Consider the following 102,934-nt stretch of genomic DNA (forward strand, 5'->3'; position numbering starts at 1 on the left):
CCCCGACTGCTGCCCCGTCGTGGCCTACGGCGCCCTGCTGCCCAGGGTCGCCCTAGACATCCCCGTCCACGGCTGGGTCAACCTGCACTTCTCGCTGCTGCCCGCCTGGCGCGGGGCCGCGCCCGTGCAGCACTCCATCATGGCGGGGGACGAGATCACCGGTGCCTCGACCTTCCTCATCGAGGAGGGGCTCGACTCCGGGCCGGTCTACGGCACGGTCACCGAGGAGATCCGGCCCACCGACACCAGCGGTGACCTGCTCACCCGGCTCGCCTTCGCCGGCTCCGGGCTGCTCGCCGCGACCATGGACGGGATCGAGGACGGCACGCTGAAGGCCGTACCGCAGCCTGTCGAGGGCATCACCGTCGCCCCGAAGATCACCGTCGAGGACGCCCGGGTGGACTGGGGCACGCCCGCGCTGCGCGTGGACCGGGTCGTGCGCGGGTGCACGCCGGCGCCCGGCGCGTGGACCGTCTTCCGGGGCGAGCGGCTCAAGCTGATCCAGGCCCGGCCCGTCCCCGAGCGGACCGAGCTCGCGCCCGGCGCGCTCGCCGTGGGGAAGAACAGCGTCCACGTCGGTACCGCGTCGCACGCGATCGAGCTGCTGTGGGTGCAGGCCCAGGGCAAGAAGCCGATGAGGGCCGCCGACTGGGCGCGTGGCGTGCGCATCGGTGAGGGCGAGACCCTCGGAGCGTGAGGCGGGGGCCGGCGGACTTACGCTTGGTGCGTCGCCTCTTCTGAAATCCGGAGCACCTTTTTCGTGAGTGACCAGCCCCGTCAGCCCCGCAGTCCCCGTGGTCCCCGCAAGCCGGGCAAGCCCTACCGCCGGCCCCAGAAGGACCCCGTCCGCATGCTCGCCTTCGAGGCGCTGCGGGCCGTGGACGAGCGGGACGCGTACGCCAACCTCGTCCTGCCGCCGCTGCTGCGCAAGGCGCGCGAGAAGGGCGACTTCGACACGCGGGACGCGGCGCTGGCCACCGAGCTGGTGTACGGGACGCTGCGGCGGCAGGGGACGTACGACGCGATCATCTCCGCGTGCGTCGACCGGCCGCTGCGCGAGGTCGACCCGCCCGTGCTCGACGTGCTCAGCCTGGGTGCGCACCAGTTGCTCGGGACGCGGATCCCCACGCACGCCGCGGTCTCGGCCTCCGTCGAGCTCGCCCGGGTCGTGCTCGGCGACGGACGGGCCAAGTTCGTCAACGCCGTGCTGCGCAAGGTCGCGCAGGACGATCTCGACGGGTGGGTGGAGAAGGTCGCGCCGCCCTACGACGAGGATCCCGAGGACCACCTCGCCGTCGTGCACTCGCACCCGCGCTGGGTCGTCTCCGCGCTCTGGGACTCGCTCGGCGGTGGGCGGGCCGGCATCGAGGATCTGTTGGAGGCCGACAACGAGCGGCCCGAGGTGACCCTGGTCGCCCGGCCCGGGCGGGCCACCGCCGAGGAACTGCTGCGGGAGCACGCGGCGGTGCCGGGGCGCTGGTCGCCGTATGCCGTACGGCTGGCCGAGGGCGGGGAGCCCGGGGCCGTCGAGGCCGTACGGGAGAACCGTGCCGGGGTGCAGGACGAGGGCAGTCAGCTCGTCGCGCTGGCGCTGGCCAACGCACCCCTGGACGGGCCCGACCGGAAGTGGCTCGACGGGTGTGCCGGGCCCGGGGGCAAGGCCGCGCTGCTCGCCGCCCTCGCCGCCGAGCGCGGGGCCGTGCTGCTCGCCTCCGAGAAGCAGCCGCACCGGGCGGGGCTGGTCGCCAAGGCGCTCGACGGGAACCCGGGGCCGTACCAGGTCATCGCCGCCGACGGGACCCGGCCGCCGTGGCTGCCCGGCTCGTTCGACCGGGTGCTGATGGACGTGCCCTGCACGGGTCTGGGCGCCCTGCGGCGGCGGCCCGAGGCGCGGTGGCGACGGCGGCCGGAGGATCTCGAAGGGTTCGCGCCGTTGCAGCGGTCCCTGCTGCACACCGCCCTCGACTCGGTACGGGTCGGCGGCGTCGTCGGCTACGCCACGTGCTCACCGCATCTCGCGGAGACCCGGGCGGTCGTCGACGACCTGCTCAAGCAGCGGCCGGAGGCCGAGCTGATCGACGCGCGCCCGCTCCTCCCGGGCGTACCGGACCTCGGCGACGGGCCCGACGTCCAGCTGTGGCCGCATCTGCACGGGACCGACGCGATGTATCTGGCGTTGATTCGCCGGACGGGCTGACTGGGCGGTCTGACCGGGTGCGCTGACAGGGCGGGCCGCTTCGCCCGCCGGGGCCGCGACCGGGACGGGTAAGGTCCGGGGATCCTCGGTGCGCGGTACCCAGGCCGGAGCGCGGGCGGCGCCGCCCTCGACCTGGCCACCGCCCTGCCGGCCCTGCAGCACGGGGAGATCCCGCCCACGGTTGGGACGAGACACGAGGCCGGCGCAGAGCGGCACAGCACGGCACGGCGCCGCGCGCCGGGACTCGCCCGGCTCGCCCCGATGAGCCGCCGCTCCCGGCCCGCCGCCGCTCCCGGCCCGCCGCCGCTCCCGGTCCGCGCGCCTCAGCCGCCCGGCCGGCCCGCCCGCTCCGGCTCGGTCGTCGCCGGAGCGGCGCCGTCCTCGCGGGCCAGGCGGTGCGGCCACCACACCTTCGGGCCGACGTCCAGGAACAGGGACGTCACCAGCACCGAGCGCACGATGAAGGTGTCCAGGAGCACGCCCAGCGCCACCGCGAAGCCGATCTCCGCGAAGGCGACCATGGGCAGCGTGCCCAGGGCGGCGAAGGTGCCGGCCAGGACCAGGCCGGCGGAGGTGATGACCGCGCCGGTCGCCGCGAGGCCGGTCACCACGCCGGGGCGGGTGCCCTGGCGGGCCGCCTCCTCGCGGATACGGGTGGTCAGGAAGATGTTGTAGTCGATGCCGAGGGCGACCAGGAAGACGAAGACGAACAGCGGGAAGTCCGTCGACTCGCCCGCGTAGTCGAACAGGTACCGGAACGCGAGCGCGCTGATGCCGAGGGCCGCCGCGAACGACAGGATCACCGTCCCGATGAGCAGCAGCGGCGCGATGAGCGCGCGCAGCAGCACGCACAGGATCAGCAGGACGACGACCAGTACCAGCGGGATGATCAGGATGTTGTCGTGCGTGGTCGCTCTGTCCATGTCCAGCAGGGCCGCCGTACCGCCGCCCACCTGGGCGTCGGCGTCCGGCACCGCGTGCACGGCGTCCCGGACCCGTTCCACGGTCTGCTTCGCGGCCTCGCTGTCGGCCGGGTCGGTCATGGTGGCCTCGAACAGCACCTTGCCCTCGAAGGAGGGTTTGGTGCCCGGGGGCAGGCCCAGCGACTCGGGGACGACTCCGCGCGTGGCGGCGACGGCCTCGCCGACCTGCCGGGCCTGTGCCTCGTCGCTGATGATCACGAGCGGATCGCCGCTGCCCGCCGGGAAGTACCGCGCGGACACCTCCTGGCCGACGATCGAGTCCGGTTTGCCGGTGAACGCGTCCGCGTTGCTGATGCCCTCCGCGCGCAACTGGATCAGGCCGAGCGAGCAGATCGCCAGGATCGCCGCCGTGACGCCCCAGACCATGCGGGGACGGGCGGAGATACGGCCGCCCATCCGGGCCCAGAGCCCCCGGTCCGCCGGGTTCGGCGTGCCGAGGTGGGGGATCGCCGGCCAGAAGATCCAGCGGCCGAAGACCACCAGCAGGGCGGGGAACAGGGTCATCATCGCCAGCAGGGCGACCGCGACGCCGATCGCGGCGACCGGGCCGAGGCCGCTCGTGGAGTTCATCTCGGCCGCCAGCAGCACCAGCATGCTCAGCACGACGGTCGCGCCGGAGGCGATCACGGCCGGGCCCGCCCGGTGCAGGGCGAGGGCCATCGCCTCGTGCCGGTCCTCGTGCCGGCGGAGCTCTTCCCGGTAGCGGGCGACCAGCAGCAAGGCGTAGTCCGTCCCCGCGCCGAAGACGAGGACGGTGAGGATGCCCGCGCTCTGGCCGTTGACCGTCAGGCCCGCGTGCTCCGCGAGCAGGTAGATCAGGGCCTGCGCGGTGAACAGGGCGGCGATCACCGACAGCAGCGGGACCAGGAGCAGGGAGGGGCTGCGGTAGGTGATCAGCAGCATCACGATCACGACCGCCATCGCCGAGATCAGCAGTGTGGAGTCGATGCCCTCGAACGCCTCGGAGAAGTCCGCGGAGGTGCCGCCCGGGCCGGTGATGTGCACGGCCAGCCCGTCACCGCCCTCGCCGACGTCGTCCCGGATGGCGTCGACCGCGGGCGCGATGCGCTCCCAGCCCTTCTCGTCCATGGTGATCGGCACATAGATCTGGGCCGCGCGCGGATCGGCCGGCCGGTCGAAGGTCGGGCCCCTGGTCTCCGCGCCGCGGATGCCGTGATCCGTCAGCCGCTTGAGCTCGGCCACGTCCTCGGTGATCCGCGCCCGGTCCTGTGCCGTCAGGCCGCCGTCCCGGGCGTACACCACGATCGCCGGGATCTGTTCCGGCCTGAAGTCCTCCGAGAGGTGCAGGACCTGGGTCGACTCGGCGGAGCCGGGCAGCCAGGAGGCCGCGTCGTTGTCCTGCGCGTCGGTCAGCTTCTGCGCGAACGGCGCCGTCAGGAACAGCACGATCAGCCACAGCACCAGCACGACCCACTTGGCACGCCGCCCGCAGACGAGGTGCCCGATGCCGTTTTTCTCCGTCATGTCCACCCCCGCAACCGCGCCCCTTCAGGGGCGCGGGACTGCGACATGTGCGGCCCTGCCGCGTGGGCGCGATCAGCCACATACAACCCGCACCGGACAAATGACCGTACCCATCCAGGACCGATGCGGCCAACCCCCGGAGGGCATGGCAGGCTTGTGGCATGGCCGCGCAGATCAACCCCAGCATTCTGTCCGCCGATTTCGCCCGCCTCGCGGACGAGGCGAAGGCGGTCGAGGGAGCCGACTGGCTCCACGTAGACGTGATGGACAACCATTTCGTCCCGAACCTCACGCTCGGTGTGCCGGTCGTAGAGTCTCTGGCCCGTGCGACGGACACTCCGCTGGACTGCCATCTGATGATCGAGGCCCCCGATCGGTGGGCGCCCCAGTACGTCGAGGCGGGGGCCGGTTCCGTCACCTTCCATGTCGAGGCGGCCGCCGCTCCCGTCCGGCTGGCCCGGGAGATCCGGGCCAAGGGGGCCCGCGCCTCCATGGCGCTCAAGCCCGCGACGCCGATCGAGCCGTACGAGGATCTGCTCCCCGAGCTCGACATGCTGCTGATCATGACCGTCGAGCCCGGCTTCGGGGGGCAGGCGTTTCTCGACATCATGCTCCCCAAGATTCGCCGCACCCGCGAGTTGATCAGGAAGCACGGGCTCGAACTGTGGCTCCAGGTCGACGGCGGAGTCTCCGCCTCCACCATCGAGCGGTGTGCCGACGCGGGCGCCGACGTCTTCGTCGCGGGCTCGGCGGTCTACGGGGCGTCCGACCCGGCAGAGGCGGTACGTGCATTGCGCACGCAGGCCGAGGCGGCCACGGCCAAGGCCTCCTGGGCGTGCGACCACTGAACCAAGGGAACGTGAACGGCTCTCATCGGAGCTGATCAAGTCCGCCGCATCTGCAAGGATGAACGGTGAATCCAGAATGTGAACAGCAGTGAGGAGATCGCCGTGTCGGGTATGTCGGCGGGCCGGTCAGCCATGCGGATGGGACCCGCTGAGCTGGTGCAGGCGGCGGCCATGGCCCGCCGCTTCTACCTAGAGGGGAAGTCCAAGATCCAGATCGCCGAGGAGTTCGGCGTCAGCCGCTTCAAGGTGGCCCGGGTCCTGGAGACCGCCCTCGAACGGGATCTCGTACGCATCGAGATCCGCGTGCCGGCCGAGCTGGACGCCGAGCGCTCCGACGCGCTCCGCGCCCGCTACGGACTGCGGCACGCCGTCGTGGTCGAGTCCCCGGCCGAGGCCGAGGAGACGTCCCCCGACCCGGAGAACCTGGGGGAAGTGGCCGCCGACCTGCTCGGCGAACTGGTGAACGAAGGTGATGTGCTGGGGCTGGCCTGGGGCCGGTCCACCATCCACATGGCCGCGGCCCTGGACCGGCTGCCGCCGTGCACGGTGGTGCAGCTGACGGGCGTGTACGACGCCGGGACCGCCGAGCGCGGCTCCGTCGAGGCGGTCCGCCGGGCCGCCCAGGTCTCCGGCGGCGACGCGCACCCCATCTACGCGCCGATGCTGCTGCCGGACGCGGCCACCGCCCAGGCGCTGCGCCACCAGACCGGGATCGCCCGGGCCTTCGAGTACTTCGACAAGGTCACGGTCGCCTGTGTCTCCATCGGCTCCTGGGAGCCGGGCATCTCGACGGTGCACGACATGCTCAGCGACGAGGAGCGCGGCCACTACGCCTCGCTCGGGGTCGCCGCCGAGATGTCCGCGCACCTCTTCGACGCCGAGGGCCGCCGGGTCGGCCGGGACCTGGGCGAGCGGTGCATCACCGTCAAGGCCGACCAGCTCCGCCGTGTCCCCGAGGTCGTCGCGATCGCGGGCGGCCAGCGCAAGGCGGCCGCGATCGACGCGGTGCTGCGCTCCGGGCTCGTCACCAGCCTGGTGACGGACACGGCGGCGGCCGACTACCTGATGACGGCGGGGACGACGCCGAAGCCGGCGCTGAACAGGGCGGACCCGGACGGCCTCTGAGAGGCTCCGAGGGGCTCCGACGAAAGGCCGTGAGGGACGGCCGTGGTGGCACGGACACGTGTGGCCGCGGTGCGTCCCTCATGTGCTGGTGCGGCGGCGTGCATTGTCATGGGGCGACGCGGCGGGATCTACTGGGCCGATGATCATCACGACTCGTTCAGGGCGGTACTGAGATGACGGACCACGTGGTCACGCTGGACCTCGACGGGGTCACCGACAAGGCGGGCCTGATGGACCGCTGCGCCCGCGCCCTGGAGCTGCCCGACTGGTTCGGCCGGAACTGGGACGCGCTGGCCGACTCCCTCCGCGACCCGTCCGTCTGGCCCGAGGCCGCCGCGGACAAGGAGCTGCTGGTCGTCGTACGGAACTGGCGACCGTACGCCGAGGCGCGCCCGGAGGAGTGGGCGATCGCCCAGGAGGTGTTCACCGAGGCGTCCGGGGGCCGTTCGGGGCTCACCGTGGCGCTCGCCCTGGGCCGGCCACAGCCCTGACGGCATATCAACTCCCGTGCGGGGATAGGTTCGTGCCGTGACGCGCGAGGCAGTGGACCTGAACGGGAGTCAGTGACCGATGGTGTACCAGATTCCGCCGGAACCGGCGCACTTCGTCGATCGCGAGGACGCGCAGGCCCGGGTGCTGCGGCTCGTCGAGGAACGACAGGGGACGCCGCCCGGCGCCCGGCCGCTGTGCGTCGCGGTGAGCGGCTATGGCGGTGCTGGCAAGACGGAGCTGGCCTTCCGCCTGGTCCGCAGGGTCGCCGAGAGCTACCCGGACGGCATCCTGTACGTGGACCTGGACGACGTACGCCGTGACGGCGTGGTGGAGGTCTCCGACGTCCTCGGCGATCTCCTGCGCGCGCTCGGCGCCGACTGGATCGCCCCCGTGTTCCGGGAACGGGCCCGGCAGTACTGGTCGTTGACCCATGGCAAGCGGCTCGCGCTGATCGTGGACAACGCGCGCTACGGCACCGAGGCCGAGTCGCTGCTGCCCGCCTCGGGCGAGAGCCTGGTGATCGTCACCAGCCACGGTCCGCTGTACGACCTCCAGGCCGGCGCAGCCGTGGAACTCCCGCTGGACCCGCTGGCGGAGTCGGACGCGCTGGAGCTGCTGGAACGGGTGGCGAGCGACGCGCGGCTCGCCACGGAGCCGGACGCCACCCGTGAGCTGCTGACGCTGTGCGGCGGGCTGCCCACCGCGCTGCACGTCGCCGGGTTCTGGCTGCGCCGCCACCAGGGGCGCCCGCTGCCCCGGCTGCTCCGGGCGCTGACGGCCGAACTGCACGACAAGGGCCTGCCCATGGTCGAACGCGTGTGGGACGCGGCGTACCGGAGCCTGAGCGAGGAGGCGGCCCTGCTGTACCGGCTGCTCGCCGACTTCCCCGGCCCCTCCTTCACCCTCGCGGCGGCCGACGCGCTCCTCGGCCGGGGTCCGGACGTCGCCGACGACGCGGTGGACGAGCTGCGGAGCGCCGGACTGCTCGGCAGGCCCCCGGAGGACGGCCGGGAGCGGCTGCCCGACCTGCTGCGCGCCCACGCCGGACGGCGGGCCCGTGCCGACGGGGACGCGGACGAGAGGGACGCGGCGCGCCGGCGGATCGTGCACTGGTACGTGCGCCAGGCGCAGCGCGCGGACACGGTGATCGCCGGTTCACGGCTGAAGCTGGCCGCCCCGATGCCCCCGGTACCCGGCACGCACGACGTGCTCTTCGAGCGGGCCGACGACACCGGCGTCCCGGCCAAGCGCCGCGCCTACCAGTGGCTGGAGGCCGAGCGGCACGCGCTGTTCGGCTGCGTCCGTCTCGCGTACGCAGCGGGCGCCGCCGGGGACTGGGGCACGGCCGAGGCGTGGGCGCTGTGCGAACCCCTCTGGACGCACTTCCTGGACCATCCGCACTACGCCGACCACATCGAGGCGTTCCGGACCGGCGTGGCCGCCGCGCAGCGCGCCGGTGACGTCCGGGCGCTCGTCCGCATGCGCTGCCAGCTGGCCCGCCCGCTGTGGGAGCAGGGCGAGTTCGAGGCGGCGGAGCGGGAGATGGAACAGGCCCTGGACGCCGTACGGGCCGGACTGGGACGGTCCGACGGCGAGCGCAAACTCGGCGCCTCCGCCACCGAGTTCCGCGGGATGCTGCGGGCGGCCCAGGGCGACTGGGAGAGCGCGGCGACCTGCTTCGACGAGTCCCGTGCCGTGCACGAGGAGATCCGCAACGGCTACGGCGCCACGCTCCAGACCTACCGGCTGGGCGAGGCCCTGGCCCACCTCGGCGAACTCGACCGGGCGGCGGAGCTGCTCGAACGCGCCCGCGCGGAGTTCGCGGCGGGCGACCGGGCCCGGCTCGCCTCCCGCGCCGAGTTCGCGCTCGGCGGTGTCTTGGTCCGCCTCGACCGCGCGGAGGAGGCGCGGGCGCTGTACCGGGCCGCGCTGGAGGGGACGCGGGGCCGAGGCGGCTCCCGGGACGAGGCCCGGGTGCTGGACGCCCTCGCCGACCTCGCCGAGCGGGAGGGGCGGCAGGACGAGGCGCGCGAGCACCGGACCGCGGCGGTGGCCGCGCGGGAGCGGTCGGGGTTGGCCTGAGCGGCCGAGGCCGGCCTGAGCGGCCGCGGGCTGGGTGGGCTCAGCGGCCGGGACTGACCTGACCGGCCGGACTGACCTGACCGGCCGGACTGACCTGACCGGCCGGACTGACCTGACCGGCCGGACTGACCTGACCGGCCGGACTGACCTGAGCGGCCGGGACCGGCTACACCGGCAGAGCCGCCTCGTCCGAGCTCGCCGGGGACAGTCGTACCGCGAAACGGCGGTCGCCGATCGCGCAGGTGAGTGAGTCGGGCGGCGGCCCGTCCCCGGCGGCGAGGAGTGCGGTGTACACGGCGGACAGCACCGCGGCCGGGTCGGCGTACACCAGGCCCTCCGGCACGGGACAGGGTTCGATCCGGGCCGACAGGAGCGGGCCGGTGCGGATGCGCAGCAGGCAGTGCGTGGCCGAGACGGCGACCGCGGCGGTACGGCGTCCCCCGGGATGCTCCTCCAGGGTGCGGCGGGTCCAGGCGTCCGCGGTGCGCACGATCGCGTCGCCGTGGGCCGGGATGGGACCGTCGGCCCGGCGGTAGAGGAGGGCGGCGCCCTGGGTGTCCCTGGTGCCGGCCCGGTCGGTCTCGGCCGTGAGGTGGTGGACGGGCTGCTGCGGGGACGGGACGAGGTGCGCCGGGTACCGGGTCACATGGATCACGCCGTCCGCCTCGTGCCGGACACGCACCGCGAAGGCCGACGGGGGCGTGGGCGGCGGCGAGGGATCGGGAAGCGGCCGGGGGCGGACCGGGAGGGCGGGCGGTTCGAGGCCGAGGAGTGCGTACAGCTCCTCGCGCAGCCGTTCCAGGCCGTGGCCGTGCTGGGCGAAGACGGTGTCCGTGAGCGGGCGCACGCTGCCGGGCCGGTGGCCGCGCAGCGCCTCGGCGACGGCCCGCGGGGCGGCGGCCGGATCGGTGCCCAGACGCGGGACGCGGGCCAGGAGCGTCGCCATGGGGCTGCCCGGAAGCAGTTCGTCGCCGCCGTCGTACGCGCCGAGCAGCGGGCGGTCGAGGGCCGCCGCGTACAGCGCCGCCGAGCCGTGGTCGGAGACGAGGAGGTCCGCGGCGACGGCGACCGAGGCCCACTCCTCGTAGGCGGCGGGCAGGATCAGGCCGGCCCGGCGGGCGGGTTCGAGGTGCTCCTCCAGGTCCTGGCCGCCGAGACGGACCCGCTCGTTCGGATGGACGACGAGGGCGAGCTGGTACTCGTCGTAAGGCAGGACCGCGGCCAGCTCGGCGGGCAGGGAGGGGCGGCGGCGCAGCAGGGACTCGGGGCCCCAGGTGGACAGCAGCACGATCAGACGGCGGCTGCCGGTGCGCAGGGCGGCGCGGTAGCGGTGCCGGCGGTCGGTGGAGTCGGCGTCGAGGAACCGTTCCAGCAGGGGATCGCCGACGACCTTGGCACGGGCGGCGACGGCCGGGCTGAGGGCGGCGAGCCGGGAGATCTGGCCGGGGTGGGCGAAGGCGTACAGGTCGGCGAGGAGAGTGCCGTCGGGCAGCAGGAGGTGGGCCGGATCGAGGCCGGACGCGGAGTCGTCCGTGCCCTCCCCGGGGATGGACTTGCTGAAGCCGGCGCCGTGCGGAAGCAGGACCTGCGGGCCGCGCAGGGCGTGGAGATCGCCTTTGGGGCCGGCGGCGAGGACGAGCGCGAAGGTCCGGGCCGTGGCCTGCGACCAGGGGATCGTGCGTCCGCCGGCGCGTTCTATCGCGTCGAGCGCGTCGAGGGAGAAGTCGGAGCCGGGTACGAGGGTGAACCAGCGGCGCAGTCGGTCGTCACCCGCGAAGACGGGGAGTGTGTCGAGCAGCCGGTGCAGCGCGTTCTGCGACCGCGCCGCGAAAAGCACCGCGGGTGGCTCGCCCGTCGCCCGTCGCCCGTCGCCCGTCGCCCGTCGCCCGTCGCCCGTCGCCCGTCGCCCGTCGCGCAAGTGTCCCTCCATGCTATCGGCCGCGGTCCGCCGCGTACGGCGTTTGCGCAGATCGGGGCCGGTTTCCGAGGCCCGTCCGATGCGGCGAGCCGATCGTACCCGTGGTGGTCGGAGTGGCCACGGGAGCGTCGGGTCACCCCCGTGCCGGGCGGGTACGGCGCACCAGCAGAATGCATGCCATGACTGAGTGGCTCGTCGCGCTGTTCGCGGCGCTCATCGGAGCCGGCGCCGCGCTGGCCGGCAGCGTGATCTCGGCGAGGGGCGCCCGGGAGGCCGGCGAACGGCAGGCGGAGGCCGCGCTGCACACCCTGCGCCTGACCGTCGCGGAACAGCGCGCCGCCCGCCTCCACGACCAGCGCCGTCAGGCCTACGTCCGTTTCCTGGAGGCCGCCGACGCCGTTCTCCTCACGCGCAGGACGGGGGAGGGGCAGCCCGGCGACCTCCCGGATCTCCAGCGGGCCTGTGGCGTCGTCCTCCTGGAGGGCCCGGAGGAGCCCGCGGCCGCCGCGCGGGCCCTGATGGAGCTGCTGCGGGGGCGCTCGGCGACGCCGGACGAGCTCGACGCCGGACGTGAGGTGTTCATCGAGGCGGCACGGGCCGCACTGGCCCACATCTGACGCGCGTCTGACGCACCCACCCCCGGTGGCCCCTCGCCGACCGCTCTCGGTGGATCCTCCGAAGCCGTCGCCGGAGGGTCTGGATGTTCCGCCCGGGCATGGCATTCCGCCCGACATGGGAGAATGAAGTACGTGCTCTTTCCCCCTGGCTGACCTGTCCGGGGGCCACCTCTGATCGACTGGGATGTGCAGCACGTGCGTTTCCTCAATGACATCCAGCCCCCGTACGACCTGACGTACGACGACGTCTTCATGGTCCCGAGCCGCAGCGCGGTCGGTTCCCGGCAGGGTGTGGACCTCGGTTCCCCGGACGGTTCGGGTACGACCATCCCGCTGGTGGTGGCCAACATGACCGCGATCGCCGGGCGGCGCATGGCCGAGACGGTCGCCCGTCGTGGTGGGCTCGTGGTCATCCCGCAGGACATTCCGAACGAGGTCGTCACCGAGGTCGTCTCCTGGGTGAAGAGCCGCCACCACGTCCTGGACACCCCGATCGTGCTGGCCCCGCACCAGACCGTCGCCGACGCGCTGGCCCTGCTGCCCAAGCGGGCGCACAACGCCGGTGTGGTCGTCGACGAGGAGCGGCGGCCCGTCGGTGTGGTCACCGACCAGGACCTGACCGGCGTCGACCGCTTCACCCAGCTCGAAGTGGTGATGTCCAAGGACCTGCTGCTCCTGGACGCCGACATCGATCCGCGCGAGGCCTTCAACCGCCTCGACCACGCCAACCGCCGCTACGCGCCCGCCGTCGACCGGGAGGGCCGTCTGGCCGGCATCCTCACCCGCAAGGGCGCCCTGCGGGCCACGCTCTACACGCCGGCCGTGGACGCGCACGGCAGGCTGCGCATCGCCGCCGCCGTCGGGATCAACGGCGATGTCGAGGGCAAGGCCAAGGAGTTGCTCGACGCGGGCGTCGACACGCTCGTGATCGACACCGCCCACGGCCACCAGGAGTCGATGATCAGCGCGATCCGCACGGTGCGCGCGCTCGACCCGAAGGTGCCGATCGTCGCGGGCAACATCGTCGCCGCGGAGGGTGTCCGGGACCTGGTCGAGGCCGGTGCCGACATCATCAAGGTCGGTGTCGGGCCCGGCGCCATGTGCACCACGCGCATGATGACCGGCGTCGGCCGCCCGCAGTTCTCCGCGGTCCTGGAGTGCGCGGCGGAGGCGAAGAAGTACGGCAAGCACGTGTGGGCCGACGGCGGTGTCCGGCACCCGCGCGACGTCGCCATGGCGCTCGCGGCCGGCGCGTCCAATGTGATGATCGGCTCCTGGTTCGCCGGGACCTACGAGTCCCCGGGCGACCTCCAGCAGGACGCGAACGGCCGGCTCTACAAGGAGTCGTTCGGCATGGCCTCCGCGCGTGCGGTGCGCAACCGTACGTCGGAGGAGTCGGCCTACGACCGCGCCCGCAAGGCGCTGTTCGAGGAGGGCATCTCCACCTCCCGCATGTTCCTCGACCCGGCCCGCCCGGGTGTCGAGGACCTGATCGACTCGATCATCGCGGGCGTCCGTTCCTCCTGCACCTACGCCGGTGCCGGCTCCCTGGAGGAATTCGCCGAGAAGGCCGTCGTCGGCATCCAGAGCGCCGCCGGGTACGCCGAGGGCAAGCCGCTGCACGCCAGCTGGAGCTGACACCTGGCCCGTCCTCCGCACGGTCGGCCGTCAAGGCCTCCTGACGTCAAGCCCCCTTGACGTCAGGAGGCCTTGACGCGACCCTGGAACGCATGACGACACCGGAGAGCATCGAAACGCAGTACACGCTGCTGACCGCCGTCACCCGTCTCGACGAGCTGCGCATGCGGGAGGCGATGGGCGCGGGCACGGACACCGCCCCCGACCGGGCCGAGCTGCTCGAACTCCTCGCGCTGAGCGAGGTCGTGGCCCGCAAGGCCGCCTACGGCCGTCAGCTGACCGTTCGCGCGGCGCGCGCGGCCGGGGCGTCCTGGTCGCAGATCGGGGCGGCGCTGGGCACCAGCAAACAGGCCGCGTGGGAGGCGCACACGCGGTGGATCGACGCCCAGGCGGCGGCCTACGGCAAGCCCGGCCAGATGGGCTTCGACGAGACCGACACGGCCGAGGCGCGGGCCATCGCGGGACCACCGGAAGACCGCTGACCAGGGGCTTCACGCAACGGTCCACAGCCCCCGCGCAACGAACACCCGCCCGCCCGCGAAGCACGCAACGATCTTGCGGAGACGCGCAAGGTTGCTGCATTACGACCGTGACGCGTCGGCTCGTAAGGTCGTGCGCTGTACGTGGCGTGGCGGAGACCCCGCTCGGTGGGTCCCTGCTCGCTCGGGGATGCCGCCGGTCCCCGCCGCCCTGAGAGGCAGCGACGAAGGAGTCAGCGCGTGCTCGACCAAGGCGCACCCCCGCACCACCCCACAGGGAAGGCCCCCGCGTCCCCGGGGCTCGGCGCCCGGCTCATGCGGCGCAAGCCCGTGGAACGCCTGGTCGCGGAGGGTGGCCAGGGCGAGGGCGGCAGCCTCCGCCGCTCCCTCGGGCTGTGGCAGCTGACCATGATCAGCATCGGTGCCACCCTCGGCACCGGCATCTTCGTCGTCCTCGGCGAGGCCGTCCCCAAGGCGGGCCCGGCCGTCACCCTGTCCTTCGTGATCGCCGGTCTCACCGCGCTCTTCTCGGCCCTGTCCTACGCCGAACTCGCGGGCACCATCCCGGTCGCCGGCTCCTCGTACTCGTACGCGTACGCAACCATGGGCGAACTGATCGCCTGGATCTGCGGCTGGTGCCTGGTCCTGGAGTACGGCGTCTCGGTCGCCGCGGTGGCGGTCGGCTGGGGCGAGTATCTGAACGAACTGCTCGACGGCACCATCGGCGTCACCATCCCGGCCGCGCTGTCGGCGCCGCCCGGCGACGGCGGCCTGTTCAACCTGCCCGCCCTGATCGTCGTACTGCTGGCGATGGCGTTCCTGCTCGGCGGCGCCCGGGAGTCCGCCCGCGCCAACACCGTCATGGTCGTCGTGAAGATCGCCGCGCTGGTGCTGTTCTGCGCTATCGGCGTCCAGGGCTTCCGGTCCGGCAACTACGAGAACTTCATGCCGCTGGGCATGGCCGGCGTCAGCGCGGCCGGCGCCACGCTGTTCTTCTCCTACATCGGCTTCGACGCCGCCTCCACGGCCGGTGAGGAGGCGAAGAACGCACAGCGCGACCTGCCGCGCGCGATCATGCTGTCGCTGGTCATCGTGACGGCGCTGTACGTGCTCGTCGCCGCCGTCGCCGTCGGCGCGAAGCCCTGGCGGGGCTTCACCGACTCCGAGGCCACCCTCGCCCAGATCATGCGCGAGGTCACCGGACAGACCTTCTGGGGCACCCTGCTGGCGTTCTGCGCGGTCGTCGCCATCGCGAGCGTCGTCCTGACCGTGCTCTACGGCCAGACCCGCATCCTGTTCGCGATGTCCCGGGACGGTCTCGTGCCCAAGGTGTTCTCCCGCGTCCACCCGAAGACGGGCGCGCCGCGCGCCAACACCCTCATCGTCTCCCTGTTCTGCGGAGTGCTGGCGGCCGCGATCCCGCTGGGGCAGCTGGCGGACGCCACCAGCATCGGCACGCTCTTCGCGTTCGGGCTGGTCAACATCGCGGTCGTGGTGCTGCGCCGGACCCGCCCGGACATGCCCCGCACCTTCCGGGTGCCGCTGTCTCCGGTGCTGCCCGCTCTCGGCCTCGGATTCTGCCTGTGGATGATGGGCAGCCTGTCGGCCGTCACCTGGGTGGTCTTCGGGGTCTGGATGGCCGCCGGGCTCGTGTTCTACTTCGTATACGGCCATCGCCGTTCCCGTCTCGCACCATCTGAGAAGTGATCGACCCGCAGTGCTGAACGATCTCGACGAACGCATCGTCCACGCCCTCGCCGAGGACGCCCGCCGCTCCTACGCGGACATCGGGCAGATCGTCGGCCTGTCCGCGCCCGCGGTGAAACGGCGCGTGGACCGGTTGCGCGCCACCGGGGCGATCACCGGCTTCACCGTCCGCGTGGACCCGGCCGCGCTCGGCTGGGAGACCGAGGGGTTCGTCGAGATCTACTGCCGCAGCAACACCTCGCCGGAGACGATCCGGCGGGGGCTTGAGCGGTACCAGGAGGTGGTGGCCGCGTCTACCGTCACCGGGGACGCGGACGCGGTGGTGCAGGTGTTCGCCTCCGACATGCGGCATTTCGAGCGGGTGCTGGAGCGGATTGCCGGGGAGCCGTTCGTGGAGCGGACCAAGTCGGTGTTGGTGTTGTCGCCTCTGTTGCGGCGGTTCTCGTCCGGGGCGCCTACGTAGTGGTTCGGCTTGCGGGGTGTGGGGGCTGGTCGAGCAGTTCCCCGCGCCCCTAGAGGGCGCGCCTGCGTACCGCCGCCAACAAGCGCCTGGTGAAGACAGCGTGCGCGCCAGTGCCGACGACCATCAGCCGATAGAGGTTGCCCGCCGGGCCCGGGAACCGTGCCCGCGTCTCGGCCCGTAGCCGTGTACGACCCGCACCCGCCTCCTCCAGGCGGAAGGTCAGGGCGTACGTCGAGAAATGGTGGCGTCCGATCAGGACCAGTTCCCGGGGCGGATCCGCGGCGGCCACCCGGAAACCGGGGAAGGCCGAGCCCTCGGTGAGGGGGCGGGGCCCGGACGCCGTGCTGTCGGCGACGCCGACGAGGCGGGCATAGCGGGCCGCGCGGGGGCGGGTGAAGGAACGGTCCAGGGTCTCGCCGAGGGCCGGCCAGACGGCGGCGGGGTCCGCGGCGACGACGGTCGTGTGCTCGTCGATCCGGGGCAACACGGTGATGTCCATCAAGAACCTCCATGACTCGGTCGGTCGTCCACAAACCGCTGGGCCGCGACGGCCCCGGCGTCTACCATCGGTGCCATGACCTGGCGACATTGATCCACCCGCCGTGCCTCCCGAGGGCCGCCTCGGACGCCGTACCCACGACGTCCGAACCGTCCTTCCGGGAAGGCCTCATGACACTCCCACCCGCGCGGGTGCCCGACACCGGCGTGCGTCGGCTGACGACCACGCTGTACGGCTACGCGTTCCTCGACGACCTCGTCCTGCTCTACCCGGTGTACGCGCTGCTGTTCGCCGACACCGGTATGTCCCTGTGGCAGATCTCCTCCCTCTTCGCGCTCTGGTCCGTCACCGCCGTCGTCCTGGAGGTCCCCTCCGGAGCCTGGGCGGACACCGTCTCCCGACGGCGGCTGCTGTGGCTCGGCCCGCTGCTGACCGCCGCGGGCTTCGCCCTGTGGGTGACCGTCCCGTCGTACGGCGCCTTCGCGCTCGGCTTCGTCCTGTGGGGCGCGGGCGGAGCGCTGGGCACCGGCGCGCTGGAGGCGCTGGTCTACGACGAACTGGACCGGCTCGGCGCCGCCGAGCGGTACGCACGGGTCATGGGCCGGTCCCGGGCGGCCCGGCTGCTGGCCACGGTCGTGGCCATGGCGCTCGCCGGACCGCTCCTCGCGCTGGGCGGCTACCAGGCCGTCGGCGCGGCCAGCGTTCTGGCCTCCCTGCTGGCTGCGGCGACGGCCACCCGGTTCCCGGAGCACCGGCAGCCGGCCGAGCAGGGCGACGGGAGCTGGACGGCGACCCTGCGTGCCGGGCTCGCCGAGGCCGGGGGAGACCGGACCGTACGCGGAGCCCTGCTGCTCATCCCCGCCGTCGCCGCCGTGTGGGGCGCGCTCGACGAGTACACCCCGCTGCTGATCCGCGACCTCGGCGTCGCCGAGGCGACCCTGCCCTACCTGGTGCTGCTGGTCTGGGCGATCGTCACGGTCGGCAGCCTGCTCGCCGGACCCGCCGAACGCCTCGGCAGCCGTGGGCTCGCCGCACTGATCGCGGGCGCCGCGCTCGCCCTGGCCGTGGGCGCGGGCTCCCGGACCGTGGCCGGGATCGCCCTGGTGGGGCTCGCCTTCGCCGGCTTCCAGCTGGCCGAGGTGCTCGCCGACGCCCGCCTCCAGCACCGCATCGACGACGCCCGCCGGGCCACCCTGACCTCCGTGGCGAGCCTGGGCACGGAACTGGTCACGGTGGCCGTCTTCGGCGTCTACGCGCTGCTCGGCACCCGGGCCGCGCACAGCACGGTCTTCGTGATCCTCGCCGTGCCGTACGCCGTGACCGCCGCGCTGCTGGCCAGAAGTCGGCGTGACCACCCCGCTCCGGCCGGAAGTCGGCGTGACGGCCCCGCCGCCGGCTAGAAATCCGGCTGCCACGGCACGACCGTGAAGTCACCGGTGCCCTTCTTGACCTTCTCGAAGGGCGCCGAACTCACGCACTTCGGCAGGTCGTCGGGGCCGAGGTCCTCGGTCGTGGCCCAGCTGTAGCCGAGCCGGTCGTTCCGGCCGAGGTCGTGCACGGTGATGCCCACGCGGGTGCCCTTCTCGCCGGGCAGATCCGTGTCGGTGACGACACCGGAGACGACGGCCACCTTGCCGCCGGTGACCAGACAGTCGACCTTCGCCTTCGCCCAGGCGCCCACGCCGTCGACGTAGTGGCTCCACTCGAAGGTGCCGGTCGCCTTCATCGGGTCGGCCTTGTCCTTCGCCGCCAGGTGCACGTCGAAGGCGAAGGTGATGTCGTCGCCGGCCGAGCGGTAGAGCTTCGCGGTGCCGGTGAGGGCGGCGGCCTCGCGGGGCTTCCCGGTGGCAACCGGCGACTTCCCCGGGTCGTCGGTCGCGGTGGCCGAGCCCGCCGCCCCGGCGGTGAGCAGCAGCGCGGCGCCGAGCACGACGATCTTCGTACGACGGTGCATGACGGTCCTTTCGGCAGGTGAAGCGGACGGTCACCACTGTCCCGGCGCCGCGCCCGCCCCACATCGCTCCGGGGACGGCACCCCGCCTCCGCCGCGCGGCGGGGACACCGCCCGCGCCCTGCGCCCCAGGGAGGAGAAAGGCGTACGCAACGAATCGCCGCCGGGGGCCCGTCGTACGCAATGAACGGCTCACCGGCGCGCAACGGCTGCTTCTTGTCCGCGCTGGTCAGCCGCCCGTACCGTCTACGTGGCCCCCGCAACCACTCTCGACCACCCGTCAACCAGTCGTCGCCCGGTGAGGAACCCGCATGCGCACCGCCCTGCTCCAGAGCTCCGGCCGCCCCGGCTCGACCGCCGAGAACCTCAAGGTCCTCGACGAGGCCGCGGGCCGGGCCGCCGCCGCGGGCGCCGGACTGCTGGCCGCGCCGGAGATGTTCCTCACCGGGTACGCCATCGGGGACGACATCGGCCGCCTCGCCGAGCCCGCCGACGGCGACTGCGCGGACGCCATCGCGGAGATCACCGGACGGCACGGCCTCGCCATCGCCTACGGATACCCCGAGCGGTCCGGCGACACGGTCTACAACTCCGCCCAGCTGATCTCCGCCGACGGCACCCGGCTCGCCAACTACCGCAAGACCCACCTCTTCGGCTGCTTCGAGCGCGACCACTTCACCCCGGGCGAGCAGCCGGTCGTGCAGGCCGAGCTGAACGGCCTCCGCGTCGGCCTCATGATCTGCTACGACGTCGAGTTCCCGGAGAACGTCCGCGCCCACGCCCTCGCCGGCACCGACCTCCTCGTCGTGCCGACGGCCCAGATGCACCCGTTCCAGTTCGTCGCCGAGTCGATGATCCCGGTGCGCGCCTTCGAGAACCAGATGTACGTCGCGTACGTCAACCGGGTCGGCCGGGAAGGGGAGTTCGACTTCGTCGGGCTCACCACGCTGGCCGGTCCCGACGGGGTCGCCCGGGGACGCGCCGGTCGCGGTGAGGAGCTGGTGCTCGCCGACGTCGACCCGGCCTTCCTCGCCGCCTCCCGCGAGGCGAACCCGTATCTGCAGGACCGGCGGCCCGGCCTCTACGGGTCCCTCGTCTGAACCGCTCGTATCAACTCGTCTGAACCCCTCGCATCGAGAAGCAAACAAGAAGCATTCGCAAGGAGTCCGTACCCCATGACGTCCACCGTGCCCAACGCCGTCGAGCACGCAGACGAGCAGCAGCCGCCGATCACCATGTTCGGTCCGGACTTCCCCTACGCCTACGACGACTTCCTCGCCCACCCGGCGGGCCTGGGCCAGATCCCCGCGACCGACCACGGCGCCGAGGTCGCGGTGATCGGCGGCGGCCTGTCCGGCATCGTCGCCGCGTACGAGCTGATGAAGATGGGCCTCAAGCCCGTCGTGTACGAGGCCGACCGGATCGGCGGCCGCCTGCGGACCGTCGGCTTCGAGGGCTGCGACCCGTCGTTGACGGCCGAGATGGGCGCGATGCGCTTCCCGCCCTCCTCCACGGCCCTCCAGCACTACATCGACCTGGCGGGTCTGGAGACCCGTCCCTTCCCCAACCCCCTTGCGGAGGCGACCCCTTCGACCGTCGTGGACCTCAAGGGCGAGAGCCACTACGCCGAGACGGTCCAGGACCTGCCCCAGGTCTACCGGGACGTCGCCGCCGCCTGGAACAAGTGCCTCGAAGAGGGCGCCGACTTCTCCGACATGAACCAGGCGATGCGCGAGCGCGACGTCCCGCGCATCCGGGAGATCTGGGCGAAGCTCGTGGAGAAGCTCGACAACCAGACCTTCTACGGCTTCCTCTGCGACTCCGAGGCCTTCCGGTCCTTCCGGCACCGCGAGATCTTCGGCCAGGTCGGCTTCGGCACCGGCGGCTGGGACACCGACTTCCCCAACTCCATCCTGGAGATCCTGCGGGTCGTCTACACCGAGGCCGACGACCACCACCGCGGCATCGTCGGCGGCTCCCAGCAACTGCCGCTGCGGCTCTGGGAACGGGAGCCGGAGAAGATCGTGCACTGGCCCTACGGGACGTCCCTGAAGTCGCTGCACCTCGACGGCGAGCCCCGCCCCGCCGTGACCCGGCTGCACCGCACCTCGGGCAACCGGATCACCGTGACCGACGCGAACGGCGACATCCGCACCTACCGGGCGGCGATCTTCACCGCCCAGTCCTGGATGCTGCTCTCCAAGATCGCCTGCGACGACTCGCTCTTCCCGATCGACCACTGGACGGCGATCGAGCGCACCCACTACATGGAGAGCTCCAAGTTGTTCGTCCCGGTCGACCGGCCCTTCTGGCTGGACAAGGACGAGGAGACCGGGCGGGACGTCATGTCGATGACCCTCACCGACCGCATGACGCGCGGTACGTACCTCCTCGACGACGGCCCCGACAAGCCGGCCGTCATCTGCCTCTCCTACACCTGGTGCGACGACAGCCTGAAGTGGCTGCCGCTCTCCGCGAACGAGCGCATGGAGGTCATGCTCAAGTCGCTCGGCGAGATCTATCCGAAGGTCGACATCAGGAAGCACATCATCGGCAACCCGGTCACCGTCTCCTGGGAGAACGAGCCCTACTTCATGGGCGCGTTCAAGGCCAACCTGCCCGGCCACTACCGCTACCAGCGGCGCCTGTTCACCCACTTCATGCAGGACCGCCTGCCCGAGGACAAGCGGGGCATCTTCCTCGCCGGTGACGACATCTCCTGGACGGCCGGGTGGGCCGAGGGCGCGGTGCAGACCGCGTTGAACGCGGTGTGGGGCGTGATGCACCACTTCGGCGGCGGGACGGATCCGTCCAACCCCGGCCCGGGAGACGTCTACGACGAGATCGCGCCGGTGGAACTCCCGGAGGACTAGAAGTGGGGCTGAGGCAGGGGCGTCAGCAGCATGCGCCCCGCCAGTCCCACCGCCGCGTCCAGCCGTTCCGTGAACTCCCCGGCCACGTCGGGCAGTCCGCGCAGCGCCCACAGTGCCCGCGCCGCGGTCCAGGTGGCGTCCCGGGCCCGGTCCAGGCTCCAGGAGCCGAGCAGATGGGTGAGCGGGTCGGCGATCTGGAGGAGATCGGGGCCCGGCATCAGCTCTTCGCGGATGCGCTCCTCCAGCGAGACGAGGAGATCGCCCACGCGGTCGAACTCGTCCTCCACCTCGGCGGGTTCGCAGTCGAGCGTACGACAGGTGTCCACGACGGCGAGCGCGAGGTCGTGGCCGATGTGCGCGTTGATGCCCGCGAGCGCGAACTGCAACGGACGTACGCCGGGATGGCGGCGGAACTGGAACAGGGGCCGCCAGCAGGCCGGCGGGCGGCGCTCGTCCGCCACCGTCTCCACGGCCGCCAGATAGCGCTCGGCGAACCGCACGTCCAGCGTGATCGCGGCCCGTGCGTCCCCCAGCCGGCCACTGTCGATGCGCCGGTCGACGGCCTCGGTGACGGCGAGGTAGACGCGGTTGAAGACGGCGACGCCGTCCCCGGCCGGCAGGGCCGCTCCGAGGGCGCGCATACGGGAGATGACCGTGTCGACAGGGGTGGTGAATTGTTCGCATTGCACCATGGGGGCAGAGTCCCAGCTTTAGGGTGGCGGGGGTACCGGCGGGCCCGACGCTTCCCCAGAACGGGGGAACGCACCCGCCGTTGGGGGAGGGGGCGACAGGGTGTCAGGCCGACGTGCCCAGCGGCTGGCCGCACGCCGGGCCGCGCGCAGGCGGACCGCGCGCCGTGGTGCCATGGTCGTCGCCGCCTCCGTGGTCGTGGCGATCGGCACCGCGACCGGGATGCTGTCCGCCCTGGAGGACCGCGGCCGCTCCGACGAGGCACGCCCCGAGGTGACCGGTTCGCCGTCCCTGGCCTCCTTGCCCGTGGTGCCGGCACCGTCCTCCGCCTCGCCCGGTGCCTCCGCCTCGCCGTCCCCGAAGAAGAAGGCGAGTCCCAAGCCCACCCCCTCGAAGGCGGCGGAGGAGAAGCCGGACGTGACCACCTTCGCCTCCACCGGCCTCTACCGGCACGCCAACTCCCAGGTGCTCGACTGGGTGCGCGCCAACGACGGCGACCCGCGTCACGCGGTCATACAGTCCCGTATCGCCGACCGCCCGGCGGCCGTCTGGTTCGCCGACTACACGCCCTCGACCATCACCGCCCGGGTCCGAGCCGTCACCTCCGGCGGCTCCGCACAGGTCCGGGTCCCGGTGCTGGTGGCGTACGCCATCCCCGGCCGCGACTGCGGCGGCCACTCCCAGGGCGGAGCGCCCGACCTCGACGCCTACGACGCCTGGATCGAGAAGTTCGCCGCCGGGCTCGGCTCCGGCGAGGTCGTCGTCATCCTGGAGCCGGACTCGGTCGCCCAGGCGGAGTGCCTCTCCACGGCCACCCGCGCCGACCGCTTCGCCTCACTGGCCCGCGCGGGGCGCGTCCTCAAGGCCGCCAACCCCATGGCCCGGGTCTACTACGACGCCGGGCACTCCGGCTGGAACCCGCCCGCGAAACAGGCCGGTTGGCTCAAGCAGGCCGGCGCCGCCTCCCCGGCCTCCTCCGACGGCGTCTTCAGCAACGTCTCCAACTTCCACCGCACCTCCGACGAGATCGCCTACGACCGTCGGGTCCTCGATGCCCTGGGCGGCCCCGCAAGCCTGGGCGCCGTCATCGACACCAGCCGCAACGGCAACGGCGCCCCGGCCGACGGCGAGTGGTGCGACCCGGCCGGCCGCAAGATCGGCCGGGCGCCCACGCTGAGCACCGGTGAGGCCCGGATCGACGCCTACCTGTGGGTGAAGCTGCCGGGGGAGTCGGACGGCTGCAAGGGCACACCGGGCACCTTCTCACCGTCGTACGCCTATGAGTTGGCGCGTTGACCCTCACTGTGGCCGGGGCGAAGGCCCGCAGCGCGTGGTAGCCGGTGATGACGACGACCGTGCCCACCGCAGATGACCGACCGCTTGGTCCCGGGTGCCGGGAACGGGCCGGTCAGGGCTGTCGGTCGGGGACGGTGGAGGTTTGCGGGGCGACCTTCGGGCGGTCGCGGTCACCGGCGCGCAGCACGCCCGCGAAGGCCACCAGACCGCAGGCCAGCACCGTCACCAGACCGAACGACACCATCAAGCTGGTTGCCTGGGCGAGACCGCCGATGGCGCTCGGCGCGACCAGCCCCGAGGTGTACGTGATCGTCGCGACACCGGCGATGGCCAGGCTCGGGTTGGGGCCGCTGCGGCCCGCCGCGGCGAAGCACAGCGGGACGACCACCGCGATGCCGAGGCCCATCAGGGCGAAGCCGGACATCGCCACCGCCGGATGGTCCGCGACGACGATCATCAGTCCGCCCAGCACGGCCAGCACCCCGCTGACCCGGACCGTGCGCACCGAGCCGAACCGGTCCACCACCTTGTCGCCGGCGATCCGGGCGATCGCCATGGTCAGCGTGAAGCCCGTGGTGCAGGCCGCCGCCAGACCGGCCGAGGTCTCCAACTGGTCGCGCAGGTACACCGCCGACCAGTCCAGGCTGGCGCCCTCCGCGAACACCGCGCAGAACCCGACCGCGCCGATGAGGAGCGCCGACCGGGGCGGCAGCGCGAACCGGGGAGGTGGCTCCTCGTCCTCGGCGGGCTGGAGGTCCAGCACCCAGGCGCACGCGGCCACCCCGAGCACGGTCAGCACCGCGGCCGCCAGCGCGTGGTGCAGGCGGGCGTCCGAGCCCAGGTGCGCGGCCAGGGTGCCGGCCGCCGAGCCGACCAGGGCGCCCGCGCTCCACATGCCGTGCAGACCGGACATGATCGACCGGCCGAGCCGCTCCTCGACCTCGACGCCGAGCGCGTTCATCGCCACGTCCGCCATGCCCGCCGTCGCGCCGTAGACGAACAGGGCCAGACAGAGGGTGAGCAGGTTCGGGGAGAGGGACGGCAGGACGAGGGCGAGCGTCCACAGCGCGATCAGGCCGCGCAGCGCGTTGCGGGCGCCGAAGGTGTGGCTGATCCGGCCCGCGAGCGGCATCGCCACGGACGCGCCGAGCGCGGGGAAGGCCAGCGCCAGTCCCAACTGCCCGGCGCTGACCGAGGCATGGTCCTGGATCCACGGCACGCGGGTCGCGAACGAGCCGGTGACGGCACCGTGCACGGCGAACACGGCGGCCACGGCGTACCGGGCCCGCCGCACCTCGCGCGGGTCGTAGACCACGTGACTCATACTCCGGCCCCTCCCAGGCTCCAGGGTCCTCCTTGACGGTGACGTAAACTATCAGGAACCCTGCCTGATAGATAGCGGTCGACCGTCCGCCCCGGCACTCCGCAGATCTGGAAGGATCCCGGCATGCCCGCATCCCCGAGAACGGCCCGGGCCATCAACGACCGGCTCGCCCTGCGACTGCTCCAGCAGGAGGGCCCGTTGACGGCGGGCCGGCTGAAGCAGCTCACCGGCCTGTCCCGGCCGACCGTCGCCGACCTCGTGGAACGCCTCGCCGCCTCCGGGCTGATCGCGGTGGTGGGGGAGTCGGGTGAGCAGCGACGCGGACCGAACGCCAAGCTCTACGGCATCGTCGCCGACCGGGCGCATCTGGCCGCCCTCGACGTGCGCACCGAGGGCGTCTCCGTCGTCGTGTCCGACCTGCTCGGGCGGGTGCTCGCCGAGGCGTCCGCGCCGATCGGTGACGACGCCGGGACCGGGCCCGCGGTGGAACAGGCGGTCGCGCTGGTCGAGCGGGCGGCCAAGGAGGCGGGAGCGGACCGGCTGCACACCGTGGGCATCGGCGTCCCCGGCCTGATCGACCCCGCGAGCGGGGAGCTGCGCGACTCCACCGGCCTGCCCGCATGGCACCGGCGCCTGGTCGACGCCCTCCAGGAACGGCTGCCGGAGGCCCGCGTCAGCGTGGAGAACGAGACCAACCTCGCCGCCCTGGCCGAACAGCGCGAGGGGGCCGCCCGGGACCGGGACACCTTCGCGCTGCTCTGGTTCGGCATGGGCATCGGAGCCGCCGTCGTCCTCGACGGCAAGCTCCGCCGGGGTGCCTCCGGCGGCACCGGCGAGATCGGCTTCCTGCCCGTCCCGGGCACGACCGGCCTGCCCTCGGCCACCGACTGCGGCGGTGGCTTCCACTCCCTGGCGGCGGCGGGCGCGATCGCCGACCTCGCGGCGGAGCACGGGGTGACGGCGGCGGCCCTGGCCCATGAGTCGTATGCGGCGGCGCTGGTGCGTGAAGCAGTGGTGCGGGAGGCGGTGGCGCGTGAAGCGGTGGTGCGGGAGGCGGTGGGTGGCCCCGCTGGTGCCGCCGAGCGCTTCCTCGACGCGCTCACCGAGCGGATCGCCCTGGGCGCCGCCGCCGTCATCTCGGTACTGGACCCCGGATGCCTCGTGCTGTCCGGCGAGATCGGCCGGGCCGGCGGCGCGGTCCTCGCCGCCCGGGTCCAGGAGCGGCTGGCGCGGATGTCACCGTTGCCCACGGAGGTACGGGCGAGCAGTCTGGGCGGGGAGGCCGTGCTGCGCGGCGCGCTCCTCACGGCGCGGGACCGGGCCCAGGACGAGCTGTTCGCGCCGGTGCGCTAGCGCTTCTCCGGCGGTGCCGTGGGGTCGGTCGGTGCTCGGGGGTCCGGCGGCGGGCAAGGGCCGTCGTCACCGTCGTCGGCCCCCCGAGCACACGGCCGACCCTAAAAGGACTAGACCAGTAGGTCAATAGGTATGGACCAAGGTCGGAGCGGTGACATTCCCGGCACGCTCTGTGAGTCAACCCACATCCTTCACCCGTATGGACACCGATCAGGCGTGGCACACTGGCCGTGTACCAGAAGCAGCGCACTCCGGGGTCGGTGAAAGTCCGAACCGGCGGTTACAGTCCGCGACCCGGTCACGTCCAGTGACCGGTTGACCAGGTGAAATTCCTGGACCGACGGTTAAAGTCCGGATGGGAGGCAGTGCGCGGCGGGCGGGCATTCGTGCGCGCCGCCGTATGGGTTCGTCCTGGTGGCGACCTCTGTTCGGCGTCGTTCCCGGTGTGTCGCTCGTTCATTCTGTCGTCATCGACAGCCCCGGAGTCCGTGCCCGAATGAGGCAGGAGGACCCGGGAAGTGTTCACCGGAATCGTCGAAGAACTGGGTGAGGTCACCGCCGTCGAGATCCTCGACGACGCCTCCCGCTTCCGTCTGCGCGGCCCGGTCGTCACGGAGGGCGCCAAGCACGGCGACTCCATCGCCGTCAACGGCGTCTGTCTCACCGTCGTGGAGCACGAGGGCGACGAGTTCACCGCGGACGTCATGGCGGAGACCCTCAACCGCTCCAGCCTCGGCGCCCTCGCCGTCGGCTCCCGCGTCAACCTGGAACGCCCCATGGCCGTGGGCGCGCGCCTCGGCGGGCACATCGTGCAGGGCCATGTCGACGGCACCGGCGAGGTGTTGGAGCGCAAGCCGTCCGAGAACTGGGAGATCGTGAAGATCTCGCTCCCCGCGGACCTCACGCGCTATGTCGTCGAGAAGGGCTCCATCACCGTCGACGGCATCAGCCTCACCGTCGTCGACGCCGGCCCCGACTTCTTCACCGTCAGCCTCATCCCCACCACCCTCGACCTGACCACGCTCGGCCTCAAGCAGCCCGGCGACCCGGTCAACCTCGAGGTCGACGTCATCGCCAAGTACGTCGAGCGGCTGATGGGCAACCAGGGGGCGGGCCGGTGAACTGGCTGAACTCCGAGGCGTTCACGCTCTTCGGCCAGCGCATCATCTGGTCCGACATGATCGGCAACATCTTCGGCCTGATCACGCTCGCCCTCGGCTGGCGACGCTCCATCTGGACCTGGCCCACCCAGTTCCTCTCCGGCCTCATCCTCTTCGTGGCCTTCTACGGCCATCTCGCCGGCAGCGCCGGCAAGCAGGTCGTCGTCATGGCCGTCGCCGTGTACGGCTGGTGGCAGTGGAACCGCAACCGGGGGAAGTCCGCGGACGGCCACATCACCCCGCGGTTCGCCACCGGGCGCGAGCGCGCGGCCATGATCGCCGCCGCCGCCGCGGGCACCGTCGCGGTCGCCCTGCTCTTCAAGGCCTACCCGACCCTGTCCTGGGACCCCTGGCCGGACGCCTACATCTTCGTCGGCACCGTCGTCGCGATGTACGCCCAGGCCCGCGGCATGGTCGAGTTCTGGTTCGCCTGGCTGCTGGTCGACCTGGTCGGCGTCCCGCTGAACTTCGCCAACGGCTACGCCTTCTCCGGCTTCGTCTACGTCATCTACGGCGCGCTCGTCCTGTGGGGCATGCGCGACTGGTGGCTGCGCTCCCGCAAGGCCTCGCAGCCCGTCATGGAAGGAGCGCCCGCATGACCGCCCGCCCGTCACCCACCACCGCCCTGCCCGAGGCGCTTCGCGCCACCCCTCTTGTCCCACCGATCCTGTACAGCACCGACGGTTTCGAGGACTTCGCGCTCGACCCCGTGGAGCAGGCCATCGCCGACATCGCGGCCGGCCGCCCGATCGTGGTCGTCGACGACGAGGACCGCGAGAACGAGGGCGACCTCGTCGTCGCCGCCGAGAAGGCGACCCCCGAGATCGTCGCCTTCATGATGAGCGAGTGCCGCGGCCTGATCTGCGCCCCCATGGAGGGCGAGGAACTGGACCGGCTCCAGCTGCCGCAGATGGTCGCGGACAACACCGAGTCGATGAAGACCGCGTTCACCGTCTCCGTGGACGCCTCGGCCGCCCACGGCGTGAGCACCGGCATCTCGGCCGCCGACCGCGCCACCACGCTCCAGCTGCTGGCGAGCGGCACCGCCGAGCCCTCCGACCTCGTCCGCCCCGGCCACATCTTCCCGCTGCGCGCCAGGTCCGGCGGGGTGCTCACCCGCAACGGCCACACCGAGGCCGCCGTGGACCTCGCCCGGCTCGCGGGGCTGCGCCCGGCCGGCGCCATCGTCGAGATCGCCGGCGAGGACGGCCGGATGCTCCGCCTGCCCGAGCTGATCCCCTTCGCCCGCAAGCACGGCCTGACGATCATCTCCATCGAGGACCTGATCGCCTACCGCCGCACCTCCGAGCCCACCGTCCGCCGCGAGGCCAAGACCCACCTGCCCACCGCCTTCGGCGAGTTCACGGCCTACGGCTACCGCTCCACCGTCGACGGCGTCGAGCACGTCGCCCTCGTGCACGGCGAGATCGGCGACGGCGAGGACGTCCTGGTCCGCGTCCACTCCGAGTGCCTCACCGGCGACGTCTTCCACTCCCTGCGCTGCGACTGCGGCCCCCAGCTGGACGCCTCCCTGGAGCGCATCCAGACCGAGGGCAGGGGAGTGGTGGTCTACCTGCGCGGCCACGAAGGGCGCGGCATCGGCCTGCTGTCCAAGCTCCGGGCGTATGAACTCCAGGAGCAGGGCCACGACACCCTCGACGCCAACCTGGAGCTCGGCCTGCCCGCCGACGCCCGGGACTACGGCGCCGGCGCCCAGATCCTCCAGGACCTCGGCGTCACGAGCGTGCGCCTGATGACCAACAACCCCGACAAGACCGACGCGCTGGTCCGGCACGGCCTGAAGGTCACCGGCCGCGAGCCGATGCCCATACAGGCGGGCGAGCACAACCTCCGCTACCTGCGCACCAAGCGGGACCGGATGGGCCACGACCTGCCCTGGCTGGACACGACCCCCACGGCGTCCGTGTCCACCTGCGGCAACCAGTAAGACCGAACAACAGCACACCGAGGAGACAAGAGAACGTGAGCGGCAAGGGCGCACCCGAACTGTCCGTACGCAATGTCGGAGACCTCCGGGTCGCCGTCATCGCGGCACAGTGGCACGAGAAGGTGATGGACGGTCTGGTGGACGGCGCCCTGCGCGCCCTGCGCGACCTGGGCATCGACGAGCCGACCCTGCTCAGGGTCCCCGGCAGCTGGGAACTCCCGGTCGTCGCCAAGGTCCTCGCGGGCCGCGGCTACGACGCGATCGTCGCCCTCGGCGTCGTGATCCGCGGCGGCACCCCCCACTTCGAGTACGTGTGCCAGGGCGTCACCCAGGGCCTCACCCAGGTCTCCGTGGACACCGGCGTGCCCGTCGGCTTCGGCGTGCTGACCTGTGACACCGAGGAGCAGGCCCTGGACCGGGCCGGAATCGAGGGCTCCAGCGAGGACAAGGGGCACGAGGCGGTGACGGCGGCGGTGGCGACCGCGGCCACCCTCCGCTCAGTATCTGAACCGTGGCGTTAGGTGGACCGGCACTACGCGTAAAGTGGGCGCCACCATGTCCAATAAGACGTTCGAGGAGCTCTTCACCGAGCTCCAGCACAAGGCCGCCCACGGCGATCCCGCCACTTCCCGCACCGCAGAGCTGGTCGGCAAGGGCGTCCATGCCATCGGCAAGAAGGTCGTCGAAGAGGCCGCCGAGGTCTGGATGGCCGCCGAGTACGAGGGCAAGGAGGCGGCCGCCGAGGAGATCTCGCAGCTGCTGTACCACGTCCAGGTGATGATGGTCGCCCGCGGCATCTCCCTCGACGACGTCTACGCCCACCTGTAAACCCGCCCGCTCCGCACCGACCCCCTCACACGAAGGAAGCCGACCTCATGCTGCGCATCGCCGTCCCCAACAAGGGTTCCCTGTCAGGACCTGCGGCGGAGATGCTGCATGAGGCCGGCTACCAGCAGCGCCGGGAGTCCAAGGAACTGCGGATCGTGGACCCGGTCAACGAGGTCGAGTTCTTCTACCTCCGCCCCCGTGACATCGCGATCTACGTCTCCTCCGGCAGGCTCGACATCGGGATCACCGGCCGCGACCTGCTGATCGACTCCGCCGCCGAGGCCGAGGAGATCCTGCCGCTCGGCTTCGCCCGCTCCACCTTCCGCTTCGCCGCCAAGCCGGGCACGGCGAACGGCGTCGAGGACCTCAAGGGCAAGACGGTCGCCACCTCCTACGAGGGCATCGTCGCCGGGCACCTCGCCGACAGCGGTGTCGACGCCTCCGTCGTCCACCTCGACGGCGCCGTCGAGACCGCCATCGAGCTCGGTGTCGCCGAGGTCATCGCCGACGTCGTGGAGACCGGCACCTCGCTGCGCAACGCGGGCCTGGAGGTCTTCGGCGAGCCCATCATGAAGTCCGAGGCCGTCGTGATCCGCCGCACCGGCGCGGACACGGAGGAGCTCAAGGTGCAGCAGTTCCTGCGCCGCCTCCAGGGCGTCCTCGTCGCCCGGACCTACGTGATGATGGACTACGACTGCCGCGTCGAGCAGCTGGAGAAGGCCGTCGCCCTCACCCCCGGCCTGGAGTCCCCGACCGTCTCGCCGCTGCACAACGAGGGCTGGGTCGCCGTCCGCGCGATGGTCCCCGCCAAGGAAGCCCAGCGGATCATGGACGACCTGTACGACATCGGCGCCCGGGCCATCCTGACCACGGCCATCCACGCCTGCCGTCTCTGAGGAGCCCGGTCAGATGTCCGAACTGCCCGCCCTGCCCGTCACTTTCCGGCCGGGCCGCACCCGTGCCGTCCTGCTCACCGCCGGAGTCGCGATCTTCGTGGTGATCACCACGATCGCCCTGCTGCTGGAGCAGCTCAGCGGCGGCGAGCGCCTCAGCTTCGTCTTCACCGGGGCGCTCCTGTTCGGGGTGCTGCTCATGCTGTCCCGGCCGAAGGTCGTCGCCGACGAGTCCGGTGTCACCGTCGTGAACATCGCCAGCAGGCGCCACCTGGCCTGGGCCGAGATCATCCAGGTGAACCTCCGCCCCGGCGATCCCTGGGTGTTCCTCAACCTCAGCGACGGCACCAGCCTGCCCGCGCTCGGCATCCAGCCGGGCATCGCCAAGCAGCGTGCCATCGAGGACGCCCGTGCGCTGCGGGCGCTCGCCGAAGCCCGTTCGACGGGGGATCTGCCGTAGCGGGCCCTGTCTTGATTAATCTGTTGGCGGAGGCGTTCTCATCGCGCCTCCGCCCTTCGTTTCCTTCTACCCGGTTCCTGCTACCCGAGGAGTGACTCCCTCCAGCGATGGACGGATCGTCCTGTAGTACCTGCGCCGCCCCCTCCCGACATATCGAGGCGGCGGCATGACCATCCCCCTGCTCCTTCTGGGAGCGGCGTTCCTGCTGATTCTGGCCAACGGCTTCTTCGTGGCGGCCGAGTTCGGTCTCGTCACGGTCGAGGCCACCGACGCCGAGAAGGCCGCGGCCGAGGGCGACCGACGGGCCCGTACCGTCGTGGAGTCCCTCAAGGAGCTGTCCTTCCAGCTCTCCGGCACCCAGCTCGGCATCACCATCACCTCCCTCGTCGTCGGCATGCTCGCCGAACCGGCGCTCGCCCAGCTGCTGGACGGGCCCATCACCGCGACCGGCATCCCCGAGGGAGCCGTCTCCGGTGTGGCCGTGGTCATCGGCATGCTGCTGGCCTCGGCCGTGCAGATGGTGATCGGCGAACTGGTGCCCAAGAACTGGGCGGTCTCCCGGCCGATGCAGGTCGCGCGCTTCGTCGCCGGCCCGCAGCACGCCTTCGCCCGTCTGTTCCGCCCGGTCATCGCCGGCCTCAACGCGGTCGCCAACCGCCTCGTCCGCGCGCTCGGCATCGAGCCGGCCGTGGAACTGGCCTCCGCCCGCACCCCGGGCGAGCTCGTCTCGCTGGCCCGGCACTCCGCCCAGGCCGGAGCCCTGGAGCAGGACACCGCCGACCTCTTCGTCCGCACGCTCTCGCTCGCCGAGCTGACCGCGCAGCACGTCATGACCCCGCGCGTGAAGGTCAGCGCCCTCCAGTCGTCGGCGACCGCCGAGGACGTGGTCAACCTGACCCGCGCCACCGGACTGTCCCGCTTCCCCGTCTACCGCGAGAAGATCGACGAGATCGTCGGCATGGTGCATCTCAAGGACGCGCTGTCCGTGCCCGTGCGCGACCGTCTGCGCACCCCCGTCGGCCGGATCGCCCGCCCGGCGCTGCTCGTCCCCGAGACCCTCCCGGTCAAGCCCCTGCTGGCCCGGCTGCGCAGCGAGCAGCCCATCGCCGTCGTCGTCGACGAGTACGGCGGCACGGCCGGAGTGGTCACGCTGGAGGACATCGTCGAGGAGATCGTCGGCGAGGTCCGCGACGAGCACGACGGGCAGGACCTGCCCGAGCTCGCCGCCGCCCCGCCGGAGGACGGCCGTCTCGCCTGGGACGCCGACGGCAGCTGCCGGGTCGACGTCCTGCAGCGCATAGGCCTGGAGGTGCCCGAGGGGCCGTACGAGACCGTGGCGGGCCTGGTCGCCGACCTGCTCGGCCGGATCCCCGCCGTCGGCGACAGGGCCGAACTGCCCGGCTGGCGGCTGTCCGTGCGCCAGGTCGGGCACTACCGCGCCGAGCGGGTCCGGCTGGTGCGCACGGTTCAGGCGGTCAACGTCATGGAGGCCGTGCGATGAGCGTCCTCCAACTCCTCTTCGCCGCGCTGCTCGTGCTCGCCAACGGCTTCTTCGTGGGCGCCGAGTTCGCGCTCGTCTCGGTCCGCCGCAGCCAGATCGAGCCCCTCGGCACCGCCCGGGCCCGGCAGGTCCTGCACGGCCTGGAGCGGCTGCCGGAGATGATGGCCGCCGCCCAGTTCGGCATCACCGTCTGCTCGCTCACCCTGGGCGCGGTCGCCGAGCCCACGGTCGCCCATCTGCTGGAGCCGGTCTTCGAGTGGGTCCACATGCCGCACGGCATGATCCACCCCCTCGGCTATGTGATCGCCCTGGCGGCGGTCGTCTTCTTCCACCTCGTCATCGGCGAGATGGTCCCGAAGAACCTCGCGATGGCGGCCCCCGAGAAGGTCGCGCTGTGGCTCAGCCCCGGCCTGGTCGCCTTCGCCCGCCTCTGCAGGCCGATCACCGTCGCCCTCGGCGCCTGCGCCCAGGGCATCCTGCGCCTCTTCCACGTCGAACCCAAGGACGAGGTCGAGGCCGTCTTCACCAGCGAACAGCTCAACCGCCTCGTGGAGAACTCCGGCCAGGCCGGCCTGCTCGACCCCGAGGAGCAGGAACGCCTGGAGGACGCCCTGGAACTGGGCTCGCGCCCCGTGACGGACGTGCTGCTGCGGCGCGAGTCGCTGGTGACGGTGAGCCCCTCGGTCACCCCGGGCCAGATCGTGGACCTCACCGGCCGCACCGGCTACTCCCGCTTCCCCGTCGCCGCGGAGAACGGCGCCTTCATGGGCTACGTCCACGTCAAGGACGTACTCGATCTGGAGGACTCCGAACGGGCGGTACCGCAGCAGGTCTGGCGGCCGATGACCACCCTGCGGCCCGAACTGCCCCTGGACGACGCGCTGACCGTCATGCGACGCGCGGCCACCCATCTCGCCCAGGTGGCCGACGGATCGGGCCGCGTGCTCGGCCTGGTCGCCCTGGAGGACGTCCTGGAGCTGCTGGTGGGAGAGGTACGGGATCCCGCGCACCGGGAGCTGCCGGAGATCCGGGTCACCGAGCCCCGCAGCAGCGAGGAGGCGCTGGCGTCGTAGGGGAGCCGGTTCGGCTGCGGGCCGGTGAGCAGCGGCCCGCAGCCGGACCGGCACTCCCGAAACGGCTCACGGGGCCGCCGGATCCTGCGGCCCCCGCCCCGAGAGCACCTCTCCGTACGCCTGCATCAGGTCCGGCAGCCGCAGCGTCGACAGGTCGTCCCGGGTCAGCACGCCCGGGTAGGTGGACAGCCGCAGATCCCGGTACGCGCAGCTCTTCTCGTACAGCGTCCGCAGGAACCGGCCGTTGCCCAGCTCGTCGATCCACCCCTGGTCGACCACGTGTCCGGCGATCGAGCGCAGCTCGTCGAGGGCCTCCTCGTCCCACACGTCACCGTTCTCCGCGGCGAGCACCTCGCCGATGGAGGTGAGTTCGAGGGGGCGGTAGGAGGGGAAGTCGACCCGGGTGGTGAAGCGCGAGGACAGTCCGGGGTTGGCGGCGAGGAGCCGGTCCATGCCCTCCGGATAGCCGGCCAGGATCACCACGAGGTGGTCGCGGTTGTCCTCGGCCCGCTTCAGCAGCACCTGGAGCGCCTCGTCGCCGTACGCGTCGCCCTTGCCGTAGCCGGAGTTGGACAGCGAGTACGCCTCGTCCACGAAGAGCACACCGCCGAGCGCGGAGTCGATCAGCTCGTTGGCCTTCACGGCCGTCTGGCCGAGGTACTCGCCGACCAGGTCGGCCCGCTGGGCCTCCACGAGATGGTCGCCGCCGAGCAGCCCGAGGGCGTAGAAGACGCGCCCGAGGATCCGCGCGACCGTGGTCTTGCCGGTGCCGGACGGGCCGGAGAAGACGAAGTGCCGTTTCGGCGGCTGGACCGGCAGCCCCTGCCCGGTGCGCAGCCGGGCCATGTTCAGCTGTGCGGAGAGCGCCTTGACCTGGCGCTTGACCGGCTCCAGGCCCACCATGCGTTCCAGCTCGGTGAGCGCCTCCTCCAGTAAGGCGGGATCGGTCGGCCCGGCCGGCAGGGACGGCGACGCGGTGACCTTCGCCCGCACGGTGGGGTCGGTCACCGAGGTCAGGGGACCGGTGGGCGGCAGGTCCGGCTCCGTCAGCCGCAGCTCCCGTCCCTCCATACCGAAGAGCGGGTCGAGGCCGTCGGTGCCGTCGATGGCGTCCTGGCCGGACCCGGCGAGCGTGATCGCCGCCAGGTCGGTGGGGTCCTCGTAGCCGTCGCCCTCGGCGATCGCGGCGAGCCGGGCCGAGGTGTCCATGAAGGCCGGGTCGACGCGGTGCACGGCCCGGTACAGGGGCAGGGCGGCGGCGCTGCGGCCGGTGCCCTCGTGGGCCCGGGCCAGCCAGTAGCGCAGTTCCTTGCGCTGCGGCTGTTCGCTGCGGCAGCGCATCAGGGCCGCCGAGAGCAGCGGTTCGGCCTGTCCGTACATCTCCAGGCGGACCCGGGCCATGCCGCCGAACAGGCCCGCCTCGATGCCGAGCATGGCGTCGTCGAGCAGCGGGTCGGTGTGCCGGACGAGCTGCTCCCAGTCCTTGACGAGATAGGCGCGGCACGCGTGCAGGAAGCGGACCTGGGAGTCGGTGTCCACCGGCGGCAGGCCGGCGAGGGCCCGGTCCAGCTCCGGGACGTGCCGGCCGTCCAGCCAGTGCGAGGCGTGCGCGAGGAGCAGATCACGCGGGCTCTCCAGCACCGGTTGCACCCACCAGCCCAGCCAGTACCAGGAGTTGAGGGTACGGCGGTGTCGTGCGCGCTGTTCGCCGAAGCGGTCGCGGTGCCGGAACATCCTGAGCAGCGCGGTCGTCGTGTCGACGCGCAGCGCGTGCAGTCCGAGCCAGCCGTCGGCCATCCCGGGATCGATCCGCACCGCGGCCCGGAACTCCTCTTCCGCCTGTGGATAGGCGCCCATCGTGTAGGCGTCCACACCTCGCAGCCAGGCGAGGTCGGCCGGGGCCTCGGGGCCCTGCGTGCCGAAATCCATCACGTCCCCCACAAACCGTGCCCCCGTGGTTCACCTCCGAGCCGTCGCCCGGTGGCCGCCTTGGTCCAACCGCCGGGCGGCGGACCGGAGTTGCAACGGTGCGCGGAGCCAGCTGTCCGTAGGGCGCACCGAGGGCATCGTACCTGCGGTGGTGTCGCCCACCGAAGGGTGCCGCACAGGCCGTTTGGCGAGGTGGGAGCGGATGCGGGCATGCGCGGATGGTGACCGAGGGTGAGCGGATCGTGTCTCGCGGCGCCCGAAAAAGGGGCTGAGGGCAGAACGAAGCCCCCGATCACGGGGGAACAACCGGGGGCTTCGCGTCTGCGGGCGGCTCCGAATGGCCGCACATTGAGAACGTAAGTCCTGTACGGCCCCTCGGTCAAGCCGAGTTGAAGCACTCCGGGAAGTTCTCCCGCAAGGCTCTTCACAAGTTCAGCACACTGCGGATGATCCGTCACCGTGCGTGACATTCTGGTCCGGTCCAACGCTCCCGACAGGCCCCGGGAGCACCTTGTATCCCTGTGTGCACTGGCGTACCAGGACGTCGGAGAAGGGCCGGGAGGGGTCTTCGGTGAAATGCCGTCGCTCCGCGGGGACCCAACCGGCCCAGAACTCCCGCTGTTCCTCGCCGTCCCGGGACCGGCCGCGCGCCCACGCCTCCTCGGCGGGCAGCTCCATCCACAGCAGGTGCGCCAGATGCGGCCGGAGCGCGCGGCGGCCCGCGCCGACGCCCTCCAGGAGGATCGCCGGGGCGGGCGGCAGCGTGCGCGGCGGCCCGAAGCGGCGCGCGTGCCAGTCGTAGGGCCGGTAGTGCGCGCTCTCGCCACGGCTCAGGGGCTCGATCACCTGGGACAGCAGCCGTCCGGTCCAGTCGAAGAGCTCGTCGTGGCTGGCGATGTCGTCGAGGTGCAGGACCGGGGCGCCGTCCAGGGCGCGGGCCAACTCCCCGGCGAACGTGGTCTTTCCGGAGCCGGCGTGCCCGTCGATCCCGATCAGACGGACCGGGCCGCAGGACGGGGGGAGCCGGCGGAGCCGGGAGGCGAGGTCGTGAATGACGGTTCCCGTGGCGGTGCGAGGGGTGGCGGACGTGGCGGTGCGAGGGGCGGGCGTGGTGCTGAAGGGCCAGGCTACGCGCCCTCCGGCTCGATCCGGCCCGATCCTCGGCCCGCCGCGGTGCCAGTGGAGAAGACCAATATTGCCCCGCGTGGCACGGGCCGAAGTGCTGGCAGGAGCATGCCGCCTGCTCCATAGTGGGCGCACAACCGTGCACCGGACCTGCCCCGACTCGGACACCTTGGGGGTCTCCCGCCCATGAGTAGAGCCGAACAGTTGTCCCGCAGAACCGTCCTGGCCGCCGCGGTCGCCGTGGCCGCGGCGGGCGGTGCGAGCCCGGCGGCCGCCGAGCCCCCGGCCGCCGACACCGCGGACCCTGTGCGGGCCCCGGCCGGCTTCGTGGACAACCGCGCCTGGACGACGTACACCGACTGGCGCGCGGGCACCGCGAAGGGGGCCAGGCCCGTCGCCGGCACCCGGCCGGGCGTGGTGATCGGCACCCCGGCCGGCACCACCGACTACACCGACCCGCACACCGGCAGGACGGCCGCCTGGGAGTACGCGACCTGGACGTCCCCCGTCCACGAACTCGCCGTCCCCGCGACCGAGGTGATCGCCTCCTGGAACGCGCGGACCCCGGCCGGCACCTGGCTCCAGATCGAACTGAAGGGGACGTACTCCGACGGCACGGCCACCCCCTGGTACGTGATGGGCCGCTGGGCGGCCGGCGACCAGGACATCCGGCGGACCTCGGTCGACGACCAGAGCGACGGTCGGAGCAGCGTCTGGACGGACACCTTCGCCATCGACGACCCGGCCACGGGCCTGCGCCTGGCCGCGTACCGCCTGCGCCTCACCCTGTACCGCAGGCCCGGCACCAAGAGCACGCCCACGGTCTGGCGGGTCGGCGCGATGGGCTCCGACGTGCCCGACCGCTTCACGGTCCCCGCCTCCACCCCCGGCGTCGCCGAGGAACTGCTCGTCCGGCGCTACTCCCAGGAGATCCACAAGGGCCAGTACCCGGAGTACGACAACGGCGGCGAGGCCTGGTGCAGCCCCACCTCCTCGCAGATGATCATCGAGTACTGGGGCGGCCGGCTCACCGAGGGCCAGCTGTCCTGGGTCGACCCCTCCTACGCCGACCCGCAGGTGTGCCACGCGGCGCGGTTCACCTACGACTTCCAGTACGCCGGCTGCGGCAACTGGCCGTTCAACGCCGCCTACGCGGCCACCTTCAAGGACCTCCAGGGCGTGGTCACCCGGCTCGGCTCGCTCACCGACCTGGAGACGCTGATCGCGGCCGGCATCCCCGCCATCACCTCCCAGTCGTTCCTCAAGGAGGAGCTCACGGGGGCCGGGTACGGGACCGCCGGTCACCTGATGACCGTCATCGGCTTCACCGCCGACGGCGACGTGATCGCCAACGACCCCGCCTCGCCGACCAACGAGGCCGTGCGGCGCGTCTACCGGCGGCGCGAGTGGGAGAACATCTGGCTCAGGACCAAGCGGTACAACGCCTCCGGCAAGGTGGTCTCCGGTACGGGGGGCGTCTGTTACCTCTACTTCCCGGCGCATCCGACCCCGCGGCAGTGCAGGGCGCTGGCGGCGGTGGGAGTGCGCTGAGCCGGCCGGGGCCGCGGTGCGCCAGGGTCCCGGGACGCCGGGGCCCTGTGACCAAGGTCTCTGCCACAAACGCCCATGTCGGTGGCAAGGTGGACGGATCGGTGGGGGGAGTCCACCCGTACGTCCGTAGATCGGCGAGACACCATGACCGCACAAGCAGCCACCGCCTCCCGTGCCCGTACCGGAGGGCCGGTGGAAGACGGTCCGAAGACCGTCGAGCACATCATGGGCTGGACCCTCGTCGTGGTGATCGCCATGCTGATCACCCAGCTCGGCCTGCTGTGACCTGACCCATACCCGACCTGCCATACTGCGGGTGTCCCGCCGCCCGTCGAGACCAGGGTCGAAATTGAATATTAGTCAACAGCGCGGTGCTGCCCGCCCCCGGGCGCGCGGTACCGAGCGCTCCGTCGCACGCCGTGCCGAACTCATCGCCATCGGGCGGAAGTTGTTCGCCGACACGTCGTACGACGCGCTCTCGATGGACGACATCGCCCGCCAGGCGCTTGTCGCCAAGGGACTGATCTACTACTACTTCCAGTCCAAGCGCGGTTACTACCTGGCGATCATCCAGGACTCCGTCGTCGACCTGGTCACCTACGCGGCGAGCGGCCTGGAGATGGAGCCGGTGGACCGGGTCCACCGCACCATCGACAGCTATCTGCGGTACGCCGAGCACAACCAGGCCGCCTACCGCACCATCGTCAGCGGCGGCGTCGGATTCGACGCCGAGGTGCACGCCATCCGGGACGGGGTCCGCGAGGCGATCGTCGCGACCATCGCCGAAGGGGCGTACGGCCGCAGCGACATCGCGCCGGTGGCCCGGATGGGCCTGCTGGCCTGGGTGTGCAGCGTCGAGGGTGCCGCCCTCGACTGGATCGACCGCCCGAACCTGTCCCGCGACACGATGCGCGACCTGCTGGTGAAGACGCTCGGCGGCGCCATGCGGGCCATCGAGGAGATGGACCCCGCGTACCCGGCTCCGGAGCCGGCCCGCCGCGACGACTGACGGCCGGCCGCCACGAGTTGGGGCGGAGGCTCGTGGTCCTCCGCCCCAAGTACCCCGTGGGACCGGCTACTTGATGGCCTTGATCAGCTCGCCGCCCGTGGTGTCCCCGCTCAGCTCCCAGAAGAAGGTGCCGCCCAGACCCTGCTGGTTCTTGTACGCCATCTTCGTGGCGATGGTCGCGGGGGTGTCGTAACTCCACCAGTCGTTCCCGCACTTGGCGTACGCGGTGCCGGCGACCGTCCCCGTCGCCGGGCACTTGGCCTTCAGCACCTTGTAGTCGTCGATGCCCTGCTCGTACGTCCCGGCGGCCGGCCCGGTCGCGGTGCCGCCCGGCGCCGACTGGGTGACACCGGTCCAGCCGCGGCCGTAGAAGCCGATGCCCAGCAGCAGCTTGGCGGCCGGGATGCCGAGCCCCTTGAGCTTCGCGATGGTCGCCGAGGTGTGGTAACCCGCCTTCGGGATGCCGGAGTACGAGGTGAGCGGCGAGTGCGGGGCCGTCGGCCCGGCCGCGTCCCAGGCGCCGAAGTAGTCGTAGGTCATCGGGTTGTACCAGTCGACGTATCGGGCGGCGCCCGCGTAGTCGGCCGCGTCGATCTTGCCGCCGGGGGTCGCGTCGGCGGTGATCGCCGCGGTGACCAGGTTGCCGGAACCGAACTTCGCGCGCACGGCCCGCATCAGGTCCCTGAAGGCCGCCCGGCCGCTGGTGTCGCAGGTGGCGCCGCAGGCGTTCGGGTACTCCCAGTCGAGGTCGATGCCGTCGAAGACGTCGGCCCACCGGGAGTTCTCGACCAGGTCGTAGCAGGACTGGGCGAACGCGGCCGGGTTCTTCGCGGCCTCGCCGAAGCCGCTCGACCAGGTCCACCCGCCGAACGACCACAGCACCTTGAGACCGGGGTGCTTCTTCTTCAGCTCGCGCAGTTGGTTGAAGTTCCCGCGCAGCGGCTGGTCCCACGCGTCGGCGACGCCGTCCACGGACTCGGCCGCGGTGTACGTCCGGTCGGTCGCCGCGTAGGCGTCGCCCATCGCGCACTTGCCGCCGGTGACGTTGCCGAAGGCGTAGTTGATGTGGGTGAGCCTGGCCGCCGAGCCCGACGTCTCGATGTTCTTGACGTGGTACTTGCGGTCGTAGGTGCCCCACTCGGTGAAGTAGCCGACGACCTTGGAGCCGGCGGCCTTCGCCTCGGGAGAGCGGGCCTCGGGCGCCCGGGACTCGGCGGTCGCGCTGCCGGCTCCGGCGAGCAGGCCCGCGCCGAGCAGGGCACAGCACGCGGCGGAGATCAGCGCCCGGAACCGGGTGCGGGGGCGGTGGGACGTGTGCATCGGGTGTCACCTCGTGGGGGAGAGGGAGGAGCGCAGCGTCGCTTGGCATGGACGCGATGAGGCGTCGGCCGTGTGAAACCGTAGGAGGACTAGACCAGTACGTCAATGGTTCGGACCAATTCCGGAGCCGCGTGCTCCGGTGCGGCCTTCCCCGCACGCGCGGCGCAGGTTTCTTGAAGTAAGCGGTCGTTAACTCGTGACGGCATGCCTCCGATCGGGCATACTCACAGCGCACAGCCGCTGGTCAGCAGCTTCCGCGACCCGGAAGTGCGAGCCTCGGCGGCACCAGTGAGACCCGGCGGAGCCGCCCCCACCCCAAGGGCCCCCGCCCGTGCCCGAGAGGGAGGAGCGACGCCATGCCCGACCGCGCCCCGCAGCAGGTGGACCGTCAACTGCCCACGGACGAGGCCCGGGAGCTGATCTCCCTCGTCCGTGACATCGCGCGGCGAGAGATCGCCCCGGCGGCGGCCGAGGAGGAGGACGCGGGACACTTCCCGCGCGAGGTCTTCGCCCTGCTCTCCGCGTCCGGACTGCTCGGCCTGCCGTACGACGCCGAGTACGGCGGCGGGGAGCAGCCCTACGAGGTCTATCTCCAGGTGCTCGAAGAACTCGCCGCGGCCCGGCTCACCGTCGGCCTCGGCGTCAGTGTGCACACTCTGGCCTCCTACGCGCTTGCCGCCTACGGCTCCAAGGAGCAGCAGGTCGAGCACCTGCCCGCGATGCTCGGCGGCGGCCTGCTGGGCGCGTACTGCCTGTCGGAGCCGTCCTCCGGCTCGGACGCGGCCTCACTGCGCACCAAGGCGGTGCGCGAGGGTGACGACTGGGTGATCACCGGCACCAAGGCCTGGATCACGCACGGCGGGGTCGCCGACTTCTACACGGTCATGGCCCGCACCGGCGAGGAGGGCCCGCGCGGGATCACCGCCTTCCTGGTGCCCGGCGACGCGGACGGGGTGAGCGCCGCGCCGCCGGAGAAGAAGATGGGCATGAAGGGCTCGCCGACCGCCCAGGTCCACTTCGACGGCGTCCGCGTCCCCGACGGCCGGCGCATCGGCGAGGAGGGCCAGGGCTTCGCGATCGCCCTGTCCGCGCTCGACTCCGGGCGGCTCGGCATCGCGGCCTGCGCCATCGGACTGGCCCAGGCGGCGCTCGACGAGGCGGTGGCCTACGCGACCGGGCGGGAGCAGTTCGGGCGGCCGATCGCCGACTTCCAGGGGCTGCGCTTCATGCTCGCCGACATGGCGACCCAGATCGAGGCGGGCCGGGCGCTGTACCTGGCGGCAGCGCGCCTGAGGGACGCGGGACGGCCGTTCGCCAAGCAGGCGGCCATGGCCAAACTGCACTGCACCGACACCGCGATGCGCGTGACCACCGACGCCGTGCAGATCCTCGGCGGCTACGGATACACCGCCGACTTCCCGGCCGAGCGCTACATGCGGGAGGCCAAGGTGCTCCAGATCGTCGAGGGCACCAACCAGATCCAGCGGATGGTCATCGCCCGTCATGTAGCGGGTCCCGAGACCCGCTGAACTGGCCCGGCCGCACCTGGGGCGCCGCCAGCCGTGCCCACTCCGGGTCGTGGCGCCCCGGCAGGGTGCGGCCGCGGTCGGCCCAGGTGCGCAGCAGATCCTGGTAGATGGGCGGGTCCTGGACCGGCGGCGGCGTGCGCGGAACCGATTCTGCGACGGCGACGAGCGGCGCCGGCACGAACAGGCGGCGGTGCCCCGTCGTCGAGTGGGTAGGGGTCATACCAGGGCAACGCGGCGATCCGGGGACGGGTCACCCGTCCCCGGAATCGACCGTGCGTTCAGGTGTGTCCGGGATGAAGTCCCGTCCCACGATGGCTGCCTGACGTGGCGTCACGCGCGAGGTGACGCCACCTGCTCGGCGCGCCGGCCGGTCGCCCGGACGCGCTGAATCCGCGCCACGGCATGCCGCGACCCGTGGCGCGGGTCAGTCACGGAGCTGGAGCGAGGCCGCTCAGGCGGCGTGGCGCCGCATGACCGGCACCCGGATGGGGCGGGAGCCCGGGCCGCCCACGTGCGAGAAGGGCTGGGTCCGCCAGTCGAGTCCCTGAGGGAGCGTCAACAGCAGGGCCGTGTCCTGCTCCTGGGGCTCGGCCGACTCATCGGCGGACCGGGCCTCGGCGGCCCTGCGGCCCGTACCCGCGCAGACCGTGAGGCCGAACGGGTTCCACGGTGAGGCGCACAGCGCGTGTTCCGGCAGGACCTCCTCGTCCGCCAGCAGCGCGATGGGCTGCGCGCAGTCCGGGCAGATCACCCGGTACATCTCGAAGGTGTCGTACGCGTCGTCCACCTCGTCGTCGTAGGCGTCGGGTTCGACACCCTCCGGCTCGGGATCGACCACCGACTGAAGCCGCTTGGGTGCGGTACGACCAGGACGCTTAAGACTCTGCATTGGGTTCTCCCCCTCGGGCTGGGCCGTGAAGGCGCTGCGGCCTCGACCACAGCAAGCACTTCCCGCCCCGAATCGGCGGTAATCACGAGAACATCACGGAGCCTGTTCGGGGTGTGTGGCGTTCGTCACATGCCGCCCGCAGGTGCCCGAGGCGGCCGCTTTGTCCTCCGGACGGCTCACGGGCGACTCCCGGCCACATCACGAACAGGGCATGACCTGCGCCGCTCAGGTATCCGAGGAGATCAGCCGCACTGTAGGTTCTTGCGCCATGGAGGAGCTCGACCGACAGATCGTGCAGCTGCTCGTCAAGGACGGGCGGATGAGCTACACAGACCTGGGCAAGGCCACGGGGCTGTCCACGTCGGCCGTGCACCAGCGCGTGCGGCGGCTGGAGCAGCGAGGGGTCATTCGCGGGTACGCCGCCGTCGTCGACCCCGAGGCCGTCGGGTTGCCGATGACCGCGTTCATCTCGGTGAAACCGTTCGATCCCAGTGCGCCGGACGACATCGCGGAGCGGCTCGCCGACGTCCCGGAGATCGAGGCGTGCCACAGCGTGGCGGGGGACGAGAACTACATCCTCAAGGTACGGGTGGCCACGCCGCACGAACTGGAGGAGCTGCTGGCGCGGTTGAGGTCGTTGGCGGGGGTGTCCACGCGGACGACGGTGGTCCTCTCGACGCCGTACGAAGCGCGGCCGCCCCGGATCTGATCGCCGCGGAAGCGATCGACGCCACCGGGCGACCCGTGTGCGGGGACGCCGGGGCCAGGCGCGAGACTGTTCCCCATGAGTGAGCGTGCCGCCGAGTCCCAGACCGTCCTTCTTCGCCGCGGGGAAGTCCACAGCCCCGCCGATCCCTTCGCCACGGCGATGGTCGTGGAGCGGGGGCAAGTCGCCTGGGTCGGGTCCGAGGGCGCGGCCGACGCCTTCGCGGACGGCGTCGACGAAGTGGTCGATCTGGACGGGGCCCTCGTCACGCCCGCCTTCACGGACGCGCATGTGCACACCACCGCGACCGGGCTCGCCCTCACCGGCCTGGACCTGTCGGACGCCCCTTCCCTGGAGGCGGCTCTCGGCCTGGTGCGGGACTTCGCCGCCGCCCGGCCGGGCGACCGGGTGCTCCTCGGGCACGGATGGGACGCGGCCCGCTGGCCCGGAGGGCGCCCCCCGACGCGCCGCGACCTCGACGAGGCGACCGGCGGGCGCCCCCTGTACCTCAGCCGGATCGATGTGCACTCGGCGGTCGTCAGCACGGCCCTGCTGGACCTGACGACCGGTCTCGACGCACCGGACGCGCCCCTCACCGCCGACGCCCACCATGCCGTGCGAGCCACCGCCCTCGGGGCCGTCACGGCGGCTCAGCGCGCCGAGGCCCAGCGGGCCGCCCTCGCCCGTGCCGTCTCCCTCGGGATCGGCACCGTCCACGAGTGCGCGGGGCCCGAGATCTCCTCCGAGGACGACTTCACGGGCCTGCTGGACCTCGCCGCGCGGGGGGACGGGCCCCGGGTCGTCGGCTACTGGGCCGAACAGGACGTTGCGAAGGCACAGGAACTGGGGGCCGTCGGCGCGGCCGGCGACCTGTTCGTGGACGGCGCCCTGGGCTCCCACACCGCCTGCCTGCACCAGCCCTACACCGACGCCGACCACACCGGCACCGCCTACCTGGACGCGGGAGCGGTCGCCGCGCACGTCGTCGCCTGCACCGAGGCGGGCCTCCAGGCGGGCTTCCACGCCATCGGCGACGCCGCCGTGACCGCCGTGGTGGAGGGCGTGCGCGCCGCCGCGGAGAAGCTCGGCCTCGCCCGGATCCGCGCGGCCCGCCACCGCGTCGAGCACGCCGAGATGCTCACCCCCGAGACGATCGCCGCCTTCGCCGAGCTCGGCCTCACCGCCTCCGTCCAGCCCGCCTTCGACACCCTGTGGGGCGGTGAGGAGGGCATGTACACCCGGCGGCTCGGTGCCGACCGGGCCCGTCTGCTGAACCCCTTCGCGGCCCTGCTGCGGGCCGGCGTCCCGCTCGCCTTCGGCTCCGACAGCCCGGTCACGCCCCTCGACCCCTGGGGCACCGTCCGCGCGGCGGCCTTCCACCGAACCCCCGAGCACCGCGTCTCCGTGCGCGCCGCGTTCACCGCGCACACCCGGGGCGGCTGGCGCGCGATCGGCCGGGACGACGCGGGCGTCCTGGTCCCCGGCGCTCCCGCCGACTACGCGGTCTGGCGCACCGGCGAACTCCTCGTCCAGGCCCCCGACGACCGGGTCGCGCGCTGGTCGACCGACCCCCGCTCCGGCACCCCCGGCCTGCCCGACCTGACCCCGGGCCACGACCTCCCCGTCTGTCTGCGCACCGTGGTGGGCGGCCGGACCGTGTTCGTACGGCCGAGCGAGTGATCTCCCGGGGTGGCGCACCCCCGTTCGGCCCCCGACGCGCCGTCGCGCGACCTGCGTATCCTCCCCGCTGACCAGGGCTTTGATCAAAGATTCGCAGGTCAAACGGCTGTTGACAGCCGACGGCAGCGGGCCGGTAGGTTCGGCCGGGTCCACCACCGGACGCCCGACGGGGGAACGTCCACACCACTCGTCACGGTGCCGCTGGGTCAGGGACGGTGTACCGCACCGGGGCACCGCCACTGGCAGCCAGGCTCAGCGCCCGCGCCACGGCGAGGGAACGTTCCGGCCGGTCGGGAAGGTGTGACCCGGGTGGGGCCCGGGCGCTCAGTAGACAACGGCTTTCGGTCGACCCGCAGCCAGCGGGCCCCAGGTCGGCCCGAAGGGCGCCGGGCCCCCATCCGCAGCACGCACAGCCCTGGACCGGGCACGCACAGTTCCCGAACGCGGACTCTTACCCCGCTTTTGTGGAAACGACACCACCATACTTACGTCCTGTCACGTCATCGCAGGCCGCGGCCATTATGGTGGACGTCTGCGTACGGACTTGAAGGGGCAGCAGTGAACGACGGCGACGGGACCCTCGCGGCACAGGACCGGGGGAGGCAGTTCGGGCCGCTCGGCACGGCATTGGTGATCATCCCGACCTACAACGAGGCGGAGAACATCAAGGCGATCGTCGGCCGGGTGCGCAAGGCCGTTCCCGACGCGCACGTGCTGGTGGCCGACGACAACAGCCCCGACGGCACCGGTAAGCTCGCCGACGAGCTGACGGTCGACGACGACCACGTCCAGGTCCTGCACCGCAAGGGCAAGGAGGGCCTCGGCGCCGCCTACCTCGCGGGCTTCCGCTGGGGTCTGGAGCACGGCTACGGCGTCCTGATCGAGATGGACGCCGACGGCTCCCACCAGCCCGAGGAACTGCCCCGTCTGCTGACCGCCCTCAAGAGCGCCGACCTGGTCCTCGGCTCCCGCTGGGTACCCGGCGGCCGGGTCGTCAACTGGCCCAGGTCCCGCGAGATCATCTCCCGCGGCGGCAGCCTCTACTCCCGCCTCGCCCTGGACCTGCCGCTGCGCGACATCACCGGCGGCTACCGCGCCTTCCGCCGCGAGACCCTCGAAGGGCTCGGCCTGGAGGAGGTCGCCTCCCAGGGCTACTGCTTCCAGGTCGACCTCGCCCGCCGCGCGGTCAAGGCCGGCTACCACGTCGTGGAGGTCCCCATCACCTTCGTCGAGCGCGAGCTCGGCGACTCCAAGATGAGCCGGGACATCCTCGTGGAGGCCCTGTGGCGGGTCACCACCTGGGGCGTGGGCGAGCGGGTCGGCAGGATCACGGGCAAGGGCCGGCCCTCACAGCCGTAGCTCTCGCGGTACCGGCCCTCACTGTCGTAGCCCTCACAGGCGTAGGCCTACGACCGCACAGCCGCGGTTGACCAGCCCCTTATCCCGTGCTGAGCCGGGCCCAGGCACACTGGACGTATGACGACTGGCGCTCCGAGTCCCACGCACCCCGCCCGACCCCGACGCTCCCGGCTGCGCACCGTCCTGCCGCTGGGCATCGCCGCCTGGCTGGTGCTGGAGATCTGGCTGCTGACCGTGGTCGCCGGAGCGGCGAGCGGGTTCACCGTGTTCCTGATCCTGCTCACCGGCCTGGTCCTCGGCTCGGTGGTCGTGAAGCGGGCGGGCCGGCGCGCCCTTCAGAACCTGAACGAGGCGCTGCAACGCGGCGGAGCCCCGTCGGGCTCGTCCAACGGCGGCGGCAACGGCCTGATGATGCTGGGCGGGCTGCTCCTGATGCTCCCGGGCCTGATCTCGGACGCGCTGGGGCTGCTCCTGCTGATCCCGCCGGTCCAGAAGGCCCTCGGCCGCTACGCGGAGCGGACCTTCGACCGCAAGCTCCGCGAGGCCGGAGCGGGCACGCTCGGCGGCGCCTTCCAGCAGGCCCGTATGCACCAGCCCGACGGCAAGGTGGTCCAGGGCGAGGTCATCAGGGACGAGCCCGGGGGCGCCCCGCAGGACGCCCCGCGGGATCAGCAGCGCCCGCCGCTGAGCTGACCGACCGGGCCCGCAGGGACCGCGACCCACCCCGCGGTCCCTGGGGCGACCCACGCGGTCCCTGGGGCAACACGAAAACCGCGGGCGCGACACGTCGACTTCACGTGTCGCGCCCGCGGTGTATCGCGTGCGTTGTCTGCCGCTCAGACCCCGGAGGGGCTATGCGGACTTGCGGCTGTCCCTCGGATGAACGGCAATGTTCATCGCGCCGGAGCGCAGAACGGCCAGGCGCTCCTCGAGGACCTCTTCGAGTTCCTCTCGGGTACGCCGCTCCATCAGCATGTCCCAGTGCGTACGCGCAGGCTTGGCCTTCTTCTCCTCAGGGCCGTCGCCGTCGACGAGGAGTGCCTGGGCCCCGCAGACCTTGCACTCCCACTCCGGCGGAATCTCCGCCTCGACCGAGAAGGGCATCTCAAACCGGTGCCCCTTCTCGCATGCGTACTCCACGGCCTGGCGCGGGGCCAGGTCGATACCGCGGTCCGTCTCGTAGCTGGTCACCACGAGGCGCGTGCCGCGAAGAGCTCGCTCACTCATGAATCGTGCCTCCCGGGCTTGTCGCCCACAGGACAGGTGTCGCTGTCGTCGTCATCCGGTCAACGTCCGGTCGGCGGTAAAGATTCCCGTCCCGTGTCCCGTTTCGGGTCATGCGTCGCCGTCGTAGCCGCCCCTTGTTGTACCCACCTGCGCCCGGTTTGTCACATCTGCTAGCAGATGTGACCCAGCGTTTCGCCATCTTTGACGCGCAGTAACGGTACGCCTGGCAGGCCAAACGCGTACACTACAGCGCTTTCGCCGAGAACGCTAAATCCTCTCGGGCACGGGATTGCCCGCGTCGGAGATCGCCCGCCGCACCGGAACCCGTGCGAGCAGGGCGAATCCGAGGACGAAGAAGACCACCAGCGAGATGATCGCGTCCCGATAACTTCCGGTCAGCTGGTAGGTGATCCCGAACAACAGCGGCCCCAGCCAGCTCATCCCGCGGTCGCTCATCTCGTACGCGGAGAAGTACTCGGCCTCCTTGCCGGGCGGGATCAGATGGGAGAACAGCGACCGGGACAGCGCCTGGCTGCCGCCCAGGACGAGGCCGATCCCAGCGGCCAGGACGAAGAACCACACGGGGGCGCCCGCCGGGAGGAAGTACCCGGCGGCCAGGGTCACCGTCCACGCGACCAGCGAACCGAGAATCGTCCGCTTGGCCCCGTAGATCCTGGCCAGACGGCCCATTCCGAGGGCTCCGGCCACCGCGAGCAGCTGGACCAGCAGGACGGCGCCGATGAGCGTGGACTGTCCGAGCCCGAGTTCTTCGGAGCCGTAGATCGACGCCTGGGAGATCACGGTCTGGATGCCGTCGTTGTAGACGAGGTACGCCAGCAGGAAGGCGAGGGTGAGGGGATGGCGGCGCATGTCGCGGATCGTCGCCGCGACCTGGCGGAAGCCGGGGAGCGCCGCCTCGCCCGCGGCCTTCGCCTCGGAGCGGCGATCCCGTAGGCGGCGCAGGGGAATGAGGGCGAAGGCGCCCCACCACAGGCCGGCGGAGGCCAGGCAGACGCGGATCGCCTCGCTCTCCGACAGGCTGAAGGACGCGTGGCCGGTGTAGAGGACCAGGTTCACGACCAGGACCAGGGAGCCGGCCGCGTATCCGAAGGCCCAGCCCCTGGAGGAGACCGCGTCGCGCTCCTCGGGCGGGGCGATCTGCGGCAGATAGGAGTTGTAGAGCATCATCGCCACGGACTGCGCCGCGTTCGCCACGACCAGCAGGACGCCGCCGAGCAGATAGCGGTCGCCGTCGAGGAAGAACAGGGCGGCCGTCGCCGCGGCGCCGGTGTAGGCGGCCGCGGCCAGGAGCGGCTTCTTGCGGCCGCTGCGGTCGGCCGCCGCCCCCACCAGGGGCATCACCAGGACGGCGACGACCACCGACAGGGACACCGAGTACGCGAAGAAGGAGCCGGCGCGCACCGGGATCCCCAGGGGATGGACGAAGCCGTCCGCGTCCGCCGCGTTCTCGGCCACCGAGGTGAGGTAGGGGCCCAGGAAGACGGTGAGCACGCTGGTCGAGTAGACCGAGCAGGCCCAGTCGTAGAAGTACCAGCCGCGTTGCTCGCGCCGTCGCTCGGCGGCCCCGTCGGCCGCCCCCGTCCGCACGGTGTCGGTGCCCACCCGTGCCCCTCGCTTCCCCGTGAAGGTGTCGCGCGAGGGCGGTGGGCGGCGCACGGGGTCAGACCCAGACGCCGCGGTCCTCCATGACCTTGCGCAGTGTGTCGATGTGATCGGTCATGATGCCATCGACTCCCAGGTCCAGGAGCCGGTGCATGCGCTCCGGTTCGTTGACCGTCCACACGTGCACCTGCAGCCCGCGCGCGTGGGCGGCGCGCAGGAAGCGGTGGTCCACCACCTGGATGCCCGACTGGGCTTCGGGCACCTGCGCGGCCACCGCGGACCGGCGTACCGCGGCGGGCAGTCCCCAGGAGAGCAGCCGCAGGTTGAGCACGCCCCGGGTGCCGTAGGAGGTGGCCAGGCGCGGTCCGGCCAGCCGTTGGGCCCGGATGATCCGGGCCTCCACGAAGGAGCCGAGGCAGACGCGGTCCCAGGCGCCGGTGCGCTCGATCAGGTCCAGGAAGGGCAGGAGGGCCGGCTCCGACTTGACGTCGACGTTCCACCGGGCCTCGGGGAAGGTCTCCAGGAGCTCCTCGAAGAGCGGCACGGGTTCCTTGCCCGCCACGCGCGCGTGCCGTACGTCCTTCCAGGGCAGGTCCGCTATCCGGCCCGCGCCGTCGGTCGTCCGGTCCAGGGTGGCGTCGTGGAAGGCGACGAGCCTGCCGTCCGCGGTGCAGTGGACGTCGGTCTCCAGATAGCGGTAGCCCGCCTCGACCGCGCGCCGGAACTGCAGCGCGGTGTTCTCCAGACCGTCCGCGGCCCCGCCCCGGTGGGCGAAGGCGATCGGGCCGGGATGGTCGAGGTAGGGGTGGCGTATCCGCGTGGTCACCGTCGCAGTATCGCCCCACGCGGTTGCCCGGTGGCAACGACCGTGCTGCCGTCGGATGCCGGGGGAACGGCGAACACGCGCAGGAAGAGCTGGGCGAGCGGTCCGATCGACACCGCGTACAGCAGCGTGCCGACGCCGATCGTGCCGCCCAGCACGAAACCGGTGACGACGACCGCCACCTCCACCGCGGTCCGCATCAGACGGATCGAGCGGCCGGTGCGCCGGTGCAGACCGGTCATCAGCCCGTCGCGCGGGCCCGGTCCGAAGCGGGCGGCGATGTAGAGACCCGTGGCCGCGCCGTTGAGCACGATGCCCGCGACCAGCAGCGGGATCCGCACGGCGAGGCCGTGCGCCTCGGGGACCGCGGCGAGCGTGCCGTCCATGGCGATGCCGACCACGAAGACGTTGGAGACGGTGCCGAGGCCGGGGCGCTGGCGCAGCGGGATCCACAGGAGCAGCACCGCCGCGCCGACGATGATCGACACGACGCCGATCGTCAGGCCGGTGAGCTCGGCGAGGCCCTGGTGGAGCACGTTCCAGGGTTCCAGCCCCAGTCCCGCTTGCACCAGGAGGGCCGAACTCGCCCCGTACAGCGCGAGACCGACGTACAGCTGGATCAATCGGCGCCCGACGCGGCTCGGACTGTTCGTGGACAAGAGGTCCCCCTGATGGTGGCAGTGGCCTGACTCATGACACCCTGTGGCGTGGGTGGAAACCTCATCCATGGCCAATTCGTGGAAGGTGGACTGATTTCCATGGCGCAGTGGACCTCGGCGATGGGGGCGGTGCAGCTGGCCCGCCTGCTCAACTCCCAGCAGGACCGTCCGGCCGGCCCCGGCACCCGCCGCCCGCCCGCCTACCGCGCGCTGGCCGACGGCATCCGGCTGCTGGTGCTCGAAGGGCGCGTCCCGGTGGCCGCCCGGCTGCCCGCCGAGCGCGAACTCGCCGTGGCCCTGTCCGTCAGCCGTACGACCGTCGCGGCGGCCTACGAGGCCCTGCGTTCCGAGGGGTTCCTGGAGTCCCGGCGCGGCGCGGGCAGCTGGACGGCGGTCCCGGCGGGCAACCCGCTGCCCGCCCGAGGCCTGGAACCGCTGCCGCCCGAGGCCCTCGGGTCGATGATCGACCTGGGCACCGCGGCGCTCCCCGCGCCCGAGCCGTGGCTGACCCGGGCCGTGCAGGGCGCCCTGGAGGAACTGCCGCCGTACGCCCACACGCACGGCGACTATCCGGCCGGACTGCCCGCGCTGCGCGCGATGATCGCCGAGCGCTACACCGCGCGCGGGATCCCGACGATGCCCGAGCAGATCATGGTGACCACGGGAGCGATGGGCGCAATCGACGCCATCTGCCACCTCTTCGCCGGGCGGGGCGAGCGCGTCGCCGTCGAGTCGCCCTCGTACGCCAACATCCTCCAGCTGATGCGGGAGGCGGGCGCCCGGCTGGTGCCCGTGGCCATGGCCGAAGGGCTCACCGGCTGGGACATCGACCGCTGGCGGCAGGTGCTGCGGGACGCGGCGCCCCGGATCGCGTACGTCGTCGCCGACTTCCACAATCCGACCGGCGCGCTCGCCGCCGAGGACCAGCGGCGGCAGCTGGTGGAGGCGGCGCGGTCGGCGGGGACGGTGCTGGTGGCCGACGAGACGATGAGCGAGTTGTGGCTGGACGCGGAGATGGAGGGCGCGATGCCGCGGGCGGTGTGCGCGTTCGATCCGGCCGGGTCCACGGTGATCACCGTCGGGTCGGCGAGCAAGGCGTTCTGGGCGGGGATGCGGATCGGATGGGTGCGGGCCGCGCCGGACGTGATCCGGAGCCTGGTCGCGGCGCGGGCGTACGCGGATCTGGGGACGCCGGTGCTGGAGCAGCTCGCCGTGAACTGGCTGTTCAGTACGGGCGGATGGGCTCAGGCCGTGGAGGTGCGGCGGGAGCAGGCGCGGGGGAACCGGGACGCGCTGGTGTCGGCGGTGCGCAGGGAGTTGCCGTCGTGGGAGTTCGAGGTGCCGAAGGGCGGGCTCACGCTGTGGGTGCGGGCGGGCGGACTGTCCGGGTCCCGGCTCGCGGAGGTCGGGGAGCGGGTGGGGGTGCGGGTGCCGTCCGGGCCGCGGTTCGGGGTCGACGGGGCGTTCGAGGGGTATGTGCGGCTGCCGTTCACCGTCAGGGGTGCGGTGGCCGAGGAGGCCGCTGTGCGGTTGGCCGCGGCGGCCCGGCTCGTGGAGAGCGGGGGAGCGGGGGGCGGGGAGGCGCCTCGGACGTTTGTGGCGTGAGCCCGGACCGCGTCTCGGGTGAGGGCGCCTGCCCGCGTCGGCGGGGTACCGCCGGTTGCCCGCGAGGTGGCCGGCGCTACGAGGTCTCGACCGCCACTGCCTCCGTCTGCGCCCCGTCCGGCAGGTTCTCCCCGTCCGCCGGGGTCGTGCGCGGCGGGAGCAGGGCCAGGACCGCCCGGCGGTCCGCGTCGCTGGTCGCGTCGTCGTAGGGGTCCGGGGTGGCGGGGACCTGGAGGCGGTGGACCGGGCCGGAGCCGAGGCGGGCGTAACCGCGGCCCGGGGGGACGTGGGCGATCGGGGTGGTGTGCGGGCGGGTGCCGAGGACGGCTTCGAGCTGGTCCGTGGTGGCAGGGCCGAGGACGACACGCGCACGCGTGTGCTGGCGTACGGGATCGCTGAGGGCGTCGGCACTGTCGAACTGTTCGGCCACGATCACCGTGACGTTCGCCGCGCGGCCGTGCCGCAGAGGCACCTGGAGGAGGGACTGCGGGTCCGTGCGGCCGTCCGCCACGGCCAGCGGTACGAAGGCGCTCGGGCGGTCGACGAGGATCCACAGGGGACGCCGGGTGTCCTCGGGCGGCGGATCACCCGCCTGCCGGGCGCGGTTGGCGGCGATCAGCCGGCGCTCGGTCTCGGCGGCGGCCCATTCCAGGCTCGCCACGGTCCCGGCCAGCGCGCACTCGACCGCGAGGACGCCGTCCCGGCCGGTCAGGCAGGCGTACTCGCCGGTGCCGCCGCCCTCCACGACGAGGACGTCGCCGTACTGGAGGGCCTGGAGGGCGATCGAGCGCAGCAGGGTGGAGGTGCCGCTGCCGGGCTGGCCCACCACCAGCAGATGCGGCTCCGTGGAACGGATGCCGGTGCGCCAGACGACCGGCGGAACGTCACGCCGCTCCTCGCCGTGGGTGAGCGGGAGCGTGCGCTGGACCTGGGAGGGGTCGGTGAAGCCGAGGACCGTCTCGCCGGGGGCGGTGACGAAGCGCTGGGCGGCGATGTCGGTGGGCAGCGGGGGCAGCGCGGTGACCGTGAGCTGGTTGCCCTCCTCGTCCCAGGCGAAGTGGTACTCGCGGCCCCGGCCCGACTTGGCGTGCAGCAGCTGCTCGACACGGCCCCGGTAGGAGGCCTCGCCGTCCGTGAAGTACGCGGGGTAGCGGATCACGAGGTGGGCGCAGCGGCCCGTCTCGTCGAACTCGTACGCGGGGAAGGCCTTCTCCCACTCGCCGCCGTGGGCGTACAGCGGGGCCGGGTCCTCGGCGGCCGAGAAGTAGGGGACCAGAGCCTCGTACAGCGACTGGAGGCGCTGCGTCTGGGACTCGTCCGGCCCCTCGGGCTCGGGCTCGCCGCGGTCCCGGCCCTGCCAGGCCGCCGCCGCCATCAACGTGATGACGGCGAGCAGCGGGCCGTACGGGACGAGGGCCACGACCAGGATCACCGACGCCACCAGGAACAGCAGCGGCCCGCGCTTGTCCTTGGGGGTGTCGGCCCACTTGCGCCGCCCGGCCGAGGCCAGCCGGCGCAGCCCGCGGGTGATCGTGATCAGCGGGTGGAGGACATCGGTGGCGCCGTCCGCCGCCGTCCGGGCCAACTCCCGGCTCCGGGCGATCTGCGCGCTGCCGTTGCTCAGAATGCGGGGGAGGGGGCGCCGGGCCACTGCTGTCTCCTGAGGGTGCGTACGGGCGTGGGCGGGCGTGGACGGGGGCGTCAGAACTTGATTCCGCCGAGGAGGCTCGCCAGGCTCTCGCCGCCCGCCTTGATGCTCGGGGCGATGGCGGTGCTCGCGAGGTAGAAGCCGAAGAGCGCGGCCACCAGGGCGTGCGAGGCCTTGAGCCCGTCCTTCTTGAAGAAGAGGAAGACGATGATGCCGAGCAGGACCACACCTGAGATGGACAGGATCATTTGGGGTCTCCTGGTTCGTGGGGACAGTCACCATGAGTACTTCCAGGATCACAGCATGTATCCATACGATAAAAGGTGCAACCGGGTGATTTTCGGTGGATTTCACCCCTGTGGGCGAGCTGCTTGGGGTCGGTGGAGCAGGGGCTCACCCGGCGCGCGAGCCAGTACCCTGTCGATTCATCCGAACGGTGGTAACGAGAGGTGGTCCGGCCGATGAGTGAAGCCCCCGACCCCGAGGTCGTGGAGCTGGCGACCAAGATCTTCGATCTGGCCCGGCAGGGGCAGGCCGAGGCGCTTGTGGCGTACGTCGACGCGGGCGTTCCGGCCAACCTCACCAACGACCGCGGTGACTCCCTGCTGATGCTCGCCGCCTACCACGGTCACGCCGAGGCCGTACGCGCCCTGCTCGCCCGGGGCGCCGAGGCCGACCGCATCAACGACCGAGGGCAGAGCCCGCTCGCGGGAGCCGTCTTCAAGGGCGAGGAAGAGGTGATCAAAGCCCTGCTGGAGGCCGGCGCGGATCCGTCGGCGGGCACGCCGTCGGCCGTCGACACGGCCCGCATGTTCGGCAGGACACAGCTGCTCGAGTTGTTCGGCGCACACTGATACGGACTCCCTGACCAGGGAAAACACAGAAAACGGGGGAGGCGGTAACGGGCCGCCGAAATTTCGGTCGCGGCAGACGGAAGTGCCGAGTCATCATGACGTCGTGGTTCACGGACACGATGGCTGGGCAGGTGATGCCGCACCGCGTGGGCCGTGATGCGGTCCGCATGGGCCACCGACGAGAGGCAGAGGAAGATGGCTTACAGCAAGCAGGAAACGGCGGGCGCCCCGACGTGTTGTCACGCGGCCAGGTAATGCAGGTCCCCGGTTGCGTCGACGCTTGATGTGAGGCTGTTTCCCATGTTCGATCCGGTCATAGCGCCCAGCGGTACGCTGCTCGGCCTGCTTCAGCGGGGCCGCGGCGACGGCACGCTGCACGCGCTCACCGCCCCGCGCGCCGAGGCGCTCGCGGCGTTGAACCACTGTGTGCTGCGAGATCCCCGCCACGACTGGCAGGTGGAGAACCGCTCCCTCTACTACGCCCGACTCTTCCTCGACCTGAACGGCGAGCTGGACGAGATCGAGGCACACCTCTTCGACGTCGTCGAGGACACCTTCGACACCGAGGAGTCCCGCACCGGGCTCGCCCTGGCGGTCCTCGGCCACCTCGCCTCCTACGGCAGGCGGGACGCGCTCGCCCTGCTGCGCAGGTACGCCGCCTCCGGCTCCAACTGGGCCTGGGCCCTGGACGAACTGGCACTGCGCGACGACGACGCCGGCCTACGGGCCCTCGCGGCGCCCGTCCTGGCCCGGTTCACGACCGACGCCGAGGGTGAGGCCGAGCTGGCCGCCGTCGTGCGTGACTCCTTCGAGCCACGGCCCTGGCGGCTGTGGGCCGACGACCCGCGCCCCTCCATCGCCACACGCGTGCGTGCCGCCCAGGAGACCGGCTGTTTCGACCGCTGGCAGCGGCAGATGCGACCTACCGGGCCCCGTCCGGGGTGGAGCGTGCAGGCCGTCTTCGAGTGGGCCCAGCAGGGCATGGACCGCGGTGCCGCGCTCCATGTGCCGGCCGCCCGCTGTCTGACCGCCGTCGCGGGACCCGAGGACCGCCCGGAGATCGTCCGGGCCGCTGAGGACGGCACCGACGGAGCCCGCTGTACCGCCCTGCGCTATCTCGCCGACAGCAACGATCCGGACGCCCTCGACCTGATCGAGGTCGCGGCGGCCACCGGCTCACCGACCGTCGTGGAAGCCGCCACGGACGCCTTCGAACGCATGCGCAGTGTCGCCGCGGTCGACCGGGCACGCGGCTGGGCCCGACGGCCCGATCCCCTCGGCGCCGCCGCCGGGCGCATGCTCGCCTGCCGGGGCGCCGCCCAGGACAGCGACCTGGTCCTCGCGGCCCTGAGGGAGGCCGTGCGGGGCGAAGGACCCGACGCGCCGACCCTGTGGACCCTCGTCGACGGCACCGGCCGGCTCGGCATCGCCTGCGCGGCCCCCGTCCTGCGCCACATCTACCGCGAGACCGCCTCCTCCCATCTGCGCGGCCGGGCCGCCCATGCCCTGGCCGCCACCGACCCCTCCTTCGCCACCGGGTTCGCCGTCGAGTGCCTGTGGGACTGCGAGGAGACCACCCGCGAGATCGCCGCCCGGTACGCCGAGACCGGTGACGCCCGGGTCGTGGAGCGGCTGCGCAGGCTCGCCGCCGATCCGGCCGAGGAGGCCGAGGTCCAGACCGCCGTCCGCAGCCGCATCGGACCCGACGCGACCGCCATGTGAGCACTTCGGCCGGGGGCGCCCGACGGACAGGTCGCGCCCCCGGATGAACACGGGGTGACCGGCGGGGCAGACGGGCATGGACGCGGCCTGACCTGCTCAGGTGCGCAGCGGAACGCTCACGGGACGTTTGTCGTTCGGAAAGATCCACTTTGACGCGGCCACGTCCAGTACGGCGACAACACGGGTATGCGTGTCGTCATCGTGACCGAGTCCTTTCCCCCCGATGTGAACGGCGTGGCCCACTGCGCGTTCCAGACCGCCCGGCACCTCGTAGACCGTGGTCACTCTCCGCTCGTCGTCGCGCCGGCCACCGCGGCCGGTACCGGGCCCGGCGTGGACACCCTCGCGCCGTGCCCCGTCGTCCGTGTCCCCTCCCTCCCCCTCCCGGGCTACCCCCAGGTCCGCGTCGCGCTCCCCAGCCGGCGCGTGGCCGCGGCGATCGCCGAGCACCGTGCCGACGTCGTCCACCTGGCCAGCCCCTTCGTCCTCGGCGTCCGCGGCATGGCCGCCGCCGCCCGGCTCGGCATCCCCGCCGTGGCCGTCTACCAGACCGACCTCGCCGGATACGCCCGTACCTACGTCCACGCGGGCGAGGCCGCCGCCTGGCGCCGTATCCGTTCCGTCCACGCCGCCGCCGACCTCACCCTCGCCCCGTCCAGCGCCGCCCTGCACGACCTGGAGGCACATGGTGTGCCCCGGGTGAAGCTGTGGGCGCGGGGCGTGGACACCGTCCGCTTCCGTCCCGACCTCCGGGACGAGGCACTGCGCCGCGAACTCGCCCCGAACGGCGAGCTGATCGTCGGCTACGTCGGCCGGCTCGCCCCCGAGAAGCAGGTCGAACTCCTGGCCGGCGCCTGCGGACTCGACGGGGTCCGGGTCGTGGTGGTCGGTGACGGACCGAGCGGGCCCTCGCTCGCCGAGACCCTGCCGGGCGCCGTCTTCCTCGGGCGCCGTACCGGCGACGAACTCGCCCGGATCTTCGCCTCGCTGGACGTCTTCGCACACACCGGCCCCTTCGAGACCTTCTGCCAGACCGTGCAGGAGGCCATGGCCAGCGGTGTGCCGGTCGTCGCGCCCGCCGCCGGCGGCCCGCTCGACCTGGTCGCCCACGGGCGCACCGGGCTCCTGGTCCCGCCGCGCGACGCCGCCGCCGTACGGGACGCGGTGTGGTCCCTGGCCGCCGATCCCGCGCTGCGCGCCGCCTACGGGAGCGCCGCGCGTGCCATGGTCGAGGGGCGCACCTGGGCGGCCGTCGGCGACCAACTCATCGGGCACTACACCGACGTGCTCGCCGGGCGCCGGACGGCGGTGGCGGCATGAGCAGGACAGCCACCGGCAGCACCCGCCGCGAGGCGCTGCGCATCGTGCGCCTCGCGAACTTCGTCGCGCCCGCGTCCGGCGGACTGCGCACCGCCCTCCGGGAACTCGGCAAGGGCTACCGGGCGGCCGGGCACGAGCCCGTGCTCGTCGTCCCCGGCGAGCGCGCGAGCGACCGCGAGACCGAGCAGGGACGCGTGATCACCCTGCCCGGACGGCTGCTGCCGGGCACCGGCGGCTACCGCGTCCTCACCGACAGGCGGCGTGTGGCGGCGCTCCTGGAGGAGCTCGCCCCCGACCGCCTGGAGGTCTCCGACCGGACGACCCTGCGGTGGACCGGCAAGTGGGCGCGGCGCGCCCGGATCCCCGCCGTGATGGTCTCCCACGAGACCGCCGACGGGGTGCTGCGCACCTGGGGCCTGTCCGAGAGCACCGCCCGACGGGCCGCCGACGCCCTCAACGTCCGTACGGCACACACCTACGCGCGCGTGGTGTGCACCACGGAGTTCGCCGAGCGCGAGTTCGTGCGGATCGGGGCGCGCAACGTCGTACGCGCGCCCCTGGGCGTCGACCTGCTGGAGCGGCACCCGGCACTGCGCTGCCCCCGGCTGCGTGACCGGTACGCGCGGGCCGACGAGACCCTCCTGGTGACCTGCACCCGGCTGTCCGTGGAGAAGCGCCCGGGCACCGCGCTGGACGCCCTGGAGGCACTCGTACGGCGCGGTCGGCGGGCGGTGCTGGTGGTGGCCGGGGACGGGCCGCTGCGGCCGCGGCTGGAACAGCGGGCGCGGGAGCGCGGGCTGCCGGTGACCTTCCTCGGGCACGTCTCCGACCGCGGGCTGCTGGGCGCCCTCCAGGCGTCCGCCGACGTGTGTCTGGCGCCCGGTCCCGCCGAGACGTTCGGGCTGGCCGCTCTGGAGGCGATGGCCTGCGGCACGCCCGTCGTGGTCAGCGCGTCGTCCGCGCTGCCCGAGGTGATCGGCTCCGCCGGGGCCGTCGCCGCCGACCGGGGCGACGCCTTCGCGGACGCCGTGGACCTGCTCCTCGAACAGTCCGTGGCCGAGCGGCGGGAAGCCGCACGCGCGCGTGCGGAGTGCTTCGGCTGGGACACGGCGGTGGCGGCCCTCCTCGCCGCGCACGACGCGGCGGCGCCCGCACCGCACACCCAGGTCGGGTCCGCGCCCGTGCGGCCCTTCGTGCCCGGCGGAACGGCATGAGAGCGGTGCGGTTCGTGGCGCTCGGCGACTCGCTGACCGAAGGCGTGGGCGACCCCGTCGGCGACGGGTGGCGCGGCTGGGCCGCGCTGCTCGCCGACGGGCTCGCCGAGGGGCCGGTGGAGTTCACCAACCTCGCGGTCAGCGGGTCACAGACCCGTGACGTGCTGGAGCGGCAGCTGCCCGCCGGGCTGGCCCTGCGGCCGGACGTCGTGTCCGTCGTGATCGGCGTCAACGACACCCTGCGCTGCACGTTCGACATCCGGGCGGTGGCCGCGCGCCTGGACGCGGTGTACGCGGCCTTCACCGAGCAGGGCGCGGTCCTGCTCACGGCCTGTCTGCCGGATCCCGGTGCGATGCTCGGGCTGCCGGGCGCCCTGTCCCGGCCGCTGGCCCGGCGGCAGCGGGCCGTCAACGCCGTGGTCCACGCCCTGTCCGAGCGGCACGGGGCCGTGCATCTGCACGCCAGCGAGGGCGCCTGGCTCACGGACCGCGCGATGTGGAGCGCCGATCGGCTGCATCCGGGCGAGCGGGGGCACCGGCAGCTGGCCGTGCGGTTCCACGCGGTGCTGGCCGGGCGGGGCGTCGCGACGGGGGCCGCGCCCTCGCCCGAGCCGGAGTTCCCGGTGCCCACGAAGTCGGCGAGCCTGTGGTGGCTGGCCACGGCGGGCACCGGCTGGGTGGCCCGTCGGTGTACGGATCTCCTGCCGCAGCTGCTGACCCTCGCCGCCGACGAGATGCGGCACCGGGCCCGGGGAACCAGCGCGCGGCTCGATCTCCGGGCGTCCGCGGCGGTGTCGGCGGCGCTCGCGGCGTTGTCGGTGGAGCCCGACGTGGCGTGAGCGCTCCGGCGCGACCGCACACGCCGTGGACGGGTCAGCGGCCACACGCCGCGGAAGGTCAGCGGCGGCGTACCTCCACGAAGCGGACCGGTGTTCCTGGCGCGGCCTGGGCCGCCGCCGCCAGGTCCCGGTCGCGGACGACCGCGATCACCGGGTAGCCGCCGGTGGTCGGGTGGTCGGCGAAGAAGACCACCGGGCGCCCGTCGGGCGGGACCTGGACGGCGCCCAGGACCATGCCCTCGCTGGGGAGTTCACCGGGTCGGGCCCGCTCCAGGGCCGGTCCTTCCGTGCGCAGCCCGATGCGGTTGCTCGCGGAGGACACCCGGTACGTCCGTGCGGTGAAGGTCCGCAGGGCCTGCGGGGTGAACCAGTCGTCGCGCGGGCCCGGCGTCACCCGCAGCACGAGTTCGGCCGGGGGCGCCGGCTGCGGGGCGACGTCCACGCGCGGGTGCGGCCCTTCGGGGTTCCCCAGCGGGAGCACCGTGCCGTCCGTGAGGGGCGGTGGGCCGAGGCCGGACAGGAGGTCGGTGGAGCGGCTGCCGAGGACCGGCTCCACGGCCACACCGCCGCAGACGCCCACATAGGCGCGTACCCCCGAGACGGCCGCGCCGACCTCCAGGAGCGCGCCGCCGGGCACGCGCACCGGCGCTCCCCACGCGACCGCGTGCCCGTCCACCGTGACCGGGCAGGGCGCGCCCGCGACCGCCACGGTGACCGTCGAACGAGGCCGCACCGCGCAGCCGTTCAGCGTGGTCTCCAGGACGGCGGCCCCGGGCCGGTTGCCCACCAGACGGTTGGCGAGGGCCGCCGCGGGACCGTCCAACGCGCCGGAACGGGGCACCCCCAGGTGGGCGTGGCCGGGGCGTCCGAGGTCCTGCACGGTGGTGAGCGCGCCGGCGCGCACGACGAACAGCGCGCGGTCCGTCATGGGCGGCCCGCCGGAATCGTCGGCACGTCCGCGGCCGCCGGACCCGCCGGAGGCAGGGGGACGAACCGCACGCGCGTGCCCGGCGACAGCAGCGCCGCCGGTACGCGCGTGTGGTCCCACAGCACGGCGTCCGTGGTGCCGATCAGCTGCCAGCCGCCCGGGGACGAGCGCGGGTACACGCCCGTGTACGCGCCCGCCAGGGCCACCGAACCCGCCGGGACGGCCGTGCGCGGTGTGGCGCGGCGCGGGACGTCGTAGCGCGGCGGCAGGCCGGTGAGGTAGCCGAAGCCGGGTGCGAAGCCGCAGAACGCGACGCGGAACGCGGTGCCCGCGTGGATCCGGGCCACCTCCTCCTCGGCCACCCCCCAGTGCGCCGCCACGTCGGCCAGGTCCGGGCCGTCGTAGCGCACCGGGATGTCCACGACGTGCCCCGCGCGCGGGGGGACGTCCGGTATCCCGGAGGCGCCGAGTTCGGCGGCCAGCCGGGCCGGGTCGGCCAGGCCGTCGAGGAGGACCGTGCGGGCCGCCGGGACGATCTCGCGGACGGCGAGCAGGCCCTCGGCACGCCGGCGCAGCAGCTCCGCGTGCAGGGCCTGGGCCTCCTCGTCCGAGGCGACCTCGACGAGCAGGGCGCCGTCACCGACGGGCAGTGCCCTCATGCGAAGGCCTCCACCCGGACACCGGACGCCTCCAGCCGCTCCCGCACGCGGCGGGCCAGGTCCACCGCGCCGGGCGTGTCCCCGTGCAGGCACAGGGACCGCGCGCGCACCTCGATGCGCGAGCCGGAGAGCGCGCCGACCGTGCCGAGGCGGGCCAGGTCCAGCGAGCGTTCCACGACCGCCCGCGGGTCGGTGACCACGGCGCCGTCCCGGTCGCGCGGTACGAGCGTGCCCTCGTCGGTGTACGCCCGGTCCGCGAACGCCTCCGTGACCGAGGGCAGCCCGGCCTTCCCGGCCAGCTCCAGCAGGCGCGAGCCGGGCAGCCCCAGCACGGGCAGCGCGGGGTTCGCGAGGAGCACCCCGTCGACGACCGCGCCGGCCTGCTCCTCGTCACGCACGACCCGGTTGTAGAGCGCTCCGTGCGGCTTGACGTACGACACCCGCGAGCCCGCCGCGCGCGCGAACACCTCCAGGGCGCCGATCTGGTAGGCGACCTCGGCCGCCAGCTCGGCGGAGGGCACGTCCATCGCGCGGCGCCCGAAGCCAGCCAGGTCCCGGTAGGAGACCTGGGCGCCGATCCGTACCCCGCGCTCGGCCGCCAGGTCGCACACCCGCCGCATGGTGGCCGCGTCCCCGGCATGGAAGCCGCAGGCCACGTTGGCGCTGGTGACGACGGACAGCAACTGTTCGTCGTCGGTCAGCCGCCAGCGGCCGAAGCCCTCGCCGAGGTCGGCGTTCAGATCGATCGAGGCCATGGCTCCTTCGGGTCTCCTCGTCAGCTCGTGTTGCCTCGTCACCCGGTCCCGTCCCGTCACGCCACGCGGTACTGCTCGTCGCGGGCGTCGGTCAGGAACATCTGGCCGGGTGCGTGGGTGATCGCGAACGGCGGGCGCGAGGCCATCACCGCGGCCTGCGGGGTCACACCGCAGGCCCAGAACACCGGGATGTCGTCCGGTTCGGCCTCCACCGGATCGCCGAAGTCGGGGCGGCCGAGGTCGTCGATGCCCAGCGACGCGGGATCGCCGCAGTGTACGGGGCTGCCGTGCACCGCCGGGAGCAGACTGCTCTCCCGGATCGCGGCCGCCAGATGCTCCGGCGGCACCGGGCGCATGGACACCACCAGCGGGCCGCGCAGCCGCCCCGCCGGACGGCACTGGCGCCCGGTCGTGTACATCGGGACGTTGCGGCCCTGCTCGATGTGGCGGAGCGGCACGCCCGCCCCGGACAGCGCCCACTCGAAGGTGAAACTGCACCCGATCAGGAACGAGACAAGGTCGTCCCGCCAGTACCCGCGCACGTCCGTCGGCTCGTCCACCAGCTCGCCGTCCCGCCACACCCGGTAGCGCGGCAGATCGGTGCGCAGGTCGGCCCCGTCCGCGAGGGCGGTGGTCCGGTCCCCGGGGTCGGTGACGTCGAGGACCGGGCAGGGCTTGGGGTTGCGCAGGCAGAACTGCATCATGTCGTACGCCCAGTCCGCCGGCAGCGAGATCAGGTTGGCCTGGGTGTGGCCCGCCGCGACGCCCGCGGTGGGTCCGGCCAGGCCCGCGCGGAAGCGGGTCCGGGCCTCGGCGGGGCTCCACGCGTGCGCGTGCTCGTCGACGAGGGTCAGGGGGAGGTCCTCGACGCCGTGCGTGGCCGGGGCCTGCGTGACGGTTCCGGGGCGGTCGTCGGTGCGGTTCACGTGAGTTCCTTCCCGCGGGTCTCCGGCAGTCCCAGCAGGGCCAGCGCCGCGATGCCGTAGCCGATCGCGCCGAAGACCAGGGCCCCGCCGACGCCCCAGCCGTCGGCCAGGAAGCCGACCGTGGTGGGGAAGATCGCGCCCACGGCGCGGCCGGCGTTGTACGTGAAGCCCTGTCCGCTGCCCCGCACGGCCGTCGGGTACAGCTCGCTCAGGAAGGACCCGAAGCCGCTGAAGATCGCCGACATGCAGAACCCGAGCGGGAAACCGAGCACCAGCAGGAGGGTGTTGGCGCCCTCGGGGATGTTGCCGTACGCCACGATGCACACGGCCGACAGGAGCGCGAAGAGCCAGATGTTGCGCCGTCGGCCCAGCTTGTCGGTGAGGTAGCCGCCGGTCAGGTAGCCGAGGAAGGCGCCGGAGATCAGGAACGTCAGATAGCCGCCGGTGTTGACGACCGACAGGCCACGATCGCTCTTCAGGTACGTCGGCACCCAGGTGGCGAGGGTGTAGTAGCCGCCCTGGACGCCGGTGGAGAGCAGTCCGGCGAAGATCGTGGTGCGCAGCAGGTCCGGTTGGAAGATCGCCTTGAAGGAGCCCTTGCCGGCGTTCTTCTCCCGCACCGCGACCGCCGAGGGCGCGTCCTGCACCCGGCGCCGCATCCAGACGACCAGGACCGCGGGGAGCGCGCCGGTCCAGAACATCACCCGCCAGGCCACGTCGGCGTCGAAGACCGAGAAGACCAGCGTGTACACGATCGCGGCCAGCGCCCAGCCCACCGCCCACGAGCTCTGGATCACGCCGAGCGTGCGGCCCCGGTGCTTGGCGCTCGCGTACTCGGCGACCAGGATCGCGCCGACCGCCCACTCGCCGCCGAAGCCGAGGCCCTGGAGGGCGCGGAAGACCAGCAGGGTCTCGAAGTTGGGCGCGAAGCCGCAGGCGACGGTGAAGATCGCGTAGGTGATCACCGTGATCATCAGCGCCCTGACCCGGCCGAAGCGGTCGGCCATCACCCCCGCCAGGGCTCCGCCGATCCCGGAGGCGGCCAGCGTGACGGTGGTGAACAGGCCGGTCTGACCGCTGTTCAGGCCGAAGTACGCGGCCAGCGCGACCATGCTCAGCGGCAGCGTGAAGTAGTCGTAGGAATCCAGGGCATAGCCGCCGAACGCGCCGGCGAAGGCGCGGCGGCCTCGCGGGCCGAGGGCCCGCAGCCAGCCCAACGCCCCGTCGTCGGCGGGGCGTTCGTGCGGTGCGGTGGGGGAGTCGGCGGCCAGGGCCTGTGGTGGAGGGGTCGTGCTCATGGGCACCTCGCAGAGGGGGACGGAGGGTGCGGAGCTGAACCGTGCGGTGAGCAGCAAGGTAGAGGATCGTTCAACGATCCTTCAATACCCCTGTTGTTTCGTTCTCGTGTCTGCGGTTGAATTCCGGGCATGGCGGAGCAACTGAGCGGACTGGCGGACGACCGGGCCCTCCTGGGGCGCACCAGCACGGCCGAACGGGTCGCGGACATCCTCAGGAGCCGCATCGCGGAGGGCTATTTCCCGCCGGGGACCCGGCTCTCGGAGGACAGCATCGGCGGCGCGCTCGGTGTGTCCCGCAACACGCTGCGCGAGGCGTTCCGGCTGCTCACCCACGAACGCCTGCTCGTCCACGAGCTGAACCGGGGCGTCTTCGTCCGGGTGCTGACCGTGGAGGACGTGGAGGACATCTACCGCACCCGCGGCCTCGTCGAGTGCGCCGTCGTACGGGACCTCGGCGAGCCGCCCTACGCCCTCGACGGACTCGCGGAAGCCGTGGCCGAAGGGCAGCGCGCCGTCCGTGAAGGTGACTGGAATGTGCTGGGCACGGCCAACATCCACTTCCACCGCGAACTCGTCGCCCTGGCCGGCAGCGACCGCACCGACGAACTGATGCGCAGTGTCTTCGCCGAGCTCCGTCTCGCCTTCCACGTCGTGGACGACCCGCGCCGCCTGCACGAGCCGTATCTGGCCCGCAACCAGCAGATTCTCGCGGCGTTGCAGGCGGGGGACAAGGCGGAGGCCGAGAAGCTCCTCGCGGTGTATCTGAACGACTCCCTGGAACGGGTCGTCGAGGTCTACCGGCGGCGTGTGGGGGAGGGCGAAGCCCTCCTCTAAGGGGCGCGGGGCTGTATCCATGTGCGGCTCCGCCGCGTGGGCGTGATCGGCCCCCGCCGGCCCGCACCCGAGGAACGACCGGTAGTCGCCCGGCCAACCGCCGGAGGCGATCCGCGTCGTTTGGGGAGATGTCAGACCCAGGACCTAGTCTGTGCACCGTGACTTCGCCTGCACCGACGGACAGTGTTCCGCCCCAGCTCAGCGCGGGGCCGCGCCCCGCACCGGGCCCGGCCGCCGACGAGGGGCTGGCGCGGCGGCTGCGCGCGCTCGCCTGCACCGCGCCGTTGCACGACCTGGACGCGCGCAAGGCCAATCTCGCGGGTGAGTACTCGGTCTACGGCATGGCGGAGGTGGCCCTCGCCGCCATCGACCTGGTCACCCTGAACATGGACTTCGACACCGGCGCCGACCACGACCAGATCGTCGCCCGGCTCATCCCGCGCATCGCCGCCCAGGCCCCGCACCGGCCCGTCACCGAGCACGAGCGGGTGGCCCGCTGGGTCCTGGAGAACCTGATCAACGTCGGCAGCGTCGACCGCGGATTCCGGGCGGTCTACGGCACCTTCGCGCCGGACGGCACCTATGTGCGGCGGGACTACGACTTCAAGCTGATCGAGGAGGTGCCCGGACCGGGAGGCGCCGTGTACCTCCGGACGACGGACGAGGCCGTCAACGTCCTCGTCGGCGCCCTCGACACCGACGTCACCAGCGCGCAGATCGCCGCCGAGGTCAAGCTGGAGGTGCTGATCAGCCGGGGCCGCCTCGCCGACGCCCAGCTGGCAGCCGAGCAGGCCCGGTACCGCACCGTGCAGTACTCGGAGACGCTCCGCCGGGCACTGGACGCCACCCGGCGCAATGTCCGGGCGGTGGACTGGCTCGCCGCCGTGCCCGACATGATCGCCGAGGCGCTCGACCACGTCGCCGACCGCTACCGCCACGAGAACGCGATCCTCACGAACATCCGCAAGGCGCGGGACGAGTCCGAGGACCCCGAGCACAAGCGGCGCGCCGCCGAGCTGGTGGACATCGTCAAGGACTGCATCCGGCGGCACACCCAGCTCCAGTCGCGGCTGCTGGAGGCGGGCCCGCTCTTCCGCGCGGAGCAGGACCGGCAGGCCTTCGCCACGCCGATGACGACATCCGGGACAGATCTGTACGGGCATCTGCTCGCCCCCCTGCTGCCGTTGCCCATGGAACAGGCCGTCCGGGTCACGGACGCGTTCTTCGCGCACGGGACGGGGCTGCGGACGCCCGTGGCGGTGCGGGTGGGCGACCTCGTCGACATACTGCTCACGCCGCCCATGGAGCGCGAGCACCTGGGCGCGGAGATGCCGGAGCCGGATCTCATCGCCACGCCGGACGACAGCCGGTTCAGCGAGGAGCAGTTGGCCTCCGCCATGGAGCTGCTGGATCTGCCCGCGGACGCGCCGCGGAGACTGTCGGGACTGCTGGCCGACGCGCGCCGCCGGGACCCCGAACTGCCGTATCTCGTCGCCCTGCTGGCCGTCCATGCGGCCAGCCCGCCGGTCGGTACGGCCTATCGCCAGGGCGAGGAGAAGCTGTTGTTCGCCGTGGACGACGGTACGGAACTGGACGATCCGGAGTTCGGCGGCGCCGATCTGATCGTCGGGACGGCCCTGCTGGACGCCGCGGGGATGGCGGCCGGTCGGACGGAAGCAGCATGACCGAGCACGAGCGTGACAAGGAGCCCAAGCCGTGACCGAGCACGTCGAATGGAGTGACCCGGAGGTAGCCGCCCCGTCGGCGCCCGCCCCCGTCACGCCCGCCGACGCCGCCGACGCCGCTCGGCTCGTCGCCTTCGGGCTGCAGCCGAAGGTGCAGCCCGCGCGGGACCAGGAGTACGCCGAGCTGCTGCGGCGGTATCGCGAGGACCCGCCGTTCGCGCGGCTCGCCGACGCCGTGGCCGCCGGGCTCGGGCTGGTCGTACTGGAGGTGTCCGCGCGAGCCGGGATGGCCGTCACGGCCGCCGAGGACTCGGTCTTCGCCGTGCGGATGGGGGACTACGCGCGCCGGACGTCCGCCGACGGCGGGGACCGGTTCCTGCACGGACTGGCCCATCTGGCCGTCGCCGCCATGGCGTTCCCACGGCCCGAGGACCTCGCCGACGACGGCTACATCGGACGGGTCTCGGTCAACGGCATCGACGCCTTCGTACGACAGGCCTGCCGCCGTCTGGAGGAGCGGGCCGAGGAGCAGGGCGAGAACACCGACCCCGCCACCGGCGCGCCCGGACTGGAGGCGGCCTGGCGGATCTGGATCAGACGCAGCGCGACGGGAGCCACCAAGGACGCGCGCCGGCTCGCCGGGTCGACCACCGGCATCATCGCCAAGGCCGTCGCCTTCCTCACCGACTCCGGTTTCCTCCAGCGCACCGGGGACGACAACGGCGGTACCTACCGCACCACGGCCCGCTACCAGCTCCAGGTGCGTGACATGGCTGGCAGCGCCGCGATGGCCGAACTCCTGGAACTCGGCATCGTGCCGGTGACCGACGGCACACCGACCCTGCTGCCCGCCGAGGAGAGCGAGGACCTGCACCTGGTGGCCGACGCCGGGCTGCCGTTCCACACGCCGTCCTCGTCCTGAACCCCCCTGACCTGCCGAAGACTTACGAGAGTCCGCCATGTACGAGCTGTCCCGGGTCCGCCTCTACTCCATCGGTCCCGCCGGTGCGCGCTACGCCGACACCGTGCTTGACCTGCGGGGCGTGGGCGCCGTCGTGCCCGACCCCGCACCCACCCAGGCGGAGTTCTTCGAGGAGGAGCCCGTCGGCCCGCCGCGCCGGCCCGCGCCCGCCGGGGTGCTCTTCCTGGAGAACGGCGGCGGAAAGTCCGTCCTCCTCAAGCTGATCTTCTCCGTCATGCTGCCGGGCCACCGCAACACCCTGGGCGGCGCCAGCTCCGGCGTCCTCAGGAAGTTCCTGCTCGCCGACGACTGCGGGCATGTGGCGCTGGAGTGGCAGCACGTGCTCACCGGCGAGTGCGTCGTCGTCGGCAAGGTGAGCGAGTGGCGCGGACGCCAGGTCTCCAACGACCCCCGGAAGTTCGCCGAGGCCTGGTACTCCTTCCGGCCCGGGCCGGGGCTGAGCCTGGACAACCTGCCCGTGGCCGAGTCCACCACCGTACGGCCGTCCGCCGAGGGCCAGTCCGGCGCCCAGGGCCGCCGCCGCACCATGAAGGGCTTCCGGGACGCCATCACCGAGGCGGGCAAGGCGTACCCGCATCTGGAGGTGCACTGGGAGGAGATCCACGACCGGTGGATCGAGCACCTCGGCGACCTCGGCCTCGACCCCGAACTCTTCCGCTACCAGCGCGAGATGAACGCCGACGAGGGCGAGGCGGCCGGCCTCTTCGCGGTGAAGAAGGACTCCGACTTCACCGACCTGCTGCTGCGCGCGGTCACCGACACCCGGGACACCGACGGACTCGCCGACCTGGTCAGCGGCTTCGGCAACAAGCTCGGTCGGCGCGCCGAGCTGATCGCCGAACGGGACTTCACCGCCGGGTCCGTCGATCTGCTGGGCCGGATCGTCGAGGCCGCTCAGGCGCGCTCCCGCGCGCGGGACATCCACACCGGCGCCGAGCGCCGTACCAGGAACCTGGCGCGGCGGCTCTCCGCGCGCGGGGCGCAGGAGCGGGTGCGGGCCGCCGATCTCGCGCAGCGGGTCACCGCCGCCGCCTACTCCGTCACGCACGCCGAGGGAGCCCGTGAGCGCAGCGCGCTGATCGCGGCCGAACTCGCCTACCGGCACGCCTCGTTGGCTCTCGCGGCCGCCGAGAAGTCGGCCGCCGCGCAGAAACGCGAACTCGCCGACGCGCGCACGCTGCACGCCGCCTGGCAGGCCGCCGAGAACGCCCTGCGCCACCGGGCGGCCGCCGACCGGGTCGCGCGCGTGGCCGCAGCGATCCAGGAGGCCGAGCGGGACGCGGCCCCGGCGCTCGCCGCCCGCGCCAAGGCCGCCGTCGACCTCGTACGCGCCCTGCACGCGGCGGCCGAGGGCGCCGAGAACCTGGCCAACGAGGAGGAGGAGCGGTCCGCCGCCCTCCAGGAGGTCAGCGATTCCGCGTACCGGGACTCCACCACCGCGGCGACCGAGGCGCAGCGCGCCCGCAGCGAGGCCGGACACCTGCGGCAGCGGCTGAGCGAGGTCGAGCAGGAGACCACCGAGGCGGTGCGCGCGGGCTGGCTCGACGACAGCGCGCCCGACGCCGACCCCGCGCGCGCGGCCCTCGCCGCCAGCGACGCAGAGAAGACCGCGGTCGCCGCCTGGGACACCGCCCGCGAGGCGTCCCACCGCGCCACCGAACACGCGCGCGAGGCGGCCGCCGCCGAGGCCCGCGCCGAACTGACCGCCGCCCGGGCGGAGGACGCGGCCACCGCCGCCGCGCGGTCCTACGAGGCCGAACGGCGCCTGGCCGAGGGGCTGGCCGCCGAGGAGCGGCTCGCGGAGCTGCTGAGCCTGACCGGCGACGGCCGCTCCGTGGTGCCCCAGCCCCGTCAGGACTCGGAGGACAGCGGTCAGGGAATCCTCGCCCCCGAGGACCTGGACCGCTTCGCCGACGAGCTGCGTGAACTGCTGGACGACGCCGTCTCCGCCGCCGAGCGGCAGCTCTTCGAACTGCGGACCGCCGCCGCCGACGACTCCAGGATCCTCGGCGCGCTCGGCGACGGCGGACTGCTGCCGCCCGGCCCGGACGTGCTGGCCACCGTGGAGTTCCTCGGCGAGCACGGCATCCCGGCCCTGCCCGGCTGGCGCTATCTGGCGCAGGCCGTCGACCCCGCCGACCACGCGTGCGTCCTGGCCGCCCGGCCCGAGCTGGTCGACGGCGTGATCATCACCGACCCCGACACGCACGCGCGGGCCCGCGAGGCGCTCGAGGACGCCGCGCTGCTGCCGCGCTCGGCCGTCGCCGTCGGCACCGCCGCCGCCCTCCTCGCACCGACGCCGGCGCCCGAGGCCGACAGCGGTGCCGTCTTCCTCGTACCGCCGAACCCGGCCATGCACGACGAGCACGCCGCCGACGAGGAGCGGCAGACACTGCGGGCACGGGCCACCCAGCGGGACGAGGAGATCCGCACCCTCGCGGCCCGGCTCGGCAAGGACCGGGAACTGTCGGCACGGCTCGCCTCCTGGCGCACCGGCTGCCCGGCCGGACGGCTGGTGGAGCTGGCCCAGGCCGCCCGGGACACGCGGGCGTTCGCCGAGGAGTCCGAGGCCGAACTCGCCGAGGCACGGAGCGTGCGGGCCGAGGCGGACGAGGCCGCCGCCGAGGCGGCCCAGGTGCGCGACGAGCGGCAGGAAGCGGCGCAGAAGGCGCGCCGGGCCGCCGACGCCCTCGCCGGCCTGGCCTTCCGGCTACGCGAGCGGGCCGGCTGGCAGGTCAAACTGCGCGAACTCGCCGACGAGGCGACCGAGTCCGAGGCCCGCGCCCAGACCTGTCTGGAGCGCGCCCGGGCCGCCGACGAGGACCGCCGTGCCGCCCAGCGGGCCGCCGACGACGCCCGCCGCACCGCCCGTGCGCTGCGCGCCGAGCGCTCCGAGATCGCGGGCGCCCCCGACGACGTACCGGAGAGCGACGCGGGCGCTCCGAAGGCGTCCCTGCCCGCCCTGCGCGAGGCCTACCGGGCCGCCTCACAGGTGTACGAGAAGGTCGGCGTCGGCGCCGACCTGCGCGCCGAGCAGGCGCGCGCGGAGAGCGACGAGAGCGCGGCGCGCGCCGAACTGGACCGGTTGAGCAACAAGGTCCGCACGCGCGCGGAACAGCTGCTCCAGTCGCCCGACGGCTCCGACGGGCCGTCCCGGCAGGCCGCCGCCGCGCGGGCCGAGGAGCTGGTGCAGCTCCTGGAGACCCGGATGTCCACCGCGAGTGAGCAGCTGGGGCGGCTGCGCGGCGAGGCCGAGCGGCACGCGCCCGAGGACGGCGAGGCCCACACCGACCTGCCCGAGGAGCTCCAGCCGCGCGACGCCGAGCACGCACAGGCGCTGCTGCGCACGGCGACGGCCGAACTCGCCTCCCGCACCGACGCGTTGGCGCAGGCCAGGGAGGCGCACACCGAGCTTCTCGACGCCCACCGTGCCGCCGAGGACGGCGCCGGCGGCTTCGACGAGATCGCGGCGATGCTGCGCGACCTGCTGCGCGAGCACTCCATGGAGGACGAGCAGGAGGCGCCCGAGCCGTACCCCGGCAGCCTGGAGGATGCGCGGCAGTCCGCCGCCGAGGCCCGCCGGTCCCTGCGCGGCTGCGCCGCCGACCTCTCGGCCGCCGAGTCCGCCGTGCGCGAGGCGAGCGACATCCTCGTCCGGCACGCCAACTCCACGCGCTACGAGCAGGTCCGCACCCCGGCGCGGCAGCAGATCCGCGAGCTGCCCGCCGCCGCGCTGCCCGAGCACGCGCAGAAGTGGGCGGACGCCTTCGCGCCCCGGCTCCGGGTCCTCACCGACGAGCTGGAGCAGCTGGAGCGGAACCGGGACTCGATCGTGGACCGGCTCCGGGGGCTGGTCGAGTCGGCGCTCGCCACCCTGCGGTCCGCCCAGCGGCTGTCCCGGCTGCCGGAGGGGCTCGGCGAGTGGTCCGGGCAGGAGTTCCTGCGGATCCGCTTCGAGGAGCCCGACCAGGCCACGCTCACCGAGCGGCTCGGCGAGGTCATCGACGAGGCGACCCGCGCCGCCGTCAAGAAGAACTCCGACCTGCGGCGCGACGGCATGTCCCTGCTGCTGCGCGGAGTGGGGGCCGCGCTCCAGCCCAAGGGCGTGGCCGTGGAGATCCTCAAGCCGGACGCCGTGCTCCGGGCGGAGCGGGTGCCCGTCGGGCAGATGGGCGACGTGTTCTCCGGCGGCCAGCTGCTCACCGCCGCCATCGCCCTGTACTGCACGATGGCCGCCCTGCGGTCGAACGACCGCGGACGCGACAAGCACCGGCACGCGGGCACGCTGTTCCTCGACAACCCGATCGGGCGGGCCAACGCCACGTATCTGCTGGAGCTGCAACGGGCCGTCTCGGACGCGCTCGGTGTCCAGCTCCTCTACACCACCGGCCTGTTCGACACCACCGCGCTCGCCGAGTTCCCGCTGGTCATCCGGTTGCGCAACGATGCCGATCTGCGGGCCGGCCTCAAGTACATCAGCGTCGAGGAGCACCTCCGCCCCGGCCTGCCGCAGCAGCAGGCGGGGGAGGCGGCGCACAGCGAGATCACGGCGACACGGATGTTCAAACGCCCGGCACCGGCGACGCCCTGAGGTCCGGGGCACTGGGACGGCGGGACACCGGGCCCTCAGGTGCGGTCCTCGGTCGGCAGGGCGGTGTCCGCGACCCGGTGCTCGGCGAGCACGCCGGTCTTGTGGCGCTGGACGAACCAGTAGTAGGCGAACCCGCCACCCGCGATGACCGCGACGAACAGGACGGCGCCCCAGCGCAGATACCAGTGGTAGGGGGCCGTGGCATTGTAGACCTCGGCCCGCGGCCAGATCAGGTTGAGCGTCATCGCCCCGCCCCACAGCACGGCGACGATGTTGACCGGCAGCCCCCAGCGGCCCAGCGAGAACCTGCCGTCGCCGGCCGGCTGCCACCTGCCGCGCACCCGGGCGACCAGCATCGGCACGGTGACGCCCAGGTAGGCGAGGTAGATCATGATGATGCCGATGCTGGTGACGACCGTGAAGATCTGCGGCTGGCGGATGTTGACGACGAGGATCGCCAGTGCCAGGACCCCGATGATCACGGTGGGCAGCACCGGCGTCCTGAAGCGCGGATGGCACTTGGCCAGCCGCGCGGACGCGGGCAGGTTGTTGTCGCGGGCCATCGCGAAGGCCAGCCGGACCGCGGCGGTGTGCACCGCCAGGGCGCAGACGGTGACCGCGATCAGCACACACCACAGCATCGCCTTGCCGGCCGTGGACCCGAGCACGTCGAGGACGACGTACTGGAGGCCGTCCGTGGACAACTGCTCGCCCTTCAGGCTGGAGACGCTCATCAGCGCCAGCAGCAGGATCAGGCCGCCCAGGACGAAGGACGCGACGATCGCCCGGATGATCGCGCGCGGCGCGTTGCGCGTGGGATCGAGGGACTCCTCGCCGAGTGAGGCGGCGGTGTCGAAGCCGTACATGACATACGCCGAGGCCAGCGCGGCCACCAGAAAAGCACCCAGATAACCGGCCCCGTGGGCCGCCCCGGTGCCGTTGGTCTCCATCACGACCTGCGGACCGCGGGTGATGTGGACGGCGAACAGGACGATCAGTACGACGGTGGCGATCAACTCGATGAACACGCCCGCCGTGTTGATCGTGGCCATCAGCCGGACGCCGAAGGCGTTCACCAGGGTGGTGAACAGGATCAGCACCGCGGCCAGGATGACCGCGTTGGTCGCCACGTCGTAGGTGCCGGTGCCGTCGCCCACGAACTGGAACGCCGACGAGATCTGCGGGAGCGTCAGCTGGTAGGCCAACGACACGGCCGAGATGGACACGATGGACGCGGTCAGCATCATCCACCCGGCCAGCCAGCCCAGATGCGGATTGCCGATCTTCTTCGACCAGTTGTAGACCGAGCCCGCGACGGGATAGCGGGCGGCCAGCTCCGCGAAACAGAGGGCGACCATGAACTGGCCGGCGAACACCATCGGCCAGGACCACCAGTAGGCGGGGCCGCCGCTGCCGTAGCCGAAGTAGAACAGTTGGAAGGTGCCGGTGAGGATCGAGATGTAGCTGATCCCGGCGGCGAAGGTGTGGAAGTTGCCGAGGGTGCGCTTGAGTTCGGGCTTGTAGCCGAACTCGGTGAGTTCGGCGTCGTCGTCGCCGTGTTTTCCGGACGCTGGTTGCTCGGTCGTCGTCATGAGCGGACTCCTGGCGGGCCGGGGGAGGGGGAGCGGCCTGGTGTACACCCTGCACGTGATGTGCTGATTGTCACGGCAGTGGCGCGGCTGATCCACCCTCTGGATCAAGGCAGTTCGGCACGCCTCGACCCCGGTCTCCCGCTCGCGGTCCCTTCGCCGGCCCGCCCGGCCGCCTCTGCGACGGCCCGCGGGGCTACGGGTGCGCCACCTGGCCGCGGCCCTCGCGTCGGCGTATCCGCGCCTGGGTGCGCTCGGCGGCCCGAGCCTGCCGCCTCGCCCTGCGCCGCTCGCGCCGCAGGGCACGGGCGGTGCTGCTGGGGACGGAGACCACGCCGTTGCGCTGGTTCCACACCTGGCGCGTCACCCAGACGTCCAGGGCGGCCCAGGTGGCCACCACGGTGCTGGCCACGCTGCTCAGCACCATCGGGAACGCCAGCCACGAACCGGCCATGGTGCACAGGAAGGCCACCATCGCCTGGATCAGCGTCACGGCGATGACCAGCACCGCACGCACCGCCGAGGTCCGGACCGGATCGGGCAGCCGACGCCGCCGCGCGGGCTCCTCCACCCACAATGGCCGGTTGTAGGGCTCCTCATGGGCCTCTCGCCCCTCACGAGCCTCAGGAGGCCGCGTCGTGCGGCCGGAGCCCTCGGGTGCCGCAGTGCTGCCCGCCCGAGCCTCGCGTCTGCCCGCCGGGCGCTCCTCCGGCGCGAGGTCGCGATCCGGCACCTCAGGGGCTCGCCGCACCCTGAGGTGCGTCGTCTCGTCGTCCGACGGCGCCTCGCGCCGCTCCGCCGTGCTCATCGACATGTCACTCCCCACCGCCGGTCAGACCTGCTCGCCCCGCGCCCGAAGACACGGCTCCCCACTGGCTGCCCGGCTTGCGCTGTTTTACGCCGCCCGGAGACGGCATACGGCTCGTGTGGCCGATTCCGCCCCCAACTCCCATAGAGAAGGACGAACGACGGCCCACCAAGATTCCCAACAACCGTAAAAATTCGGCCAATGAGTCGACCGGTCCGATCGCCCCCGCCGCGGCGGCCGTCCGTGGCGAGCGGGAGGCAATCTCCCCCAATGAGCGGACAACTCGCCATGACTCGTCACCGGTGCGGATGTTCAGCTTCCGGACCGGTCTTCGAGTTACGTGCGTGTCAGTAGTAGGCTCGCGCCGTTTGTTGACGCACATGTGTACCCCCGTAGGACGGGGGTCGAGCTGGGGGAGGCCATGCGCTTTCGCGGGAAGTCGATCCGCCGGAAGATCGTGGCGCTGCTTCTCGTGCCGCTGGTGTCCCTGATCGCGATCTGGGGCTTCGCCACGGTACTGACGGGCCGGGAAGTGGCCCAGTTGTTCCACGTGTCGTCGGTCGTGGAGAAGGTCGGTTATCCCACCGAGGACACCGTCCGGGTGCTCCAGCAGGAGCGCCGCCAGACCCTCGTCTACCTCGCCGACCCCCGGGCGTCCGACGCGCTCTCCGCGCTGCGCGGCACCCGTGACGCCACCGACGACGCCGTCGCCAAGTTCCGGAAGAACGCGCAGGATCCCGACGTGCGCGACGGCATGGACGCGGACGACGACGAACACGTCACCGCCGTCCTGGACGGCTTCGACGGCCTCGACTCCCTGCGGCGCAGCGTCGAGGAGGGCACGGTGACCCGGTCCGAGGCCTTCGGCCTCTACAACCGCCTCGTCGACCCCTGCTACGCGCTGCTGGCCGCCGTCGACGGCGTCGACAACGTGGAACTCGACAAGCAGGCCCGCGCCCTGGTGAACGTGACCCGGGCCCGCGAACTCCTCTCCCGCGAGGACGCCCTGCTCGGCTCCGCACTGGTGATGGGGAAGGTCTCCCGCGAGGAGAGCCGCGAGGTCTCCGACCTCGTCGCCCAGCGCACCCTGCTCTACGACATCAGCCTGCCGGTGCTGCCCGCCTCCGAACGCGAGCGCTTCCAGAGCTTCTGGAAGAACGCCACCACCGCCCCGCTGCGCTCGGCCGAACAGGCCGTGATCGGCTCCGAGTCCGGCATCCCGAACTCCGTGACCGCCAAGAGCTGGGACACCGCGGCCGGCGGTGTGCTCGACGAACTCGCCACCCTCGACGACCAGGCGGGCGACCGCTACCAGGACCGTGTCCAGCCGAACGCCATGGGCGTCATCGTCAAGGCCGCCGTCGCCGGCGTCCTCGGTCTGGTCGCCCTGCTCTTCTCGCTCGTGCTGTCCGTGCGCGTCGGCCGCAGCCTCATCCGCGACCTGCGGCAACTGCGGCTGGAGGCCCACGAGGCGTCCGGCGTGCGGCTGCCCAGCGTGATGCGCCGCCTGTCCGCGGGCGAGCAGGTCGACGTGGAGACCGAGGTCCCGCGCCTGGAGTACGACAAGAACGAGATCGGCGAGGTCGGCCAGGCGCTCAACACCCTCCAGCGCGCCGCGGTCGAGGCCGCCGTCAAGCAGGCCGAACTCCGCGCCGGCGTCTCCGAGGTCTTCGTCAACCTCGCCCGTCGCAGCCAGGTCCTGCTCCACAAGCAGCTGACCCTGCTCGACACCATGGAGCGCAGGACCGAGGACACCGACGAACTCGCCGACCTGTTCCGCCTCGACCACCTCACCACCCGCATGCGCCGGCACGCCGAGGGCCTGGTGATCCTCTCCGGCGCCGCCCCGTCCCGACAGTGGCGCAAACCCGTCCAGCTCATGGACGTCGTACGCGCCGCCGTCGCCGAGGTCGAGGACTACGAACGCGTCGAGGTCCGCCGGCTCCCCCGGGTCGCGGTCACCGGCCCCGCCGTCGCCGACCTCACCCATCTCGTCGCCGAACTCCTGGAGAACGCCACGGTGTTCTCCCCGCCGCACACCGCCGTGCAGGTACTGGGCGAACGCGTCGCCAACGGCTTCACCCTGGAGATCCACGACCGCGGTCTCGGCATGGCGGCCGACGCGCTGCTGGACGCCAACCTCCGGCTCGCCGAGACACCCGAGTTCGAACTCTCCGACACCGACCGGCTGGGCCTGTTCGTGGTCAGCCGGCTCGCCCAGCGGCAGAACGTCCGGGTCTCGCTCCAGCCGTCGCCGTACGGCGGCACGACGGCCGTCGTCTTCATCCCCGACACCCTGCTGACGGACGACGTCCCGGACACCAACGGCATCGGCTTCCGCCTGGACCGGCCCACGCCGACCAAGGAGGCCGAACTGGAGCAGGCCCACACCACCTCGCTCGCCAAGACCTCGGCCCCGCTGCCCGGCCTGGCGCCCAAGGTCCTGGACGGTCCGGTCGAGCTGGAGGCGCCCGTCGACCTCGACGCCCTCGGTGGCTTCCCCGGCGCCCTCGACGACGAGGACAGCGAACGCGGCGGACTGTTCCGGCCGCGCCGCTCCCTCACCCGCACCGAGGACACCGCGGCCGGCCACCCGGGCGAGGAGCCCCGCGAAGGTCTCGGCATCGGCGGCCCGGACTCGGCCGACAGCCACGACGACGCCCTCGACTCACCGGTCGCGCTGCCCCGGCGCCACACCCCCAAGCTGGTCAGCTCGCACGGCCGCCCGGTCACCGAGCCGCGGTCACGGCGCGACGAGACGGGCGAGGAGCCCCCGGCGGGCCCGAACCGGTCCCGCTCGCAGACACCGGCCCCCCTGCCCGCGCGCAGGCGCACGGCGGGCCCGCAACGCCTCGGCACCGGCGTCGCCGACCGCGTCGACCTCGACGAGCAGCGCGCCGGGGGCCCGGCCGCCCCGGGACGCGAGCCCGCGGGGAGCTCCGGCCCGCCCGCTCTGCCCAGGCGCACCCGGCGTGCGGAGATCGCCTCCAGCGGCCCGGGGGAGTCCGCCCAGCGCCCCGAAGGCTCCGCCCCACGCGAGACCGGCCTCGCCCCACCGAGCGGCGGCTCCGGCACGGCTCCGCTGCCCCGACGGGTGCGGCAGGCCAATCTGGCACCGCAGTTGAAGCAGAGTGCCCGGCGGCCGACCGACGACCGGGCAGGGCTCGACGAGCGGGACGCCGACGAGGTACGCAGCCGCATGGCCTCGCTCCAGCGTGGCTGGCAGCGCGGCCGCGAGGAGAACGCCGCGGTCGACGACACCGATGGCGGCACAGCACCACAACGAACGACAAAGGGGGACGGTCGATGACCGCACCGAAGGAGACCGGCCACAGCGTGAGCAAGCAGTCCGGCGAGCTCAACTGGCTCCTGGACGAGCTGGTGGACCGCGTCGCGAGCATCCGCAAGGCGCTGGTGCTCTCCGGCGACGGCCTGCCGACCGGGGTCTCCAAGGACCTGACCCGGGAGGACAGCGAACACCTGGCCGCCGTCGCCTCCGGGTTCCACAGCCTCGCCAAGGGCGTGGGACGCCACTTCGAGGCGGGCAACGTCCGGCAGACGGTGGTCGAACTCGACGAGGCCTTCTTGTTCGTCACGGCCGCGGGCGACGGCAGTTGCCTCGCCGTGCTCGCGGACGCCGACTCCGACGTCGGCCTGGTCGCGTACGAGATGACGCTCCTGGTCAAGCGAGTCGGTGCGCATCTGGGTGCCGCCCCGCGCACCGATCTGGCTCAGGGCGGGTAGTGGGATGGCATGAGCACTGACGGTCAGGGAAGAAGCCACTGGTTCGACGACGAGGCCGGTCCGGTCGTACGCCCGTACGCCATGACACGCGGCCGTACCTCCAGCGCCGGCCAGCACCGCCTCGACCTCATCGCGGTGGTCGTCACCGAGGCGCACGCGGACGACCCGGAGGGCGACCACACACTGTCCCCGGAGCACGTGGACATCGTCGACCTGTGTCGCGACACCCCGCAGTCGGTCGCCGAGCTGTCCTCCGAGCTCGACCTGCCCATCGGAGTGGTGCGGGTGCTCATCGGCGATCTCGTGGACGCCGAGTTCGTCCATGTGAACCGGCCGGTGCCCCCGGCCGAGCTGCCGGACGAGAGCATCCTGCGGGATGTGATCAACGGGCTCAGGGCCCTGTGACCGACGCGCTCGGGGTGCCGGGCGCCCCGACCGCGAGGGGAGCCCGACCGCCGGACGGCTCCTCGGGGACGTCACCACGCTTCCCGGGGGCGTCTGTGCCGTGCGTACGCGCAGTGGCGCGAGACACGCACGGACCGCGTCCGGCAGCGGGGCCACGCGGACCAGGCCGGCCGAAGGACTCGCACCCTGATGCGCCGGGCGGTGCTCACCGGTCCGGAACGGGCACGGAAACGACCCGGCCGATATGATCTGACCGATCGTCGACGACCATCCGCACCGGCCGATGCTCAGCCCGCGGACACGGTTCCGAACAGCACGATCGGGGAGAAGGACGTGACGACAGGCTGGCAGTTCTGGGTCGACCGGGGCGGCACCTTCACCGACATCGTCGCGCGGCGTCCCGACGGCCGCCTGCTCACCCACAAGCTGCTCTCGGACAACCCCGCGCGCTACTCCGACGCCGCGGTCGCCGGCGTCCGGGAACTCCTGGCCGACTCCCCGGACCCGGTCGACGCCGTCCGGATGGGCACCACCGTCGCCACCAACGCCCTGCTGGAGCGCAAGGGCGAGCGGACCCTCCTGATCACCACGCGCGGCTTCCGCGACGCCCTGCGCATCGCCTACCAGAACCGCCCGCACATCTTCGCCCGGCGCATCGAACTCCCCGAGCTCCTGCACGAACGCGTGGTGGAGGTCGACGAACGCATCGCCGCCGACGGCACCGTCCTGCGCGCCCCCGACCTCGACGCCCTCACCGGCCCGCTCCGGCAGGCGTACGAGGACGGCATCCGGGCCGTCGCCGTGGTCTGCATGCACAGCCATCTCCACCCCGCCCACGAACAGGCCGTCGGCCGGCTCGCCGCCCGCATCGGCTTCCCGCAGATCTCGCTCTCCAGCGAGGTCAGCCCGCTGATGAAACTCGTCCCGCGCGGGGACACCGCCGTCGTCGACGCCTACCTGTCGCCCGTGCTGCGCCGCTACGTCCAGCACGTCGCCGCCGAACTCGAAGGCGTGCGGCTGATGTTCATGCAGTCCAACGGCGGCCTCGCGGAAGCCGGGCAGTTCCGCGGCAAGGACGCCATCCTGTCCGGCCCCGCCGGTGGCATCGTCGGGATGGCCCGGATGTCGCAACTCGCCGGCTTCGACCGCGTGATCGGCTTCGACATGGGCGGCACCTCCACCGACGTCTCCCACTTCGCGGGCGAGTACGAACGCGTCTTCACCACCCGGATCGCCGGGGTCCGGCTGCGCGCACCCATGCTGGATATCCACACCGTCGCGGCCGGCGGCGGCTCGGTGCTGCACTTCGACGGCTCCCGCTACCGCGTAGGGCCGGACTCGGCGGGCGCGGAGCCCGGCCCCGCCTGCTACCGGGGCGGCGGCCCACTCGCCGTGACCGACGCCAACGTCATGCTCGGCCGCATCCAACCCGCCCACTTCCCCAAGGTGTTCGGCCCCGACGGCGACCAGCCCCTCGACGCCGAACTCGTCCGCGAGCGCTTCGCCGCCCTCGCGCGCGAGATCCGTGAGACGTCCGGCGACGACCGCACCCCCGAGCAGGTCGCCGAGGGCTACCTCCGGATCGCCGTCACCAACATCGCCAACGCGGTGAAGCGGATCTCCGTCCAGAAGGGCCACGACGTCACCCGCTACGCCCTCACCACCTTCGGCGGCGCGGGCGGACAGCACGCCTGCATGGTCGCCGACTCGCTCGGCATCCGCACCGTCCTCGTGCCGCCCATGGCCGGTGTCCTGTCCGCGCTCGGCATCGGCCTCGCCGACACCACCGCCATGCGCGAGCAGTCCGTCGAGGCACCCCTGGACCGCGCCTTCCTGCCCGGCGTCCTGAAGACGGCCGACGACCTGGAGAGCGCCGCCCGCGCCGAACTCCTCGCCGAGGACGTCGCGGAGAGCCGTATCCAGGTCACCCGCCGAGCCCAGCTCCGCTACGACGGCACCGACACCACCCTCACCGTCGAACTGACCGATCCCGACGCGATGAGGCACGCCTTCGAAGAGCGTCATCGCGCCACGTACTCCTTCACCCTCGACCGCCCGATCGTCGTCGAGGCCCTCTCCGTCGAAGCCACCGGCATCACCGAACCCCCTGATCTCTCCGCCCTGACCACCTTCCAGGGCCGCACCGCCGCGCCCGGGACCGTCCGCCTCCACACGGGCGGCGCCTGGCGCGACGTACCCCTCCACCGCCGCGAGGACCTGCCCCCGGGCGAGACCGTCACCGGCCCGGCGATCATCGCCGAGGCCGGCGCCACGACCGTCGTCGACGACGGCTGGCGGGCCGTGACGACCGACGACGGGCATCTGGTCATGGAACGTGCGGCGATTACGGAGAGTTCCGATCTCGACACGAAAGCAGACCCGGTTCTGCTGGAGGTCTTCAACAACCTCTTCATGTCCATCGCCGAACAGATGGGTGCCCGCCTGGAGTCCACCGCCCAGTCCGTCAACATCAAGGAGCGCCTGGACTTCTCCTGCGCGCTCTTCGACCCGGACGGAAACCTGGTGGCCAACGCCCCGCACATCCCCGTCCACCTGGGATCGATGGGCACCAGCGTCAAGGAGGTCATCCGGCGCCGAGGTGACCGGATGCGGCCGGGGGACACCTACGCGGTCAACGATCCGTACCACGGCGGCACCCACCTGCCGGACGTCACGGTGATCACCCCGGTCTTCGACACCAACGGCACGACCGGCCCGGCGGGTACGGAGAGTGACGGCAGGCTCCTCTTCTACGTGGCCTCGCGTGGTCACCACGCGGAGATCGGCGGTATCGCCCCCGGCTCCATGCCCGCGAACAGCCGCACCATCGACGAGGAGGGCATCCTCTTCGACAACTGGCTGCTCGCCGAGCACGGCCGCTTCCGCGAGCAGGAGACCCTCCGCCTCCTCACCGAGGCGCCCTACCCCTCCCGCAACCCGAAGACCAACCTCGCCGACCTGCGTGCCCAGATCGCCGCCAACCAGAAGGGCGTCGACGAAGTCGGCCGCATGATCGACGACTTCGGCCTGGACGTCGTACAGGCCTATATGAAGCACGTCCAGGACAATGCCGAGGAGGCCGTCCGCCGCGTCATCGACGCCCTGGACGACGGCGAGTACGCCTATGAGACCGACGCGGGCGCCGTCATCCGCGTACGCGTCCGCGTGGACCGCGAGAACCGTTCCGCGACCGTCGACTTCACAGGCACCTCACCCCAGCTGACCACCAACTTCAACGCGCCCTTCGCCGTCGTCAACGCGGCCGTCCTGTACGTCTTCCGCACCCTGGTCGCCGACGACATCCCGCTCAACGACGGCTGTCTGCGCCCGCTCGACATCGTCGTACCGCCCGGCTCCATGCTGTCCCCCGAGCCGCCGGCGGCGGTCGTCGCGGGCAACGTCGAGACCTCCCAGGCCATCACCGGTGCCCTGTACGCGGCACTGGGTGTCCAGGCCGAGGGCTCCGGCACCATGAACAACGTGACCTTCGGCAACGACCGGCACCAGTACTACGAGACCGTCGCCTCCGGGTCCGGCGCGGGCGAGGGCTACCCCGGCGCCCCCGTCGTCCAGACGCACATGACCAACTCGCGGCTGACCGACCCCGAGGTACTGGAGTGGCGACTGCCCGTCCGGCTCGACGAGTTCACCGTCCGGCGCGGCAGCGGCGGGGACGGACGGTGGCCCGGCGGGGACGGCGCGGTACGCCGTATCCGCTTCCTCGAGCCGATGACCGTCTCCACGCTGTCGCAGCACCGCAGGGTCCCGCCGTACGGTATGGCCGGTGGCGCACCCGGCGCGCCGGGTGCCAACCGCGTGGAGCGCGCGGACGGCACGGTCACCGAACTCGGCGGCAGCGACGCGGCGGACGTCGGTCCGGGCGACGTACTCGTCATCGAAACCCCCGGCGGCGGAGGCTACGGCCCCCCGTCCCCCCACCCCCATCAAGCAGGAGAAGAGATCGATGATCTTCGGGCGTTCTGAGCGTGGCAAGCCCCCGGTCGAGCCCGTCACGCTCAAGATCCTCGTGGCCGGCGGCTTCGGCGTGGGCAAGACCACGCTGGTCGGCGCGGTCAGCGAGATCAAGCCGCTGCGCACCGAGGAGTACCTCACCGAGGCCGGACGTCCGGTCGACGACACCACGGGCGTGGAAGGCAAGCACACCACCACCGTGGCCATGGACTTCGGCCGCATCACCCTCCGAGACGACCTGGTGCTGTACCTCTTCGGCACACCGGGACAGGAACGGTTCTGGTTCATGTGGGACGAGCTCTCCGAGGGCGCGCTCGGCGCCGTCGTGCTGGCCGACACCCGCCGGCTGGAGGACTCCTTCGCCGCCGTCGACTACTTCGAACGGCGGTCCATCCCCTTCGTCGTCGCCGTCAACTGCTTCGAGGGCGCGGCCCGTTACCCCGAGGACGACGTACGGCAGGCCCTGGACCTCGATCCCGGCGTACCGCTGCTGCTGTGCGACGCCCGGGACCGGGAGTCGGTCAAGGAGGTCCTCATCGGTGTCGTCCGGCACGCGATGGCCTACGTCTCGGAACACCGGCAGACCGTCACGACGTGAAGCGGACGCGGCCCGCACCCTCGCCGACCGGGGTACGGGCCGCTGTCCGTGCGCACGGCTCACGCGCGCGAGCGGCTCCGTGCCGTCCACGCGCGCGTGGAGCTAGTTCTCGCCGTCCTCCTGCCAGCCGAAGCTCTTCTCCACCGCCTTGCGCCAGTTGTGGTACTCGCGGTCGCGCACCGAGGCGTCCATGGCGGGGGTCCACTCCACGTCGCGCTGCCAGTGCGCCTTGAGCTCGTCCAGGTCGTTCCACACGCCGGTGGCGAGCCCGGCCGCGTAGGCCGCCCCGAGACAGGTCGTCTCGGACACCTTGGGCCGGATCACCGGCACGTCGAGCACGTCCGCCTGGTGCTGCATCAGCAGGTTGTTCTTCGTCATGCCGCCGTCGACCTTCAGGGTGGTGATGTGCACCCCGGAGTCCTGGAACATGGCGTCCACGACCTCGCGCGTCTGCCAGCTCGTCGCTTCCAGCACCGCGCGGGCCAGATGGCCCTTGGTGACGTACCGGGTCAGGCCGGTGACGACACCGCGCGCGTCGGAGCGCCAGTACGGGGCGAACAGGCCGGAGAAGGCGGGCACGATGTACGCCCCGCCGTTGTCCTCCACACTCGCCGCCAGCGGTTCGATCTCGTCGGCGGTGCGGATGATGCCGAGCTGGTCCCGGAACCACTGGACCAGCGCGCCCGTTATGGCTATCGAGCCCTCCAGACAGTAGACCGGCGCCTCACCACCGATCTTGTAGCCCATCGTCGTCAGCAGGCCGTTCTTGGACGGCACCGGCCGGTTGCCGGTGTTGAGCAGCAGGAAGCTGCCCGTGCCGTAGGTGTTCTTGGCCGTGCCCACGTCGTAGCAGGCCTGTCCGAACACCGCGGCCTGCTGGTCGCCCAGCGCCGACGCGACCGGCACGCCCGCGAGCTGGCCGACCGCGGTGCCGTAGACCTCTGCCGAGGACCTGATCTCGGGCAGGACCGCTTCGGGCACGTTCATCGCGGACAGGATGGACCGGTCCCACTGGAGGGTCTCCAGGTTCATCAGCATCGTCCGGCCGGCGTTGGTCACGTCGGTGACGTGCCGCCCGCCGTCCGTGCCGCCGGTGAGGTTCCAGATCAGCCAGGAGTCGATGGTGCCGAACGCGATCTCGCCGCGCTCGGCGCGGGCCCTGAGGCCGGGCACGTTGTCCAGCAACCAGGCCGCCTTGGGCCCGGAGAAGTAGCTGGCGAGCGGCAGCCCGGTCTGTTCGCGGAAACGGTCCTGCCCGTCCGTGCCGCCCAGTTGGCTGCACAGGGCCGAGGTGCGGGTGTCCTGCCACACGATCGCGTTGTGCACGGGCTTGCCCGTGGCGCGGTCCCACAGCACGGTCGTCTCGCGCTGGTTGGTGATGCCGAGCGCGCTGAGCTGGTCGGCGCGCAGTCCGGCCTTGGCGACGGCCCCGGCGACCACCGCCTGCACCTTGGACCAGATCTCGGTGGCGTCGTGCTCCACCCACCCGGGCTTGGGGAAGATCTGGCGGTGTTCGCGCTGGTCGACGGCGACGATCGCGCCGTTGTGGTCGAAGATGATGCAGCGGCTGGAGGTGGTGCCCTGGTCGATCGCTGCGACGTACTTGTCGGCGTTGTCCGTCATGGCTACCCCTTGGGCTGGGTTCAGAAGGCTGCTCGGGAAGCAGGCCGGAAGGCTGCGTCGGAAAGCTGCGTCAGAAGGCCGCGTCAGAAGGCCGCGTTGTAGATGAGGCCGGAGAGAGCGCCGCCGATCAGCGGGCCGACGACCGGGATCCACGCGTAACCCCAGTCGGACGTGCCCTTGTTGGGAATCGGCAGGAAGGTGTGCACGACGCGCGGGCCGAGGTCACGCGCCGGGTTGATGGCGTAGCCGGTCGGTCCGCCGAGGGAGAGCCCGATGCCGACGACCAGCAACGACACGATCAGCACCAGCGTGCCGGACTCACCGAGCCCCGTGGTCAGGCCGAAGGCGAGGATCGGCAGGACGAGCCCGATGGTGGCGATGATCTCCGTCATCAGGTTGGCGACCGGGTTCCGGATCTCCGGGATGGTGGAGAAGATGCCGAGCGTCGGCAGCGGTTCGTCGGCCGTGCCCTCCGTGGTGCCCGTCTTGCTCACATTGGCCTGGAACTGCGCGAAGTACGTGAGATAGCAGAGCACGGCACCCAGCATCGCGCCGACCAGCTGGCCCAGCACATAGACCCAGACCTTGCCCCACTCGCCGGTGTCGACGGCGATGCCCAGGGTGACGGCCGGGTTGAGGTGTCCGCCGGACAGGGGCGCGGCGGTGTAGGCGCCCGCCAGCACTCCGAAACCCCAGCCGAACGCGATCACGATCCATCCCGCTGCGCGTGCCTTGGAGTATCTGAGGGTGACGGCGGCGCAGACGCCGGCGCCGAACAGGATCAGGATCGCGGTACCGATGGTCTCGCCGACGAAAATGTCTCCGTTGCTCATGGCGGCTCCTAGGCCCTGGCCCGGGACGAGCGGCCCCGGTCCTCCGTGCAGGGTGCGGTTCCCTTGGCGAACTGCCGAAGGGCAGGGAGGATCCCGCGCCCCGCCCGGCGTCCGCGACGAGCGTGCCGTCGCAGCCGAATCGCCGGTGGGGGTATGGGCCTCGGCTCAGGTGGGCCCACGCGGCGCAGTGCCTGAATACGCCGAGAATGTACGGCGATGTCGACCGACACCGGAAGTGTTCACCGGCGTCCAGGGAGCGTCAAGGTCGGTGACGGCAACGGTTGAGGTCCGTGCGGCCGAGTCGCGCGCGGGGTGGGGCCTACCCCGCCCGCGCGGTCGTCGCTCCCGTCCCGCGTCGGATCTCGTGTCCGGGCAGCCCGGCACGCCCCAGTACCCAACTCGCCCCGTCCAGCGACTTCGCCGCCTGCTTGAGCGGGGCCAGACAGGCGGCCGCCTCCCGGTGGTCGGTCACACTGCCCGGCGGGCACACCACCGTGGCCAGGGACAGCGTCACGGGCCGTCCGCCCGCCGACCAGGGAACATCCAGCACGGAGGCGGCCAGCGGTTCCAGTCCCTCCGGTTCGGCGAGCACCAGGAAGTCGTCGCCGCCGATGTGACCGACGCGGGTGCTGTCCGACGCCGTGTGCTGCAACGCCCGTCCCACCGACCGGATCAGCTCGTCACCCGCGGCGAAACCGGCGCCGTCGTTGACCCGCTTGAAGTGGTCGACGTCCAGCCAACTCAGCGCGACCGTCCGACCGTCCGCGATCCTCCGGTCGACCTCGCCGGTGATCGCGTCCGAACCGGGCAGCCGCGTCAGCGGGTTGAGGCCGACGGCCTCCTCGACCCGGCTCTCGGCGAGCGCCCGTACCAGGTCGGCGAGGCGTACGACGCCCACGCACCGGCCGTACCGGTCGACGACGGCGACGTCGTCCGACGTACGGTCCCGGTCGCCGACGGCCACCACGTCCAGGACCTCCCACGCGGTGGCGTCGACGCCCACCGTCCGGGGCGGATCACCGAGTTTGGCGGCGGGCCGGTCGGCGTACAGAGCGTGTCCGTAGCGCCCCGACATGGACAGCAGGAAGCGGGAGCGGTGCACCGAGCGCACCGGCGCCCCGTCCCGGTCCACCAGCAGTACCCCGGACACCTCGGGCGAGCCGGTCAGCAGGGCCCGCACCTGGCTCGCGGAGGCGGTGGCGGGCAGCAGCGCGGCCGGCCGTACGAACTCCCGCACGGTGGGCCCCGACCGGGGCGTCTGGACGAGGCCGGGGGAGCGGGGCGGAACGTAGACGTCCGCCACGGGCAACCGGGACGGCGGCGCGAACAGCTCACCCTGTGCCAGCTGCGCACCGGCCGACAGGGCCGCCGCGCACTGCCGCTCGGTCTCCACGCCCTCGACGCACAGCAGCGCGCCCGACTCGTCGCACAGGGCCCGCATCGCCCGCACCGCCGCCGGCCGCTCCGGCAAGGACGCGTCGAGCTTCACCAGGTCGGGTGCGATGTCGAGGAGCAGCCGCAGAGGTACGTCCCCGTCGCCGACGCCGTCCGCGCTGATCCGGAACCCCTGCTCCCGCAGTCCGCCGACCGTCTCCAGCAGCGCCTGCTGCGGTACGTGGGTGTACGGCGGATTGATGTCGACCGTCACCTCCCACGGCAGCCGCCCCGCCTGGCGCACGGCGTCGTGCAGCGGTGAGAGGCCGCCGAGGTCGGCGAGCGTCCCGGCGAACACGTTGACGTGCAGCGGCAGCAGCGACTCCCTGCGGATGGCCGTACGGACCGCCAGCACCGCGAGCCGGCCGTCGAGTTCGGGGTCACGACGGGCCTCCGCGAGGATGTCACCCGTCTCCGGTCGGGCGAGTATCTCCAGCCCCGCGACCCCGCCGGTCGTCAGATTGACCACCGGTTGGAAAGCGAAGCGGAGAGTGTCCGTCCAGGAGTGCACGGGAGCATGATGGCGCTGTCGGCGCACGCCCAGGCGCAGTTCACGCGACGTTCACGCAGGATTCCGGGTCGGTCACGCAGCGTACGGGAAGCGCTTGTCGGTCCCGGGCCGCTCCGAGGTACCGTCCGGCCGCGCCGAGCGGTCCCCTCCTCACCGCACCGCGATCACCGCCGACCCGTGCCCGAACAGCCCCTGGTTCGCGGTGATGCCCACGCGCGCGCCCGGCACCTGACGGTCTTCGGCCGTGCCCCGCAACTGCCAGGTCACCTCGCAGACCTGGGCGATCGCCTGAGCCGGAACGGCCTCGCCGAAGGACGCCAGCCCACCGCTGGAGTTCACCGGTATGCGTCCGCCCGGGGCCGTCGCACCCTCCCGAAGCAGCTTCGCGCCCTCTCCCTCACCGCACAGCCCCAGATCCTCGTACCACTGCAACTCCAGGGCGGTGGACAGGTCGTACACCTCCGCCACGGAGAGATCCTCGGGTCCGATGCCCGCCTCGTCGTACGCCGTCCGTGCGATGGACGCCCGGAAGGTCTCCGTCGCCGACGCGACCGCCACCGCGGAGTCCGTCGCGATCTCGGGCAGGTCCAGCACGGTGCTGGGGTAGCGCGGCGTGACCGTGGACACGGCCCGGATGCGCACCGGATCCACCACCCCGCGCCGGCGCGCGAACTCCATGCTCGACAGCACCACGGCGGCCCCTCCGTCGGAGGTCGCGCAGATGTCCAGCAGCCGCAGCGGGTCGGCGACCATGGCGGAGGCGGCGACCTCCTCGGCGGTGACCCGCTTGCGGTAGCGCGCGTACGGATTCAGCACGCCCGAGGCCGCGTTCTTCACCTTGACCTGTGCGAAGTCCTCCATGGTGTCGCCGTGCACGGCCATCCGCCGACGCGCGTACAGCCCGAAGTACGTCGGGTTGGTCGCCCCGAGGACGCGGAAGCGCAGCCAGTCCGGATCGTCCGGCCGGTCACCGCCCGCGGGCCGGAAGAACCCCTTCGGCGCGGCATCCGCCCCCACCACCAGCACCACGTCCGCGCGACCGGCGAGGATCTGCACGCGCGCGGTGTCGATGGCCTGGGCCCCCGAAGCGCACGCCGCGTACACGCTGGTGACCCGCGCGCCCTGCCAGCCCAGCGCCTTGGCGAAGGTCGCCCCGGCCACATACCCCGGATAGCCGCCCCGCACGGTGTCCGCGCCGACGATCGAGCCGACCTCCCGCCAGTCCAGCCCCGCGTCGGCGAGCGCCGCCCGGGCCGCCGCCACGCCGTACTCGACGAACCCCCGCCCCCACTTGCCCCATGGGTGCATGCCCGCGCCCAGTACCGCCACGTCAGCCGTCATGCCCTCACCCCCGTCGGCCGCCACTGCCAGGTCGTCCAGACCGTCTCCGTGTCCTCATGGAGCACGCCGGGCACGACCTCCACCTCCATGCCCACCGCGAGTTCGGCCGGGGTGACTCCGGGAACCGCCTGTCCCAGCACCACCATCCGCTCCGCCTCCAGCTCCACAGCGATCAACGTGTACGGCTCCCACGGAAGTTCCGGGTCGGTCACATACGGTGACGGAGGCCGGTACCGACCGTCCGTGTAGGACCAGACGCGCCCGCGCCGGGAGAGGGGCACCTCCTCCAGATCGGCGCCCTGGCACCCGGGGTTGCGGCAGCGGACGTCCTCGCGGGGGAAGAAGACCGAGGCGCAGGCGCGGCAGCGTGTGCCGAGCAGACTGAAGTTCTCTCCGTCCCCGGCGAACCACCGGGCGACGACGGGAGTGCGCGTGCGGGACATGTTCCCTCCCTGACCGAGCGGAACTGACGGGTCGTCAGAAGTCTGCCACGCGTGTCCTCCCAAGGGCAGGGCCCGTCACAGTCGGCCGCTCCGCGGGGTGAAACCGCATCCGATCGCTTCCCCCACGCAACATGCTCCTGATAGATGCAGGAGACATGACACGACTCTCCAGTGCGGCACGCAGGCTGGTCACCGCTTTCGCCGCCCTGCTGGCCCTGACCGCGGCCTCCGCCCCCGCCCAGGCCTTCCCCGCCGAGGCCGCCCCCTCACGAGCAGGCGCCGACCCCAAGGCGCCGGCGGACTTCGTGGCCCTGAGAACCGTGGACCCGACGATCATCCAGGAGATGCGATACCTTACCCGTCACAACTTCGTCGGCGAGCGCATCGACGGCTATCGGCAGCCCCTGTGCATCCTCACCCGGCCCGCGGCGCAGGCCCTGCACAAGGCGCAGCGGAAGCTGCTCCGCCAGGGCTACAGCCTCAAGGTCTACGACTGCTACCGGCCCCAGCGCGCCGTGAACCACTTCGTCCGCTGGGCCAAGGACCTCGAAGACCAGGCCATGAAGGGCGAGTTCTATCCCGACGTCGACAAGACCCGGCTGTTCGAGGACGGTTACATCGCCGAGAAGTCGGGGCACAGCCGAGGCTCGACCATGGACCTCACCCTCGTGAAGCTCCCCGCCAGCCCGACCAGGCCGTATGTGCCGGGCGAGCCCCTGGTGCCCTGTTACGCGCCCAGGAGTGAGCGATTTCCGGACAACTCCGTGGACATGGGCACCGGGTTCGACTGCTTCGACACCCTCTCGCACACCCTCGATCCCCGTATCCAAGGGACCCAGCGCGCCAACCGCCTGCTCCTCAAGAGCACTCTGGAAGGCCTCGGCTTCGTCAATCTCGCCGAGGAGTGGTGGCACTACACCTACAAGCCCGAGCCCTACCCGGACACCTACTTCGACTTCCCGGTCTCCGCAAAGTCGCTGACCAAGGGCCCTTGAGACCGGATCGGAGGAAAAACGAGCCTCCGCCGGAGTACGCCCTTCCGTTGATCGGATACAGTCCGCCGCGTGTCCGAAACTCAGCACCCCTACCCCAACTCCACGCCCGGCTCCCACTGTTCGAGCTGTGGAGCTCTCTACGAAGAGGGCGTCTCCGGCTGGCCCCGCACCTGCCCGGCCTGCCACACCGTGGCCTACCGCAACCCGCTCCCCGTCGCGGTGGCCCTCCAGCCCGTGTACGACACACAGGGCACCGCCCTCGTGGTCATCACCCGAACCGTCGAACCCGCGCGCGGAGGCATCGCGCTGCCCGGCGGCTACATCGACGACCGTGAGGACTGGCGACAGGCCGTCGTCCGTGAGCTCAAGGAAGAGACCGGCATCGACGCGGCGAGCCGTGACGTACGGCTCGTCGACGCGATGAGCTCGCAGGACGGACACCTGCTCCTGCTCGGTGTGCTGCCGGAGCGCCCGGCCGACGGCCTGCCGCCCTCCGCCGCCACGGACGAGACCGAGGGCTGGCACCTCCTGCGCAGGCCGGAGGAGCTCGCCTTCCCGCTGCACACGGCGGCCGTGCGGGCCTGGTTCGAGGGCCGCTACCTCTGACCTCAGCCCGTCCCGAGGCCTCGTATCCGGACCGGGTGGGACGGCTCGCTCAGACCGTCCTCACCCTCTCGCTCGACCACCACCCGCCGGCCCTCCCAGCGGGCGACGTAGCGCTCGATCTCCGGTTCGTCCCAGCCGTCGCCCGCGTCCGGCACGACCAGCCCGCCTCCGGTCCGCCCGCGCGCGGGCGCCCAGACCTCCAGTTCCAGCCCGCCGTCGTCCCCCCGCACCGGGACGACGGCGCCCGCGCGCGCGAGCACCGGAATGCGCGCCAAGGGCGCGTCGAGAAGAACCTGTGCGGGCCCCTCGTAGACCTTCTCGGTCGTGGTGTCGTACCACCGTCCCCGCGGCAGCTGCACCGCCCACCGGTCCGCCCCCGGGTCGAGCACCGGGGCCACGAGCAGACAGTCGCCCAGCAGGAACGCGTCCTCGCAGTCGCGCAGGGCCCGGTCCTCGGGCGCCGACCACCACAACGGCCGCACATAGGGCGCTCCCGTACGCCGTGCCAGATGCGCGAGGGTCACGAAGTAGGGCAGCAGCCGCCGACGCTCGTCGAGCGCCACGCGCGCGTGCTCCAGCACCTCGGCACCGTACTCCCAGGGCTCCCTGCGGCCCGCTCGCAGACTCGCGTGCGTGCGGAACAGCGGCAGATACGCTCCCAGCTGGAACCACCGCAGATACAGCTCGGGCGAGGGATCCCCGTCGAAGCCGCCGATGTCGGGTCCCGAGTACGGCACCCCGCACAGACCGAGCCCCATGACCAGCGCCAGCGAGGCCCGCAGTCCGGACCAGCCCGTGGCCACGTCCCCCGACCACGTGCCCCCGTAGCGCTGCATGCCCGCCCAGCCGGACCGCGAGAAGACGAAGGGGCGCTCCTCGGGGGCCAGTTCGCGCAGGCCTTCGTACCCGGCCCGGGCCATGCACAGGGCGTAGACGTTGTGGGCCTCGCGATGATCCCCCTCGCGCCCCTCCAGGGAGTGACGGGCCGAGCGCGGCAGCGTCGACTCCCCGAAGGCGGTGAACGAGGTCGGTTCGTTCATGTCGTGCCAGAAGCCGGAGAAGCCCTGTGCGAGCCGCTCCGCGTACAGGCGCCCCCACCACTGCCGCACGCGCGCGTCCGTGAAGTCCGGAAACGCGGACTCCCCGGGCCACACGACTCCCCGTACGAGACGTCCCGACGCGTCCCGCACGAACGCGTCCTCGGCCGTCCCGCCGTCGAACACGGCGTTGCCCGGCTCCGCCTTCACCGCCGGATCCACGATCGACACCAGCCGGACGCCGTCCCGCCGCAGGTCCTCCGCGAGCTGCGGCAGCTTCGGGAAGCGCTCCTGGTCGACCGTGAACACCTGATGGGCGTCGTAGTGGTCGATGTCCAGATGGATCGCGTCGAGCGGCAGATCGCGCTCCTGGTAGCCCGAGACGATCCGCCGCACCTCCTGCTCACTGCCGAAGCCCCAGCGCGCGTGGTGATGGCCCAGCGCCCACGTGGGCGGCAGCGCGGGCGCACCGGAGAGCGAGGCCCAGGCGAGCAGCACGCGCGCTGGGGTGCCCACCATCACCCAGCAGCGCAGCGGACCGCCCTCCATCCGCAGCTCGGACAGGCCGTTCCGGTCGTGCCCGGACCCCGCGCCCTCCTCGCCCTCCCGCAGGGTGACCGTGCCGTCCCACGAGGTGTCGTGGAACGCCAGGTGGGTGGCCGCGTCGGCCACCACGAACTGCACCGGCATCGTGAGGTACAGCGGATCGTCGCCGGGGCCGAAGGGCCGGCCGGGATCGGTGTTCCACAGCCGGTACGTCCCGTCCCGCAGCCGGGGCCCCGACGCCCGCCCGCCGAGCCCGAAGAACCGCGCGTCCGCGGCCACCTCCGAGCGCTGCATCCAGCGCGCCCGGCCGCCGTCCACCGGCTCCCACCAGCGGGGCGGCAGATCCCGCCGGAGCATCACACCGCCGGGCGTGAGCACCTCGATCGCGCCGTGCCGGGAGACGACGACCGTCACCCGCTCGGCGACCACCCGCCAGCCACCGTCCTTGTCCGGCTCCAGCACCGCCCGGGGATCGGGTTCCGGGCAACGGCCCGCGAGCGCGTACGACGGCTCGGGAGCGGCCCCGTCCCAGCCCCAGAAGACGGCACCGTTCACGGCCACGGTGACCCGCAGCTCGGAGCGGCTGAACCGGAGAACACCGCCCCCGGGCCCAGGCTCCACGGCCTGGAGAGGGCCGGGCACCCGCGCGCGCTCGGCGCCCCGCGGCGCCAGCCCGCTCGCGTCGGCACGCCTCCTGCGCCATGCGGCCCGTACGGTACGCAACCCTTGGGCCGCCCCCGCAGAACCAACCGTCTTCACCGAACGCACCAGGTCACGACCTTCCATACTGCTCAGCCTGCCATTGACCCGCCCGCATGTGCGTATCGTTCAACTGCCGTTCACCCGTGCTGGGACCACATCTTCACGACACGGACTATGTGGGGCTCACCCTGGCGTAGGAATTGATCACATGGCATCGTCCGTGTCAGCCGCGTCACGCGCACACCCCAGCCCGTGCGCGCAGGACGCACACCACGCGCAGAGTCCGGGAGCCGCCCCATGTCGACCGTGAACCCCCAGCCGCTCTGGCAGCCCGATCCGGAACGCATCGCACGCGCTCAGGTCACCCGGTTCCAGGCCTGGGCCGCCCAGCACCACGGAGCCCCCGCCGAGGGCGGCTACGCGGCCCTGCACCGCTGGTCGGTCGACGAACTGGACACCTTCTGGAAAGCCGTCACCGAATGGTTCGACGTACGGTTCTCCACCCCCTACGCGCGCGTGCTCGGCGACCGGTCGATGCCCGGCGCCCAGTGGTTCCCCGGAGCGACCCTCAACTACGCCGAACACGCCCTGCGCGCCCACGCGACCCGGGCGGACGAACCCGCACTCCTGTACGTCGACGAGACCCACGAACCGCGCCCGGTGACCTGGTCCGAGCTACGCCGCGAGGTCGGCTCCCTGGCCGCCGAACTGCGCGCCCTCGGCGTACGCCAGGGAGACCGTGTCAGCGGCTACCTCCCGAACATCCCCCAAGCCGTCGTCGCCCTGCTCGCCACGGCCGCCGTGGGCGGCGTGTGGACGTCCTGCGCCCCGGACTTCGGCGCCCGCAGCGTCCTGGACCGCTTCCAGCAGGTGGAACCGGTGGTCCTGTTCACCGTCGACGGCTACCGCTACGGCGGCAAGGAACACGACCGCCGCGCCACGGTCGCCGAACTCCGGCGCGAACTGCCCACCCTGCGTGCCGTCGTCCACATCCCCCTCCTGGGCACCGACGCCCCCGAGGGCGCTCTGGACTGGTCGGCCCTCACAGCGGCGGACACGGAACCCGTCTTCGAGCAGGTGCCCTTCGACCACCCCCTGTGGGTGCTCTACTCCTCCGGCACGACCGGCCTCCCCAAGGCGATCGTGCAGTCCCAGGGCGGCATCCTCGTCGAGCACCTCAAACAGCTCGCCCTGCACTGCGACCTCGGCCCCCAGGACCGCTTCTTCTGGTACACCTCGACCGGCTGGATGATGTGGAACTTCCTCGTCTCCGGCCTCCTCACCGGAACAACCGTCGTCCTGTACGACGGCAGTCCCGGCTACCCCGACACGGGCGCCCAGTGGCGGATCGCCGAACGCACCGGGGCCACCCTCTACGGGACGTCCGCGGCGTACGTCATGGCCTGCCGCAAGGCGGACGTGCACCCGGCCCGCGACTTCGACCTCTCCACGGTGCGGTGTGTCGCCACCACCGGTTCGCCGCTCCCGCCCGACGGGTTCCGCTGGCTGCACGACGAGTTCGCAGAGAGCGGGGCCGACCTGTGGATCGCCTCCGTCAGCGGCGGCACGGACGTGTGCTCCTGCTTCGCGGGAGCCGTACCCACGCTCCCCGTGCACATCGGCGAACTCCAGGCACCCGGCCTGGGCACGGACCTCCAGTCCTGGGACCCGAGCGGCAAGCCCCTGATCGACGAGGTCGGCGAGCTGGTGGTCACCAACCCCATGCCGTCCATGCCGATCCGCTTCTGGAACGACCCCGACGGCAGCCGCTACCACGACAGCTACTTCGACACGTATCCCGGCGTCTGGCGCCACGGCGACTGGATCACCATCACCGCGCGCGGATCCGTCGTCATCCACGGCCGCTCCGACTCGACCCTCAACCGCCAGGGCGTCCGCATGGGTTCGGCCGACATCTACGAAGCGGTCGAACGCCTCCCGGAGATCAAGGAGTCGCTCGTCGTCGGCATCGAACAACCCGACGGCGGCTACTGGATGCCCCTCTTCGTCCACCTGAGCCCGGGGGCCACCCTCGACGACGCCCTCCTGGGCCGCATCAAGCAGACCATCCGCGAACACCTCTCGCCCCGCCACGTCCCCGACGAGGTCATCGAGGTCCCCGGCATCCCGCACACCCTCACCGGCAAGCGCATCGAGGTGCCCGTCAAGCGCCTTCTCCAGGGCACCGCCCTGGAGAAGGCGGTCAACCCCGGCTCCATCGACAACCTCGACCTGCTCCACTTCTACGAGGACCTGGCCCGCAAACGCGCCTGACCACCCTCCCGGGACGCTCACCCCCCATAGGTGGCCTCGGACTCGCCGAGTACGGCGGCGAAGTCCGAGGCCAACCGCACCGCGTCGGCCGGTTCGAGATCCGCGACGGAGATCCGCACGCCCGGACCGGAGGCCAGCCGGAACCGGGCACCCGCCGCGACCCACCACCCGTACGACCGCAGCCCGTTCACCACCGCCGACTCGTCCCGCACGGGCACCCAGAGATTCATGCCGCTCACCCCGTGCCCCTCGATGCCGCGCTCGGCGAACTCCCCGAGGGCGGCGTCGCGGCGCGAGGCATAGGCGTCCTGAGCACGCGCCACCAGCGCGCGCGTGTCGTCGTCGGTCATCAACCCGAGCACCGTTTCCTGCAGCAGATGACTGACCCATCCCGAGGTCAGCAGCAACCTCCCGTCGTGCCGTGCCAGCGTGGTCGCGTCACAGGCAGCGGTCGCCCACCGCAGGTCCGTGCCCAGGAACTTGCTGACGGTCCGCACATGGACCCAGCGCCGCAACCCACCACCGGTCAGCGTCCGCAGGGGCGCGCCGGCGACGGCGGACGCGTGATCGTTCTCCACGACCAGCACGTCCGGCTCGTCCCGCAGCACCTCGACCAACTCGTCCCGACGGGCCGCCGAGAAGCGGCCGCCGTACGGATTCTGCGCCCGTGGACTGCACACGAGCGCCCGCACGCCCGCACCCAACGCACCGCGCACCGCGTCCGGGCGGACACCCTCGTCGTCCACGGCCACCGGAACGATCCTCAAGCCCAGCGTCGTGACCAGATCCAGCAGGTGGTGATATCCGGGGTCCTCCATGGCCACCGCGTCGCCGGGCCGCAGCTCCACGGACAGCAGCCGCCCGATCAGATCCAGCGCCCCGTGCGCGAAGGTCACGTGCTCCACGGGGATCCCGTCGGGCCGCAACCAGTCGCGCACGGACTCCTCCAACCGCGCCAGTCGCGGCGTCGACCGGTGCGAGCGCGTGCCGGGGGAGAGGCGAGAGGGCGGGACGAGACTCGGCAGCAGCGCCGGATCCGGATGTCCGCCGGACAGATCCCGCAGCCCCTCCGGGACTCTCGGCGGCCGTCGTGAGGCCACCGCCGGCGCCGGTGCCACCACCGTCCCACCGCGCCCGCGCGTGACCACGAGGCCACGTCGGCGCAGCTCCTTGTAGGCCGTCGCCACGGTCCCGGGACTCACCCCCAGGTCGTCCGCGAGCCGCCGCACGGGAGGCAGCGCGGCCCCCGGCTCCAACACCCCCTCGGCGACGCCCCGTTCCACGGACGCGGCAATCCCCTTGGCCGTCGTACCACTGATCCCATAATGTATTGCCACATTGTCGATTATGTATCAGTACATAACTCGGAGCAAGGGGGAACAGTGCATCCGATACGTCGCGCGGCCGCATGGTCGAAGGGCATCCCCGGCGGACGAGACGGCCGCCGCATGCTCGCCGTCGCCCTCGTCGACCGCGTCGGCAGCGGCCTCTGGGCCTCCGTGTCCGTCCTGTACTTCACCTACGTCTGCGGACTCTCCGTCGCCCAGGTCGGCACCCTCGTCGCCGCCGCAAGCGCCATCGGCATCGCCGGAGCGCCGATCGGCGGCCGCCTCGCCGACCGCTTCCCCCTCACCCGCGTCCTGCCCACGGTCCAACTCCTGCGCGCCCTGGCCTCCTTCGCCCTGCTCACCACCGACGACTACGCCCTGCTCCTCGCCTTCACCGCCGTCGGAGCCCTCGGAGACCGCGCCGCGAGCGTCCTCACCAGGCTCTACGCCACCCGCGTCGCAGGACCGGACCGGGTCCGCTACCAAGCCGTCCAGCGAACCGTCGCCAACGCGGGCTGGGCCTTGGGCGGCCTCGCCGCCGCGGCGGCCCTCGCCCTGAACACCTCCACCGCCTACCAGTGGCTTCTCACGGGCGACGCCCTGTCCTTCCTGGCATCGGCCCTCCTGATCCTGCGCTGCGCCGAACCGCCCTCGCCCTCGCGCACCGTCGCCACGTCCAAAGACCCCGGCCCCACTGCCAGGCTGGCGAACCCCTGGCGCGACCGCACCTACCTCGCCTACGTCGCCACCGAGACCGTCCTCTCCCTCCACGACGCCGTCTTCAAGGTCGGGCTCCCCCTCTGGATCGCCCACACCGACAACGCACCACACGGCCTCGCACCCCTGCTGCTCGTCCTCAACAACGTGCTGGTGGTGGCCCTCCAAGTGCCCCTGGCCCGCTTCGGCGCCACCACGACGGCCGCGCGCAACCTCCTCCTGCCGCTCTCGGTCGCCTTCGCGCTGGGCGGCGCGACCATGGCGCTCTCGGCAACTGGAGGACCTCTCCTCGCCACGCTCCTCCTCACCGCGGCGGCCGTCGCCTTCACCCTCGCCGAGATCCTGCACGCCACCGTCTCCTGGGAAATCTCCGTGGCCCTCGCCCCCGCCACCTCACAGGGCGCCTACCTCGGCGTCCACGGTCTCGCCCAGTCCGCCCAGCGCAGTGTGGGACCACTCGCCGTCACCGCGGCCATCGCCACCGGCCCGATCGGCTGGACCGCCTTCGGCGCCACCATTGGCCTGACCTGCCTGATCCAGCACAGAACCGTCCGCGACCGTCTCGCCCGGACCCCGTTGTCAGTGCCGCCGGTTACTGTGAGTGAGCATTGATCGACCGCGCACAGGGGGAACCATGGCTCACACCGACCACCAGACCATGCGACGCGTACTGCGCCGCGAAATCGCCGGCACCATCGGCCTGCTGACCGACGAACACGACTTCCGGGCCATGCGGCGCTACCGCACCTTCACCTTCGACGACCACACGACCTACCTGAGGCAGGTGGAAGACCTCCTCAGGACCCGCGCCGCCCAGGGCACCCACACCACCGTCGCCCTCTTCGACCCCCAGGAATACGCCGAGTTCTGCACCGACGCCGGCCTCGACCCCGACATCCCCGCAAGCCGCACACGCTTCACGGCGGAACTGGCGAGCACCGGCCCGACCATCCCCTACGACGGCCAGCCCCTCACCGATCTCGTACCGGCCCTCGTGGACGAAGCCGTACGACAAGCCACCTGGGAGTACGCGAGCACCCTGCTGGCACGACTCGGAGCATGCGCCTCCTGCGGCGAGGACATCGGCCGCGCCGCCTTCCTGCGCGCCTCCCACCTGCTCGTCCGTGTCCTCGAAACAGCGCACCCGGGCAACCACCACCTCGTGTGCAGCGTCACCGGCACCCCGGAAACCCTCGTCTCCGTCCTGCACGCCGACGAGGAGACCGACGGCGGCACCCACCTCGACGAGGCGGAAGCCCTCGAGTTCACCACCGTCCTGGCCCTCGGCCTCGCCACACACAGCCCCGGCGGCCTCGTCATGCGCACCAGCAGCTCCGGCACCCCGGACCGCATCTACGGCTGGCGCCTGCGCCGAGAAGGACTCGAGCCACTCACCGCCGGCGAAGTGTTCGACGCCTACTGCACCGACATCGATTCCGGCGACATCATCTCCCCGGAATCGCACGTCGACTACTGCGCACCCCCCGACCTCGGAGACACCGGCCAGGCACCGGCGCACCACCACTGAACGCGTGAGGGGCGCCCACCCGAAGGTGGAGCGCCCCTCACCGACCGCACAAAGGCAGCACGGTCCGACTACTCGCCGGACAACACCGCCTGAGCCGCGGTACGCGCGTCCTCGGCACTGTCCGCGGCCCGAGCGGCAGCCGCCGCCCGCTCGCACTGCGCCAGCGTGAACTTCGCCAGCGTCGCCCGGACATAAGGAATCGAAGCCGCCCCCATGGAGAGCGAGGTGACCCCCAGACCGGTCAGCACACACGCGAGCAGCGGATCGGACGCGGCCTCACCGCAGACACCACAGCTCTTGCCCTCGGCCTTCGCGGCCTCGGCGGACAGCGCCACCAGGTCCAGCAGCGCGGGCTGCCACGGATCCTGAAGCCGGGACACCGCACCCACCTGCCGGTCCGCGGCGAAGGTGTACTGAGCCAGGTCGTTGGTCCCCAGCGACAGGAACTCGACCTCCTGAAGCACCGAGCGCGCCCGCAGCGCGGCCGACGGGATCTCCACCATCGCACCGAACTTCGCCCGCAGCCCCGCCTCACGGCAGGCGTCGGCGAACGCCTTCGCGTCGGCGCGGTCCGCCACCATCGGAGCCATGACCTCGAGGTAGACAGGCAGCCCCTCGGCGGCCTTGGCCAGCGCCGTCAGCTGCGTGCGCAGCACATCCGGGTGGTCGAGCAGCGTCCGCAGACCCCGCACACCCAGCGCGGGGTTCGGCTCGTCGCCCGGCGTGAGGAAGTCCAGCGGCTTGTCCGCGCCCGCGTCCAGCACCCGCACCACGACACGGCCCTCGGGGAACGCCTCGAGGACCTGCCGGTAGGCCTCGACCTGCTTCTCCTCCGAGGGAGCATTCTTGCTGTCGTCGAGGAAGAGGAACTCGGTACGGAAAAGACCGACGCCCTCGGCACCCGCCTCAAGGGCGGCCGGAACGTCCGCGGGCCCACCGACATTGGCCAGCAGCGGCACCTTGTGCCCGTCGGCCGTGGCGCCCGGACCGGTCGCCCCGGCAAGCGCCGCCTTGCGCTCGGCGGCAGCGGCCTCCAGCTGCGCCTTCTTCTCGGCGCTCGGGTTCACGAAGATGTCACCGGTGCTGCCGTCGACGGCGATCACCGTGCCCTCGGTGAGCTCACCCGCGCCCGGCAGGGCCACGACCGCCGGAACCCCCAGCGCCCGAGCCAGAATCGCACTGTGACTGGTCGGCCCACCCTCCTCGGTCACGAAACCGAGAACCAGAGTCGGGTCCAACAGCGCCGTATCGGCGGGCGCGAGATCCCGCGCCACCAGCACATACGGCTCGTCGCTGTCCGGGACACCCGGCATGGGCACCCCGAGCAGACGGGCGACGATACGATTCCGCACGTCGTCGAGATCGGCGACGCGCCCGGCAAGGTACTCACCGGCCCCCGCCAGCAGCTCGCGGTATGCGGCGAACGCGTCGTACACGGCACGCTCGGCCGTGCTGCCGACGGCGATTCGCCGGTCCACGTCCGCCATGAGCTCGGGGTCCTGCGCCATCATGGCCTGCGCCTCGAGCACGGCCTGGGCCTCGCCCCCGGCCAGGTTGCCGCGCGCCATCAGATCGGCGGCCACCGCTTCCACGGCCTTGCGGGCGCGCCCCTGTTCACGCTCCGCGTCCTCCGCGGGAATCTGCTTGGCAGGCGGTTCCAGCACCGCCGTTCCCATGTGCCGAACCTCGCCGATCGCCACACCGTGACTCACGCCGACGCCTCGCAGCGTTGTCTCCATCTCACCCGTCTCCGATAGTGCGGCGGGTCCCGCCGCCGCGGTGGTTGTCGCTACGTGCTGCCGTCCTACGACGGCCATGCCCTCAGTTCCAGACGAAGAGACTGTCGCCGGCCTTCACGTCGTTGTCCTCACGGAGCTCGGCGAGCGCCTCGGCCGTGGCCTCCAGCGCCACGACCGGGCAGACCGGGGACTTGCCGGCGGCCTCGACCGCCGCCGGGTTCCAGCGCACGACGCTCTGCCCGCGCGTGACGGTGTCCCCCTTGTTGACGAGCAGCTCGAAGCCCTCGCCGTTGAGCTGCACGGTGTCGATGCCGAGGTGGGTGAGGACGCCGTGACCCTGATCGTCCACGACGACGAACGCGTGCGGGTGCAGCGAGACGATCACTCCGTCCACGGGTGCGACAGCCTCGGAGGGCTCACGCACGGGGTCGATGGCCGTGCCCGGGCCGACCATGGCCCCGGAGAAGACGGGATCCGGCACAGCCGCCAGTCCGATGGCGCGTCCGGCAAGAGGGGACGTCACGGTGGTCATGGGAAGCCTCCCAGGGGTGGAGATCTATATGCGCCGTCTCTACCTGTCCCGGACGGCGCACTGTTTGAGCAGCGTATGTCACATGTAGTACCGGTTCCGCACAAGAGCTCCCGATTAGTGGTCTAGACCACATCCCTTATCGATTTGCGCCTGTCTCGCAGCCCCGTGTACAGTCGTACTCCTGCTTGGCGCTGAGTGACGCCCCTGGTGTCCTGGCCCGGCAGCACCCAACTTGTCAGATCCTATCTCGGGGTCACCTTCTGCATGCTCGCAGGGCGGTGGTCAGGGGGCCGGAAAAACACTGATAGAGTTTGGAACAGCGAAGGGAATCGCCCGGAGGAAAGCCCGAGAGGGTGAGTACAAAGGAAGCGTCCGTTCCTTGAGAACTCAACAGCGTGCCAAAAATCAACGCCAGATTTAGTTGATACCCCGTCTCCGGCCGGATCACCGGTTGGGA

87 protein-coding genes and 1 riboswitch (1 of these 88 cut by a window edge) are annotated in these 102,934 nt (G+C 72.3%); of the genes, 53 read left to right on the top strand and 34 right to left on the bottom strand.

Annotated features, from left to right (window positions below; all coding sequences use genetic code 11):
- Positions 1-697: the 3' portion of a methionyl-tRNA formyltransferase gene (fmt, locus tag K4B79_RS28540; RefSeq protein ID WP_232029798.1), read on the top strand. 236 nt of this gene lie to the left of the window's left edge; only the last 697 of its 933 coding nucleotides appear in the window; its start codon lies off the left edge, out of view; its stop codon occupies positions 695-697.
- A 63-nt stretch (positions 698-760) separates the two neighbouring features.
- Positions 761-2,197 (top strand): RsmB/NOP family class I SAM-dependent RNA methyltransferase, encoded by a 1,437-nt coding sequence (locus K4B79_RS28545; RefSeq protein WP_232029799.1) that lies wholly within the window; start codon positions 761-763, stop codon positions 2,195-2,197.
- 323 nt (positions 2,198-2,520) lie between these two features.
- On the opposite strand, the gene K4B79_RS28550 is transcribed toward K4B79_RS28545, so the two are convergent.
- Complete coding sequence (locus K4B79_RS28550) at positions 2,521-4,665, bottom strand: MMPL family transporter (RefSeq protein WP_232029800.1); 2,145 nt, start codon at positions 4,663-4,665, stop codon at positions 2,521-2,523.
- 161 nt (positions 4,666-4,826) lie between these two features.
- Between K4B79_RS28550 and rpe the strand changes: the two genes are divergently transcribed.
- From rpe to K4B79_RS28570, 4 genes are all read left to right on the top strand, one after another.
- A complete protein-coding gene (rpe, locus tag K4B79_RS28555; protein WP_232029801.1) occupies positions 4,827-5,513 on the top strand; it encodes a ribulose-phosphate 3-epimerase in 687 nt (228 codons plus the stop codon).
- A gap of 78 nt (positions 5,514-5,591) precedes the next feature.
- Entirely contained in the window at positions 5,592-6,638 is a 1,047-nt protein-coding gene (locus K4B79_RS28560) for a sugar-binding transcriptional regulator (RefSeq protein ID WP_232029802.1), read from the top strand.
- 173 nt (positions 6,639-6,811) lie between these two features.
- The gene (locus K4B79_RS28565; RefSeq protein ID WP_232029803.1) at positions 6,812-7,129 is read left to right on the top strand and encodes a barstar family protein; all 318 of its coding nucleotides are present in this window, start codon (positions 6,812-6,814) and stop codon (positions 7,127-7,129) included.
- A 79-nt stretch (positions 7,130-7,208) separates the two neighbouring features.
- Positions 7,209-9,212: a tetratricopeptide repeat protein gene (locus tag K4B79_RS28570; RefSeq protein WP_232029804.1), complete on the top strand. Its 2,004-nt coding sequence runs from the start codon at positions 7,209-7,211 to the stop codon at positions 9,210-9,212.
- Positions 9,213-9,378: 166 nt separating this feature from the next.
- On the opposite strand, the gene K4B79_RS28575 is transcribed toward K4B79_RS28570, so the two are convergent.
- Positions 9,379-11,130 (bottom strand): translation initiation factor 2, encoded by a 1,752-nt coding sequence (locus K4B79_RS28575; protein WP_269464013.1) that lies wholly within the window; start codon positions 11,128-11,130, stop codon positions 9,379-9,381.
- A 179-nt stretch (positions 11,131-11,309) separates the two neighbouring features.
- Here K4B79_RS28575 and K4B79_RS28580 point away from each other — a divergent pair, with 179 nt between their 5' ends.
- From K4B79_RS28580 to K4B79_RS28600, 5 genes are all read left to right on the top strand, one after another.
- Entirely contained in the window at positions 11,310-11,747 is a 438-nt protein-coding gene (locus K4B79_RS28580) for a hypothetical protein (protein WP_232029805.1), read from the top strand.
- 195 nt (positions 11,748-11,942) lie between these two features.
- On the top strand, positions 11,943-13,385 hold the full coding sequence (locus tag K4B79_RS28585) for a GuaB1 family IMP dehydrogenase-related protein (RefSeq protein ID WP_232029806.1): 1,443 nt from the start codon (positions 11,943-11,945) through the stop codon (positions 13,383-13,385).
- Positions 13,386-13,477: 92 nt separating this feature from the next.
- Positions 13,478-13,867, top strand: a complete 390-nt coding sequence (locus tag K4B79_RS28590) for a hypothetical protein (protein WP_232029807.1) — start codon at positions 13,478-13,480, stop codon at positions 13,865-13,867.
- A 237-nt stretch (positions 13,868-14,104) separates the two neighbouring features.
- Positions 14,105-15,571: an amino acid permease gene (locus K4B79_RS28595; protein ID WP_232029808.1), complete on the top strand. Its 1,467-nt coding sequence runs from the start codon at positions 14,105-14,107 to the stop codon at positions 15,569-15,571.
- A gap of 10 nt (positions 15,572-15,581) precedes the next feature.
- Positions 15,582-16,034, top strand: coding sequence for an Lrp/AsnC family transcriptional regulator (locus tag K4B79_RS28600; RefSeq protein WP_232029809.1), 453 nt, complete (start codon positions 15,582-15,584; stop codon positions 16,032-16,034).
- 49 nt (positions 16,035-16,083) lie between these two features.
- Here K4B79_RS28600 and K4B79_RS28605 read toward each other — a convergent pair whose 3' ends face one another.
- Positions 16,084-16,533 (bottom strand): hypothetical protein, encoded by a 450-nt coding sequence (locus tag K4B79_RS28605; protein WP_232029810.1) that lies wholly within the window; start codon positions 16,531-16,533, stop codon positions 16,084-16,086.
- 170 nt (positions 16,534-16,703) lie between these two features.
- Between K4B79_RS28605 and K4B79_RS28610 the strand changes: the two genes are divergently transcribed.
- Complete coding sequence (locus tag K4B79_RS28610) at positions 16,704-17,933, top strand: MFS transporter (RefSeq protein ID WP_232029811.1); 1,230 nt, start codon at positions 16,704-16,706, stop codon at positions 17,931-17,933.
- Here K4B79_RS28610 and K4B79_RS28615 read toward each other — a convergent pair.
- A complete protein-coding gene (locus K4B79_RS28615; RefSeq protein WP_232029812.1) occupies positions 17,930-18,487 on the bottom strand; it encodes a Repetin in 558 nt (185 codons plus the stop codon). The two genes, K4B79_RS28610 and K4B79_RS28615, sit on opposite strands and share 4 nt — an antisense overlap.
- 308 nt (positions 18,488-18,795) lie before the next feature.
- On the opposite strand from K4B79_RS28615, the gene K4B79_RS28620 reads away from it, so the two are divergent.
- Positions 18,796-19,584, top strand: a complete 789-nt coding sequence (locus tag K4B79_RS28620; RefSeq protein WP_232029813.1) for a carbon-nitrogen hydrolase family protein — start codon at positions 18,796-18,798, stop codon at positions 19,582-19,584.
- A 75-nt stretch (positions 19,585-19,659) separates the two neighbouring features.
- The gene (locus K4B79_RS28625) at positions 19,660-21,357 is read left to right on the top strand and encodes a flavin monoamine oxidase family protein (protein ID WP_232029814.1); all 1,698 of its coding nucleotides are present in this window, start codon (positions 19,660-19,662) and stop codon (positions 21,355-21,357) included.
- On the opposite strand, the gene K4B79_RS28630 is transcribed toward K4B79_RS28625, so the two are convergent.
- Positions 21,354-22,049, bottom strand: a complete 696-nt coding sequence (locus K4B79_RS28630; protein WP_232029815.1) for a DUF5995 family protein — start codon at positions 22,047-22,049, stop codon at positions 21,354-21,356. The genes K4B79_RS28625 and K4B79_RS28630 overlap by 4 nt on opposite strands.
- 172 nt (positions 22,050-22,221) lie before the next feature.
- Here K4B79_RS28630 and K4B79_RS28635 point away from each other — a divergent pair, with 172 nt between their 5' ends.
- A complete protein-coding gene (locus tag K4B79_RS28635; protein WP_232029898.1) occupies positions 22,222-23,343 on the top strand; it encodes a glycoside hydrolase family 6 protein in 1,122 nt (373 codons plus the stop codon).
- 112 nt (positions 23,344-23,455) lie between these two features.
- On the opposite strand, the gene K4B79_RS28640 is transcribed toward K4B79_RS28635, so the two are convergent.
- Complete coding sequence (locus K4B79_RS28640; RefSeq protein ID WP_232029816.1) at positions 23,456-24,667, bottom strand: MFS transporter; 1,212 nt, start codon at positions 24,665-24,667, stop codon at positions 23,456-23,458.
- A 123-nt stretch (positions 24,668-24,790) separates the two neighbouring features.
- Here K4B79_RS28640 and K4B79_RS28645 point away from each other — a divergent pair, with 123 nt between their 5' ends.
- From K4B79_RS28645 to K4B79_RS28690, 10 genes are all read left to right on the top strand, one after another.
- Positions 24,791-26,020 (top strand): ROK family transcriptional regulator, encoded by a 1,230-nt coding sequence (locus K4B79_RS28645; protein ID WP_232029817.1) that lies wholly within the window; start codon positions 24,791-24,793, stop codon positions 26,018-26,020.
- Positions 26,021-26,262: 242 nt separating this feature from the next.
- A riboswitch (FMN riboswitch) is annotated at positions 26,263-26,393 on the top strand.
- A 145-nt stretch (positions 26,394-26,538) separates the two neighbouring features.
- Positions 26,539-27,141, top strand: a complete 603-nt coding sequence (locus K4B79_RS28650) for a riboflavin synthase (RefSeq protein WP_232029818.1) — start codon at positions 26,539-26,541, stop codon at positions 27,139-27,141.
- On the top strand, positions 27,138-27,779 hold the full coding sequence (gene pnuC / locus K4B79_RS28655; RefSeq protein ID WP_232029819.1) for a nicotinamide riboside transporter PnuC: 642 nt from the start codon (positions 27,138-27,140) through the stop codon (positions 27,777-27,779). The genes K4B79_RS28650 and pnuC overlap by 4 nt, the downstream gene beginning before the upstream one ends.
- Complete coding sequence (locus tag K4B79_RS28660; protein WP_232029820.1) at positions 27,776-29,128, top strand: bifunctional 3,4-dihydroxy-2-butanone-4-phosphate synthase/GTP cyclohydrolase II; 1,353 nt, start codon at positions 27,776-27,778, stop codon at positions 29,126-29,128. The genes pnuC and K4B79_RS28660 overlap by 4 nt, the downstream gene beginning before the upstream one ends.
- Positions 29,129-29,163: 35 nt before the next feature.
- Positions 29,164-29,649: a 6,7-dimethyl-8-ribityllumazine synthase gene (gene ribH / locus K4B79_RS28665; protein ID WP_232029821.1), complete on the top strand. Its 486-nt coding sequence runs from the start codon at positions 29,164-29,166 to the stop codon at positions 29,647-29,649.
- Between the two features lie 34 nt (positions 29,650-29,683).
- Positions 29,684-29,956: a phosphoribosyl-ATP diphosphatase gene (locus K4B79_RS28670; RefSeq protein WP_030946750.1), complete on the top strand. Its 273-nt coding sequence runs from the start codon at positions 29,684-29,686 to the stop codon at positions 29,954-29,956.
- A gap of 47 nt (positions 29,957-30,003) precedes the next feature.
- Complete coding sequence (hisG, locus tag K4B79_RS28675; RefSeq protein WP_232029822.1) at positions 30,004-30,852, top strand: ATP phosphoribosyltransferase; 849 nt, start codon at positions 30,004-30,006, stop codon at positions 30,850-30,852.
- 13 nt (positions 30,853-30,865) lie between these two features.
- Complete coding sequence (locus K4B79_RS28680) at positions 30,866-31,309, top strand: PH domain-containing protein (protein ID WP_232029823.1); 444 nt, start codon at positions 30,866-30,868, stop codon at positions 31,307-31,309.
- Positions 31,310-31,475: 166 nt separating this feature from the next.
- Entirely contained in the window at positions 31,476-32,810 is a 1,335-nt protein-coding gene (locus tag K4B79_RS28685; RefSeq protein ID WP_232029824.1) for a hemolysin family protein, read from the top strand.
- Positions 32,807-33,883, top strand: coding sequence for a hemolysin family protein (locus K4B79_RS28690; RefSeq protein WP_232029825.1), 1,077 nt, complete (start codon positions 32,807-32,809; stop codon positions 33,881-33,883). Before K4B79_RS28685 ends, K4B79_RS28690 begins: the two co-directional genes overlap by 4 nt.
- Before the next feature lie 66 nt (positions 33,884-33,949).
- On the opposite strand, the gene K4B79_RS28695 is transcribed toward K4B79_RS28690, so the two are convergent.
- Both K4B79_RS28695 and K4B79_RS28700 read right to left on the bottom strand, forming a co-directional pair.
- The gene (locus tag K4B79_RS28695; RefSeq protein WP_232029826.1) at positions 33,950-35,812 is read right to left on the bottom strand and encodes an AAA family ATPase; all 1,863 of its coding nucleotides are present in this window, start codon (positions 35,810-35,812) and stop codon (positions 33,950-33,952) included.
- A gap of 432 nt (positions 35,813-36,244) precedes the next feature.
- Positions 36,245-36,865 (bottom strand): uridine kinase family protein, encoded by a 621-nt coding sequence (locus tag K4B79_RS28700; RefSeq protein ID WP_232029899.1) that lies wholly within the window; start codon positions 36,863-36,865, stop codon positions 36,245-36,247.
- A gap of 258 nt (positions 36,866-37,123) precedes the next feature.
- On the opposite strand from K4B79_RS28700, the gene K4B79_RS28705 reads away from it, so the two are divergent.
- From K4B79_RS28705 to K4B79_RS28715, 3 genes are all read left to right on the top strand, one after another.
- A complete protein-coding gene (locus tag K4B79_RS28705; RefSeq protein WP_232029827.1) occupies positions 37,124-38,488 on the top strand; it encodes a peptidase C39 family protein in 1,365 nt (454 codons plus the stop codon).
- 144 nt (positions 38,489-38,632) lie between these two features.
- Positions 38,633-38,773 carry an SCO1431 family membrane protein gene (locus K4B79_RS28710; protein WP_232029828.1) on the top strand — a complete coding sequence of 47 codons (141 nt, stop codon included), beginning with the start codon at positions 38,633-38,635 and terminating at the stop codon, positions 38,771-38,773.
- 64 nt (positions 38,774-38,837) lie between these two features.
- A complete protein-coding gene (locus tag K4B79_RS28715; RefSeq protein WP_232029829.1) occupies positions 38,838-39,497 on the top strand; it encodes a TetR/AcrR family transcriptional regulator in 660 nt (219 codons plus the stop codon).
- A gap of 66 nt (positions 39,498-39,563) precedes the next feature.
- Here the strand turns inward: K4B79_RS28715 and K4B79_RS28720 are convergent, their stop codons facing one another.
- Positions 39,564-40,817 carry a glycoside hydrolase family 18 protein gene (locus K4B79_RS28720; RefSeq protein ID WP_232029830.1) on the bottom strand — a complete coding sequence of 418 codons (1,254 nt, stop codon included), beginning with the start codon at positions 40,815-40,817 and terminating at the stop codon, positions 39,564-39,566.
- Positions 40,818-41,173: 356 nt separating this feature from the next.
- Between K4B79_RS28720 and K4B79_RS28725 the strand changes: the two genes are divergently transcribed.
- Complete coding sequence (locus K4B79_RS28725) at positions 41,174-42,346, top strand: acyl-CoA dehydrogenase family protein (RefSeq protein ID WP_232029831.1); 1,173 nt, start codon at positions 41,174-41,176, stop codon at positions 42,344-42,346.
- Here the strand turns inward: K4B79_RS28725 and K4B79_RS28730 are convergent.
- Both K4B79_RS28730 and K4B79_RS28735 read right to left on the bottom strand, forming a co-directional pair.
- Complete coding sequence (locus K4B79_RS28730) at positions 42,309-42,566, bottom strand: hypothetical protein (RefSeq protein WP_232029832.1); 258 nt, start codon at positions 42,564-42,566, stop codon at positions 42,309-42,311. The genes K4B79_RS28725 and K4B79_RS28730 overlap by 38 nt on opposite strands.
- Before the next feature lie 231 nt (positions 42,567-42,797).
- Positions 42,798-43,235 carry a hypothetical protein gene (locus K4B79_RS28735; protein WP_232029833.1) on the bottom strand — a complete coding sequence of 146 codons (438 nt, stop codon included), beginning with the start codon at positions 43,233-43,235 and terminating at the stop codon, positions 42,798-42,800.
- A gap of 268 nt (positions 43,236-43,503) precedes the next feature.
- Here K4B79_RS28735 and K4B79_RS28740 point away from each other — a divergent pair, with 268 nt between their 5' ends.
- The 4 genes from K4B79_RS28740 to fxsA all read left to right on the top strand — a co-directional run bounded on the left by K4B79_RS28740 (position 43,504) and on the right by fxsA (position 47,673).
- Positions 43,504-43,944, top strand: coding sequence for an Lrp/AsnC family transcriptional regulator (locus K4B79_RS28740; RefSeq protein ID WP_030943199.1), 441 nt, complete (start codon positions 43,504-43,506; stop codon positions 43,942-43,944).
- 75 nt (positions 43,945-44,019) lie between these two features.
- Entirely contained in the window at positions 44,020-45,621 is a 1,602-nt protein-coding gene (locus tag K4B79_RS28745; RefSeq protein WP_232029834.1) for an amidohydrolase, read from the top strand.
- 558 nt (positions 45,622-46,179) lie between these two features.
- Positions 46,180-46,980, top strand: a complete 801-nt coding sequence (locus tag K4B79_RS28750) for a polyprenol monophosphomannose synthase (RefSeq protein ID WP_232029835.1) — start codon at positions 46,180-46,182, stop codon at positions 46,978-46,980.
- Between the two features lie 117 nt (positions 46,981-47,097).
- Positions 47,098-47,673 carry an FxsA family membrane protein gene (fxsA, locus tag K4B79_RS28755; RefSeq protein WP_232029836.1) on the top strand — a complete coding sequence of 192 codons (576 nt, stop codon included), beginning with the start codon at positions 47,098-47,100 and terminating at the stop codon, positions 47,671-47,673.
- Between the two features lie 159 nt (positions 47,674-47,832).
- Here fxsA and K4B79_RS28760 read toward each other — a convergent pair whose 3' ends face one another.
- The 4 genes from K4B79_RS28760 to yczE form a co-directional block, all read right to left on the bottom strand.
- Entirely contained in the window at positions 47,833-48,207 is a 375-nt protein-coding gene (locus K4B79_RS28760) for an RNA polymerase-binding protein RbpA (protein ID WP_003977404.1), read from the bottom strand.
- Positions 48,208-48,474: 267 nt separating this feature from the next.
- Positions 48,475-49,830, bottom strand: a complete 1,356-nt coding sequence (locus K4B79_RS28765; protein WP_232029837.1) for an MFS transporter — start codon at positions 49,828-49,830, stop codon at positions 48,475-48,477.
- 58 nt (positions 49,831-49,888) lie between these two features.
- Positions 49,889-50,656 carry a glycerophosphodiester phosphodiesterase gene (locus K4B79_RS28770; RefSeq protein WP_232029838.1) on the bottom strand — a complete coding sequence of 256 codons (768 nt, stop codon included), beginning with the start codon at positions 50,654-50,656 and terminating at the stop codon, positions 49,889-49,891.
- Entirely contained in the window at positions 50,653-51,312 is a 660-nt protein-coding gene (gene yczE, locus K4B79_RS28775; protein ID WP_232029839.1) for a membrane protein YczE, read from the bottom strand. The genes K4B79_RS28770 and yczE overlap by 4 nt, the downstream gene beginning before the upstream one ends.
- A 99-nt stretch (positions 51,313-51,411) precedes the next feature.
- On the opposite strand from yczE, the gene K4B79_RS28780 reads away from it, so the two are divergent.
- Positions 51,412-52,917 (top strand): SCO1417 family MocR-like transcription factor, encoded by a 1,506-nt coding sequence (locus K4B79_RS28780; protein WP_232029840.1) that lies wholly within the window; start codon positions 51,412-51,414, stop codon positions 52,915-52,917.
- A 76-nt stretch (positions 52,918-52,993) separates the two neighbouring features.
- Here K4B79_RS28780 and K4B79_RS28785 read toward each other — a convergent pair whose 3' ends face one another.
- Both K4B79_RS28785 and K4B79_RS28790 read right to left on the bottom strand, forming a co-directional pair.
- The gene (locus K4B79_RS28785) at positions 52,994-54,568 is read right to left on the bottom strand and encodes an ATP-binding protein (RefSeq protein WP_232029841.1); all 1,575 of its coding nucleotides are present in this window, start codon (positions 54,566-54,568) and stop codon (positions 52,994-52,996) included.
- Positions 54,569-54,618: 50 nt separating this feature from the next.
- A complete protein-coding gene (locus K4B79_RS28790; RefSeq protein WP_015661880.1) occupies positions 54,619-54,813 on the bottom strand; it encodes a hypothetical protein in 195 nt (64 codons plus the stop codon).
- 213 nt (positions 54,814-55,026) lie between these two features.
- Here K4B79_RS28790 and K4B79_RS28795 point away from each other — a divergent pair, with 213 nt between their 5' ends.
- The 5 genes from K4B79_RS28795 to K4B79_RS28815 all read left to right on the top strand — a co-directional run bounded on the left by K4B79_RS28795 (position 55,027) and on the right by K4B79_RS28815 (position 60,514).
- Positions 55,027-55,419: an ankyrin repeat domain-containing protein gene (locus tag K4B79_RS28795; protein ID WP_232029842.1), complete on the top strand. Its 393-nt coding sequence runs from the start codon at positions 55,027-55,029 to the stop codon at positions 55,417-55,419.
- Between the two features lie 300 nt (positions 55,420-55,719).
- Positions 55,720-57,141: a HEAT repeat domain-containing protein gene (locus K4B79_RS28800; RefSeq protein ID WP_232029843.1), complete on the top strand. Its 1,422-nt coding sequence runs from the start codon at positions 55,720-55,722 to the stop codon at positions 57,139-57,141.
- Between the two features lie 186 nt (positions 57,142-57,327).
- The gene (locus K4B79_RS28805; protein ID WP_232029844.1) at positions 57,328-58,461 is read left to right on the top strand and encodes a glycosyltransferase family 4 protein; all 1,134 of its coding nucleotides are present in this window, start codon (positions 57,328-57,330) and stop codon (positions 58,459-58,461) included.
- Positions 58,458-59,675 carry a glycosyltransferase gene (locus K4B79_RS28810; protein ID WP_232029845.1) on the top strand — a complete coding sequence of 406 codons (1,218 nt, stop codon included), beginning with the start codon at positions 58,458-58,460 and terminating at the stop codon, positions 59,673-59,675. Before K4B79_RS28805 ends, K4B79_RS28810 begins: the two co-directional genes overlap by 4 nt.
- Positions 59,672-60,514, top strand: coding sequence for an SGNH/GDSL hydrolase family protein (locus K4B79_RS28815; protein WP_232029846.1), 843 nt, complete (start codon positions 59,672-59,674; stop codon positions 60,512-60,514). The genes K4B79_RS28810 and K4B79_RS28815 overlap by 4 nt, the downstream gene beginning before the upstream one ends.
- A gap of 58 nt (positions 60,515-60,572) precedes the next feature.
- Here K4B79_RS28815 and K4B79_RS28820 read toward each other — a convergent pair whose 3' ends face one another.
- The 5 genes from K4B79_RS28820 to K4B79_RS28840 all read right to left on the bottom strand — a co-directional run bounded on the left by K4B79_RS28820 (position 60,573) and on the right by K4B79_RS28840 (position 65,080).
- Positions 60,573-61,442 carry a 5-oxoprolinase subunit C family protein gene (locus K4B79_RS28820; RefSeq protein WP_232029847.1) on the bottom strand — a complete coding sequence of 290 codons (870 nt, stop codon included), beginning with the start codon at positions 61,440-61,442 and terminating at the stop codon, positions 60,573-60,575.
- Entirely contained in the window at positions 61,439-62,101 is a 663-nt protein-coding gene (locus tag K4B79_RS28825) for a 5-oxoprolinase subunit B family protein (RefSeq protein WP_232029848.1), read from the bottom strand. The genes K4B79_RS28820 and K4B79_RS28825 overlap by 4 nt, the downstream gene beginning before the upstream one ends.
- Positions 62,098-62,856 (bottom strand): LamB/YcsF family protein, encoded by a 759-nt coding sequence (locus K4B79_RS28830; RefSeq protein WP_232029849.1) that lies wholly within the window; start codon positions 62,854-62,856, stop codon positions 62,098-62,100. Before K4B79_RS28830 ends, K4B79_RS28825 begins: the two co-directional genes overlap by 4 nt.
- Positions 62,857-62,912: 56 nt before the next feature.
- The gene (locus K4B79_RS28835) at positions 62,913-63,710 is read right to left on the bottom strand and encodes a putative hydro-lyase (protein ID WP_232029900.1); all 798 of its coding nucleotides are present in this window, start codon (positions 63,708-63,710) and stop codon (positions 62,913-62,915) included.
- Positions 63,711-63,778: 68 nt separating this feature from the next.
- Positions 63,779-65,080 carry an MFS transporter gene (locus tag K4B79_RS28840; protein ID WP_232029850.1) on the bottom strand — a complete coding sequence of 434 codons (1,302 nt, stop codon included), beginning with the start codon at positions 65,078-65,080 and terminating at the stop codon, positions 63,779-63,781.
- A gap of 129 nt (positions 65,081-65,209) precedes the next feature.
- Here K4B79_RS28840 and K4B79_RS28845 point away from each other — a divergent pair, with 129 nt between their 5' ends.
- The 4 genes from K4B79_RS28845 (at position 65,210) to K4B79_RS28860 (ending at position 73,172) form a co-directional block, all read left to right on the top strand.
- The gene (locus K4B79_RS28845) at positions 65,210-65,914 is read left to right on the top strand and encodes a GntR family transcriptional regulator (RefSeq protein ID WP_232029851.1); all 705 of its coding nucleotides are present in this window, start codon (positions 65,210-65,212) and stop codon (positions 65,912-65,914) included.
- A gap of 158 nt (positions 65,915-66,072) precedes the next feature.
- Positions 66,073-67,599, top strand: coding sequence for a hypothetical protein (locus tag K4B79_RS28850; protein ID WP_232029852.1), 1,527 nt, complete (start codon positions 66,073-66,075; stop codon positions 67,597-67,599).
- A 31-nt stretch (positions 67,600-67,630) separates the two neighbouring features.
- Entirely contained in the window at positions 67,631-68,521 is an 891-nt protein-coding gene (locus K4B79_RS28855) for a hypothetical protein (RefSeq protein WP_232029853.1), read from the top strand.
- Between the two features lie 37 nt (positions 68,522-68,558).
- Positions 68,559-73,172: a hypothetical protein gene (locus tag K4B79_RS28860; RefSeq protein ID WP_232029854.1), complete on the top strand. Its 4,614-nt coding sequence runs from the start codon at positions 68,559-68,561 to the stop codon at positions 73,170-73,172.
- 35 nt (positions 73,173-73,207) lie between these two features.
- Here the strand turns inward: K4B79_RS28860 and K4B79_RS28865 are convergent, their stop codons facing one another.
- The gene (locus tag K4B79_RS28865; RefSeq protein WP_232029855.1) at positions 73,208-74,764 is read right to left on the bottom strand and encodes an APC family permease; all 1,557 of its coding nucleotides are present in this window, start codon (positions 74,762-74,764) and stop codon (positions 73,208-73,210) included.
- Positions 74,765-74,957: 193 nt separating this feature from the next.
- Positions 74,958-75,569 carry a hypothetical protein gene (locus tag K4B79_RS28870; protein WP_232029901.1) on the bottom strand — a complete coding sequence of 204 codons (612 nt, stop codon included), beginning with the start codon at positions 75,567-75,569 and terminating at the stop codon, positions 74,958-74,960.
- 421 nt (positions 75,570-75,990) lie between these two features.
- Here K4B79_RS28870 and K4B79_RS28875 point away from each other — a divergent pair, with 421 nt between their 5' ends.
- From K4B79_RS28875 to K4B79_RS28895, 5 genes are all read left to right on the top strand, one after another.
- A complete protein-coding gene (locus tag K4B79_RS28875; protein ID WP_232029856.1) occupies positions 75,991-78,879 on the top strand; it encodes a nitrate- and nitrite sensing domain-containing protein in 2,889 nt (962 codons plus the stop codon).
- Positions 78,876-79,313 carry a roadblock/LC7 domain-containing protein gene (locus K4B79_RS28880; RefSeq protein WP_232029857.1) on the top strand — a complete coding sequence of 146 codons (438 nt, stop codon included), beginning with the start codon at positions 78,876-78,878 and terminating at the stop codon, positions 79,311-79,313. The genes K4B79_RS28875 and K4B79_RS28880 overlap by 4 nt, the downstream gene beginning before the upstream one ends.
- Positions 79,314-79,322: 9 nt before the next feature.
- Positions 79,323-79,718, top strand: a complete 396-nt coding sequence (locus K4B79_RS28885) for a DUF742 domain-containing protein (RefSeq protein ID WP_232029858.1) — start codon at positions 79,323-79,325, stop codon at positions 79,716-79,718.
- 333 nt (positions 79,719-80,051) lie between these two features.
- Entirely contained in the window at positions 80,052-83,702 is a 3,651-nt protein-coding gene (locus K4B79_RS28890; protein WP_232029859.1) for a hydantoinase B/oxoprolinase family protein, read from the top strand.
- Positions 83,683-84,288, top strand: a complete 606-nt coding sequence (locus K4B79_RS28895; protein WP_232029860.1) for a GTP-binding protein — start codon at positions 83,683-83,685, stop codon at positions 84,286-84,288. Before K4B79_RS28890 ends, K4B79_RS28895 begins: the two co-directional genes overlap by 20 nt.
- 102 nt (positions 84,289-84,390) lie before the next feature.
- On the opposite strand, the gene glpK is transcribed toward K4B79_RS28895, so the two are convergent.
- The 5 genes from glpK to K4B79_RS28920 all read right to left on the bottom strand — a co-directional run bounded on the left by glpK (position 84,391) and on the right by K4B79_RS28920 (position 90,473).
- Positions 84,391-85,911 (bottom strand): glycerol kinase GlpK, encoded by a 1,521-nt coding sequence (glpK, locus tag K4B79_RS28900; protein WP_232029861.1) that lies wholly within the window; start codon positions 85,909-85,911, stop codon positions 84,391-84,393.
- Positions 85,912-85,994: 83 nt separating this feature from the next.
- Positions 85,995-86,744: an MIP/aquaporin family protein gene (locus K4B79_RS28905; RefSeq protein ID WP_232029862.1), complete on the bottom strand. Its 750-nt coding sequence runs from the start codon at positions 86,742-86,744 to the stop codon at positions 85,995-85,997.
- 319 nt (positions 86,745-87,063) lie between these two features.
- Positions 87,064-88,689, bottom strand: a complete 1,626-nt coding sequence (locus K4B79_RS28910; RefSeq protein ID WP_232029863.1) for a GGDEF domain-containing protein — start codon at positions 88,687-88,689, stop codon at positions 87,064-87,066.
- Positions 88,690-88,839: 150 nt separating this feature from the next.
- On the bottom strand, positions 88,840-90,030 hold the full coding sequence (locus K4B79_RS28915; RefSeq protein ID WP_232029864.1) for a lipid-transfer protein: 1,191 nt from the start codon (positions 90,028-90,030) through the stop codon (positions 88,840-88,842).
- Positions 90,027-90,473, bottom strand: a complete 447-nt coding sequence (locus K4B79_RS28920) for a Zn-ribbon domain-containing OB-fold protein (protein WP_232029865.1) — start codon at positions 90,471-90,473, stop codon at positions 90,027-90,029. The genes K4B79_RS28915 and K4B79_RS28920 overlap by 4 nt, the downstream gene beginning before the upstream one ends.
- Before the next feature lie 155 nt (positions 90,474-90,628).
- Here K4B79_RS28920 and K4B79_RS28925 point away from each other — a divergent pair, with 155 nt between their 5' ends.
- A complete protein-coding gene (locus tag K4B79_RS28925; protein ID WP_232029866.1) occupies positions 90,629-91,468 on the top strand; it encodes a M15 family metallopeptidase in 840 nt (279 codons plus the stop codon).
- 69 nt (positions 91,469-91,537) lie between these two features.
- The gene (locus K4B79_RS28930; RefSeq protein WP_232029867.1) at positions 91,538-92,074 is read left to right on the top strand and encodes an NUDIX domain-containing protein; all 537 of its coding nucleotides are present in this window, start codon (positions 91,538-91,540) and stop codon (positions 92,072-92,074) included.
- 2 nt (positions 92,075-92,076) lie between these two features.
- Here K4B79_RS28930 and K4B79_RS28935 read toward each other — a convergent pair whose 3' ends face one another.
- A complete protein-coding gene (locus tag K4B79_RS28935) occupies positions 92,077-94,443 on the bottom strand; it encodes a glycoside hydrolase family 31 protein (protein WP_232029868.1) in 2,367 nt (788 codons plus the stop codon).
- A 213-nt stretch (positions 94,444-94,656) separates the two neighbouring features.
- On the opposite strand from K4B79_RS28935, the gene K4B79_RS28940 reads away from it, so the two are divergent.
- On the top strand, positions 94,657-96,633 hold the full coding sequence (locus K4B79_RS28940) for an acetoacetate--CoA ligase (RefSeq protein ID WP_232029869.1): 1,977 nt from the start codon (positions 94,657-94,659) through the stop codon (positions 96,631-96,633).
- Positions 96,634-96,650: 17 nt separating this feature from the next.
- Here the strand turns inward: K4B79_RS28940 and K4B79_RS28945 are convergent, their stop codons facing one another.
- Complete coding sequence (locus K4B79_RS28945; RefSeq protein ID WP_232029870.1) at positions 96,651-97,970, bottom strand: aminotransferase class I/II-fold pyridoxal phosphate-dependent enzyme; 1,320 nt, start codon at positions 97,968-97,970, stop codon at positions 96,651-96,653.
- 45 nt (positions 97,971-98,015) lie between these two features.
- On the opposite strand from K4B79_RS28945, the gene K4B79_RS28950 reads away from it, so the two are divergent.
- Together K4B79_RS28950 and K4B79_RS28955 are read left to right on the top strand one after the other, a co-directional pair.
- Complete coding sequence (locus K4B79_RS28950) at positions 98,016-99,290, top strand: MFS transporter (protein WP_308280523.1); 1,275 nt, start codon at positions 98,016-98,018, stop codon at positions 99,288-99,290.
- Between the two features lie 22 nt (positions 99,291-99,312).
- On the top strand, positions 99,313-100,206 hold the full coding sequence (locus K4B79_RS28955) for a hypothetical protein (RefSeq protein WP_232029871.1): 894 nt from the start codon (positions 99,313-99,315) through the stop codon (positions 100,204-100,206).
- A gap of 68 nt (positions 100,207-100,274) precedes the next feature.
- Here K4B79_RS28955 and ptsP read toward each other — a convergent pair whose 3' ends face one another.
- The 3 genes from ptsP to K4B79_RS28970 form a co-directional block, all read right to left on the bottom strand.
- Positions 100,275-101,945: a phosphoenolpyruvate--protein phosphotransferase gene (gene ptsP / locus K4B79_RS28960; RefSeq protein WP_232029872.1), complete on the bottom strand. Its 1,671-nt coding sequence runs from the start codon at positions 101,943-101,945 to the stop codon at positions 100,275-100,277.
- 82 nt (positions 101,946-102,027) lie between these two features.
- On the bottom strand, positions 102,028-102,477 hold the full coding sequence (locus K4B79_RS28965) for a PTS sugar transporter subunit IIA (RefSeq protein ID WP_232029873.1): 450 nt from the start codon (positions 102,475-102,477) through the stop codon (positions 102,028-102,030).
- Between the two features lie 253 nt (positions 102,478-102,730).
- On the bottom strand, positions 102,731-102,934 hold a 204-nt coding region (locus K4B79_RS28970), incomplete at its 5' end, for a hypothetical protein (protein ID WP_232029874.1).

Origin of the sequence: Streptomyces lincolnensis, from assembly GCF_021173675.1 — a bacterium.
GTDB lineage: Bacteria > Actinomycetota > Actinomycetes > Streptomycetales > Streptomycetaceae > Streptomyces > Streptomyces lincolnensis_B.

What these genes read in the sequence shown, in the direction of transcription:
- K4B79_RS28550 (WP_232029800.1), bottom strand. Translation starts at nt 4,665, where the DNA reads ATGACGGAGAAAAACGGCATCGGGCACCTCGTCTGCGGGCGGCGTGCC.
- rpe (WP_232029801.1), top strand. Translation starts at nt 4,827, where the DNA reads ATGGCCGCGCAGATCAACCCCAGCATTCTGTCCGCCGATTTCGCCCGC.
- K4B79_RS28565 (WP_232029803.1), top strand. Translation starts at nt 6,812, where the DNA reads ATGACGGACCACGTGGTCACGCTGGACCTCGACGGGGTCACCGACAAG.
- K4B79_RS28570 (WP_232029804.1), top strand. Translation starts at nt 7,209, where the DNA reads ATGGTGTACCAGATTCCGCCGGAACCGGCGCACTTCGTCGATCGCGAG.
- K4B79_RS28580 (WP_232029805.1), top strand. Translation starts at nt 11,310, where the DNA reads ATGACTGAGTGGCTCGTCGCGCTGTTCGCGGCGCTCATCGGAGCCGGC.
- K4B79_RS28590 (WP_232029807.1), top strand. Translation starts at nt 13,478, where the DNA reads ATGACGACACCGGAGAGCATCGAAACGCAGTACACGCTGCTGACCGCC.
- K4B79_RS28605 (WP_232029810.1), bottom strand. Translation starts at nt 16,533, where the DNA reads ATGGACATCACCGTGTTGCCCCGGATCGACGAGCACACGACCGTCGTC.
- K4B79_RS28610 (WP_232029811.1), top strand. Translation starts at nt 16,704, where the DNA reads ATGACACTCCCACCCGCGCGGGTGCCCGACACCGGCGTGCGTCGGCTG.
- K4B79_RS28615 (WP_232029812.1), bottom strand. Translation starts at nt 18,487, where the DNA reads ATGCACCGTCGTACGAAGATCGTCGTGCTCGGCGCCGCGCTGCTGCTC.
- K4B79_RS28620 (WP_232029813.1), top strand. Translation starts at nt 18,796, where the DNA reads ATGCGCACCGCCCTGCTCCAGAGCTCCGGCCGCCCCGGCTCGACCGCC.
- K4B79_RS28625 (WP_232029814.1), top strand. Translation starts at nt 19,660, where the DNA reads ATGACGTCCACCGTGCCCAACGCCGTCGAGCACGCAGACGAGCAGCAG.
- K4B79_RS28630 (WP_232029815.1), bottom strand. Translation starts at nt 22,049, where the DNA reads ATGGTGCAATGCGAACAATTCACCACCCCTGTCGACACGGTCATCTCC.
- K4B79_RS28635 (WP_232029898.1), top strand. Translation starts at nt 22,222, where the DNA reads ATGGTCGTCGCCGCCTCCGTGGTCGTGGCGATCGGCACCGCGACCGGG.
- K4B79_RS28640 (WP_232029816.1), bottom strand. Translation starts at nt 24,667, where the DNA reads ATGAGTCACGTGGTCTACGACCCGCGCGAGGTGCGGCGGGCCCGGTAC.
- K4B79_RS28645 (WP_232029817.1), top strand. Translation starts at nt 24,791, where the DNA reads ATGCCCGCATCCCCGAGAACGGCCCGGGCCATCAACGACCGGCTCGCC.
- K4B79_RS28660 (WP_232029820.1), top strand. Translation starts at nt 27,776, where the DNA reads ATGACCGCCCGCCCGTCACCCACCACCGCCCTGCCCGAGGCGCTTCGC.
- K4B79_RS28670 (WP_030946750.1), top strand. Translation starts at nt 29,684, where the DNA reads ATGTCCAATAAGACGTTCGAGGAGCTCTTCACCGAGCTCCAGCACAAG.
- hisG (WP_232029822.1), top strand. Translation starts at nt 30,004, where the DNA reads ATGCTGCGCATCGCCGTCCCCAACAAGGGTTCCCTGTCAGGACCTGCG.
- K4B79_RS28680 (WP_232029823.1), top strand. Translation starts at nt 30,866, where the DNA reads ATGTCCGAACTGCCCGCCCTGCCCGTCACTTTCCGGCCGGGCCGCACC.
- K4B79_RS28685 (WP_232029824.1), top strand. Translation starts at nt 31,476, where the DNA reads ATGACCATCCCCCTGCTCCTTCTGGGAGCGGCGTTCCTGCTGATTCTG.
- K4B79_RS28690 (WP_232029825.1), top strand. Translation starts at nt 32,807, where the DNA reads ATGAGCGTCCTCCAACTCCTCTTCGCCGCGCTGCTCGTGCTCGCCAAC.
- K4B79_RS28695 (WP_232029826.1), bottom strand. Translation starts at nt 35,812, where the DNA reads ATGGATTTCGGCACGCAGGGCCCCGAGGCCCCGGCCGACCTCGCCTGG.
- K4B79_RS28705 (WP_232029827.1), top strand. Translation starts at nt 37,124, where the DNA reads ATGAGTAGAGCCGAACAGTTGTCCCGCAGAACCGTCCTGGCCGCCGCG.
- K4B79_RS28710 (WP_232029828.1), top strand. Translation starts at nt 38,633, where the DNA reads ATGACCGCACAAGCAGCCACCGCCTCCCGTGCCCGTACCGGAGGGCCG.
- K4B79_RS28720 (WP_232029830.1), bottom strand. Translation starts at nt 40,817, where the DNA reads ATGCACACGTCCCACCGCCCCCGCACCCGGTTCCGGGCGCTGATCTCC.
- K4B79_RS28725 (WP_232029831.1), top strand. Translation starts at nt 41,174, where the DNA reads ATGCCCGACCGCGCCCCGCAGCAGGTGGACCGTCAACTGCCCACGGAC.
- K4B79_RS28730 (WP_232029832.1), bottom strand. Translation starts at nt 42,566, where the DNA reads ATGACCCCTACCCACTCGACGACGGGGCACCGCCGCCTGTTCGTGCCG.
- K4B79_RS28735 (WP_232029833.1), bottom strand. Translation starts at nt 43,235, where the DNA reads ATGCAGAGTCTTAAGCGTCCTGGTCGTACCGCACCCAAGCGGCTTCAG.
- K4B79_RS28740 (WP_030943199.1), top strand. Translation starts at nt 43,504, where the DNA reads ATGGAGGAGCTCGACCGACAGATCGTGCAGCTGCTCGTCAAGGACGGG.
- K4B79_RS28745 (WP_232029834.1), top strand. Translation starts at nt 44,020, where the DNA reads ATGAGTGAGCGTGCCGCCGAGTCCCAGACCGTCCTTCTTCGCCGCGGG.
- fxsA (WP_232029836.1), top strand. Translation starts at nt 47,098, where the DNA reads ATGACGACTGGCGCTCCGAGTCCCACGCACCCCGCCCGACCCCGACGC.
- K4B79_RS28760 (WP_003977404.1), bottom strand. Translation starts at nt 48,207, where the DNA reads ATGAGTGAGCGAGCTCTTCGCGGCACGCGCCTCGTGGTGACCAGCTAC.
- K4B79_RS28780 (WP_232029840.1), top strand. Translation starts at nt 51,412, where the DNA reads ATGGCGCAGTGGACCTCGGCGATGGGGGCGGTGCAGCTGGCCCGCCTG.
- K4B79_RS28790 (WP_015661880.1), bottom strand. Translation starts at nt 54,813, where the DNA reads ATGATCCTGTCCATCTCAGGTGTGGTCCTGCTCGGCATCATCGTCTTC.
- K4B79_RS28795 (WP_232029842.1), top strand. Translation starts at nt 55,027, where the DNA reads ATGAGTGAAGCCCCCGACCCCGAGGTCGTGGAGCTGGCGACCAAGATC.
- K4B79_RS28800 (WP_232029843.1), top strand. Translation starts at nt 55,720, where the DNA reads ATGTTCGATCCGGTCATAGCGCCCAGCGGTACGCTGCTCGGCCTGCTT.
- K4B79_RS28805 (WP_232029844.1), top strand. Translation starts at nt 57,328, where the DNA reads ATGCGTGTCGTCATCGTGACCGAGTCCTTTCCCCCCGATGTGAACGGC.
- K4B79_RS28810 (WP_232029845.1), top strand. Translation starts at nt 58,458, where the DNA reads ATGAGCAGGACAGCCACCGGCAGCACCCGCCGCGAGGCGCTGCGCATC.
- K4B79_RS28815 (WP_232029846.1), top strand. Translation starts at nt 59,672, where the DNA reads ATGAGAGCGGTGCGGTTCGTGGCGCTCGGCGACTCGCTGACCGAAGGC.
- K4B79_RS28820 (WP_232029847.1), bottom strand. Translation starts at nt 61,442, where the DNA reads ATGACGGACCGCGCGCTGTTCGTCGTGCGCGCCGGCGCGCTCACCACC.
- K4B79_RS28825 (WP_232029848.1), bottom strand. Translation starts at nt 62,101, where the DNA reads ATGAGGGCACTGCCCGTCGGTGACGGCGCCCTGCTCGTCGAGGTCGCC.
- K4B79_RS28830 (WP_232029849.1), bottom strand. Translation starts at nt 62,856, where the DNA reads ATGGCCTCGATCGATCTGAACGCCGACCTCGGCGAGGGCTTCGGCCGC.
- K4B79_RS28840 (WP_232029850.1), bottom strand. Translation starts at nt 65,080, where the DNA reads ATGAGCACGACCCCTCCACCACAGGCCCTGGCCGCCGACTCCCCCACC.
- K4B79_RS28845 (WP_232029851.1), top strand. Translation starts at nt 65,210, where the DNA reads ATGGCGGAGCAACTGAGCGGACTGGCGGACGACCGGGCCCTCCTGGGG.
- K4B79_RS28860 (WP_232029854.1), top strand. Translation starts at nt 68,559, where the DNA reads ATGTACGAGCTGTCCCGGGTCCGCCTCTACTCCATCGGTCCCGCCGGT.
- K4B79_RS28865 (WP_232029855.1), bottom strand. Translation starts at nt 74,764, where the DNA reads ATGACGACGACCGAGCAACCAGCGTCCGGAAAACACGGCGACGACGAC.
- K4B79_RS28870 (WP_232029901.1), bottom strand. Translation starts at nt 75,569, where the DNA reads ATGAGCACGGCGGAGCGGCGCGAGGCGCCGTCGGACGACGAGACGACG.
- K4B79_RS28875 (WP_232029856.1), top strand. Translation starts at nt 75,991, where the DNA reads ATGCGCTTTCGCGGGAAGTCGATCCGCCGGAAGATCGTGGCGCTGCTT.
- K4B79_RS28880 (WP_232029857.1), top strand. Translation starts at nt 78,876, where the DNA reads ATGACCGCACCGAAGGAGACCGGCCACAGCGTGAGCAAGCAGTCCGGC.
- K4B79_RS28885 (WP_232029858.1), top strand. Translation starts at nt 79,323, where the DNA reads ATGAGCACTGACGGTCAGGGAAGAAGCCACTGGTTCGACGACGAGGCC.
- K4B79_RS28895 (WP_232029860.1), top strand. Translation starts at nt 83,683, where the DNA reads ATGATCTTCGGGCGTTCTGAGCGTGGCAAGCCCCCGGTCGAGCCCGTC.
- glpK (WP_232029861.1), bottom strand. Translation starts at nt 85,911, where the DNA reads ATGACGGACAACGCCGACAAGTACGTCGCAGCGATCGACCAGGGCACC.
- K4B79_RS28905 (WP_232029862.1), bottom strand. Translation starts at nt 86,744, where the DNA reads ATGAGCAACGGAGACATTTTCGTCGGCGAGACCATCGGTACCGCGATC.
- K4B79_RS28915 (WP_232029864.1), bottom strand. Translation starts at nt 90,030, where the DNA reads ATGACGGCTGACGTGGCGGTACTGGGCGCGGGCATGCACCCATGGGGC.
- K4B79_RS28920 (WP_232029865.1), bottom strand. Translation starts at nt 90,473, where the DNA reads ATGTCCCGCACGCGCACTCCCGTCGTCGCCCGGTGGTTCGCCGGGGAC.
- K4B79_RS28925 (WP_232029866.1), top strand. Translation starts at nt 90,629, where the DNA reads ATGACACGACTCTCCAGTGCGGCACGCAGGCTGGTCACCGCTTTCGCC.
- K4B79_RS28935 (WP_232029868.1), bottom strand. Translation starts at nt 94,443, where the DNA reads ATGGAAGGTCGTGACCTGGTGCGTTCGGTGAAGACGGTTGGTTCTGCG.
- K4B79_RS28940 (WP_232029869.1), top strand. Translation starts at nt 94,657, where the DNA reads ATGTCGACCGTGAACCCCCAGCCGCTCTGGCAGCCCGATCCGGAACGC.
- K4B79_RS28955 (WP_232029871.1), top strand. Translation starts at nt 99,313, where the DNA reads ATGGCTCACACCGACCACCAGACCATGCGACGCGTACTGCGCCGCGAA.
- ptsP (WP_232029872.1), bottom strand. Translation starts at nt 101,945, where the DNA reads ATGGAGACAACGCTGCGAGGCGTCGGCGTGAGTCACGGTGTGGCGATC.
- K4B79_RS28965 (WP_232029873.1), bottom strand. Translation starts at nt 102,477, where the DNA reads ATGACCACCGTGACGTCCCCTCTTGCCGGACGCGCCATCGGACTGGCG.